The sequence below is a fragment of the Acidovorax sp. SUPP2825 genome, assembly GCF_030158995.1.
Classification (GTDB): domain Bacteria; phylum Pseudomonadota; class Gammaproteobacteria; order Burkholderiales; family Burkholderiaceae_C; genus Paracidovorax.
Window position 1 is genome coordinate 113,644 of the sequence record NZ_BQXK01000009.1, and the last position, 110,717, is coordinate 224,360.

Annotated in this window: 97 protein-coding genes and 1 tRNA gene (1 of these 98 running past the window's edge); 39 read left to right on the plus strand and 59 right to left on the minus strand. The window is 68.5% G+C overall.

Going from position 1 to position 110,717, the window contains the following annotated elements:
• Positions 1–1,206: the 3' portion of an MFS transporter gene (locus AVAK2825_RS13250; protein ID WP_502870537.1), read on the plus strand. 42 nt of this gene lie to the left of the window's left edge; the window shows 1,206 of its 1,248 coding nt (coding positions 43–1,248); its start codon lies off the left edge, out of view; the stop codon is at positions 1,204–1,206.
• 46 nt (positions 1,207–1,252) lie between these two features.
• Here AVAK2825_RS13250 and AVAK2825_RS13255 read toward each other — a convergent pair whose 3' ends face one another.
• On the minus strand, positions 1,253–2,398 hold the full coding sequence (locus AVAK2825_RS13255) for a hypothetical protein (RefSeq protein WP_284399299.1): 1,146 nt from the start codon (positions 2,396–2,398) through the stop codon (positions 1,253–1,255).
• A 555-nt stretch (positions 2,399–2,953) separates the two neighbouring features.
• On the opposite strand from AVAK2825_RS13255, the gene AVAK2825_RS13260 reads away from it, so the two are divergent.
• A complete protein-coding gene (locus AVAK2825_RS13260; protein WP_284399303.1) occupies positions 2,954–4,099 on the plus strand; it encodes an alginate lyase family protein in 1,146 nt (381 codons plus the stop codon).
• A 51-nt stretch (positions 4,100–4,150) separates the two neighbouring features.
• Here AVAK2825_RS13260 and AVAK2825_RS13265 read toward each other — a convergent pair whose 3' ends face one another.
• The 3 genes from AVAK2825_RS13265 to AVAK2825_RS13275 form a co-directional block, all read right to left on the minus strand.
• On the minus strand, positions 4,151–4,534 hold the full coding sequence (locus tag AVAK2825_RS13265) for a hypothetical protein (RefSeq protein ID WP_284399306.1): 384 nt from the start codon (positions 4,532–4,534) through the stop codon (positions 4,151–4,153).
• Between the two features lie 199 nt (positions 4,535–4,733).
• Positions 4,734–5,138 carry a hypothetical protein gene (locus AVAK2825_RS13270; RefSeq protein ID WP_284399309.1) on the minus strand — a complete coding sequence of 135 codons (405 nt, stop codon included), beginning with the start codon at positions 5,136–5,138 and terminating at the stop codon, positions 4,734–4,736.
• A gap of 1 nt (position 5,139) precedes the next feature.
• On the minus strand, positions 5,140–6,018 hold the full coding sequence (locus AVAK2825_RS13275) for a DUF6402 family protein (protein ID WP_284399318.1): 879 nt from the start codon (positions 6,016–6,018) through the stop codon (positions 5,140–5,142).
• A gap of 272 nt (positions 6,019–6,290) precedes the next feature.
• Between AVAK2825_RS13275 and AVAK2825_RS13280 the strand changes: the two genes are divergently transcribed.
• From AVAK2825_RS13280 to AVAK2825_RS13305, 6 genes are all read left to right on the plus strand, one after another.
• A complete protein-coding gene (locus AVAK2825_RS13280; RefSeq protein ID WP_284399321.1) occupies positions 6,291–7,379 on the plus strand; it encodes an ABC transporter ATP-binding protein in 1,089 nt (362 codons plus the stop codon).
• Positions 7,380–7,491: 112 nt separating this feature from the next.
• Positions 7,492–8,775, plus strand: a complete 1,284-nt coding sequence (locus tag AVAK2825_RS13285; protein WP_284399323.1) for an ABC transporter substrate-binding protein — start codon at positions 7,492–7,494, stop codon at positions 8,773–8,775.
• Between the two features lie 86 nt (positions 8,776–8,861).
• Positions 8,862–9,776: an ABC transporter permease gene (locus AVAK2825_RS13290; RefSeq protein ID WP_284399325.1), complete on the plus strand. Its 915-nt coding sequence runs from the start codon at positions 8,862–8,864 to the stop codon at positions 9,774–9,776.
• A gap of 92 nt (positions 9,777–9,868) precedes the next feature.
• The gene (locus AVAK2825_RS13295; RefSeq protein ID WP_272564119.1) at positions 9,869–10,768 is read left to right on the plus strand and encodes an ABC transporter permease; all 900 of its coding nucleotides are present in this window, start codon (positions 9,869–9,871) and stop codon (positions 10,766–10,768) included.
• Positions 10,765–11,571 carry a GntR family transcriptional regulator gene (locus AVAK2825_RS13300; RefSeq protein ID WP_502870533.1) on the plus strand — a complete coding sequence of 269 codons (807 nt, stop codon included), beginning with the start codon at positions 10,765–10,767 and terminating at the stop codon, positions 11,569–11,571. Before AVAK2825_RS13295 ends, AVAK2825_RS13300 begins: the two co-directional genes overlap by 4 nt.
• 31 nt (positions 11,572–11,602) lie before the next feature.
• Entirely contained in the window at positions 11,603–12,370 is a 768-nt protein-coding gene (locus AVAK2825_RS13305) for an aspartate/glutamate racemase family protein (protein WP_284399331.1), read from the plus strand.
• A 78-nt stretch (positions 12,371–12,448) separates the two neighbouring features.
• On the opposite strand, the gene AVAK2825_RS13310 is transcribed toward AVAK2825_RS13305, so the two are convergent.
• Positions 12,449–14,029: a tyrosinase family protein gene (locus AVAK2825_RS13310; RefSeq protein WP_284399334.1), complete on the minus strand. Its 1,581-nt coding sequence runs from the start codon at positions 14,027–14,029 to the stop codon at positions 12,449–12,451.
• A gap of 321 nt (positions 14,030–14,350) precedes the next feature.
• Positions 14,351–15,685 (minus strand): MFS family transporter, encoded by a 1,335-nt coding sequence (locus tag AVAK2825_RS13315; RefSeq protein WP_284399337.1) that lies wholly within the window; start codon positions 15,683–15,685, stop codon positions 14,351–14,353.
• A gap of 355 nt (positions 15,686–16,040) precedes the next feature.
• On the opposite strand from AVAK2825_RS13315, the gene AVAK2825_RS13320 reads away from it, so the two are divergent.
• Positions 16,041–17,123, plus strand: coding sequence for a YcjF family protein (locus AVAK2825_RS13320; protein ID WP_502870534.1), 1,083 nt, complete (start codon positions 16,041–16,043; stop codon positions 17,121–17,123).
• A 133-nt stretch (positions 17,124–17,256) separates the two neighbouring features.
• Here the strand turns inward: AVAK2825_RS13320 and nth are convergent, their stop codons facing one another.
• Positions 17,257–17,895, minus strand: a complete 639-nt coding sequence (gene nth, locus AVAK2825_RS13325) for an endonuclease III (RefSeq protein WP_284399340.1) — start codon at positions 17,893–17,895, stop codon at positions 17,257–17,259.
• 169 nt (positions 17,896–18,064) lie between these two features.
• Between nth and AVAK2825_RS13330 the strand changes: the two genes are divergently transcribed.
• The 6 genes from AVAK2825_RS13330 to AVAK2825_RS13355 all read left to right on the plus strand — a co-directional run bounded on the left by AVAK2825_RS13330 (position 18,065) and on the right by AVAK2825_RS13355 (position 24,938).
• On the plus strand, positions 18,065–18,445 hold the full coding sequence (locus AVAK2825_RS13330; protein ID WP_284399342.1) for a hypothetical protein: 381 nt from the start codon (positions 18,065–18,067) through the stop codon (positions 18,443–18,445).
• Between the two features lie 12 nt (positions 18,446–18,457).
• Entirely contained in the window at positions 18,458–18,589 is a 132-nt protein-coding gene (locus AVAK2825_RS13335; protein ID WP_272564113.1) for a hypothetical protein, read from the plus strand.
• A complete protein-coding gene (locus tag AVAK2825_RS13340; RefSeq protein WP_284399348.1) occupies positions 18,582–19,727 on the plus strand; it encodes a GNAT family N-acetyltransferase/peptidase C39 family protein in 1,146 nt (381 codons plus the stop codon). Before AVAK2825_RS13335 ends, AVAK2825_RS13340 begins: the two co-directional genes overlap by 8 nt.
• A gap of 1 nt (position 19,728) precedes the next feature.
• Positions 19,729–21,315, plus strand: a complete 1,587-nt coding sequence (locus AVAK2825_RS13345) for a RimK family ATP-grasp domain-containing protein (RefSeq protein WP_284399350.1) — start codon at positions 19,729–19,731, stop codon at positions 21,313–21,315.
• A gap of 127 nt (positions 21,316–21,442) precedes the next feature.
• Positions 21,443–23,581, plus strand: coding sequence for a prolyl oligopeptidase family serine peptidase (locus tag AVAK2825_RS13350; RefSeq protein WP_284399352.1), 2,139 nt, complete (start codon positions 21,443–21,445; stop codon positions 23,579–23,581).
• A 160-nt stretch (positions 23,582–23,741) separates the two neighbouring features.
• Positions 23,742–24,938, plus strand: coding sequence for an aminotransferase-like domain-containing protein (locus AVAK2825_RS13355; protein ID WP_284399564.1), 1,197 nt, complete (start codon positions 23,742–23,744; stop codon positions 24,936–24,938).
• A 91-nt stretch (positions 24,939–25,029) separates the two neighbouring features.
• On the opposite strand, the gene AVAK2825_RS13360 is transcribed toward AVAK2825_RS13355, so the two are convergent.
• Positions 25,030–25,794, minus strand: coding sequence for a sulfite exporter TauE/SafE family protein (locus AVAK2825_RS13360; protein WP_284399361.1), 765 nt, complete (start codon positions 25,792–25,794; stop codon positions 25,030–25,032).
• A 98-nt stretch (positions 25,795–25,892) separates the two neighbouring features.
• Here AVAK2825_RS13360 and AVAK2825_RS13365 point away from each other — a divergent pair, with 98 nt between their 5' ends.
• The 3 genes from AVAK2825_RS13365 to AVAK2825_RS13375 all read left to right on the plus strand — a co-directional run bounded on the left by AVAK2825_RS13365 (position 25,893) and on the right by AVAK2825_RS13375 (position 28,115).
• The gene (locus AVAK2825_RS13365; protein WP_284399364.1) at positions 25,893–26,798 is read left to right on the plus strand and encodes a LysR family transcriptional regulator; all 906 of its coding nucleotides are present in this window, start codon (positions 25,893–25,895) and stop codon (positions 26,796–26,798) included.
• Between the two features lie 26 nt (positions 26,799–26,824).
• Positions 26,825–27,043, plus strand: coding sequence for a SlyX family protein (locus AVAK2825_RS13370; RefSeq protein ID WP_272564107.1), 219 nt, complete (start codon positions 26,825–26,827; stop codon positions 27,041–27,043).
• Positions 27,044–27,110: 67 nt separating this feature from the next.
• The gene (locus AVAK2825_RS13375; protein ID WP_284399369.1) at positions 27,111–28,115 is read left to right on the plus strand and encodes an aldo/keto reductase; all 1,005 of its coding nucleotides are present in this window, start codon (positions 27,111–27,113) and stop codon (positions 28,113–28,115) included.
• A 24-nt stretch (positions 28,116–28,139) separates the two neighbouring features.
• Here AVAK2825_RS13375 and AVAK2825_RS13380 read toward each other — a convergent pair whose 3' ends face one another.
• Positions 28,140–29,414 (minus strand): DEAD/DEAH box helicase, encoded by a 1,275-nt coding sequence (locus AVAK2825_RS13380; protein ID WP_284399371.1) that lies wholly within the window; start codon positions 29,412–29,414, stop codon positions 28,140–28,142.
• Between the two features lie 208 nt (positions 29,415–29,622).
• Here AVAK2825_RS13380 and AVAK2825_RS13385 point away from each other — a divergent pair, with 208 nt between their 5' ends.
• Both AVAK2825_RS13385 and AVAK2825_RS13390 read left to right on the plus strand, forming a co-directional pair.
• A complete protein-coding gene (locus tag AVAK2825_RS13385; RefSeq protein ID WP_272548263.1) occupies positions 29,623–29,982 on the plus strand; it encodes a translation initiation factor Sui1 in 360 nt (119 codons plus the stop codon).
• A 6-nt stretch (positions 29,983–29,988) separates the two neighbouring features.
• Positions 29,989–30,228: a DUF3820 family protein gene (locus tag AVAK2825_RS13390; protein ID WP_272564103.1), complete on the plus strand. Its 240-nt coding sequence runs from the start codon at positions 29,989–29,991 to the stop codon at positions 30,226–30,228.
• A 19-nt stretch (positions 30,229–30,247) separates the two neighbouring features.
• Here the strand turns inward: AVAK2825_RS13390 and AVAK2825_RS13395 are convergent, their stop codons facing one another.
• Complete coding sequence (locus AVAK2825_RS13395; RefSeq protein WP_284399375.1) at positions 30,248–30,760, minus strand: group III truncated hemoglobin; 513 nt, start codon at positions 30,758–30,760, stop codon at positions 30,248–30,250.
• Positions 30,760–31,698 carry an HTH-type transcriptional regulator ArgP gene (locus AVAK2825_RS13400; RefSeq protein WP_284399377.1) on the minus strand — a complete coding sequence of 313 codons (939 nt, stop codon included), beginning with the start codon at positions 31,696–31,698 and terminating at the stop codon, positions 30,760–30,762. The genes AVAK2825_RS13395 and AVAK2825_RS13400 overlap by 1 nt, the downstream gene beginning before the upstream one ends.
• 78 nt (positions 31,699–31,776) lie before the next feature.
• On the opposite strand from AVAK2825_RS13400, the gene AVAK2825_RS13405 reads away from it, so the two are divergent.
• Positions 31,777–32,442, plus strand: a complete 666-nt coding sequence (locus AVAK2825_RS13405) for a LysE/ArgO family amino acid transporter (protein ID WP_284399380.1) — start codon at positions 31,777–31,779, stop codon at positions 32,440–32,442.
• A 92-nt stretch (positions 32,443–32,534) separates the two neighbouring features.
• Here AVAK2825_RS13405 and AVAK2825_RS13410 read toward each other — a convergent pair whose 3' ends face one another.
• The 4 genes from AVAK2825_RS13410 to mfd form a co-directional block, all read right to left on the minus strand.
• On the minus strand, positions 32,535–33,320 hold the full coding sequence (locus AVAK2825_RS13410; protein WP_284399383.1) for a MetQ/NlpA family ABC transporter substrate-binding protein: 786 nt from the start codon (positions 33,318–33,320) through the stop codon (positions 32,535–32,537).
• 256 nt (positions 33,321–33,576) lie between these two features.
• Positions 33,577–34,290, minus strand: coding sequence for a phosphoserine phosphatase SerB (serB, locus tag AVAK2825_RS13415; protein ID WP_284399385.1), 714 nt, complete (start codon positions 34,288–34,290; stop codon positions 33,577–33,579).
• A gap of 94 nt (positions 34,291–34,384) precedes the next feature.
• Positions 34,385–35,437, minus strand: a complete 1,053-nt coding sequence (locus AVAK2825_RS13425) for a Bug family tripartite tricarboxylate transporter substrate binding protein (RefSeq protein ID WP_502870535.1) — start codon at positions 35,435–35,437, stop codon at positions 34,385–34,387.
• 290 nt (positions 35,438–35,727) lie between these two features.
• A complete protein-coding gene (gene mfd, locus AVAK2825_RS13430) occupies positions 35,728–39,201 on the minus strand; it encodes a transcription-repair coupling factor (RefSeq protein WP_284399387.1) in 3,474 nt (1,157 codons plus the stop codon).
• Between the two features lie 152 nt (positions 39,202–39,353).
• On the opposite strand from mfd, the gene AVAK2825_RS13435 reads away from it, so the two are divergent.
• Both AVAK2825_RS13435 and ispF read left to right on the plus strand, forming a co-directional pair.
• Positions 39,354–40,202 (plus strand): IspD/TarI family cytidylyltransferase, encoded by an 849-nt coding sequence (locus AVAK2825_RS13435; RefSeq protein WP_284399390.1) that lies wholly within the window; start codon positions 39,354–39,356, stop codon positions 40,200–40,202.
• Between the two features lie 30 nt (positions 40,203–40,232).
• Positions 40,233–40,724, plus strand: a complete 492-nt coding sequence (gene ispF / locus AVAK2825_RS13440; RefSeq protein WP_284399393.1) for a 2-C-methyl-D-erythritol 2,4-cyclodiphosphate synthase — start codon at positions 40,233–40,235, stop codon at positions 40,722–40,724.
• Here the strand turns inward: ispF and AVAK2825_RS13445 are convergent.
• Both AVAK2825_RS13445 and ompR read right to left on the minus strand, forming a co-directional pair.
• On the minus strand, positions 40,705–42,204 hold the full coding sequence (locus tag AVAK2825_RS13445; RefSeq protein WP_272564092.1) for a sensor histidine kinase family protein: 1,500 nt from the start codon (positions 42,202–42,204) through the stop codon (positions 40,705–40,707). The genes ispF and AVAK2825_RS13445 overlap by 20 nt on opposite strands.
• 76 nt (positions 42,205–42,280) lie before the next feature.
• Positions 42,281–43,012, minus strand: coding sequence for an osmolarity response regulator transcription factor OmpR (ompR, locus tag AVAK2825_RS13450; protein ID WP_272564091.1), 732 nt, complete (start codon positions 43,010–43,012; stop codon positions 42,281–42,283).
• A 217-nt stretch (positions 43,013–43,229) separates the two neighbouring features.
• On the opposite strand from ompR, the gene AVAK2825_RS13455 reads away from it, so the two are divergent.
• Positions 43,230–43,946, plus strand: a complete 717-nt coding sequence (locus AVAK2825_RS13455) for an SIMPL domain-containing protein (protein ID WP_284399410.1) — start codon at positions 43,230–43,232, stop codon at positions 43,944–43,946.
• Between the two features lie 93 nt (positions 43,947–44,039).
• On the opposite strand, the gene AVAK2825_RS13460 is transcribed toward AVAK2825_RS13455, so the two are convergent.
• A complete protein-coding gene (locus AVAK2825_RS13460; RefSeq protein WP_284399412.1) occupies positions 44,040–44,822 on the minus strand; it encodes a 3-hydroxybutyrate dehydrogenase in 783 nt (260 codons plus the stop codon).
• Between the two features lie 69 nt (positions 44,823–44,891).
• Between AVAK2825_RS13460 and AVAK2825_RS13465 the strand changes: the two genes are divergently transcribed.
• From AVAK2825_RS13465 to AVAK2825_RS13475, 3 genes are all read left to right on the plus strand, one after another.
• On the plus strand, positions 44,892–45,845 hold the full coding sequence (locus AVAK2825_RS13465; RefSeq protein WP_284399569.1) for an alpha/beta fold hydrolase: 954 nt from the start codon (positions 44,892–44,894) through the stop codon (positions 45,843–45,845).
• 5 nt (positions 45,846–45,850) lie between these two features.
• Complete coding sequence (locus tag AVAK2825_RS13470) at positions 45,851–48,100, plus strand: RelA/SpoT family protein (protein WP_502870538.1); 2,250 nt, start codon at positions 45,851–45,853, stop codon at positions 48,098–48,100.
• A gap of 69 nt (positions 48,101–48,169) precedes the next feature.
• Positions 48,170–48,246 (plus strand) — tRNA-Val (locus AVAK2825_RS13475).
• Positions 48,247–48,563: 317 nt separating this feature from the next.
• Here AVAK2825_RS13475 and AVAK2825_RS13480 read toward each other — a convergent pair.
• The 7 genes from AVAK2825_RS13480 to AVAK2825_RS13510 form a co-directional block, all read right to left on the minus strand.
• Complete coding sequence (locus AVAK2825_RS13480; protein ID WP_284399417.1) at positions 48,564–49,874, minus strand: citrate synthase; 1,311 nt, start codon at positions 49,872–49,874, stop codon at positions 48,564–48,566.
• 19 nt (positions 49,875–49,893) lie between these two features.
• Positions 49,894–50,193 (minus strand): succinate dehydrogenase assembly factor 2, encoded by a 300-nt coding sequence (locus tag AVAK2825_RS13485; protein WP_284399420.1) that lies wholly within the window; start codon positions 50,191–50,193, stop codon positions 49,894–49,896.
• 5 nt (positions 50,194–50,198) lie between these two features.
• Positions 50,199–50,900 carry a succinate dehydrogenase iron-sulfur subunit gene (locus AVAK2825_RS13490; protein WP_272548188.1) on the minus strand — a complete coding sequence of 234 codons (702 nt, stop codon included), beginning with the start codon at positions 50,898–50,900 and terminating at the stop codon, positions 50,199–50,201.
• A 27-nt stretch (positions 50,901–50,927) separates the two neighbouring features.
• Positions 50,928–52,736: a succinate dehydrogenase flavoprotein subunit gene (gene sdhA / locus AVAK2825_RS13495; RefSeq protein WP_272564086.1), complete on the minus strand. Its 1,809-nt coding sequence runs from the start codon at positions 52,734–52,736 to the stop codon at positions 50,928–50,930.
• A gap of 31 nt (positions 52,737–52,767) precedes the next feature.
• Positions 52,768–53,133, minus strand: a complete 366-nt coding sequence (gene sdhD / locus AVAK2825_RS13500) for a succinate dehydrogenase, hydrophobic membrane anchor protein (protein WP_272564085.1) — start codon at positions 53,131–53,133, stop codon at positions 52,768–52,770.
• A gap of 44 nt (positions 53,134–53,177) precedes the next feature.
• Positions 53,178–53,612 carry a succinate dehydrogenase, cytochrome b556 subunit gene (gene sdhC, locus AVAK2825_RS13505; protein WP_284399427.1) on the minus strand — a complete coding sequence of 145 codons (435 nt, stop codon included), beginning with the start codon at positions 53,610–53,612 and terminating at the stop codon, positions 53,178–53,180.
• A 136-nt stretch (positions 53,613–53,748) separates the two neighbouring features.
• The gene (locus AVAK2825_RS13510; RefSeq protein ID WP_284399431.1) at positions 53,749–54,540 is read right to left on the minus strand and encodes a GntR family transcriptional regulator; all 792 of its coding nucleotides are present in this window, start codon (positions 54,538–54,540) and stop codon (positions 53,749–53,751) included.
• A 224-nt stretch (positions 54,541–54,764) separates the two neighbouring features.
• Between AVAK2825_RS13510 and AVAK2825_RS13515 the strand changes: the two genes are divergently transcribed.
• The 6 genes from AVAK2825_RS13515 (at position 54,765) to AVAK2825_RS13540 (ending at position 61,667) form a co-directional block, all read left to right on the plus strand.
• A complete protein-coding gene (locus AVAK2825_RS13515) occupies positions 54,765–55,751 on the plus strand; it encodes a malate dehydrogenase (protein ID WP_284399433.1) in 987 nt (328 codons plus the stop codon).
• 22 nt (positions 55,752–55,773) lie between these two features.
• Positions 55,774–56,550 (plus strand): trans-aconitate 2-methyltransferase, encoded by a 777-nt coding sequence (tam, locus tag AVAK2825_RS13520; protein WP_284399436.1) that lies wholly within the window; start codon positions 55,774–55,776, stop codon positions 56,548–56,550.
• Positions 56,547–57,560, plus strand: coding sequence for an HpcH/HpaI aldolase/citrate lyase family protein (locus tag AVAK2825_RS13525; protein ID WP_284399438.1), 1,014 nt, complete (start codon positions 56,547–56,549; stop codon positions 57,558–57,560). Before tam ends, AVAK2825_RS13525 begins: the two co-directional genes overlap by 4 nt.
• Before the next feature lie 49 nt (positions 57,561–57,609).
• Entirely contained in the window at positions 57,610–58,305 is a 696-nt protein-coding gene (locus tag AVAK2825_RS13530; RefSeq protein ID WP_284399440.1) for a hypothetical protein, read from the plus strand.
• A gap of 88 nt (positions 58,306–58,393) precedes the next feature.
• Positions 58,394–60,979, plus strand: coding sequence for a bifunctional aconitate hydratase 2/2-methylisocitrate dehydratase (gene acnB, locus AVAK2825_RS13535; protein WP_272564078.1), 2,586 nt, complete (start codon positions 58,394–58,396; stop codon positions 60,977–60,979).
• 223 nt (positions 60,980–61,202) lie between these two features.
• On the plus strand, positions 61,203–61,667 hold the full coding sequence (locus tag AVAK2825_RS13540; RefSeq protein WP_284399445.1) for a hypothetical protein: 465 nt from the start codon (positions 61,203–61,205) through the stop codon (positions 61,665–61,667).
• Between the two features lie 34 nt (positions 61,668–61,701).
• Here the strand turns inward: AVAK2825_RS13540 and AVAK2825_RS13545 are convergent, their stop codons facing one another.
• Genes AVAK2825_RS13545 through cyoA form a run of 7 tightly spaced genes read right to left on the minus strand, consistent with a single transcriptional unit; the run spans position 61,702 to position 68,632 of the window.
• On the minus strand, positions 61,702–62,238 hold the full coding sequence (locus AVAK2825_RS13545) for a response regulator transcription factor (RefSeq protein WP_284399448.1): 537 nt from the start codon (positions 62,236–62,238) through the stop codon (positions 61,702–61,704).
• Positions 62,228–63,565, minus strand: a complete 1,338-nt coding sequence (locus AVAK2825_RS13550; protein WP_284399450.1) for an ATP-binding protein — start codon at positions 63,563–63,565, stop codon at positions 62,228–62,230. Before AVAK2825_RS13550 ends, AVAK2825_RS13545 begins: the two co-directional genes overlap by 11 nt.
• The gene (locus AVAK2825_RS13555) at positions 63,549–64,409 is read right to left on the minus strand and encodes an SURF1 family protein (protein WP_502870539.1); all 861 of its coding nucleotides are present in this window, start codon (positions 64,407–64,409) and stop codon (positions 63,549–63,551) included. The genes AVAK2825_RS13550 and AVAK2825_RS13555 overlap by 17 nt, the downstream gene beginning before the upstream one ends.
• 17 nt (positions 64,410–64,426) lie before the next feature.
• Positions 64,427–64,864 (minus strand): cytochrome o ubiquinol oxidase subunit IV, encoded by a 438-nt coding sequence (gene cyoD, locus AVAK2825_RS13560; protein ID WP_284399453.1) that lies wholly within the window; start codon positions 64,862–64,864, stop codon positions 64,427–64,429.
• On the minus strand, positions 64,861–65,502 hold the full coding sequence (gene cyoC, locus AVAK2825_RS13565; protein ID WP_272564073.1) for a cytochrome o ubiquinol oxidase subunit III: 642 nt from the start codon (positions 65,500–65,502) through the stop codon (positions 64,861–64,863). Before cyoC ends, cyoD begins: the two co-directional genes overlap by 4 nt.
• Positions 65,495–67,498 (minus strand): cytochrome o ubiquinol oxidase subunit I, encoded by a 2,004-nt coding sequence (cyoB, locus tag AVAK2825_RS13570; RefSeq protein WP_272564072.1) that lies wholly within the window; start codon positions 67,496–67,498, stop codon positions 65,495–65,497. The genes cyoC and cyoB overlap by 8 nt, the downstream gene beginning before the upstream one ends.
• A gap of 54 nt (positions 67,499–67,552) precedes the next feature.
• A complete protein-coding gene (cyoA, locus tag AVAK2825_RS13575; protein ID WP_272564071.1) occupies positions 67,553–68,632 on the minus strand; it encodes a ubiquinol oxidase subunit II in 1,080 nt (359 codons plus the stop codon).
• A gap of 176 nt (positions 68,633–68,808) precedes the next feature.
• Here cyoA and AVAK2825_RS13580 point away from each other — a divergent pair, with 176 nt between their 5' ends.
• On the plus strand, positions 68,809–70,149 hold the full coding sequence (locus AVAK2825_RS13580; RefSeq protein ID WP_284399458.1) for an MFS transporter: 1,341 nt from the start codon (positions 68,809–68,811) through the stop codon (positions 70,147–70,149).
• Positions 70,150–70,436: 287 nt separating this feature from the next.
• Here AVAK2825_RS13580 and tolA read toward each other — a convergent pair whose 3' ends face one another.
• The 21 genes from tolA to AVAK2825_RS13685 form a co-directional block, all read right to left on the minus strand.
• The gene (tolA, locus tag AVAK2825_RS13585) at positions 70,437–71,438 is read right to left on the minus strand and encodes a cell envelope integrity protein TolA (RefSeq protein WP_284399461.1); all 1,002 of its coding nucleotides are present in this window, start codon (positions 71,436–71,438) and stop codon (positions 70,437–70,439) included.
• A 54-nt stretch (positions 71,439–71,492) separates the two neighbouring features.
• Positions 71,493–71,918 (minus strand): ExbD/TolR family protein, encoded by a 426-nt coding sequence (locus AVAK2825_RS13590; protein ID WP_272564068.1) that lies wholly within the window; start codon positions 71,916–71,918, stop codon positions 71,493–71,495.
• A gap of 20 nt (positions 71,919–71,938) precedes the next feature.
• Positions 71,939–72,643, minus strand: a complete 705-nt coding sequence (gene tolQ / locus AVAK2825_RS13595) for a protein TolQ (protein ID WP_272564067.1) — start codon at positions 72,641–72,643, stop codon at positions 71,939–71,941.
• Positions 72,640–73,092: a tol-pal system-associated acyl-CoA thioesterase gene (locus AVAK2825_RS13600; RefSeq protein WP_284399466.1), complete on the minus strand. Its 453-nt coding sequence runs from the start codon at positions 73,090–73,092 to the stop codon at positions 72,640–72,642. Before AVAK2825_RS13600 ends, tolQ begins: the two co-directional genes overlap by 4 nt.
• An 8-nt stretch (positions 73,093–73,100) precedes the next feature.
• Positions 73,101–74,285 (minus strand): pyridoxal phosphate-dependent aminotransferase, encoded by a 1,185-nt coding sequence (locus tag AVAK2825_RS13605; protein WP_284399469.1) that lies wholly within the window; start codon positions 74,283–74,285, stop codon positions 73,101–73,103.
• A 91-nt stretch (positions 74,286–74,376) separates the two neighbouring features.
• Complete coding sequence (gene nusB / locus AVAK2825_RS13610) at positions 74,377–74,946, minus strand: transcription antitermination factor NusB (protein WP_284399471.1); 570 nt, start codon at positions 74,944–74,946, stop codon at positions 74,377–74,379.
• Positions 74,943–75,407: a 6,7-dimethyl-8-ribityllumazine synthase gene (ribH, locus tag AVAK2825_RS13615; protein WP_284399473.1), complete on the minus strand. Its 465-nt coding sequence runs from the start codon at positions 75,405–75,407 to the stop codon at positions 74,943–74,945. The genes nusB and ribH overlap by 4 nt, the downstream gene beginning before the upstream one ends.
• 3 nt (positions 75,408–75,410) lie before the next feature.
• The gene (ribBA, locus tag AVAK2825_RS13620; RefSeq protein ID WP_284399476.1) at positions 75,411–76,532 is read right to left on the minus strand and encodes a bifunctional 3,4-dihydroxy-2-butanone-4-phosphate synthase/GTP cyclohydrolase II; all 1,122 of its coding nucleotides are present in this window, start codon (positions 76,530–76,532) and stop codon (positions 75,411–75,413) included.
• Between the two features lie 156 nt (positions 76,533–76,688).
• Positions 76,689–78,413, minus strand: a complete 1,725-nt coding sequence (locus AVAK2825_RS13625) for a T6SS phospholipase effector Tle1-like catalytic domain-containing protein (RefSeq protein ID WP_284399478.1) — start codon at positions 78,411–78,413, stop codon at positions 76,689–76,691.
• Positions 78,414–78,537: 124 nt separating this feature from the next.
• The gene (locus AVAK2825_RS13630; RefSeq protein WP_284399480.1) at positions 78,538–78,834 is read right to left on the minus strand and encodes a 2Fe-2S iron-sulfur cluster-binding protein; all 297 of its coding nucleotides are present in this window, start codon (positions 78,832–78,834) and stop codon (positions 78,538–78,540) included.
• A gap of 390 nt (positions 78,835–79,224) precedes the next feature.
• A complete protein-coding gene (locus AVAK2825_RS13635) occupies positions 79,225–79,506 on the minus strand; it encodes a DUF427 domain-containing protein (protein WP_092739949.1) in 282 nt (93 codons plus the stop codon).
• 239 nt (positions 79,507–79,745) lie between these two features.
• On the minus strand, positions 79,746–80,414 hold the full coding sequence (locus tag AVAK2825_RS13640; protein ID WP_284399494.1) for a glutathione S-transferase family protein: 669 nt from the start codon (positions 80,412–80,414) through the stop codon (positions 79,746–79,748).
• A gap of 155 nt (positions 80,415–80,569) precedes the next feature.
• Entirely contained in the window at positions 80,570–81,478 is a 909-nt protein-coding gene (locus AVAK2825_RS13645) for an ACP S-malonyltransferase (RefSeq protein WP_284399496.1), read from the minus strand.
• A complete protein-coding gene (mdcB, locus tag AVAK2825_RS13650; RefSeq protein WP_284399498.1) occupies positions 81,475–82,377 on the minus strand; it encodes a triphosphoribosyl-dephospho-CoA synthase MdcB in 903 nt (300 codons plus the stop codon). Before mdcB ends, AVAK2825_RS13645 begins: the two co-directional genes overlap by 4 nt.
• Positions 82,374–83,075: a malonate decarboxylase holo-[acyl-carrier-protein] synthase gene (gene mdcG, locus AVAK2825_RS13655; RefSeq protein ID WP_284399501.1), complete on the minus strand. Its 702-nt coding sequence runs from the start codon at positions 83,073–83,075 to the stop codon at positions 82,374–82,376. The genes mdcB and mdcG overlap by 4 nt, the downstream gene beginning before the upstream one ends.
• A gap of 34 nt (positions 83,076–83,109) precedes the next feature.
• Complete coding sequence (locus AVAK2825_RS13660) at positions 83,110–83,811, minus strand: biotin-independent malonate decarboxylase subunit gamma (RefSeq protein WP_284399504.1); 702 nt, start codon at positions 83,809–83,811, stop codon at positions 83,110–83,112.
• A gap of 30 nt (positions 83,812–83,841) precedes the next feature.
• A complete protein-coding gene (locus AVAK2825_RS13665; protein WP_284399508.1) occupies positions 83,842–84,729 on the minus strand; it encodes a biotin-independent malonate decarboxylase subunit beta in 888 nt (295 codons plus the stop codon).
• Positions 84,726–85,058: a malonate decarboxylase acyl carrier protein gene (gene mdcC, locus AVAK2825_RS13670; RefSeq protein WP_272564053.1), complete on the minus strand. Its 333-nt coding sequence runs from the start codon at positions 85,056–85,058 to the stop codon at positions 84,726–84,728. The genes AVAK2825_RS13665 and mdcC overlap by 4 nt, the downstream gene beginning before the upstream one ends.
• A gap of 10 nt (positions 85,059–85,068) precedes the next feature.
• On the minus strand, positions 85,069–86,760 hold the full coding sequence (gene mdcA, locus AVAK2825_RS13675; protein WP_284399513.1) for a malonate decarboxylase subunit alpha: 1,692 nt from the start codon (positions 86,758–86,760) through the stop codon (positions 85,069–85,071).
• A 49-nt stretch (positions 86,761–86,809) separates the two neighbouring features.
• On the minus strand, positions 86,810–88,195 hold the full coding sequence (locus AVAK2825_RS13680) for an SLC13 family permease (protein WP_284399516.1): 1,386 nt from the start codon (positions 88,193–88,195) through the stop codon (positions 86,810–86,812).
• Between the two features lie 188 nt (positions 88,196–88,383).
• Entirely contained in the window at positions 88,384–89,298 is a 915-nt protein-coding gene (locus AVAK2825_RS13685; protein WP_284399577.1) for a LysR substrate-binding domain-containing protein, read from the minus strand.
• A 114-nt stretch (positions 89,299–89,412) separates the two neighbouring features.
• On the opposite strand from AVAK2825_RS13685, the gene AVAK2825_RS13690 reads away from it, so the two are divergent.
• Positions 89,413–90,315 (plus strand): SDR family NAD(P)-dependent oxidoreductase, encoded by a 903-nt coding sequence (locus AVAK2825_RS13690; protein ID WP_284399521.1) that lies wholly within the window; start codon positions 89,413–89,415, stop codon positions 90,313–90,315.
• Positions 90,316–90,349: 34 nt separating this feature from the next.
• Here the strand turns inward: AVAK2825_RS13690 and AVAK2825_RS13695 are convergent, their stop codons facing one another.
• Positions 90,350–92,308, minus strand: a complete 1,959-nt coding sequence (locus tag AVAK2825_RS13695) for an esterase/lipase family protein (protein ID WP_284399523.1) — start codon at positions 92,306–92,308, stop codon at positions 90,350–90,352.
• A gap of 106 nt (positions 92,309–92,414) precedes the next feature.
• On the opposite strand from AVAK2825_RS13695, the gene AVAK2825_RS13700 reads away from it, so the two are divergent.
• Positions 92,415–94,658, plus strand: coding sequence for an FUSC family protein (locus AVAK2825_RS13700; protein WP_284399526.1), 2,244 nt, complete (start codon positions 92,415–92,417; stop codon positions 94,656–94,658).
• A gap of 48 nt (positions 94,659–94,706) precedes the next feature.
• Here AVAK2825_RS13700 and xopZ read toward each other — a convergent pair whose 3' ends face one another.
• Positions 94,707–98,924: a XopZ family type III secretion system effector gene (gene xopZ / locus AVAK2825_RS13705; RefSeq protein WP_284399529.1), complete on the minus strand. Its 4,218-nt coding sequence runs from the start codon at positions 98,922–98,924 to the stop codon at positions 94,707–94,709.
• A gap of 273 nt (positions 98,925–99,197) precedes the next feature.
• Here xopZ and gshA point away from each other — a divergent pair, with 273 nt between their 5' ends.
• On the plus strand, positions 99,198–100,721 hold the full coding sequence (gene gshA / locus AVAK2825_RS13710) for a glutamate--cysteine ligase (RefSeq protein WP_284399579.1): 1,524 nt from the start codon (positions 99,198–99,200) through the stop codon (positions 100,719–100,721).
• A 48-nt stretch (positions 100,722–100,769) separates the two neighbouring features.
• On the opposite strand, the gene AVAK2825_RS13715 is transcribed toward gshA, so the two are convergent.
• From AVAK2825_RS13715 to amaB, 4 genes are all read right to left on the minus strand, one after another.
• Entirely contained in the window at positions 100,770–102,458 is a 1,689-nt protein-coding gene (locus tag AVAK2825_RS13715) for a thiamine pyrophosphate-binding protein (protein WP_284399532.1), read from the minus strand.
• A 49-nt stretch (positions 102,459–102,507) separates the two neighbouring features.
• On the minus strand, positions 102,508–103,761 hold the full coding sequence (locus AVAK2825_RS13720) for a pyridoxal phosphate-dependent aminotransferase (RefSeq protein WP_284399535.1): 1,254 nt from the start codon (positions 103,759–103,761) through the stop codon (positions 102,508–102,510).
• Positions 103,758–104,693, minus strand: a complete 936-nt coding sequence (locus AVAK2825_RS13725; RefSeq protein ID WP_284399537.1) for an amino acid ABC transporter substrate-binding protein — start codon at positions 104,691–104,693, stop codon at positions 103,758–103,760. The genes AVAK2825_RS13720 and AVAK2825_RS13725 overlap by 4 nt, the downstream gene beginning before the upstream one ends.
• A 92-nt stretch (positions 104,694–104,785) precedes the next feature.
• On the minus strand, positions 104,786–106,351 hold the full coding sequence (amaB, locus tag AVAK2825_RS13730; protein WP_284399540.1) for an L-piperidine-6-carboxylate dehydrogenase: 1,566 nt from the start codon (positions 106,349–106,351) through the stop codon (positions 104,786–104,788).
• 222 nt (positions 106,352–106,573) lie between these two features.
• Between amaB and AVAK2825_RS13735 the strand changes: the two genes are divergently transcribed.
• Both AVAK2825_RS13735 and AVAK2825_RS13740 read left to right on the plus strand, forming a co-directional pair.
• Complete coding sequence (locus AVAK2825_RS13735) at positions 106,574–107,488, plus strand: LysR family transcriptional regulator (protein WP_284399543.1); 915 nt, start codon at positions 106,574–106,576, stop codon at positions 107,486–107,488.
• Between the two features lie 348 nt (positions 107,489–107,836).
• Positions 107,837–110,554: a DEAD/DEAH box helicase gene (locus AVAK2825_RS13740; protein WP_284399545.1), complete on the plus strand. Its 2,718-nt coding sequence runs from the start codon at positions 107,837–107,839 to the stop codon at positions 110,552–110,554.
• Positions 110,555–110,717 lie beyond the last annotated feature (163 nt).

Consider the following 110,717-nt stretch of genomic DNA (forward strand, 5'->3'; position numbering starts at 1 on the left):
GGCACGTCCGCTTCGGGCTGGATCGCGCGCGGCTCCGCGGATTACCGGCGTGCCGCCGCGGCGCTGTTCCTGGCGGGCTTCGCCAGTTTTTCGCTCATCTACTGCGTGCAGCCGCTGCTGCCGGCGTTTGCCCGATCGTTCGGCATCAGCCCCGCGCAGAGCGCCTTGCCGCTGTCGCTGACCACCGGCCTGCTGGCCGTGGCGATCGTGCTGGCGGGGGCGTTTTCGCAGGCGCTGGGGCGGCGCGGGTTGATGTTCGCCTCGATGGCGCTCGCCTCGCTGCTGAACATCGCCGCGGCCATCGTGCCCAGCTGGCACGGCCTGCTGGTGGCCCGCGCGCTGGAAGGGTTGGTGCTGGGCGGCGTGCCGGCCGTGGCCATGGCCTACCTGGCCGAGGAGATCGACCCGCGCCATCTGGCGCACACCATGGGCCTGTATGTGGCGGGCACCGCGTTCGGCGGAATGATGGGGCGCGTGGGCATGGGCGTGCTCACCGAATGGGTGAGCTGGCGCGCCGCGCTGGGCTGCCTGGGCGCGCTGTGCCTGCTGTCGGCCATCGGCTTTCTCGTGCTGCTGCCGCGGTCGCGCCACTTCACGCCCCAGCCCGGGCTGCAGATCCGCTACCACCTTCGGGCCTGGGGCGGCCACCTGCGCCACCGCGGGCTGCTGCGGCTGTTCGCCATCGGTTTTCTGCTGACGAGCATCTTCGTGACGCTGTTCAACTACGCCACGTTCCGCCTGTCCGGCGCACCCTACGGCCTCAGCCAGACGCAGATCAGCCTGATGTTCCTGGTGTTCGGCTTCGGCATCGTGTCCTCGTCCGTGGCGGGCCGGTTGGCGGACCGTCTGGGGCGGCGCGGGCTGCTCGCCGCGGGCTTCGCGTTCATGCTGGGCGGCACGCTGCTCACCCTGTCGCCGTCGCTGTGGGGCGTGTTCGCGGGCATCGCGCTGGTGACCACCGGCTTCTTCATCGGCCACTCGATCGCCAGTTCATCCATCGGCCCGCTGGCCGGGCTGACCAAGGGGCACGCGGCATCGCTCTATCTCTGGTTCTACTACATGGGTTCGAGCGTGGTTGGATCGGTGGGCGGATGGTTCTGGCAGCACGGCGGGTGGCCGGCCATCGTGGGGCTGACGGGCGCGCTGGCGGTGCTGGGCATCGGAATGTCGGCTGCGGGGCCGCGGGGGACCGGGGCGAAGGCGTGAACCGGGCGGCGATGGCAAGTCGCCGCCATTTTGCGGCCGGAACGCTTCAGTTCACGAACCACCGCCCGTTGCCGTCGCTCAGCAGGAAGTATTTGAAGGCGCCCTGCAAGGTACTGCCGATGCCGTTGCCGCTGAAGCTTGCATTCACGATGGTGTCCGCGCCCGAGGCCTGCAGGATGACCGACGCGCCGTTCTGTGGATCGAGGGTGATGATGGTGAGCGTCTGCCCCGCCACGTTCGCGGGGGGCAGGTTCAGCGTGCTGCCGCCCTGGGCCGCGTAGTACACCCCTCCGGTCGGGGTGCTGGGCACGGTGGAGCCCGATGTCAGGGTGCCGCCCTGTACGAGTTGTCCGGGCTGCACCCAAACGCCGTCCGAGCGCAGGTAGGTTCGGGCTGCGGCGGAGGCACCCCCCTGCAATTTGGACACGCTCACCGCATCGTCGGCCAGCTTGACGTTGGTCACCGCCGAGTCCAGCAGCTTGAGCGTGGAAATCGCCTGGTCGGCCATCTTGCTGGTGGTGACGGTGCCATTCGCCACCTTGCTGGTGGTGATGGCATTCACGGCAATGTTGGAGTTGGCCACGGTGAGGTTGGCGATCTTGTTGCCGGTGATGGCGCCGTCCGCGATGGTGAGCGCGCCGGCACTGCTCAGGCTCGCGTCTCCCGTCAGCGTGACGGGCGCCTGCGGGCTGAAAGGCGCGGACGATGACGTCACGGTGATCTGCCCGCCGGCCGTGCCGTTGGCATACCCCTCGCCCGTGGCACCTGTCGACCCGGTCGCTCCCGTCGCACCGGCGGCGCCTGTCGGCCCTGCGGCACCGGTCGCTCCCGTGGCGCCGGCAACGCCGGCGGTGCCCGCAGGTCCTGTGGCACCGGTGGCACCCGCCGTGCCGGTGGCACCCGTGGCGCCGGTGGCACCCGTGGAGCCTGCGGCGCCGGTGGCGCCGGTGGCCCCTGTGGCGCCTGCGGCACCGGTCGCCCCTGTAGCGCCGGTCGGGCCTGCGGTGCCTGTGGCGCCTGTCGCGCCGGCCGGGCCTGCGGCCACGCCTGCTGCACAGGGCCCCAGCGCGCCCGTGGTGGTTTCAAAGCACAGCACCGTGGCCACGGGCGTCCGTGTGGAGAGGGTGGGCAGGAAGACGCCGCCGCCATCCTGCACGCGCAGTCCCTCTTGCGTCCCATTGGCGCTGCGCACCACGAAGCCGCCTGCCGGGGCACGGTGATCCGTACGTCTGCGGCCTGGGCCAGGGGGGCATGGACCAGGCACGCGGTAGCGAGGGCGGCATTCAGCAGGGAGAGGCGGATGGTTCTGGAGTGGTTCACAGGTCGTTTTCCTGGGTGATGGCGGTGGGGCCGAAGGGGCGACCATGTGCCCATGTGCGGCCCGAGACAGTAGAAATCGGCGCCAGACTATCTTTCGCCAGTGTTTATGTAAATAGGTGTTTCAATCTCGATAGGGACATGCTTCCAGGCGGAATGCGCTTGCGAGGCGTGTGTGCGTGGATGCCGATGAATGGGTGCGGCCCCAGGCTGAAACCGTTGGAAGCACGGGCGATGCGGCCGCACGCCATCATGGTTCGGTGCCGTTGTCGGTGCACCGGATTCGCTTGCCGACTGCCCTGTCCTCCGGCTTTCTGGGCCATCGCGCCGGTGGTGGCCTCCTCAATTCACCGGGTGCGTTCTGCACGGCAGTCTGCCGCTTGCGCAGTGCAGTGCAGTGCAGTGCGGAGCCATCCACCAGGGAAGATCAATGTCAATGGTTCTATGGAAAGTGCGGCACGCGGTGCCTTTTCCCCGCAGCGGGCGCAAGGCCGTCCTGGCGGCGCTGGCCTGGGTGGCGCTGTCTGGCGCTTGCCTGGCGCAGGCGCAAACGCTTTGGCCCCCCCCCCGGCAATGGGATCAGGCGCGAGAACAATCGGCCACCGTCCCCGCATGGCGCAGTGCCATGGCCGCCCAGCGGCGCATCGCCGAAGACGCGATGAAGAGCGAGCCCCGGCCCGTGGCCGTGCTGACCACCGGCGGCCGGCTGCGGGGCGATCCGCTCAAGGCCCAGACCGAAGCGGGCCTGCAGGACATGGACAAGATCCAGGCGCTGGCCATCACCTACCGGCTCGACCACGACCCGCGCCATGCGGCGAAGGCGGGCGACTACCTGCTGCGCTGGGCACAGGTCAACCGCCCGACCGGCCAACCCATCGATGAAACCGGCCTGGAGCCCGCCATCTTCGGTTATCGGCTGGTGCGGGCCGACCTGGGCGCTTCCACGCGCGAATCGGTCGATGGCTGGATGCGCCGCATCGCCGAAGCCGAGATGGGGTCGCGGGAGATGAAGAAGAAAACCGCCACCAACAACTGGCACAGCCATCGCCTGAAGATCGTCGGCCTCATCGGCTTCGCACTCGGCGACGCACGGCTGATCGCCTACGCCCGGGACGGCCTGCGTGCGCAGATCAACGACAACCTGCTTGCCAGCGGCGAAAGCGTCGATTTCCAGGAGCGCGATGCGCTGTCCTACCACGTGTACGACCTGCGCCCGCTGGTTACGCTGGCGCTGGCCTTCGCGGAGCAGGGCGAGGATTTCTACCACTGGAAGGCGGCGAACGGTGCCTCCATCGCCCACAGCGTGGCGTGGGTGATGCCATACCTGAAGGGCGAGAAGACGCATGCCGAATTTGTGGGCAGCGACGTGCGCTTCGACAAGGCGCGCTCGGACAACGGCGAGCGGGGCCACGTGGTCGGCAGCCTGTACGAGCCGCGCGACGCACTGCCGCTGCTGTTCCTGGCCGCTGCCTACGACCCCGAGTGCGTTGCCCTGGCGGAGCGGCTCGGCGGAGGTCGCCCGAACTGGCGCCTGGCGTTCAGCCGGCTGCCTGCCGCACGCAACCAGGGAGGGTGAGCGGCGGGCGTCGGCCCCTGAACGCGGTGGGTCACGCAGGCCAGGGGCCGTTCAGGGCTTGACCTCCAGCCGCACGCGGCGCCGGTCCGTGCTGACCGTGACCGACAGGCAATCGTCGGCCCACACCGGGCGAAGCGCGTCGGCGTCCGAATGCTCGGCGCGCCCATACGACCGCCCGGCCTGGTCCACCAGTTTCACGTAGCCCGCGCCGTCGCTGTAGTCGTAGAACTCCAGGCTGTAGTCACTCCCGCCGCACACATCGGTGTGCATGAGCTCTGCGGTGTTGAAAGCGCGGGAGGAGAGCAGGGAGCCGGCCAGCAGGGCCATCGGCACGCCCGCAAGAAGCAGCAAGGCCCATCGCGGCCAGGTCTGCCAAAAGCGGGGCTGGCGGAAGGCCGCGCGATGGGTGGAGAGTGAAGAGGTGGGGGATTTCATGGGTGTTGGGTCGCAGGCGGGCTCAGTGAATACGAGCCGATGGATGTGCCAGTCGAGGACGCACTTTTAAATTGGTGCGTTATCGACTGGAGCCGACATTGAATCGGTGGCAACCATGTGCCCGATAGGAATTACCGATGGCTGCTTCTTGCGAGAACGGATTCATCGTGAACCGGAACATTTGGGTGCTGAGTCGGCTTCATGGCCGTACGCTCAACAAAGCAGGATCTTTGTCCGTGTTGATGCTTACCTGCTTGCAATCGTCTGACCAGATCGGGCTCAGGTCAGTCCCATCTGAAAAAAGCGATCTGCCGTGCGCGCGGCCTGAGCCGTCCACCAGTTGAGCGTAGCCATCCCCATTTTTGTATAGGTAAATATCCAGGCGATAGCTGGTGTTTTTACAGTGCGATGCGTGGGAAAACTCTGCCTTTCCGAAATAACTGGAATTGGCCAGTACGAAAAGAATGGGGGTGTTAAACACCAGCCAGACTGCGAGCGATAGCAAGGCGATGAGCCAAAAAATCAGCCCAGCCCACCATTGCCATCTGCGCCAAAATGCTTTGCGCTGCGCAGTTTGCGAGGGGGGTGATAAGGGGATCGCCATCTCAAGTCACCTTGCAATGCCAAGTCAAAGGGGTCTTTAGTCTTTCACGATAAAGATCGGAGAAAACAATGAAGTCACCACCCTTTTGATGGTGTGAGCGCCATTCGCGGAAACTGGCGTTTTCCACCATGTAGAGATTTGAGGAAGGCACCTTGCGCACTTCACTGGCGTTCCAGTTGCCAAGGATCTGTTCGCCTGAGAAGTCGTAGCAGTCTCTTATATAAAAAACCAGGCTGTGAATGTCTACGCGGTGCGCGCGCGCTACGGCGTTTTCCAATGGCGTCACAACGCCTTCTGCTGCGACATGCAATGTGAAAGCGCCCAATGCGCAATACATGTCATCAATCGGGTCTGTCAGTTTTTCGAGTCCGTTCGCTGATACAGAGCGGGCATTGACATGGGCCGTCTCGTGCACATCGACCACGAAAGGACTGATGCCGAACGGGGTGGCATGCGTTCCCAGCTTTCCCGCTTTTCGGAGGTTGTTGAAGAGTTCCTTTTGTGAAAAGGCCAGGCTTCTTTCTGAGCCGTTACCGGAAATGGCATTTTTGAGTTCCAAATATGTTTCCTGCGTTCTTCCGAAACGCAACGCCCAAGGCATGCTGATGATCGACGTATCGATGTGCTGCGCGGTCAAAGACCTGTGGTCTACCCCTACACCTGTTTTCCAGGCACTCGGCATGGCGAACGGCGCACCCGTGAACCATTTACGCATCAGGGCAGCGCCCACGCGAAATCCGTTCTTCTCCATGGCCGCAGGAAGATCGGTCAGCTGAATGTTCTTGAAGCAACCAGCGGCTGGGTAATTCGAAGCGAGGCTGATGGGCTTCGCCACCAGCCGGGCCGCAGCAAGCGCGGCATCGTTGAAATCTTTTGTCATGAATCCTCCCTTTTATCGATGCAAGGCATTGCGGCCATTCCCATACAAACGACCGCGCGGCGCATCTTAAAAGCTCCCCCGCAACCCTGGTCTCTTTGCAACGCATTCTTACTTTATTTGCATATAAATCACGTAACAATAAAACAAATATTGCCCAAGGTGCCCTCATTCGCCACAGCGGTGCATCGATCTTCCTGGCCGTGTCGTTTTGTATACAAAACGGTGCAAAAACCGTATTCCAGCCTGGCATGGCGTTTGCGTAATGCCCCGGCATGGACGCCACCTCCCACCCCCCGGCCCCCGCCGCCATCGAAATCGTTGCGCTGACCAAGCGCTACGCGCAGGGCAAGCCTGCCGTCGATGGCATCGATCTGCGCATTGCCAGCGGCAGCTACTGCTGCCTGCTGGGGCCTTCGGGCTGCGGCAAGAGCACCACGCTGCGCATGATCGCGGGGCACGAGTCGGTGACCAGTGGCGATGTGCTGCTGGAAAACCGCAACATCACCGATCTGCCGGCAGCAGAGCGGGGCACGGCGATGATGTTCCAGAGCTTCGCGCTGTTTCCCCACCTGTCCGCGCTGGACAACGTGGCCTTCAGTCTCAAGATGAAGGGCGTGGGCAAGGCCGAGCGGCAGGCGCGCGCGCGGGCGCTGCTGGAGCGCGTGGCGATGGGGCACCTGGCCGACCGCAAGCCGGCGGAGCTGTCGGGTGGGCAGCAGCAGCGCGTGGCGCTGGCGCGCGCCCTCATCACCGAGCCGCGCGTGCTGCTGCTGGACGAGCCGCTGTCCGCGCTCGACCCGTTCCTGCGCATCCAGATGCGCGCCGAGCTGCGGCGCTGGCAAAAGGAACTGGGCCTGACCTTCATCCACGTGACCCATTCGCAGGAAGAGGCCATGGCTCTGGCCGACACGATGGTGGTGATGAACCATGGCCGCATCGAGCAGGTCGGTTCGCCGCACACGGTCTACAACCAGCCCGCGAGCGAGTTCGTGGCGCGCTTCATGGGCGGGCACAACGTGATCGCCACACCGTCCGGCCCGGTGGGCGTGCGCACCGACCACCTGCGGATCGCCGCGGTGGGCGAGGCGCTGCCGGCCGGGTCGAGCCACATCGGTGCGGTGGTGACCGATGTGGAGTACCAGGGCACCTACGTGCTGCTGGGCCTGCAGGACGAAGGCGCCGTGGTGTCGTCCAGCACCACCGCCGCCTATTCCGTGATGGTGTCCGAAGACGCCTATGCCGCCCGGCCTTACCAGGTGGGCGATGCGGTGCGCCTGCACTGGCGGCCTGAGCGCGCGCATCCGCTGCAGGCGCCGGCCACACCGGCCTCGGCAGGCGCCGCCGTCGCGGTGCCGGTCTGAGGCGCTGCAGGCCGGCAGCCGCAACCCACCGGGCGTCGCGGCTCCTGCCTCCGCCGGCTGACAAAAGATTTCCCTTTTCCCCCTGTCCCTTCGTTCAACCTAGGAGCTTTCCATGTCCGATGCGTCTTCCGAATCCCTCGCTGCCCCGTCGTCCGCCGTGCAGCGCCGCTCGCTGCTCAAGGGCACGGCCGGCATCCTGGCCGCCGGCATGTTCCCGGCCATCCATGCGCAGGAGAAGATCGTGCTGCGCTACCTGGGCACGGCGGTGAACCAGGACAAGGCCATCGCTGAAAAATTCAAGGCCGACACGGGCATCGAGATCCAGTACGTGGCCGTGACCACGGACGACGTGACCAAGCGCGCCGTCACCGCGCCCAACAGCTTCGACCTGATCGACACCGAGTACTTCTCGCTCAAGAAGATCGTGCCCACGGGCAACCTCAAGGGCATCGACACCAAGCGCATCAAGAATGCCGACAAGATCACCCCGCTGTTCACCACGGGCATGGTGGGCGGCAAGGCGGTGGGCGAGCAGGGCACCGCGCCCAAGAAGGTGATCTACCTCGAAGGCGAAAAGAGCAAGGTGTTCGCCAAGAGCCCGACGCAGTTCGTGAGCCTGATTCCCACCGTGTACAACGCCGACACGCTGGGCATCCGCCCCGACCTGATCAAGCGCCCCATCGATTCCTGGGCCGAGCTGCTGAACCCCGAGTTCAAGGGCAAGACGGCCATCCTGAACATTCCTTCCATCGGCATCATGGATGCGGCGATGGTGGTCGAAGCCATGGGCCTGTACAAGTACCCCGACAAGGGCAACATGACCAAGAAGGAGATCGACCTCACGATCAAGACCCTGATCGAAGCCAAGCGCGCCGGCCAGTTCCGCGCGCTGTGGAAGGACTTCAACGAGTCGGTCAACCTGATGGCCTCGGGCGAGGTGGTGATCCAGTCCATGTGGAGTCCGGCCGTGACGGCGGTGCGCACCAAGGGCATCGCCTGCAACTTCCAGCCGCTCAAGGAGGGCTACCGCGCCTGGGCCGCGGGCTTCGGGCTGCCGGCCACGCTGTCGGGCAAGAAGCTGGACGGCGCGTACGAGTTCATCAACTGGTTCCTCGACGGCTGGGCCGGCGCCTACCTCAACCGCCAGGGCTACTACAGCGCCGTGCTGGAGACCGCCAAGGCCAAGATGGAAGCCTACGAGTGGGCCTACTGGATGGAAGGCAAGCCCGCCGCGCAGGACATCAAGAGCCCGAACGGCGACCTGCTGGCCAAGGCCGGCAGCGTGCGCGACGGCGGCAGCTACGAGTCGCGCATGGGCGGCATCGCCTGCTGGAACGCGCTGATGGACGAGAACAACTACATGGTCCAGAAATGGAATGAATTCGTCGCGGCCTGACCGATGAAACCGGGCGGCGCCTGCCGCCCGGCCTCTTCGACTGGCATGCTCCTTTCGTCGTCCCTTTCAGCACGTTCCACTGCACCATGAGCCCTCCTTCGACCTCCCATACCGCCGCCGTGGCCGCCGCGCCCGGCCGCGGCATCGCGGCCTGGTGGCAGGCTGCGCCGTTCACCGCGGTGTTCGTGCTGTTCTTTCTGGTTCCGCTCGGGCTCATCCTGATGGTGAGCTTCTGGGACTTCAACGAATACGAGCTGCTGCCCGGCTTCACCTTCAAGAACTACCTGTCGGTGTTCGAGGGCTGCGGCAACACGGCCGACCTGTGCACCACGCTGCGCACCTACCTGTCCACCCTCAAGTTCAGCCTGCTGGTGTGGGGCATCACGCTGCTGCTGGGCTTCGCGGTGGCGTACTTCCTGGCCTTCCACGTGCGCTCGCCGGGCATGCAGACGCTGCTGTTCGTGCTGTGCACCATCCCGTTCTGGACCTCCAACGTGATCCGCATGATCTCGTGGGTGCCGCTGCTGGGGCGCAACGGGCTGGTGAACCAGACGCTGATCGACCTGCACCTGATCCAGACCCCGATCGAGTGGCTGCTATTCTCCGATTTTTCCGTGGTGCTGGCCTTCGTGCACCTGTACACCATGTTCATGATCGTGCCCATCTTCAACAGCATGATGCGCATCGACCGCAGCCTGCTGGAGGCCGCGAGCGACTCCGGCGCCTCGGGCTGGCAGACGCTGTGGAACGTGATCGTGCCCCTGTCGCGCACCGGCATCATCATCGGCTCGATCTTCGTCATCACCATCGTCATGGGCGACTTCGTCACCATCGGCGTGATGGGCGGGCAGCAGATCGCCTCGGTGGGCAAGATCATCCAGGTGCAGACCTCGTACCTGCAGTTTCCGCTGGCGGCGGCCAACGCCGTGATCCTGCTGGCCGTCGTGCTGATGATCATCTACGGGCTCACGCGGCTGGTGGACATCCGCAAGGAGCTTTGAGCCATGGCCGTTCACGCACGCACATCCTTTTCCGCAGTGCCCCGCGCGGGCACCGCCCCCTTGGTCTTTCCCTCGGCATGGAGGCCCTTTCCATGAACAAAACCCGCCTGCGCGAGCCGCGCCCGCTCAGCTTCTGGCTGCTGGCGATGGTGTTCGTTCTGTTCGTGCTGTTCATGTACGGGCCCATGCTGGTCATCTTCGTGCTGAGCTTCCAGGGCCCCGAAGGCGGGCTGACCTTTCCGATGCGCGGCCTGTCGCTGCACTGGTTCCGCCAGCTGGCCGAGGGGCTGGGCGTGGTGGACATCGGCGCGGCGCTGCGGCGTTCGCTCGCCCTCGGGCTGGCCGTGATGGCGTGCACCGTGGTGCTGTCGGTGCTGGCGGGCCTGGCCTTTCGCAAGCGGCTGGCGGGCGGCAACACGCTGTTCTTCGTGGTGGTGGCCAGTCTCATCATGCCGTCCATCATTGTGTCGCTGGGCATCGGGCTGGAGTTCCGCCTGATCGATACCGCCATCAAGGCGGTGCTGGGCTGGCTGGGCCTGCAGGAGACGCTGGAGGGCTTCGGCACCTCGCTGGGCCTGTTCACCTCGGCCCTGGGCGCGCACCTCACGTGGACGCTGCCGTTCGGCCTGCTCATCATGTTCGCGGTGTTCAACCGCTTCAACCCGGCGTACGAAGAGGCGGCGAGGGACCTGGGCGCCACGCCGTGGCAGGGCTTTGCGCACGTGGTGCTGCCGCTGGTGGCGCCGTCGGTGGTGGGCATCGGCATGTTCGGCTTCACGCTGAGTTGGGACGAGATCGCCCGCACCTCGCAGGCCATCGGCGACGTGAACACGCTGCCGCTGGAACTGCAGGGGCTGACATCGACCGTGACCACGCCGTCGATCTACGCGCTGGGCACGCTGACCACGGTGGTCTCTTTCGTGGTGATGGGGCTCACGCTGGCGCTGGTGTGGCTGCTCGGGCGCGGGCGCCGCGCGGGGGCCGCCCGATGAAGCCTCCCGCACCCGCCGGCCGCGCGCCCCGTGCGGCGGCCGCGCCGCGCCGCAGGGCTGCGTCCTCGCGCACCGCCGCGCTGCCCGCGACCGATGCCGACGACGGCCTGCTGAGCGACAACGACATGTACGAGCGCATGGTCTCGGCCATCCTGGACCATCGCCTGCCGCCCGGCACCAAGCTGGTGGAAGACAAGCTGGCCATGGCCTTCGGCGTGTCGCGCACTCGCGTGCGGCCGGTGCTGGTGCGCCTGGCGGGCGAGCAGGTGGTCACCCTCACGCCGCGCCGCGGCGCCTCCATCGCCCAGCCCACGGTGCAGGAGGCGCGCGAGGTGTTCGAGGCGCGCCGCCTGATCGAGCCGCGCCTGGTGTCGCTCTTCGTGGAGACGGCCACCGCGCAAGACGTGGCCTGGCTGGTGCAGAGCGTGGCCGACGAAGAGGCCTCGCGCCAGGCGGGCGACATGCGCCGGGCGATCCGGCTGTCGGGGGACTTTCACCTGCACATCGCGCAGGCGGCCGGCCACCAGACGCTGGGGCGCATCCTGCGCGAGCTGGTGTCGCGCACCTCGCTCATCCTCATGACCTACAGCCCCAGCCATGTGCAGGCCCGCGAAGAGGCCACGGCCTGCGGCTGCCGCGAGCACCGTGCGCTGATCGACGCGATCCGCCTGCGCGATGCGGGCGAGGCCGCGCGGCGCATGCTCGACCACCTGGCGCGCATCGAATCGCAGCTCGAATTCACGCCCCCGCAGGACGCGGCGCCGGACCTGGTGCAACTGCTGGGCGCGGGCCGCGCGGCCTGACGCGCCGCGCACCTGAACACGAAGGCAACGCATGCGCCAACTGCTCGTCATCAACCCCAACACCTCGGCCAGCGTGAGCGCCTTGCTGCAGCGCCACGTGCAGGCCGCCGCCGGATCGCACGTGCGGGTGCGCACGGCCACGGCCCGGTTCGGCGCGCCCTACATCGCCTGCGAGGCCAGCTACGCGGTGGCCTCCCACGCCGCGCTGGACGCCTGGGCCGCGGCGCTGGCGGACGGCGGCAGCGCGCCCGATGCGGTGCTGGTCGGCTGCTTCGGCGACCCGGGCCTGATGGCGCTGCGCGAGAGCAGCCCCGTGCCGGTGACCGGGCTGGCCGAGGCCTCTTTCATCACGGCGGCACGGCAGGGGCGCTTCGGCATCGTCACCGGCGGCGAGCGCTGGGGGCCCATGCTTCAGCGCCTGGCGCAGGCACTGGGGCATGCGCCCATGCTGGCGGGCATCCACACGGTGGCACCCACCGGCGCGCAACTGGCCGCGGACCCTGCGGCGGCGCGGGCGCTGCTCGCCCAGGCCTGCCGCGACGTGGTGCGGCAGATGGGCGTGCAGGCCGTCATCCTCGGGGGCGCGGGCCTGGCCGGCATGGCCGGCGCGATCCAGCCCGAGGTGGGCGTGCCGGTGATCGACAGCGTGGTGGCCGGCGCGCAATGGGCGCTGCGCACGCCCGCGTTGCCGAGCGAGCGCGCGCAGCCCCGGTGCGACGTGGCCTGGGAGCGGGTGTCGCCCGAGCTGGCGGCGCTGGGGCTGGCGTCGCGCCAACCTGACGGAGCCGCAGCGGCCTGAAAAAAGCGCAGGCCCCGGCCCGCTGCGCAGCCAGCATGCCGCGCGTCGGGCCGGGGCCTGGCCTTCAGGGCCGGTTCTTCAAGGCAGCGGCGTGAGCGAGATCCGGCCGTAGTTCAGTTGCGACCGGCGCGGCGTCGCGCCGTTGCTGTCCACCGGCACCAGCGTGACGGTGACGGCCTTGTCCCGTGCGATCAGGCGGGCCGTCTCCTCGTCGATCACGAACGAATAGCGGATACCGGCCTGGTGGTGCGCCGCATGCCCCGCCGTGTTCGCGGGCGTGGTCTTGGCCACGCTGGAGATCATTCCCACGAAGTTGGGCGACTCGGTGGTGGTGCTGGCGTTGGCATTGGGCAGGTTCACGTACACCTTGGCGCTCACGCTGCGGTCGGGCGGGGTGGTCACGTCGTCGATGTGCAGCAGGTACAGCCGCGACGACTGGTTGGCCGCCAGCGCGGCGAGCGGCTTGCGAAAGCCCTCCGGCAGCGCGGCCTTGTGCGTGACGGGCGCGGTGCCCAGGTTGCGCTTTTGCGGCGCGGCCAGCACCACCAGCGGTTGCGCGGGATGCGCCAGGGCCGCGTTCTCGGCCGGTGCCGGCTGGCTGGCGCCTGCCGTCCGCACGGCGCTGCGCAGGGGCTTCGGGGGCGTGGCCAGGGAGTCGTACACGTAGCCCAGGTTTTCGGAGTTGACGACGTCGCTGACCTTCATGGAGGTCCACACGCCGTTTTCGTCGTAGAAGTTCCAGGCGTGGCCGTTCCAGTCCGCATCCGGCGGGTTGGTGTGCGAGGGGTCGACCGCCACCCAGCTGCTCCACATGCGGTCCACGTTGGAATGGTGGGCGAAGAACACCGGGTCGCGGGCGGCCGTGGAGAGCACGCCCATGTCGGAGCCGTAGTTGGGCGACTGGCTGCCATCGGTGCCCGTCCACACGTGCACGTGGTTGTGGGGAATGGTCTCCAGCGCGCCGGGGCTGCCGCCGCCGATGGCCGTGTTGACCCCGCCGAACAAGGCATAGGTGGGCGAGTTCAGCACGATGGACATGGCCTTCGGGCCCACGAAGGCGGCAGGGATCCGGGCGCCCGGCTTCACGTTGGCGGGGTTGCGCAGCGGGTCGTACAGGGCGCTGCCGGCGCTGGCGTAGATCTGCGGGAAGGTCTGGGTCGAGGGGCTCTGGGTGCTCCAGTCCCAGTACGGCAGGCGCAGGTCGGGGTCGCCCGAGGCCTTGACCAGGGCGCGCTCCAGGAAGAACAGGTAGGCGCGGTGCCATGGCGGGAACCACCAGCTCGAATGGATTTCCTCGCCCTGCTGGCCGTCGGTGCCGCCGCCGCAGGCCCAGCAGTGCACGTAGCTCTGGCGCAGCCAGCCGGTGGGGCTGTTGGGGTTCTGGGCGGTGATGTCACGCAGCCCTTGCCAGCCCTTGGTGAGGCTGGCGATCTCGGCGTCGGTCAGGGCGAAGGCGCTCTTGCGTGGCTTGACGGCGATCTTGCCGCCCTGGAAGGGCGTGGCCGGGCCGGGCGGCGGGGGCGGGGCGCAGTTCTGCGGGTTGTCGGCCGGGTTCTGTGCCCAGGCGGCACTGTGCTGCAGGCTCCACAACGAAAAGCCGGCGGTCAGGCTGGCCAGGTGCTGCAGGGCTTGCCTGCGGGAAGTATGGGAATGGCTCATGCCGCGGTCCTCCGAATTGATTTTTTGCCGTGGCGCGGGTCAGGGCCCGTGCCACGGCGATCAATGTACGCGGGGGAGCGCGGCCCGCGAAGGCGCGGGCGAAGGGCTGCGCGGGGTGCTGGCGCGGCCCGATGGCAGCGCCAAGTCCTTGTCGGGCATGGATTTTTTGCGCTGCAGCGCACCGGGTGCCGCCGCTGGCGAGTCCGCTGGCCGGCACCTTAAAAGTTCTGAATTCGGTGGCCCAGGCGCTCGGCGGCAGGGCGCGGGGCGATGCGGGGGGGGGGGCGGTGCAGCCCGACCGACGCGGCCGGGCCGGCCCCGTCAATGGTCGTGGTGCAGATAGCTCGCCTGGCGCGGCAGGCGCAGGCTGACCACGAACGCCAGCACCATCATGCCGGTCACGTACCAGAAGAATACCGTCTCATGGCCGATGGATTTGAGCCCCAGCGCGACATATTCGGCCGAGCCGCCGAAGATCGCGTTGGCCACCGCGTAGGCCAGGCCGACGCCCAGTGCGCGCACCTCGGGCGGGAACATCTCGGCCTTCACGATGCCGCTGATGGAGGTGTAGAAGCTCACGATGGCCAGGGCCAGCGCGATCAGCACGAAGGCGACGTAGGGGCTGGTCGTGTGCTGCAGCGCCGTGAGGATGGGCACCGTGCACAGCGCGCCCAGCGCGCCGAACAGCAGCATGTTGTTGCGCCGGCCGATGCGGTCCGACAGCGCCCCGAACAGCGGCTGCATGCACATGTACACGAACAGCGCGCAGGTCATCACGTAGCTGGTGGTCTTGATGGGCAGGCCCACCGTGTTCACCAGGTATTTCTGCATGTAGGTGGTGAACGTGTAGAAGATCAACGAGCCGCCGGCCGTGTAGCCCAGCACGGTGAAGAAGGCCGCCTTGTGGTGGCGGAACAGCCCGCCCATGGTGCCGGCCTCCTTGTTCTGCTTGGCGGCGTCGGTCTGCGTCTCGTGCAGGGTGCGGCGCAGCAGCAGCGCGACCACGGCCGAGATGGCGCCGATCACGAACGGAATGCGCCAGCCCCAGGCCTTCAGCTCGGCCTCGCTCAGCAGCGTCTCCAGGATCACGATGACCAGCACCGCCAGCAGCTGCCCGCCGATCAGCGTCACGTACTGGAACGAGGAGAAGAAGCCGCGCTGGCCGCGCAGCGCCACCTCGCTCATGTAGGTGGCGGTGGTGCCGTATTCGCCGCCCACCGACAGCCCCTGGAACAGGCGGCACATCAGCAGCAGGAAGGGCGCCCAGGCGCCGATGGCGGCATAGGTGGGCAGGCCGGCGATGACGAGGGAGCCCGCGCACATCATGGTGACCGAAATCAGCATCGAGGTCTTGCGCCCGTACTTGTCCGCGATGCGCCCGAACAGCCACCCGCCGATGGGCCGCATGAGAAAGCCCGCGGCGAACACGCCGGCGGTGTTCAGCAACTGGGCGGTGGGGTCCGATTTGGGGAAGAAGGCCGGCGCGAAGTACAGCGCCGAGAAGGCATACACGTAGAAGTCGAACCATTCGACGAGGTTGCCCGACGAGGCCGCCATGATGGAGAAGACGCGGTGGCGCTTCTCCTCGGCGGTGTAGGCGCGGGGCGCGGGCGCGGGCGCGTCGGCGTCGGCCGCGGTGGGGACGGATGCAGTCATGGAAGACGGGCCTTTCTGGTCCGCATGCGCGGCATGCAGGGTGTGTTGTTGTGGCAGGCCGCATTGTCGTCGGGACGACGAAGTCCTGGCTGTCAGCCAAATCCGGCATCGCGCCACCAGCCTATTGAAAACCGCGCTTTCGCTCCTAGATGCAGCCCGGGGATCGCTCCGCCATTGCGGCGGCTGCGCTTTCCTTCCTCTGCAAAACCAACGCACACAGCGCAGCGGGAACCCGGATCGGCACCGCGCCGGCCCGCCAGCCTGTTGGAGGCCGGCGGCACGGCCACGCGGCGCCGGCCGACCGCCTCTCCCCTTTGATGCCTTTTCGTTTTTGCCACCCGAGGAATACCGATCCATGCAACCCGAACACACCCGCGCCGTGATGGCCATCAGCCTGATGGCGGCCTTTGCCGACGAACACAAGGACGAGCGCGAGCGCGAGCACCTGCGCCAGCTGGCCGAGTCCCTCAGCGCCGGCACCGGCCTGGACCTGATGAAGCTCTACCAGGACGTGCTGCTGCAGCGCGTGCGCATCGAGGACGCGGCCCAGGCGCTGGACACGCCCGCGCTGCGCCAACTGGCCTACGAAATGGCCGTGGGCGTGTGCGATGCCGACGGCGTGTGCAATGCCCAGGAAAAGGCCTTTCTGCAACGCCTGGGCGCGGCCCTGCAGATGGCGCCGGACGAAGCCGCCGCCGTGGTGCGCGAGGCCGATGCGCTGGCGGCTGCGCCCCTGCGCGATGCGCCCGTTGATTCGCAAGGCGCATCGCAGGTTTGGGCCGAGCCTGCCGCGATCGCCGTGGCGGGGGCGGGCGCCGCTGCGGCGGTGGCGGCGGGCACCGCGGCCGTCTCCGCCCCGGGCCAGGCGCTGGCACCGGTGCCAGCGCCGGTACCGGGTGGCGCGCCGGCGCCGGCCGTCGATCCCCATGCGGCCGAGATCGACTCCATGGTGCTGAATGCCTCCATCCTGAACGGGGCGCTGGAGCTGCTGCCGCAGTCGCTGGCCTCCATGGCGATCATTCCGCTGCAGACGCGGTTGGTCTACCGCATCGGCAAGTTGTACGACTACGAGCTGGACAAGGGCCACATCACCGACTTTCTCGCCACGGTGGGCGTGGGCCTCACCTCGCAGTACGTGGAGCAGTTCGGCCGCAAGCTGGTGGGCGGGCTGCTGGGCAAGGTGATGGGCGGCATGGGCCGCGCGGTGGGCAGCGCCGCCACGGGCTCGGCGTTCTCGTTCGCCACCACGTACGCGCTGGGCAAGGTGGCGCAGCGCTACTACGCCGGGGGCCGCACGCTGGGCAAGGACGCGCTCAAAACGTCCTTCTCGCGCACGGTGGACGAGGCGCGCAACCTGCAGCAGCGCTACGCGCCGCAGATCCAGCAACGTGCGCAGGGCCTCGATGTGGGCAAGCTGCTGCGCGAACTGCGCGCCTGATCCGGCGGCGCGCGGTGCCGGTCATGGAGTGAATCCGCCACCCCGGGTGCCAGGGTTGGTTTGCTATTAAAAATATAGCTATATGCCCTAGTATCAATTGTGCTGGAGGCACTTTTGATGCCCAGCCGTCCTGTCACGGCGGCGGGGTCTTGGGCTGGTAGTCGCAGTACGGCGCCACCACGCATTCCCAGCAGCGCGGCTTGCGCGCCTGGCACACGTAGCGGCCCAGCAGGATCAGCCAGTGGTGCGAGTCCACCGCGTAGGCCGCAGGAACACGCTTCATGAGCTGCAGTTCCACCGCCAGCGGGTTCTTGCCGGGCGCGAGGCCCGTGCGGTTGCTGACGCGGAAGATGTGCGTGTCCACCGCCATGGTGGGCTGGCCGAACGCCACGTTCAGCACCACGTTGGCCGTCTTGCGGCCCACGCCGGGCAGGGCCTCCAGCGCCTCGCGGGTGCGGGGCACCACGCCGCCGTGCTGCTCCACCAGGATGCGGCAGGTGGCCATCAGGTGCCGGGCCTTGCTGCGGTACAGCCCGATGGTCTTGATGTAGCCCTCCAGCCCTTCCAGCCCGAGGTCGAGGATGGCCTGCGGCGTGCCTGCCACCGGAAATAGCTTGCGCGTGGCCTTGTTCACGCCCACGTCGGTGGCCTGGGCCGAGAGCAGCACCGCGGTCAGCAGCTCGAACACCGTGGTGTATTCCAGCTCCGTGTTGGGCATGGGGTTGGCGGCCTTCAGGGCGGCGAAGAAGGGTTCGATCTGCGCGGTCTTCATGGTGGGAATGTCGTTGTGGGCACGCGGGGAGCCGCATTGTCCCGCAGCCGGCCGCCCGGGCGCCTGCCGGCCCGGCGGCGGGTCGCCGCCCGGGCGGGTTGACGGGGAATTGACGGGCGCCGGCGCATTTTTTACGGCGTTTTTATGCCGGCGTTCCTAGACTGGGGCCATGTTCCACCCGCAGCCCGCCACCGCCCGCCGGCACCCCTCCGGCCCCGTGGCGGCGACTCGCCCCATGCCGCATTCATGCGCTTTTCCGACCCTTCACCGCGTGGCCCTGGAGGCCCGGCCGCCGGCCGACAGCGACATCGTCGTGCTGCCGCTGCGCCTCTTTCACACCGACGTGCTGGAAGGGCGCCGCTCGCTGCACCGCATCCTGGGCCCGCGGGTGCAGGGCTACCGCATCGACGTGGATGCGGCCCGGCACTGCATCCGCATCGAGATGAACGTGCGCCGCGGCGAACTGGCCGCGTGCCTGCGGCTGCTGACGGCCGGCATGCCCTGCGCGGAATTCGGCCGCATCGCCCGGCCCACCCACTGGATGCACTGAGATCCGGACGCCATGCACGACGTTGCCCTGCACCTCTTTCTGGCCCTGCTCGTGGTCTTCCTGCCGCTGGGCGGCGCCTGGTGCCTGCTGTACTGGATGGAGCGCCCGGCCCCGCGCCCGGACAGCGGGCGCGATCATGAATGAGGCCCGGCCCCGTGCCACGCCCGGGCGGGCGATCGATGCCGGCGTGCCTGCCGATGCCCGCGCGCTGGAGGCGATCGAGCGCGCTTCGTTCCTGGGAGACCGCATCTCGCTGCCGAGCTGGCGGCGCCTGCTGCGCAGCCGTTCGGCCCGCGTGATGGTGGCGCGGCCGGCGGCGGGCGCGGTCCCGGGCGGCGGCGCGCTGCTGGGCGCCTGCGTGGTCCTGCGCCGCCAGGGCACTTCGGTGGCGCGGCTGTATTCCATCGCGGTGGCGCCCCAGGCGCGCCACGGCGGCATCGCCAGTGCGTTCCTGGCGGAGGCGCTGGACTGCGCGCGCCATTGGGGCTGCGCCCTGCTGCGCCTGGAGAGCCGGGCCGAGAACGTGGCCGCCCACCGGCTGTTCCAGCGCTTCGGGTTCGTGGCGGTGGGCCGCGCGCCCGCCTATTACGCGGACGGCGCGGATGCGATCCGCTTCGAGAAGGACGTGTTCGACGGCCACCGCCGGGACCGGCTGATGCTGCCCGGGGCCCGGCACTACGGACAGACGCTGGACTTCACCTGCGGCCCTTGCGCGCTGCTGATCGCCATGTCGGCCCTGGCGCCGGACACCGTGCTGGACCAGGCCGCCGAGATCCGCCTGTGGCGCGAGGCGACCACGGTGTTCATGGCCGCGGGCCATGGCGGCTGCGGCCCGTTCGGCCTTGCCTGCGCCGCCCTGCGCCGTGGCTTCGGTGTGGCGGTGTACGCCGCCGCGGGCTCGTCGCTCTTCATGGACAGCGTGCGCGAGCCCCACAAGAAGCGCGTGATCCAGCACGTGGAGGACGATTTCCGCGCCGAACTGGTGGCGCATGGCGCGCCGGTGTTCGCGCTGCCCGTCTCGCCCGAGGGCGTGATCGAGCAGTTGCGCCACGGGCACGTGCCCATCGTGCTCATCAGCCTGTGGCGGCTGCACCGCGAAAAGGCACCGCACTGGGTCGTCATCACCGGCTTCGACGGCACGGTCTTCCGGGTGCTGGACCCCATGGCCCGTTCGGGCGAGGGCGATGGCGGCGTGTCGGTGAGCCTGTCCGAATTCAAGAAGATGGCCCGCTACGGGCGCCGCCGCCGGACAGCGGCCGTCATCCTGTCCAGAAAGCCTTGAAGTGACTTCAGAACATGTGATCGTGGTGGAAAGACGCTCGGATTTCCGCTGGAGCGACCCTGGGGTGCGCATCGTCACCGCGGAGGCGTTCATCGCCGAGGAGCCGCGCCCGCGAGCGCGTGCGCGCAAGGTCACCAACCTGTGCCGCAACTACAGCTACCTGGGCATGGGCTACTACTGCTCGCTGCTGGCCGAAGCGCGGGGCGACCGGGTCACGCCCAGCGTCGAGACCATCATGGCCCTGCAGCGCGGCAAGCCGCAGGCGGCTTCGCTGGCCGCGCTGGACCGCCTGATCGGTCCGCTGGACAGCGTGCCGCAGTCCGTCAGCTCGCTCACCCTGGACGTGTTCTTCGGCCGCACCGAGGATGCGGAGTTGACCGCCCTCGCGCGCAAGGGCTTCGAGCTGTTCCGCTGCCCGCTGCTGCGGCTGCATCTGCAGCGGCGCGAGCCATCGCCCGGCTGGCACGTCGCCGCGCTGCAATCGCTGGATCCGCGCGATGTGGACGCCCACCGCGACGGCCTGTTCGACGAGGCCCTGGCGCATTTCACGCGCCGCCACTGGCGGCCTGCCGCGCCGGTGGCGGCGCCGCGCATGGACCTGGCCATCCTGCACGACCCCAACGACCCGCTGCCGCCGTCCAGCCGCCGCACGCTGCAGAAGATCGTGGACTTGGGCCACGGCATGGGCATCGCGGTCGAACTGATCGAGAAGAAGGATTTCTCGCGCCTGACCCAGTTCGATGCGCTCTTCATCCGCGAGACCACGGCGGTCAACCACCACACCTTCCAGTTCGCCAAGAAAGCCGCGGCCGAGGGCATGCCGGTGATCGACGATCCGGTGTCCATCCTGCGATGCACCAACAAGGCGTACCTGGCCGAACTGCTCAAGGGCCACGGCATCGCCACGCCGCGCACGCACCTCGTGAGCCGCCGCACGCTGGGCGATCTGCCGCGGGGCCTGGCCTACCCGGTGGTGGTGAAGGTGCCGGATGGCTCGTTCAGCCGCAGCGTGAAGAAGGCCGAGAACGCCGAGGCGCTGCACGCCATTGCGCGCGAAATGCTCCGCGAGTCCGGGATCATCCTGCTGCAGGAGTTCATGTACACCGACTTCGACTGGCGCATCGGCCTGGTGGGCGGGGAGCCTCTGTTCGCAGCGAAGTACTACATGTGCGAAGGCCACTGGCAGATCCTGCAGCACGGCGAAGACGGCGGGTACGTGGAGGGCCGCACTCAGGCCGTGTCCCTGGATGCCGTGCCGCCGCCGGTGCTGCAGGCCGCCACGCGCGCGGCGCGGCTGGTCGGCAACGGTTTTTACGGCGTGGACCTCAAGTGCAATGCGGCCGGCGCCCATGTGATCGAGATCAACGACAACCCCAACCTGGACGCCGGCGTGGAGGATGCGCTGGTGGGCGATGCGCTGTACCGCACGCTGCTGGGGCATCTGCTCGCTCGCATGGACTGGCGGCTGAACCGGGAGGGCGCTGCGCCCCTGTGCAGCGGGCCGTCGCAGCGGAACCCGGCCGCCCGCCAGGGGCCGGCGTGGCGGTCCGAGCCCGCCGGCACCGGTGCGACCTTGCCCGCGCGGTAGGGCGCGGCAGGGCCGGCGGCCTGGCAAAGCTCCGGCCAAACCCCGGCCCGGCACAGGGCAAGCCGGGGCGGCGAAAATCCCCGAAGACCGGCCGTGCCGGCCCGGAACGCCATCCCTCAAGGAACCCATGCCCGAATCCACGCCGCCCATCGCAACGCCCGCCCACGATCCCGCGCAGGATGAAGACCCCCACCAGTGGCTCGAAGCGGTGGACAGCGAACTCGCCCTGGCCTGGGTGCGCGAGCGCAATGCGCATTCCGAGGCGGTGCTGACGGCCCGGCCCGAATACGCTCCCACTCGCGAGCAACTGCTGGACATCATGGATGCCAAGGACCGCATTCCCAGCGTGGTGCGTCGTGGCGACTGGCTCTACAACCTGTGGCAGGACGGGCACCACCGCCGCGGGCTGTGGCGGCGCACCACGCTGGCCGGGTACCGCGCGCCCGAACCCGCGTGGGAGACGGTGCTCGACCTGGATGCCCTCGCCCTGGCCGAGGACGAGAACTGGGTCTGGGGCGGGGCCGAGGTGCTGGGCCCGAAGTACCGCCACGCCCTGGTGTCGCTCTCGCGCGGCGGGGCCGACGCCACGGTGATCCGCGAGTTCGACCTGGTGTCGCGGCAGTTCGTCGAAGCGGGTTTCGCCCTGCCTGAGGCCAAGTCGGACGTGACCTGGATCGACGCCGAAACGGTCTACGTGAGCACCGATTTCGGCGAGGGCTCCCTGACCGAATCGGGCTACCCCCGCATCGTCAAGCGCTGGCGGCGCGGCACGCCGCTGGCCTGCGCGGTCACGGTGTTCGAGGGCGAGGCGTCGGACGTGGGCGTGGGGGTGGGCGTGGACCGCACGCCGGGCTTCGAGCGCACCGTGTTCACCCGCATGATCGACTTCTACCGCCACGAGGTCTGGCTGACCGAGGGGCCTGCCGAAGCGCCGGATGCCGCCCCCGTGCGGCTGGACGTGCCGGACGACGCCATTCCCGACTTCGTGCGCGGCACGCTGCTCCTGGAGCTGCGCAGCGACCTGGTGCTGGGGGAGGCGCACTTCGCCGCCGGCTCGCTGCTGCATGCCGACGCGGCGGCCTGGCTGCGCGGCGAGCGCGTGGCCGCGGCGTTGTTCACCCCCACGGCCACGCGCTCGCTGGCCGGCTACGACACCACGCGCGACCACGTGCTGCTGCAGGTGATGGACAACGTGGCCGAGCGGCTGGAGCTGTGGCACCGGCCCGGGGGCGAGGGCGGTCCCTTCGTCGGCCGCGCGGTGGACACGCCGTTCCCCGGCCAGTTGGGCGTGACGGCCCTGCACGACCCGCTGCTGGCCGACGACCCGCTGGCCGAGCATTACCTGCTGTCGTACACCGACTTCACCACGCCCGCCTCGCTGTTCCTGGCCCGCACCGCCGATGACGAGCGCGAGTTGCTCAAGGCCGGGCCGGCGCGCTTCGATGCCGAAGGCATGCGCACCGAGCAGTGCTTCGCCACCTCGGCCGACGGCACGCGCGTGCCGTATTTCGTTCTGTGGCCGCGCGGCGCGCAGGCCGATGGCAGCAACCCCACGCTGATCTACGGCTACGGCGGCTTCGAGCATGCGCTCACGCCCTGGTACGCCGCCGACTACGGCCGGGCCTGGTGCGAGCAGGGCGGCGTGCTGGTGGTGGCCAACCTGCGCGGCGGCGGCGAGTACGGCCCGGCGTGGCACCAGGCGGCGGTGCGCGAACACAAGCAGCGCAGCTACGACGACCTGATCGCCATCGCACAGGATTTGATCGCGCGCGGCGTGACCCGGCCCGCGCACCTGGGCATCCAGGGCGGCAGCAATGGCGGGCTGCTGGTGGGCGCGGTGATGGTGCAGCGGCCCGACCTGTTCAACGCGGTGGTGTGCCAGGTGCCGCTGCTGGACATGCGGCGCTACCACACGCTGCTGGCGGGCGCGTCGTGGATGGCCGAGTACGGCGATCCGGACGATCCGGCCGACTGGGCCTTCATCGCGCGCTACAGCCCCTACCACCAGGTGCGGGCCGATGCGCGCTATCCCCGGGTGCTGTTCACCACCTCGACACGCGACGACCGGGTGCACCCCGGCCACGCGCGCAAGATGGCCGCGCGCATGCTGGCGCAGGGGCACGACTTGCTCTACTACGAGAACACCGAGGGCGGCCACGGCGGCGCGGCCGACAACGCGCAGCGCGCCCACCTGCTGGCGCTGGAGTTCGCCTACCTGTGGCAGCAGCTGGGCCCGCGGCCCGCGGTGGCCGACGCCGCCGGCTGAATGCCGTGTCGGCCGCAGCGGCGCAGCATTTCGCCACCGGGGCCGTGGCGGCGCGCCGCGGCCCCGGCGCGCCGGCCGCGGGCACTGGCGCCACACGCAGGAAAACGCCACGCCGATTTGGCGACAATCGCATCCAGAAAGTGAGACCCCGACCATGCCCCTGCAATTCGCCGACCGACTGAACAATGTAGAGACCTCCGCCATCCGCGAGCTTTTCAAGCTGCTGGGCAAGCCCGGCATCATCAGCTTTGCCGGGGGATTTCCGGACAGCGCGATGTTCGACGTGGACGGCATCCGCGAGGCCTCCAACCAGGCCCTGGCCGAAGAGCCGGGCGCGGCCCTGCAGTACGGCGCCACCGAGGGCTACAACCCGCTGCGCGAGCAACTGGCCGCCTTCATGGTCAGCAAGGGCGCCAGGGACGTGGCGACCGACAACCTCATCGTCACCACCGGCAGCCAGCAGGCGCTGGACCTGCTGGGCAAGACGCTCATCAGCCCCGGCGACAAGGTGATCGTGGAAGGCCCCACCTTCCTGGCCACCATCCAGTGCTTTCGCCTCTACGGCGCCGAGCTGATCAGCGCGCCGGTCGATGGCGAAGGCGTGGACACCGATGCGCTGGAAAAGCTCATCGCCGAGCACCGCCCCAAGTTCGTCTACCTCATCCCCACCTTCGGCAACCCCAGCGGCGCGCTGCTGAGCCTGGAGCGCCGCCGAAAGGTGCTGGAGATGGCGGCCCGCCACCAGACGCTGATCGTCGAGGACGACCCCTACGGCGACCTGTACTTCGGCGAGGCGCCGCCCCCCAGCCTGCTGGCGCTGTCGGCCGACGTGCCCGGCAGCCGCGACCTGCTGGTGCACTGCGGCAGCCTGAGCAAGGTGCTGAGCCCCGGCCTGCGCGTGGGCTGGCTCATCGCCCCGGCCGAACTGCTGGCCAAGGCCACCATGTGCAAGCAGTTCAGCGATGCGCACACCAGCACCTTCGCGCAGGCCACGGCCGCGCAGTACCTCAAGGCCGGCCGCATGCCCGCCACGCTGGCCAAGGTGCGCGCCGTGTATGCCGAGCGCGCCCAGGCCATGGGCGATGCGCTGCGCAAGGAACTGGGCGATGCCATCGCGTTCGTGCAGCCGCAGGGGGGCCTGTTCGTCTGGGCGCGCCTCACCGGCGCGCGCGGCCAGGTGGCCGACGGCAACGTGCTGGCCAAGAAGGCCATCGAGCAGGGTGTGGCCTTCGTTCCCGGCACGCCGTTCTTCTGCGCGCAGCCCGACCACGCCACGCTGCGCCTGTCGTTCGCCACGGCCGATGTGGACAAGATCCGCGAGGGCGTGGCCCGGCTGGGCCAGGCGGTGCGCGCCTGACCGGCCGGCTGCGGCCCGGCGCGGCGCCCGCTGGCGCTGCCCTGACCACCCCCGAGGGCGCCATGGCGCCCTTTTTTCATGGCCGCACCGGTCAGGCCTGCAGCGACACCAGCCCGCGCACGGCCATGTAGAGACCCAACAGCCCCAGGCCGATGAAAAAGCAGGCCTTGAACCGTGCCGGCGACAGGCGCCCCCGCAGCCACTGGCCGGCCGCCATGCCGATGACGGCGGGCACCAGCAGCGCCACGGACGACAGGGCCGCCGTGCCCGGGTACGCCCCGTTGGCCGCCAGCCCGGCGCCCAGCACCAGCGTGGAGACGGTGAACGACAGCCCCATGGCCTGCACGAGCTCGTCCCGCGCCAGGCCCAGCGACTGCAGGTAGGGCACCGCCGGCACCACGAACACGCCGGTGGCGGCCGTGACCAGGCCCGTCGCCACGCCCACGGCCGGCCCCAGCCAACGTTCGGCGCGCGCCGGCACCTGCAGCGGGGCTCCGCGCAGGCCCCAGGCGGCGTACAGGACCAGCACGGTGCCCAGCGCCACCGACGCCCCCTGGCCGGCGGGCGCGCCGATCCACGCCGCCCCCGCGAGGGTGCCCGCGCACACGCCCAGCTGCATGCCGCCCAGCCGGCGCACCATCGGCCCCAGACCCGACAGGGGCCGCAACTGCAGCAGATTGGTCACGAGCGAGGGCATTACCAGCAAGGCCGCCGCGTGGGCGGGGGGCATGACCAGGGCCAGCAGCGCCATCGCGACGGTCGGCAGCCCCAGGCCCACCACGCCCTTGACGCACCCGGCGAGCAGGAAGACGGCCGTGGCCGCGAGGAAGGCGGTGGGGGGGAGCGATGCGGTCATGCCGTGGATTGTTGGAGGCGTCCGTCGGCGCGGCAATCGGGATTCGGCGCAGCCTGCCTCAGGCGAGGCCATAGGCAGGGCGTGCTACCTTGGCGCCCATGGCATTCGACCTGACCGATCTGCGACTGTTCGCCAACGTGCTGGAGGCGGGCACCATCACCGCCGGCGCATCAGCCAGCTGCATCACGCTGGCATCGGCCAGCGAGCGCATCCGCGGCATGGAATCCGCGCTGGGCGTGCCGCTGCTGCTGCGAACGCGGCGCGGCGTGTCGCCCACCCCCGCCGGGCGGACCTTGCTGCAGCACGCGTTGATCGTGCTGCAGCAGATCGAGCGCATGCAGGGGGACTTGGGCGACCATGCCTCGGGCCTGCGCGGCCACGTGCGCCTGATGTGCAACAGCGCCGCGCTGAGCGACTGGCTGCCCGACCGGCTGGCGGGTTTCCTGCACAACCATCCCGGCATGTCGGTGGACCTGCAGGAACGCCCCAGCCACGAGATCGTGGACGCCTTGCGCCACGGCGTGTGCGAGATCGGCGTGCTGGCCGATTCGGTCGATGCCGCGGGCTTGCAGGCCTTCGTGCTGGGGGCGGACCCGCTGGTTCTGGTGGTGCCGCGCGGCCATGCGCTGGCGGCGCGCCGCCGCATCGCATTCGCCGAGGTGCTGGACTGGGAACTGGTGGGCCTGTCGGCCGGCAGCGCGCTGGACGACCACCTCGCGGGCCATGCCCGCCGGCTGGGCGCCCGCCCGCGCTACCGCATCCGCCTTGGCAGCTTCGAGGTGGTCTGCCGCATGGTGGGGCAGGGCGTGGGCCTGGCCGTGGTGCCGCGCGCCGTGGTGCAGCGCTGCGGCCGTTCGGCCGGCGTGCGGGCCGTGGCCCTGGACGATGCGTGGGCCGCGCGCTCGCTGGTGCTGTGCGTGCGGGAACTGGACGCGCTGCCGACCCCTGCCCGACAACTGGTGGCACGGGTGCTGGGTGCGTCGCCAGGCACCGGCGGCGGGTGAAGCGTGGTTTGGGTTCCAATAGCGGCATGCCCGACACCCATCCCAACGAACAGCGCCTGAACGAGCTGGAGATCAAGGCCAGCTTCGCCGAAGACCTGCTCGACCAGCTCAACCTCACCATCTACCGGCAACAGCAGCAGATCGACCGGCTCATCGCCGAGGTGTCCCAGCTGCGCCAGCAGATCCCCGAAGGCGGCGGGGCGGCCGTGCGCAGCCTGCGCGACGAACTGCCGCCGCACTACTGACCTGCCGCGCGCCCCCGCCGGGTTCGCTTCCTCTCCCTCTTTTTCTTCTCACCGAAAGGTCCTTGCCATGCAATACCGCCGCCTTGGCCGCAGCAACCTGCAAGTCTCCGCCCTGTGCCTGGGCACCATGATGTTCGGCGACCAGACGGGGCGCGATGAGGCCGCGGCCATCGTGGCCGACGCGCGCGAGCGCGGCGTGAACTTCATCGACACGGCCGACGTGTACACCCGGGGCGCGTCGGAAACGATGCTGGGCGGGTTGCTCAAGGGCCAGCGCCACGACTGGGTGCTGGCGACCAAGCTGGGCAACAAGATGTCCGACCGGGTGAACGAATCGCAGTATTCCCGCACCTGGATGCTGCGCGAGGTGGATGCCAGCCTGGCCCGGCTGCAGACCGACCACGTGGACATCCTGTACCTGCACCGCGACGTCAACGACATGGACCTGCAGGAGCCGCTGTTCGCCATCGATGCGCTGCTGCGCGCCGGCAAGATCCGCTACTGGGGCGTGTCCAACTTCCGCGCCTGGCGCATCACTGAGCTGGTGCACCTGGCGGCGCGCATGGGCCTGCCCGGGCCCGTGGTCTGCCAGCCGTACTACAACCTGCTCAACCGCATGCCCGAGGTGGAGATCCTGCCGGCCTGCGCGCACCACGGCGTGGGCGTGGTGCCCTACAGCCCGATCGCGCGCGGCGTGCTCACCGGCAAGTACCTGCCGGGCCAGCCGCCCGCCGAGGGCACGCGCGCGGCACGCGGCGACAAGCGCATGGCCGAGACCGAGTTCCGCGAGGAATCGCTGCAGATCGCCCAGCGGCTGAAAGGGCATGCCAAGGAACGCGGCGTGACGCTGGCCCAGTTCGCCACGGCCTGGGTGCTGGCGCACCGCGCGGTGAGCGCCGTGATCGCCGGCCCGCGCACCCTGGCGCAGTGGCAGGACTACGCGCCCGCGCTGGGCGTGGAGATCACCGCGCAGGACGAAGCGCTGGTGAACGAGCTGGTGGCCCCGGGCCACCCGTCCACCCCGGGCTACACCGACCCGGCCTACCCCCTGTACCCGCGCACCCGCGGCTGATCGAGCGACGACGGCAGGCGCGGCTCAGTCGTTCGCACCGCCGCCGTCCTGGCCCTGGCGGGCCGTAGCCGCGCGCAGCTTGTCTTTCTTGCTCGGGCGCTTGCCCTTGATGCCGCCGTTGCCCGGCGGCGCGGCCGGCGCGGCCTCGGTGGGCTCGAAGCCGGGGATCTGCTCCAGCGGCAGGGCCATGCGCTGGCGCTTTTCGATCAGGCGCCAGTGCGCCTCGGTGCTGGCGCTGACGAAGCTCACGGCCACGCCGGTCTCGCCCGCGCGGCCGGTGCGGCCGATGCGGTGCACGTAGTCGGTCACCGAGCGGGGCAGGTCGAAGTTGACCACCACGGGCAGTTGCGCGATGTCGATCCCGCGCGAGGCGAGGTCGGTCGTCACCACCACCTGCCAGCGGTCGTCCTTGAACTCCTGCAGCACCTGCTTGCGCGCGCCCTGGCTCAGGCCGCCATGGAAGGGCGAGGCGAAGATGCCGGCCTGGTAGAGCTTCTCGGCCACATGCTCGGCGGCGTACTGCGTGGCCACAAACACCAGCACGCGCGACCATTCGTGCGTCTGCACCAGGTGGCGCAGCAGTTGCGTGCGCCGGCCCGGGTCCACGGCGATGGCGCGCTGGGCGATGTCGGGCGTGGTCTCGGGCGAGTGGGCGATCTCGATGCGCACCGGCTCGCGCAGCAGGCCGTCGGCCAGCGCGGCCACCGCCGGCGCGAAGGTGGCCGAGAACAGCAGGTTCTGCCGCTCCACGGGCAACAGGGCCAGCACGCGGTTCAGTTCCTCGGCGAAGCCTAAGTCGAGCAGGCGGTCGGCCTCGTCCAGCACCAGGGTCTGCACGGCGGAGAGCGCCACCGCGTTATGGTCCACCAGGTCCAGCAGGCGGCCCGGCGTGGCGACGACGATGTCGGCCCCGCTGCGCAGGCCCATCATCTGCGGGTTGATGGAGACGCCGCCGAACACCACGGCAACCGCCAGGCGCTGCGGCAGCAGGTGCCGGGCCAGATCGCGCAGGACCTCGCCGACCTGCTCCGCCAGCTCGCGCGTGGGCACCAGCACCAGGGCCCGCACGCGGCGCGCGCCCCGGCCGGCCTGGGCCAGCGTGTGCGGCAGGCACTGCTGCAGCAGCGGCAAGGCGAAGGCGGCGGTCTTGCCCGAACCGGTCTGCGCGCAGGCCCGCACGTCGGCGCCGCGCAGCACGGCCGGAATGGCCTCGGCCTGGACCGCCGTGGGCGTGGTGAAGCCCATCGCATCGGCGGCGTGGACAAGGGCGGGCGAGAGGCCGAGGGAAGCAAAAGGCATGGCAGGCGCGCACCGGGGCGCGAAGGAGGGAACCCGCGATTGTGCCGCCCTGGGGCGGGATGCGGATAATTCGCGGTCTTTGAGGCCTTTCGTGCCTCATTTCCTGCCTTCATTCCTTGCCCGCCGTCCTTCGCCCGCGCCCCGGGCCCCTCGCCATGCGCCTGATTGCCACTGCCGCCGTTTTCTTCAAAGCCCAGGGAGTGCCGCCATGCGCCTGAGCGACCTGGGTGGCCTCGTCTATTCGACCGAATCCGGCCGCATGTGCCCCGGCTGCCGCCAGCCCGTGGCGCAGTGCGCCTGCCAGGCGGCCCGCGCGGTGCCGGCGGGCGATGGCACCGTGCGGGTCTCGCGCGAGACCAAAGGGCGGGGCGGCAAGGCGGTCACGGTGGTGAAGGGCGTGGCGCTCGACGAGGCGGCGCTGGCGCTGCTGGGCAAGCAGCTCAAGGCCGCGTGCGGCAGCGGCGGGACCGTGAAGGACGGCGTGATCGAGGTGCAGGGCGATCATGTCGAGCGCGTGATGGACGCGTTGCGGCAACGGGGCCACACCGTCAAGCGGGCCGGGGGCTGAGCCGCCATGGACCCGGAACAACTGCAGCGCCTGCTGACCGTCCAGATGCCCTACGGCAAGTACAAGGGCCACGCCATTGCGGACCTGCCGGGCAACTACCTGAACTGGTTCGCCCGCGAGGGCTTTCCGCGCGGCGATCTGGGCCGGCTGCTGGCCCTCATGCACGAGATCGACCACAACGGCCTGTCGGCCCTGCTGGAGCCGCTGCGCGCCCAGGCCGGGCAGGGCCCGGCGGCCCGGCGCTGAACCGCCGCCGCGCGCGCTCTCAGTGGCCGCCGGCCGGCATGTCGAAGGCCGGCAGGTGCCCGAAGCATTTGCGAAACAGCGCGCGGGCCACGCCGTGCGCGGCCTGCTGCAGCGAATGCGCCACCTCCGGCGCGAAGCGGCGCTCGGTGTGCTGCTGCCACAGCCCCACCCAGGCCGCGAAATGCGCCGGCGTCACGCCCTCCAGCGCGCCGTGCCGCGCGAGCACGTTGCGGCGGTAGCGCCGGCTGCCCAGCGCCACCGTGCTCCAGAAGTCCACCATGCGCGCCAGGTGCGGCTCCCAGCGGTCCTGCAGGGCCGCATCGAACACGGGGCCCAGCAGGACATCGGCGCGCACGTCGGCGTAGAAGCCGTGCACGAGGTCGGTGATGCCCGCCAGGTCCAGGGTGTGCCGGACGGGGGGGCTGAAGGGGCGCGGGTGAATCCATCGGGTCGGCGCGCATCGCTGCGCAGTGGTGAAGTCGGGGTGGTCGGGTGGTCGGGTGGGCCGGACAGAGCATGCCCGTTCCGGCATCAAGGGGTTTGACGCGCAGCAAGCGATGGTCCCGCCGTGCCGTTGCCCAGCCAGGCCCCCGCCGCCGCCATCACGCAGCGCGTGAGCCGCTCCAGCCCCGCCTGGGCCGACCGGGGCAGCGCCCAGTACAGGGGCACGTCCATCCCCGCCTGCGGCCGCAGCTCCACCAGCGTGCCATCGGCCAGTTGCCGTTCGATCAGCACGGTGGGGTGCATGCCCCAGCCCATGCCGACCTCGCAGCTGCGCAGAAACCCCTGGTTGGACGGCATGAAGTGGCGGGGCGGGTGGCGGCGCGAGGCCAGGCCCTGGCGCTGCAGCCACTGGTCCTGCAGGCGGTCGTTGCGGCCATAGACCATCATGGGCGCGAGCGCCGCGGTCTCGGGCGTCACGCCGCCGCCGAAGTGGCGCGCCACGAATTGCGGGCTGCCGACCGCCACGTAGTGCATGGCGCCCAGCGGCCAGGTGTTGCAGCCCGCGATGCTGCCCTCGCTGGCGGTGACGGCGGCGATCACCTCGCCTTCGCGGATGCGCTGCGCGGTGTGCTCCTGGTCGTCGATGCGGATGTCCAGCAGCTCGTTGCCGCCGGCCGTGAAATCCGCCATCGCGTCCATGAACCAGGTGGACAGCGAATCCGCGTTCACCGCCAGCTTGAGCGTGGGCGCGGCCGTGGGGCCGTCGGGTGCCAGGGCGGGGTTGGTGCGGCGCAGTTCGTTTTCCAGCAGGGCGACTTGGTCCAGGTGCAGGCACAGGCGTCGACCGGCCTCGGTGCCCGTGCAGGGCGTGCCGCGCTGCACCAGCACCTGGCCGGCGCGCTCTTCCAGCTGCTTGACCCGCTGGGACACGGCCGACGGGGTGACGTGCAGGCGCCGCGCGGCGCGCTCGAAGCTGCCTTCGCGCACCACCGCAGCGAGGGCTTCCAGACCAGCGTAGTCGAACATGGCGGGATGAAGTTTTGCTTCACAGTGTTAAGGCTTTTTAAGTGTACTTAAACCGGAGCGGTGGCCAGAATCGGCCGCATGTGGACCCCTTTCTTCCCCGCCGCGGGCGCGGCATCGACTTCCTGGCTGGCCGGCTTCACGGTCTGCCTTTCGCTCATCGTCTCCATCGGCGCGCAGAACGCCTATGTGCTGCGGCAGGCCGTGCAGGGCGAATGCGTGCGAGCCTGCGTGGCGCTGTGCGTCGTGTCGGACGCGCTGCTGATCGGGCTGGGCGTGGCGGGCGCGGCGGCGCTGCTCGGGCAATCGCCCGCCCTGGCGCAGGCCCTCACCCTGGGCGGCGCCGTGTTCCTGCTGGCCTATGGCCTCTTCGCCTGGTACCGCGCGTTCTGGTCGGGCGGCCAGGCCTTGAAGACGGGCGGGACCGACCGGGCGCAGCGCAGCGCCTGGGGCGTGGTGGGCACCCTCGCGCTCATCACCCTGGTCAACCCGCACGTGTACCTGGACACCATGGTGCTCATGGGCTCCATCGGCGCGCGGCAGGAAGGGGGGCTCAAATGGGTGTTCGTGGCCGGGGCGGCGTCGGCCAGCCTGCTGTGGTTCGTCCTGCTGGCGGTGGCCGGGCGCAGGCTCCAGGCGGTGTTCGCGCGGCCCATGGCCTGGCGGGTGCTGGACGGGCTCACGGGCTCGGTGATGCTGGCGCTGTCGGCCTGGGTCGCGGCCGGAGCGCTCCAGCCAGCGGCCTGATGACCGCCGCTGGGGCCTTCACGCAAAAGGGGGCGGTGACGACGGCTCGGCCGTCCTGCACCCGCCCCCTTCGGATTTTCAAGGCACCCGGGTCAGAACGCGGGCACCACGGCGCCCTGGTACTTGTCCTGGATGAACTTCTTCACTTCCGGCGTGTGCAGCGCCTTCACCAGCTTCTGGATGCGGGGGTCGTTGGCGCGGTCTGCGCGCGCGGCCACTAGGTTGGCGTAGGGCGAGTCGGCGCCTTCGATGAACAGCGCATCCTTGGTGGGGTTGAGCTTGGCCTCGATGGCGTAGTTGGTGTTGATGAGGGCCAGGTCCACGTCCTGCAGCGCGCGCGGCAGCAGGGCGGCTTCGAGTTCGCGGAATTTGAGCTTCTTGGGGTTCTTCACGATGTCGATCGGGGTGGCCGTGATGTTCTTGGGGTCCTTCAGCTCGATCAGGCCCTGCTTTTGCAGCAGGATCAGCGCGCGGCCAGCGTTGGACGGGTCGTTGGGGATGGCGACCAGGGCGCCTTCCTTGAGCTCGCTCACGGCCTTGATCTTCCGGGAGTAGGCGCCGAAGGGCTCCACGTGCACCTTGCCGTCGGGCACGGCGACGATGCTGCTCTTGCGGTCCTTGTTGTAGCTGTCCAGGTAGGGCTGGTGCTGGAAGAAGTTGGCGTCCAGCTGCTTGTCTTCCACCGCGGCATTGGGCTGGATGTAGTCGCTGAATTCCTTGACCTGCAGGTCCACGCCCTGGGCCTTGAGCTGCGGCTTCACGAAGTTCAGGATTTCCGCATGCGGCACCGCCGAGGCCGCGACCTTGAGCACATCGGCGGCATGCGCCGAGAAGGCCAGGGTGGCGACGGCCAGGGCGGACAGCGTTTTCTTCAGCATGGAGAGGGCTTTCATTTCAGTCGGTTGGATCGGTCGGCGGGCGCCCGAGCGCGCGCCGTGGGAAGACGCGAATGTAAAGACGGGCGCGGGAATGCGCCATTCTTTTATTTTCATATCGATATAACGATCGACCCTCTTATGTGACTCTATGGCTCGCCATTCGAATGAAAAGAGGCCGTTGCCCTAGTATCGTTTGGCCTGGTTGCTATTGAAAGAATAGCAATCGGGGTGGCGTGCCGATGGGCGCGCCAGGGCGTCAGCGCAGCACTTCCAGCAGGCGATCCAGCCCGCCTTCGTTGATGGCCACCTTGGCCTGGGCCCGCACCGCCGGCTTGGCGTGGTAGGCCACCGACAGGCCTGCGGCCCCCATCATGGGCAGGTCGTTGGCGCCGTCGCCCACGGCAATGGCCTGGCTGGGCGAAATGCCCAGCAGCGAGGCCACCTCCAGCAGCGTCCGGCGTTTCTCGGCGCCGTCGCAGATGTCCCCCCAGGCCTGGTCCACCATGCGGCCGGTGAGCACGCCGTCCTCGACCTCCAGCTGGTTCGATCGCGCGAGATCGATGCCCAGCCCGGCGCGGACCCGGTCGGCGAAGAACGTGAAACCGCCCGAGACCAGCAGCGTGGTCAAGCCCGCGGAGCGGGCCGCGGCCACCAGTTCCTTGGCGCCGGGGTTGAAGCGCAGCCGCTCGGCGAACACGTGTTCCAGGTGCTCGACGGTCACTCCGCGCAGCAGGGCCACGCGCTGGCGCAGGCTTTCCTTGTAGTCGGTGATCAGGCCCTGCATGGCGGCCTCGGTGATGGCGGCCACTTCGGCTTTGCGGCCCGCCGCGTCGGCGATCTCGTCCACGCACTCGATATTGATCAGGGTGGAGTCCATGTCGAATGCGATGAGCTTGAAGTCCGACAGGGACAGCGGGATGGAAAGGCCTTGGACGACAAGGCCGGGAGCGAATTCGGTGGCGGCACTCATGAATGGGGGGAGGAAAGATCCTGCGGCGAAGACAAAAGGAAGGGGGAGGGGCCTGCCCGGCGCGCAGCAGCGGCGTTCCGGGACACAGCGGGGATTATCCCCAGGTCGCCTGCCGCTGCCTGCCTCTGCCGGGATCGCTGCCGCTCCCGCCTCGTTGCTTCACTGGGGCGCCAGCCCGGCCGCCTTGACCAGTTCGGCGTGCAGTTTGATTTCCGCGGCGATGGTGTCCTGCAGTTGCTGGGTGGTGCCGGGCGCCACTTCCATGCCGCTGGCTGCCAGCCGGGCCTGGGTGTCGCCCGCCAAGGCGGCGTGGGCGGCGCTGCGCAGCCGGTCGATGACGGGCTGCGGCGTCCTGGCCGGTGCCAGCAGGCCGACCCAGGCCGACCCAGGCCGACAGTTCCACCTGCGGCACGCCGCTTTCCGCCATGGTGGGCACCTGCGGCAGCACCGCCGAACGCTGCGCGCTCATCACCGCCAGCGCCTGCAGCTTGCCCGACTGGATGTGGGGCAGCGCTTCGGGCAGCACGGCGAACATGAGGTCCACGTTGCCCGCCAGCGTGTCGTTGATGGCCGGGGCACCGCCCTTGTACGGCACGTGCAGCATGCTCGATTGCGTGCGGGTGCCGAACATCAGCGCCGCCAGGTGCTGCGGGCTGCCGTCGCCCGACGATGCGTAGGTCACCCGGCCCGGCGCGGCCCGGGCCGCCTGCAGCACGGCGGCCACGCTCGGAAACTTCTGCGCGTCCTTGGCCACCAGCACCATCGGCTGGTTCACCAGCTTGGTGATGGGCACGAAGTCGGCCTGCGGGTCATAGGGCAGGGTCTTGAAGATGCTCTTGTTGGTGGTCAGGAACGACGCGGGCGACACCATGATCGTGTAGCCGTCCGGCGCCGCGCGGGCCACCATGGGCGTGCCGATCTGGCCCGAGGCGCCCGCCTTGTTGTCCACCACGAACGGCTGGCCCAGTTCGGCCGCCATCTTCTGGCCCACCATGCGCGCGATCATGTCGGCGCTGCCGCCAGCGGGGAGCGCGACGATCACTTTCACCGGGTGGTCCGGGTAGGTGCCCTGGGCCAGCGCGGGCGCTGCCGTGGCCACGAGGCCGAGGGCGCAGAAAAATGCCGGGATCGGGCGTGCAACACGCATGGGCGGACTCCTTGGATCGGTTGGAACGAATGGCCGCCGGTGCCATCCCGGCGCGTTGCATCGTCCAAGCAATTCCTGCACCCGTTCGCGGTGTGCTGGCGCGTGCGCCAGCGATTGGCTTGTTGAATGCTATTTTTTTTGTAGCATCATGCCCTAGTACTTATTGCGCTCGAGGTCTTTTTTGCTCTGATCGTAAAAGGTTCGGCCAGGGGGCCGGCCACCCGGGCCGGAAGACCACCAGCACCGTACGCGGCATGCCGCTCGCCACGGCACCGCCGCAAGCCATCCGTCTAGGCGGGCGCGCCCTGCGCCAGCGGTTGCCCCAGGCTGCGCAGCACGTCGCGCACCATCTGCACCCGGTCCTTGGCCTCGGGCAGTTCGCGCTCGATGCGCAGCTTTTCGTTGCCCGCCAGCTTGATGTGCTTGTTCTTCTGGATCAGGTGGATGATGTTCATCGGATCGATCGGCGGCTGCGGCTTGAAGGTGATGTGGATCACGCCGGGCGCCGCATCCACCTTGACCACGCCATAGGGTTGGCTCATGCAGCGCAGGCGGTGCACGTCGATCAGGGTCTGCGCCTGCGGCGGCAGCTTGCCGAAGCGGTCCACGATCTCCTCCAGCAGGCTGTCGATCTGGTCGGTGGTCCTGGCGGTGGCGAGCTTCTTGTAGAACGACAGGCGCAGGTGCACGTCGCCGCAGTAGTCGCTCGGCAACAGCGCGGGCGCGTGCAGGTTGATGTCGGTGGTGACGGACAGCGGCGCCAGCAGGTCGGGCTCCTTGCCCGCCTTGAGCGAGCGCACGGCCTCCGACAGCATCTCGTTGTAGAGCTGGAACCCCACCTCCAGCATGTTGCCGCTCTGGTTCTCGCCCAGCACTTCGCCCGCGCCGCGGATCTCCAGGTCGTGCATGGCCAGGTAGAAGCCGCTGCCCAGCTCCTCCATCTGCTGGATGGCGTCGAGCCGCTGTGCGGCCTGCTTGGTCAGGCCCTCGATGTCCGGCACCATCAGGTAGGCATAGGCCTGGTGGTGGCTGCGGCCCACGCGGCCGCGCAGCTGGTGCAGCTGCGCCAGGCCGAACTTGTCGGCGCGACTCATGATGATGGTGTTGGCCGTGGGCACGTCGATGCCGGTCTCGATGATGGTCGAGCACAGCAGGATGTTGTAGCGCTGCGCCACGAAATCGCGCATGACCTTTTCCAGCTCGCGCTCGGGCATCTGGCCGTGGGCCACGGCGATGCGGGCCTCGGGCAATATCTCTTCCAGCTTCTGGCGCCGGTTCTCGATGGTCTCCACCTCGTTGTGCAGGAAGTAGCACTGCCCGCCGCGCTTCAGTTCGCGCAGCACGGCCTCGCGGATCACGCCCGTGCCCTCGTTGCGCACGAAGGTCTTGATGGCCAGGCGGCGCTGGGGCGCCGTGGCGATCACGGACAGGTCGCGCAGGCCCTCCAGCGCCATGCCCAGCGTGCGCGGGATGGGCGTGGCGGTGAGGGTCAGCACGTCCACCTCGGCGCGCAGCGCCTTCATCTGCTCCTTGTGGCGCACACCGAAGCGGTGCTCCTCGTCGATGATGAGCAGGCCCAGGTTGTGGAATTGGGTGGATTCGGAGAGCAGCTTGTGCGTGCCCACCACGATGTCCACCGTGCCGTCGCCGATGCCCTTGATGGCCGAGGTGATCTCCTTGCCCGAACGAAAGCGCGACACCTCGGCCACCTTCACCGGCCACTTGCCGAAGCGGTCCATCAGCGTCTGGTAGTGCTGCTCGGCCAGCAGCGTGGTGGGTGCGAGGAACGCCACCTGTTTGCCGCCCGTGACGGCCACGAAGGCCGCGCGCAGGGCCACCTCGGTCTTGCCGAAGCCCACGTCGCCGCAGACCAGGCGGTCCATGGGGCGGGGCGAGATCATGTCCTGGATGACCGCGTGGATGGCCGCGTTCTGGTCGGCCGTTTCCTCGAAGCCGAAGTCGTTGGCGAACTGCTCGTAGTCCTGTGGCGAGTAGCGGAAGGCGTGGCCTTCGCGCGCCGCGCGGCGGGCGTAGATGTTGAGCAGCTCGGCCGCGGAGTCGCGCACCTGCTCGGCCGCCTTGCGCTTGGCCTTCTCCCACTGGCCGCTGCCCAGCTTGTGCAGCGGCGCCTCGTCGGCGCTCACGCCGGTGTAGCGGCTGATGAGCTGCAGCTGGCTGACCGGCACGTACAGCACCGCCTTGTCGGCGTATTCGAGGTGCAAAAACTCTTGCAGCGCGGGCGTGCCATCGGGGTTCTTCTGGCCCACGTCCATGTTGATGAGCCCGTGGTAGCGGCCGATGCCGTGCGCGCTGTGCACCACCGGGTCGCCCACGTTGAGCTCGGACAGGTCCTTGATCAGCGCCTCGACATCGCTCACCTGCTCCTGCTTCTTGCGCCGCCGCGTGGTGGCGCCAGCGGCGAACAGCTCGGTCTCGGTCACGAAGTCGATGCCGTCGCCGAGCCAGCTGAAGCCCGTCGTGACGGCGGCCGTGGCAATGCCCACCTTTTCCTCGGCATGGCCCTGGAACTCGGCCAGCGAGTCGAAGGCCGGCGGGCTCAACTGAGAGGCGCGCAGGAAATCGAGCAGGCTCTCGCGCCGCCCGGCGCTTTCCGCCAGCAGCAGCACGCGGTGCGGGGTGTTGCGGATGTGGGCGTGCAGGCGCGCCAGGGGGTCTTCGGCACCGCGCGCCACCGACAGGTCGCCCAGCTTCTGGAAATGGGCGTTGTCGGCGATGTCCTCCACGCCCGGGCGCAAGGCGAGCTGCGCGTGCGCGTTGGCCCGGGTGTAGAACTGCTCGGTGGTGAGGAACAGCGCTTCCGGCGGCAGGGCCGGGCGGTCCGGGTCGCCCTGGATCAGGCGATAGCGGTCCTTGGTGTCCTGCCAGAACCGCTGGAAGGCCGGCTCCAGATCGCCGTGCAGCACCACGGTGGCCTCGGCGCCGAGGTAGTCGAACACGGTCGCCGTCTCGTCGAAGAAGAGCGGCAGGTAGTACTCGATGCCCGCGGTGGCCACGCCGTTGCCCATGTCCTTGTAGATGCGGCTCTTGGTCGGGTCGCCCTCCAGCATCTCGCGCCAGCGGCTGCGGAATTTGGCCCGCGCGTCGTCGTCCATCGGGAATTCGCGGCCCGGCAGCAGGCGCACCTCCGGCACGGGGTACAGGCTGCGCTGGCTGTCCGGATCGAACGTGCGGATGCTGTCGATCTCATCGTCGAACAGGTCCACGCGGTAGGGCACCAGCGAGCCCATCGGAAAGAGGTCGATCAGCCCGCCGCGCACCGCGTACTCGCCCGGGCTCACCACCTGCGACACGTGAGAGTAGCCCGCCAGCGTGAGCTGCGCCTTGAACTTCGCCTCGTCCAGCTTCTGCTTGACCTTGAAGTGGAAGGTGTAGCCCGCGAGAAAGGAGGGCGGCGCCACCCGGTACAGCGCCGTGGTGGCCGGCACCAGCACCACGTCCGCTTCGCCCTGGCTGATGCGCCACAGCGTGGCCAGACGCTCGCTGATCAGGTCCTGGTGCGGGGAGAACGTGTCGTAGGGCAGCGTCTCCCAGTCGGGGAACAGCGCGCAGCGCAGCTCGGGGGCGAAGAACGCCATCTCGTCGATGAGGCGCCGCGCATCGGTGGCGTCGGCCGTCACGATGGCGGTGGTGCGCCGCGCGGTCTTCTCTCGCTCGCCCAGGCGCGCCAGCAGCAGGGCATCGGCGCTGCCCACCGGGCGTGGCAGGGTGAAACGTTTTCCGGGGATGAGTTTGGGGAGGTCCATGCGGGTGGCGGTGCGTCGGGCCCGGGACACCGGCCCCGGGGGCGCGGTGTGCGCGGCGGTCGGGCGGTGCGGGCGAGTGGCAATTCTAGGCGGCGTGCCCTCGGCGCACGTTGTCAGATGGGGACGCCCGGCCCTCCTACAATGGCCGCCCCATGACCGATCTGCTCCCGCACCTTTCGCCGCCACCGCTCTCCGGCCAGGGGCGTTTCTGGGCCCTGGTGCCGTGTGCCGGCGTGGGCGCCCGTGCGGTGGCGCAGCCTTCGGGGCTGGACCGGGGCGCGCCAGGCCAGGTGCCGGTGCTGCCCAAGCAGTACCAGCCGGTGGCCGGGCATCCCATGGTGCTGCACACCCTGGCCGCGTTCGCCGGCGTGGGCCGGCTGCTGGGCACGCTGGTGGCCGTGGCCCCGGGCGATGCGTTTTTCGACGGCCAGCCGCAGCCCACCTTCTTCGTGGCCCCCTGCGGGGGCGCCACGCGCGCGGCGACGGTGCTGGGCGGCCTGCGCGTGCTGCAAGAGCGCGGCGCGCTGCCCGAAGATTGGGTGCTGGTGCACGATGCGGCCCGCTGCCTGGTCACCACGGCGCAGATCGACGCATTGATCGACGCCTGCGCCGACGACGCCGTGGGCGGGCTGCTGGCCCACAAGCTGGCCGACACGCTCAAGACCGCGATCGACGGCCCGGGCGGCGTGCGCGTGTGCTCCACGGTGGACCGCACCGACAAATGGCTCGCCCAGACGCCCCAGATGTTCCGCCTCGGGCCGCTGCGGCAGGCGCTGGAGCACCTGGGCCCGGCGGCCACCGACGAAGCGAGCGCCATGGAGGCCATGGGCTTGCACCCCCGGCTGGTGCCGGGCGGCGCGCAGAACTTCAAGGTGACCTACCCGGCCGACTTCGCGCTGGCCGAAGCGGTGCTGGCGCAGCGCATGCATGCCGCCACCCTGGACCGCTTCGGCGGCGCCCGGGGCGAAGCCTCGGCCGTGCCGGGCAAGACCATTTTTTAGGCGCGCGCAGCGCCTGCAGGAACGCGAACGATGAACATCCGAATCGGCGAAGGCTGGGACGTGCATGCGCTGGTGCCGGGGCGCCGCCTCGTCATCGGCGGTGTGGACGTGCCGCACACCATGGGCCTGCTCGGCCATTCCGATGCCGACGTGCTGCTGCACGCCATCACCGACGCGCTATTGGGCGCCGCCGCGCTGGGGGACATCGGCAGCCACTTCCCGGACACCGACCCCACGTTCAAAGGCGCGGATTCCGTGGCGCTGCTGGTGGAGGCCGCGCGGCGTGTGCGCGCGCAGGGTTACGAGATCGGCAACATCGACAGCACGGTGATCGCGCAGGCGCCGCGCTTGGCCGCCCACATCCCCGCGATGCGGGCCCGCATCGCGCAGGCGCTGTCGCTGCAGGAGGGTCAGGTCAACGTCAAGGCCAAGACCGCCGAGCGGCTCGGTCCGGTGGGGCAGGGCCTCGCCATGGAGGCCCGGGCCGCGACGCTGCTGTTCGTCAAGCCTTCGCCGGCTTAGGGCGGCGCGGGGGCAGGTTGCGCTTGATCTGCGGGCGCTGCAGGCGCTGCTTGGGGTCCTTGCCGCCGGGCAGGTCGGTCGCCCGCTGCAGCTGGATGTGGGCCACCAGCCCGCCCGATCCCGAATTGGCCAGGGCGAAGATGCCTCCCATGCGCTGCACCGTCTTGTCCACGATGGACAGACCCAGGCCCGCGCCGGCGGCCGCCGTGCGGGCCGAATTGCCGCGGAAGAACGGCTTGGTCAGGTTGGCCAGCTGCTCCGGCGGCACGCCCGGGCCATGGTCGCGCACCTTGATCAGCACCCACTTCTCGCGCCCCTTGGCTGCGATGTCCACGGTGGCCGTACCGCTGTCGTGCGTCTTGCCGTAGCGGCGGGCATTCTCGAGCAGGTTGGAGATCACGCGCGCCAGTTCGACCTCGTCGGCCAGCACGTTCAGGTCCTCGGGCACGTTCATCGAGATCTGCAGTTCGCGGTGGTCCTGCACGGCGTACACGCACGACGACACCACGCCATGCAGGTTGACCGGGTTCAGGGTCACGTTGTCGGGGCGGGCGTAGTCGAGGAACTTGTCGATGGTGGCGTCGAGCTGCACGATGTCGGCCACCATGTGTTCGCGGGCCACGTTGTCCGACACGCTCATTTCGGTTTCCAGCCGCAGGCGGGCCAGGGGCGTGCGCAAATCGTGCGAAATGCCCGCCAGCATCACCGCACGGTCCTGCTCCAGCTTGGCGAGCTTTTGCGCCATGCGGTTGAAGCCGATGTTCACCTCGCGGATTTCGCTGGTCACGGCTTCTTCGTCGAGCTGGCTGGCGGCGAAGTCGCCGTCGCGCACGCGGTTGGCGGCATACGACAGCTGCTTGAGCGGCCGGTTGATCAGGCGCGCGATGGCCGCGGCACCCGCCAGCGACAGGGCCGCGGCGGTGATGAGCCAGATCATCCACGTCTTGCCCCCGGCCGCGCTCAAGCGGGACCGGTCCATCAGCAGCCAGTTGGGGTCGCCGTTGATGGTGAAGCCCACCCACAGGCCGCTTTCGCCATTGACGTTGCTTGCCACGATGGTGCCCGGCCCGAGGCGGGTGGTCAGCTCTTCGGTCAGGCGCATGCCCAGGGCCGATGCGTCCAGCAGGTCGAAGCGGTCGGACGGCTCGCGCGGCAGGATGCGAACGCCTTCCTGGTCGGCCATGGTCTTGATCAGCGAGACGCGCGCGATCGCATCGGCATGCACCAGTGCCGCGCGGCTCAGGTTCACCAGCGAGGCGATCTGCTGCGCCGTCTGCAGCGTGCGCGGCTCGAACTCCAGCGCGCGCAGCGTCTGCAGCCAGGCCAGGATGCTGCCCACCAGCAACAGCGCGAGCAGGAAGAACGTGCGCCAGAAAAGGTTCAGCCCCACCCGTGCGCGCTGCGCCCGCAGATACACGGGGGCCTCCAGGGGGGCGGGGCTGGTGGCGTCGGACGACGCTGCTTCGTAGTTGGCGCTCATGTCGTGAGAATCATCGGGAAATTGCCGGAGGGCAGAGGGCGCCACGGCGAAAACGCGGCCCTCGGCAAAGGGGAGATCAGCTCGTTCCGTCCGGCACGAACACGTAGCCCACGCCCCAGACGGTCTGGATGTAGCGGGGCGCTGCAGCGTCCACCTCGACCAGCTTGCGCAGGCGGGAGACCTGCACGTCCAGGCTGCGGTCGAACGGTTCGAACTCGCGGCCACGTGCCAGCAGGGCCAGCTTTTCCCGCGACAGCGGCTGCCGTGGGTGGCGGACCAGCGCCTTCAGCATGGCGAACTCGCCGGTGGTGAGCGGCAGCTCTTCGCCGCTGCGCTGCAGTGCGCGCGTGCCCAGATCGAAGGTGAAAGGACCGAAGGTGACGACCTCGTTGTCGCCCGACGGGGCGCCCGGCGCCTCTTGCGGCGGCCGGCGGCGCAGCACCGCGTGGATGCGGGCCAGCAGTTCGCGGGGGTTGAACGGCTTGCCCAGGTAATCGTCGGCGCCCACTTCTAGGCCCACGATGCGGTCCACGTCCTCGCCCTTGGCGGTGAGCATGATGATGGGAGTGCGATCGTTGGCGGCGCGAAGGCGGCGGCAGATCGAGAGGCCGTCCTCGCCGGGCATCATCAGGTCCAGCACGATGAGGTCCACGGTTTCGCGCAGCAGAATGCGGTTGAGGGCCTTGCCATCTTCCGCAACCATGACTTCGAAGCCCTCTTGCGTGAGATAGCGCCGCAGCAAATCGCGAATGCGGGCGTCGTCATCCACCACGAGAATCTTGTCGGTACGGTTGGTTGTTGAGGCCATTTGTTTCCCAAGTCCTATTTGTAACAGAGCCGATTCTGACCACCTTGAACCCCGAAGTTCGGCTTTTTGCCAGATACCTGACCAACTGTTACAAGTTTTGCCCCACCACGCACAGACGCTATCGGGCCTTTACCGCCGATTGATCCGGACCGGTTAACGTAGCGTTTCAAGGGTGTCCGATGCACCCGCCCACTTTCTCTTTACAAGGATTTCGATCATGAAAATTGCTACCAAAGTAATAGCTGCAGGTGCTCTTCTGGTGTGCGCTGGCGCCGCTTTCTCCCAAAACGCCGTGATGCCGCCACCGCAGAACGTGCTGCAGCTGTCTGCGACCGGCACCGTGGATGTCCAGCAGGACCTGCTGGTGCTCACGCTGGCCACCAGCAAGGAAGGCGCCGACGCGGCCACGGTGCAGACCCAGCTCAAGCAAGCGCTGGACTCCGCGCTGGCGGAAGCCAAGCGTTCTGCCCAGCCGGACCAGATGGATGTGCGCACCGGCGCGTTCGGCATGTACCCGCGCTATGGCAAGGAGGGCAAGATCAACGGCTGGCAGGGCCGGGCCGAGCTGATCCTGCAGGGCCGTGATTTCTCGCGCATCACCACCACCGCCGGCAAGATCCAGTCCATGCCGATCAGCCAGATCGCCTTCGACCTGTCGCGCGAGGCCCGCGAGAAGGTGGAAGGCGAGGCGCAGACCAAGGCCATCGAGCAATTCAAGGCCCGTGCGAATGAACTGGCGCGGGGCTTCGGCTTCAGCGGCTACACGCTGCGCGAGGTGGCGGTGAACAGCAACGAGATGATCCCCGGCCCACGCCCACGCATGATGGCCATGGAAGCCAAGATGTCGTCGATGTCCGCCGATGCGCCCGTACCGGTGGAGGCGGGCAAGGCGCAGGTGGTGGTGAACGTCTCCGGCGCCGTGCAACTGCGCTGAGGGGTTGGCGGGCTGACGCCCGAGCCGGACCGTCTCCTGCCCTGGATGCCAGGGCAGGGGCGGCGACGATCGGGCGGTTAAGGCTTTTCGTTCTTACTGGGCGGCCCAGCCGCCGTCCATGTTCCAGGCTACGCCGCGGACATTGTTGGCCGCCGGCGAGCAGAAGAACACCGCCAGTTCGCCCAGCTCTTCGGGCGTGGTGAACTGCAGCGAGGGTTCCTTTTCGCTCAGCAACTGCTTCTTGGCGTCTTCGTTCGACAGGCCCTGGTCGGCCGCCTTGGCATCGACCTGTTTCTGAACCAGCGGCGTGAGCACCCAGCCGGGGCAGATCGCATTGCAGGTCACGCCCGTGGTGGCGGTTTCCAACGCGGTGACCTTCGTCAGACCCACGAGGCCGTGCTTGGCTGCCACATAGGCCGCCTTCTGGGCCGAAGCCACCAGCCCGTGCACCGAGGCGATGTTGATGATGCGGCCCCAGTTGGCCGCCTTCATCGGAGGCAGGGCCAGGCGCGAAGTGTGGAAGGCGCTGGTCAGGTTGATCGCCAGGATGGCATCCCACTTCTCGACGGGAAAGTCCTCGACGTTCGCCACGTGCTGAATGCCTGCGTTGTTGACCAGGATGTCCACGCGCCCGAACTGGCTGGCGCTGTACTTCATCATGTCCTCGATGTCCGCAGCGCGACTCATGTCGGCGCCGTGGTAGGCCACCTGCGCGCCATGGCTTTCGCCGGCCGCCAGCACTTCGGCACGGGGGCCGTCCACATCGCCGAAACCATTGAGGACGACGTTGGCGCCCTGGCGCGCGAGCGCCTTGGCGATGCCCAGTCCGATGCCGCTCGTGGAGCCGGTGACGAGGGCGGTTTTGCCTTGAAGCATGTGAGTCTCTCCGAATGAATTAGGATGAACGCAACCATTATCGAGCGCCCCCGCGACGAATTCGTTCCCATGACCGAGCCTACGCTGAATTACGTGAATTGCCCTGGAATCGCTGCCAAGGAGGGCTCGGCGGACGGTGCAGCCGCCAGCCATCGCATGGCGTATTGGGAATGGAACGCGACGGGCCAGCCGGACCATCCGCATGTGGTGGTCTGCGTGCATGGCCTGTCGCGCCAGGGGCGCGATTTCGATGTGCTCGCCCGCCGTCTGTCCCGTCATGCCCGTGTGATCTGTCCCGATGTGGCCGGCCGCGGCCGCAGCGACTGGCTCGCCGATCCCTTGGCCTATCAGGTGCCGGTCTATGCCGCCGACATGCTGGCACTGCTGGCCGACGTGCATGGCCGCGCTCCCATCCAGCAGCTGGACTGGGTGGGCACCAGCATGGGTGGCCTGATCGGCATGGCGTTGCTCGGCCAGCCAGGGTTGCCGCTTCCCGTGCCGGTGCGCCGGCTGGTCCTGAATGATGTAGGGCCGGTGATCGAATGGAGTGCGCTCCAGCGCATCGGTCAGTACCTCGGGCGGCCCGCCCATTTCGAAACGGAGCAGCAGGCAGCCGATGCCCTGTGGACGATCTCCTCCAGCTTCGGCCCCCATACGCCGGCGCAGTGGCTGGGGTTGTCGAGCGCCATGCTCCGGCCTGCGCCCGAGGGCGGGTTCGTGCTGCACTACGACCCGGCCATCGCCCAGCCGTTTCGCGCGATGACGCAGGAGGCCGCCGTTGCGGGCGAGGCGCAGCTGTGGCAGCTGTACGACCGGATCGCCGCACGCACGCTGCTGCTGCGCGGCGCGCAATCGGATCTGCTCTCGCGCTCGACGGCGCAAGCCATGTCGCAACGCGGGCCCCGGGCCCAGGTGGTGGAGTGGAACGGGGTGGGGCACGCCCCGACGCTGGTGGCGGACGAACAGGTGGATGCGGTCGAGGCGTTCCTCTTCGATTCCAGCGAAAGAAGAGGTGGGCTGTGAAGAGCCTGGCCACCGCACCTCCCGCCACGCTGGGTCAGGGAGGCGCGGGGAGCGCGTCGCCCCGGTCCGATGCCGTGCCGCAGCTCATCGCTGCCACGGCGCTGTCGCTGCCCGAGCAGGCGGGCGCGTTGGCGCGTGCCCGGGCCTTTGCGGAGCCGCTGCTGTCCAGCGAGACGCTGGAGACCGGTGAGAACACCTTCGCGCACGCCGAAGCCGTCGCCTCCATCCTCAAGAACATCGGTGGGTCGGAAGCCATGCAGGCGGCCAGCTATCTGGTGCATGCCTGCTCGCACCTGAACAAGCCCGAGGAGGTCATTGCCAAGGCCTTCGGGCAGAACTTCGCCGCGCTGGCCGTGGAGACCACCAAGCTCATGCGCGTGCAGCAGCAGGCACGCGAAGCCCAGATCGCCGGACACCCGGTGGACGACCCCGCCACGCAGACCGAGAACGTGCGCAAGATGCTGCTCGCGTTCTCCCGGGACCTGCGCGTCGTGATGCTGCGGCTGGCCTCGCGCCTGCAAACCCTGCGCTTCTATGCCGCCACCAAACGCGCCGTGTCGCCCGGCATCGCGCGCGAGGCCCTGCAGGTGTTCGCGCCGCTGGCCAACCGGCTCGGCATCTGGCAGATGAAATGGGAGCTGGAAGACTTGTCCTTCCGGTTCCTGGAGCCGGAGACCTACAAGCAGGTGGCCCGCCTGCTGGACGAAAAGCGGGCCGAGCGCGAGGTGTACATGGAGCAGCTTCGCGGCCGGCTGGAGTCCGAACTGCGAGCCCGCAGCATCAGCGCCAGTGTGCAGGGCCGGCCCAAGCACATCTACAGCATCGTCAAGAAGATGCGCGGCAAGTCGCTCGACTTCGAGCATGTGTTCGACATCCGGGCGCTGCGGGTGGTGGTGCCGTCGGTGAAGGATTGCTACGCCGCACTGTCCTGGGTGCACGAGCATTTCAAGCCCATCGACGCCGAGTTCGACGACTACATCGCCAAGCCCAAGCCCAACGGCTACCAGTCGCTGCACACCGTCGTGCGCGACGAGACGGGCAAGGCCATCGAAATCCAGATCCGCACCCAGGCCATGAACGACCACGCCGAGCATGGCGTGGCCGCGCACTGGGCCTACAAGGAGGCGGGCACCAAAGGCTATGCGGGTGTTTCGGCCTCCGGCGAATACGACGCCAAGATCGCGGTGCTGCGCCAGTTGCTGGCCTGGGAGCGGGACATGGCGGGCACCGTGCAGCACGGGGGGCTGTTCGAGGATCGCATCTACGTACTCACGCCGGACGCGGCCGTGGTGGAGCTGCCGCAGGGCGCCACCCCGGTCGATTTCGCCTATGCGGTGCACACCAGTGTCGGCCACCGTTGCCGAGGCGCACGCGTCGACGGTGCCATGGTGCCGCTCAACACGCCGCTGCAGAACGGGCAGACCGTGGAGATCACCACCGTCAAGGAAGGCCGCCCGTCTCGCGATTGGCTCAATGCCGAACTGGGCTACCTCACCAGCCACCGCGCCCGCGCCAAGGTGCGCGCGTGGTTCAACGCCCAGGCCACGCATGAAACCACGGCGCGGGGCCGCGAGGCGGTGGAAAAGCTGCTGCAGCGCGAGGGCAAGACCGCCATCAAGCTCGACGATCTTGCCGTGCAGCTGGGCTTCAAGACGGCGGACGCCTTGTTCGAAGTGGTGGGCAAGGACGAGTTCTCGCTGCGCACCATCGAGACGCTGCTGCGCCCGCCCGAGCCCGTGCTGCAGCCGGACGATTACCTGCTTCTCAAGAAGACGCGCACCTCCGAGACCGCGCCCAAGGGCGGGGTGCTGGTGGTTGGCATCGATTCGCTGATGACCCAGCTGGCCAAGTGCTGCAAGCCTGCGCCGCCCGACAGCATCCGGGGCTTCGTCACGCGTGGCAAAGGGGTGAGCGTGCACCGCGCCGACTGCAGCAATTTTCGCGAGATGGCGGCGCGCAGTGCCGAACGCGTCATCGAAGTGGAGTGGGGGCAATCCAAGGCGTCCGCCGGTGCCGGCCCGTCGGTCTATCCGGTGGATGTGTCGGTCGAGGCTGCAGACCGGCAAGGCCTACTGCGCGACATTTCCGAGGTCTTCGCCAGGGAGAAGACCAACGTGATCGGCGTTCAGACGCAGTCTGTGAAAGGCACGGCCTGGATGACGTTCACGGTGGAGGTGGCCGACTCCGGACGGCTCAACAAAGTGCTCGGCATCGTGGCTACAGTGCAAGGCGTGCGCTCTGCACGGCGCCGTTGAAAGAAAGCGCGCGAAGTTGCCTAGAACGCGTATTTTTTACTGCTACAATCTCGCTTCTCGAATACACACAGGCGCGTAGCTCAGCTGGTTAGAGCACCACCTTGACATGGTGGGGGTCGTTGGTTCGAGTCCAATCGCGCCTACCAACTAACCATTGGTAAAAGCCTTCCAAATCATCGATTTGGAAGGCTTTTTTTATTTCCGAAAGGGTCCGGGCTTCCGGCCACCCAATGGCTGCAAGAGCGGCTTTTCATTGAATGGGTCCGAGGTCCCTTAGGCGTCAAAGGTCGGCTGCCGCAGCCTGATATCGCTGCTATGCACCTTTGCAGAGCGGCCAGAGACGGTGGCATGGACCGCCATGAAAAATGCCAGTCAGCATGGCTGACTGGCATTCGATGTCGCCCGTTGCATTCTGGAGAAAGGGTGCTGCATCGCAGGCCCCCTCCAGAAGCGCGGATTCGGCTCAGCGCTTGTCCAGCGGCTGCACGTCGCGGCGCTCTGCGCCCACGAACAGCTGGCGGGGGCGGCCGATCTTGTACTCGGGGTCGCCGATCATCTCGTTCAGCTGGGCGATCCAGCCCACGGTGCGGGCCAGTGCGAAGATTCCGGTGAACAGGTTCACCGGAATGCCGATCGCGCGTTGCACGATGCCGGAGTAGAAGTCCACGTTCGGGTAGAGCTTGCGCTGCACGAAATAGTCGTCTTCCAGGGCGATCTTTTCCAGTTCCTTGGCCAGGGCGAACAGCGGGTCCTTTTCGAGGCCCAGTTCGGCCAGCACTTCGTTGCAGGTTTCCTGCATGAGCTTGGCGCGCGGGTCGTAGTTCTTGTACACGCGGTGACCGAAGCCCATCAGCTTCACACCGGAGTTCTTGTCCTTGACCTGCTTGATGAACTCGCCGATCTTCTCCACGCCGCCCTGCGCCTGGATGTCGTGCAGCATGTTCAATGCGGCTTCGTTGGCGCCACCGTGGGCGGGGCCCCAGAGGCAGGCCACGCCAGCGGCGATGGCGGCGAACGGGTTGGTGCCCGAGGAGCCGCACAGGCGCACCGTGGAAGTGGAGGCGTTCTGCTCATGGTCTGCGTGCAGGATGAAGATGCGGTCCAGCGCGCGTTCGAGCACCGGATTGACCTTGTACTCTTCGCACGGCGTGCCGAACATCATGCGCAGGAAGTTGCCGGCATAGCTCAGGTCGTTCTGTGGGTACATGTAGGGCTGGCCCACACCGTACTTGTATGCCATCGACACCAGCGTCGGCATCTTGGCGATCAGGCGGATGGCCGAGATCTCGCGGTGCTGCGGATTGTTGATGTCCGTGCTGTCATGGTAGAAGGCCGAAAGCGCACCCACCAGGCCCGTCAGCACGGCCATCGGGTGGGCGTCGCGGCGGAAGCCACGCAGGAAGAACTGCATCTGCTCGTTGACCATCGTGTGCTTGGTCACGCTGTCGCTGAACTCGGTCTTCTGCGCGGGGTTGGGCAGTTCGCCCTTGAGCAGCAGGTAGCAGGTTTCGAGGAAGTCGCACTGCGTGGCCAGTTGCTCGATGGGGTAGCCGCGGTACAGCAGCTCGCCCTTGTCGCCGTCGATGTACGTGATCGAGGACTGGCATGCCGCGGTGGAAAGGAAACCGGGGTCATAGGTGAACATGCCCGTCTGCGCGTACAGCTTGCGGATGTCGACCACGTCGGGGCCGATACTGCCTTGGTACACGGGAAGTTCCACGCTGGGGCTGCCGTTGCTGAACGATAGCGTTGCCTTGTTGTCTGCCAGTTTCATTTCCAGTTTCCTTCTGTTGTTAGCCCGCAAGCGGTGGAGGGGGTGCTGACGCTCTGCGGCGCAGCTGTTCAAGCACTTCCTTGACGTCCCTGGTATCGATCTCGCCCATGGGTTCCTTGCGCCGCAGCAGCAGGTCCAGCAGGTCGTTGTCGGAAAGGTCCATCAAGGTCGTGAGACCTTGTGCCTGGCGCTGGGTCAGGCGCGAGCCGTAGGTGGCGAAGAACTGCTCAATGAACAGATCGTTCTCCACCAGGCCGCGGCGGCTGCGCCACTTCAGCTTGGCGGCCTCGCGTTCGTCGAGCAATTCGTCGTCGGCCATGGCGGTCAGATGGCGCGACGCACCATCAGTTCCTTGATCTTGCCGATGGCCTTGGTGGGGTTGAGACCCTTGGGGCACACGTCCACGCAGTTCATGATGGTGTGGCAGCGGAACAGGCGATAGGGGTCTTCGAGGTTGTCCAGGCGAGCGCCCGTGGCCTCGTCGCGGCTGTCCGCAATGAAACGGTACGCCTGCAGCAGGCCGGCGGGGCCCACGAACTTGTCGGGGTTCCACCAGAAGCTGGGGCAGCTCGTCGAGCAGCTCGCGCACAAAATGCACTCGTACAGGCCGTTGAGCTCATCGCGCTCTTCCGGGCTCTGCAGGCGTTCCTTCTCGGGCGTGATGCCTTCGGTGATGAGGTACGGCTTGATCGAGTTGTACTGCTTGAAGAACTGCGTCATGTCCACGATCAGGTCGCGGATCACGGGCAGGCCGGGCAGGGGCTTGAGCACGATGGTGCCCTTGAGCGTGTTCATGTTGGTGAGGCACGCCAGGCCGTTCTTGCCGTTGATGTTCATCGCGTCGGAGCCGCAGACGCCTTCGCGGCACGAACGGCGGAACGAGATGGACGGGTCCTGCGCCTTGAGCTTCACCAGGGCGTCCAGCAGCATGCGCTCGTGGCCGTCGAGTTCGATCTCCACGGTCTGCATGTAGGGCTTGGCGTCCTTGTCCGGATCGTAGCGGTAGATTTGAAAGGTGCGCTTCATGGTGTTCTTTCTCGTGGGCTTATAGGGTCAGAACGTACGGACCTTGGGAGGCACGCTGTCGACCGTCAAAGGCTTCAGGTTCACGGGCTTGTAGGTCAGGTTGTTGCCTGCGCTGTGCCACAAGGTGTGCTTCATCCACTCTTTGTCGTTGCGGCCCAGCGGGAATTCCGCGTGGTCGGCCGGATGCTCGTAGTCATACACGGTGTGGGCGCCGCGGCATTCCTTGCGGGCGGCGGCAGAGGTCATCGTGGCCTGGGCCACTTCGATGAGGTTGTCCACTTCCAGCGCTTCCATGCGCGCGGTGTTCCAGACCTTGGACTTGTCCTTGAGCGTGACGGAACCCACGCGCTCGCGGATGGCGTTGATCTTGACCACGCCTTCATCCATGCCTTCTTGCGTGCGGAACACGCCGGCGTGCTGCTGCATCGACGCGCGGATGTCGTTGGCGACGTCCTGGGCGTAGGTGCCTTCGTTCGAATCCTGCAGCTGGTTCAGGCGCGCCAGGGTGCGGTCGGCGGCGTCGGCCGGCAGGGGCTTGTGCTCGCCGCTGCCCTTGATCATGTCCACGATGTGGCGGCCTGCGGACTTGCCGAAGACCAGCAGGTCGAGCAGCGAGTTCGTGCCCAGGCGGTTGGCACCGTGCACCGACACGCACGAGCATTCGCCCACGGCGTACAGGCCGTTGACGACCTGGTTGTGCACGTCGCCGTTCTGGATCACGACCTGGCCGTTGATGTTGGTCGGAATGCCGCCCATCTGGTAGTGGATGGTGGGCACCACGGGGATCGGTTCCTTCGTGATGTCGACGTTGGCGAAGTTGACGCCGATCTCATACACCGAAGGCAGGCGCTTGTGGATCGTCTCGGCACCGAGGTGGTCGAGCTTGAGCAGCACGTAGTCCTTGTTGGGACCGCAGCCACGGCCTTCCTTGATTTCCTGGTCCATGGAACGCGAGACGAAGTCGCGCGGCGCCAGGTCCTTCAGCGTGGGCGCGTAGCGCTCCATGAAGCGTTCGCCGTTGCTATTGAGCAAGATGGCGCCTTCGCCGCGGCAGCCTTCGGTCAGCAGCACGCCGGCACCGGCCACGCCGGTGGGGTGGAACTGCCAGAACTCCATGTCCTGCAGCGGGATGCCGGCGCGTGCCGCCATGCCCAGGCCGTCGCCGGTGTTGATGAACGCGTTGGTCGATGCCGCGAAGATGCGGCCCGCGCCGCCGGTGGCCAGCAGCACGGCCTTGGCCTGCAGGGCATACAGCTCGCCGGTTTCGAGTTCCAGGGCGGTCACGCCGACCACGTCGCCAGAGGCGTCGCGGATCAGGTCGAGCGCCATCCACTCCACGAAGAAGTTGGTCTTGGCCTTGACGTTCTGCTGGTACAGCGTGTGCAGCATGGCGTGGCCGGTGCGGTCGGCCGCGGCGCAGGCGCGCTGCACCGGCTTTTCACCGTAATTGGCCGTGTGGCCACCGAAGGGGCGCTGGTAGATGGTGCCGTCGGGGTTGCGGTCGAACGGCATGCCGAAGTGTTCGAGCTCGTACACGACCTTGGGGGCTTCGCGGCACATGAACTCGATGGCGTCCTGATCGCCCAGCCAGTCGGAGCCCTTGATGGTGTCGTAGAAGTGGTAGTGCCAGTTGTCCTCGCTCATGTTGCCGAGCGACGCGCTCACGCCGCCCTGCGCCGCCACGGTGTGCGAGCGGGTGGGGAACACTTTGGACAGCGAGGCCACGTTCAGGCCGGCGCGGGAGAGTTCGAGGGCGGCGCGCATGCCGGAGCCGCCGGCGCCGACGATGACGACATCGAACTTGCGCGTGGTGATGTTCGCTTTGGTGTAGCTCATTGTTATTTGCCTTCAGTCGCGGGGGATTGGATCAGAGACGCCAGAGGATCTGGATACCCCAGCCGGCGCAGCCGACGAGCCAGAAGATCGCGATGGCTTGCAGGGCGAGGCGCAAGCCCACGGGCTTCACGTAGTCCATCAGCACATCGCGCGTGCCCACCCAGACGTGCCAGGCGAGGGCCACGATGACGGAGAAGGTCAGTACCTTCATCCATTGCGCCGAGAAGATCGATGCCCAGCGGTCGTAGCCGATGGGACCCTTGGTCAGCAGCACCTGGGCGAGCAGCACCACGGTGAAGAGCGCCATCAGGGCGGCGGTCACGCGCTGGCTCAGCCAGTCGCGCACTCCGTAGTGGGCACCGACGACGATGCGCTTGGAGCCGTAGTTCACGGACATAGAAGATCCTTTTTTTGTGGGGTTCGTGGGATGGCCGGCGCGGCTCAGTACAGGCCGAACAGCTTGGCGCCGAGCACGACGGTGAGGGCGATGCTGATGACGAGGGTGGCGGTGGCGGATTTGCTGCCGAAGTCCTTGTTCACCGCGTCATGGCTTACGTCCATCCACAGGTGGCGCAGGCCGGCGGTGAAGTGGTGCAGGTACGACCAGATGAGGGCCAGCACGACGAGCTTGAGGAACCAGCCCGGCACGAAGCCCAGGCCCACCGTGAAAGCGGCCTTGAATTTGCCGAAGGAGATTTCGGAGGACACCGAGGTGTCGAACATCCACAGGATGAAGGGGAGCAGCACCAGCATGATCACACCGCTGACGCGGTGCAGGATCGACACCCATCCTGCGGCAGGAAGGCGGTAGGTGGGCAGGTCCGTGAGGGCATTGATGTTGCGGAATTCAGGCCGCTTTTTGGCGATCTCGGTCATGGCGGTGCTTTCGTGGATGTAACTGCTTTGTAATTTCGCGCGAACGAAACAACCCAAAATTCTATTGCAATGCAACAACCGCAGTGTTTCGGTACGGCGTAATTTCACCGCGCGGTATCGGCATGGTCGGGCAGCTTCAGCTCAGTTCGTTGTGGTAGTGGTGCGTATCGGTGCGATACAGGCCCTTGCGTAACTCCATCGGAACTTCGTTGTAGGTGTAGGCGATGCGCTCCACGCTGAGCAGCGGCGTACCGGGTGCCACCTGCAGCAGCCGCGCCTGCTCTCCGTCGGGCTGCACGGCTCGCAGCTTCTCGTCGGCGCGCACCATTCTCACGCCGAAATCGATTTCGAACATGGCGTAGGTGGGGCCCTGGTAGCTGGACATCTGCTCGGCGGTCAGTCCTTTGAAGGCCTGCCCGGGCAGCCAGATGTCTTCCAGGATGGTGGGAACGTCGCCGAACGACAGGATGCGCCGGGCATGCACCACGGCGTCGCCGCTGCGCAGCGCCAGGGCGCGCCCGATCTCGGCGCTGGCACGGATGCGGCGGCATTCGATGATGTGGCGCTGGGCCGGCCCCTCGACCCCGGCGTCGCCAGAGTCGGGCATGAGCTTGAGGAACCGGTATTGCACATGCCGCTCGGCATGCGTGGCGACGAACGTGCCCTTGCCCTGGCGGCGAACGACGAGGTTCTCCGCCGCCAGTTCGTCGATGGCCTTGCGCACCGTGCCCTGGCTCACCCGGAAGCGGGCGGCCAGTTCCATCTCGCTCGGGATCGATTCGCCCGGCTTCCATTCGCCATGCTGCAGGCTATGCAGGATGAGTCCCTTGATCTGCTGGTACAGCGGGCTGAAGGCCGGCGTGGGTGCGCCCGCGCTTCCTGCGGGGAGCGCAGGGCTGTCGGAGGCGGCAACCGGAAGGGTGGACATGGCGGCGGATCGAGGGGCGGCTGGCGCGCAAGGCAAAGGTGGGGCTGTTTTCGCGCGTCGGCGAGGCCGGATCATATCTTATATAAGACATAAGACAAATTGACCGGCTCCGGATTTCAGCGGTACACTCGGGAGCTGTTCTGCAGGGCACGGGCTGCTTGGTTTGACTGGCGCTGGTGCATCGACTGCACCGACACCCGTTTTTCCACTTTCTGGAGTTTTTCATGAGCAAGAAGCCCGTCCGCGTTGCTGTTACCGGCGCCGCCGGTCAAATCGGTTACGCCCTGCTGTTCCGCATTGCCTCCGGCGAAATGCTGGGCAAGGACCAGCCCGTCATCCTGCAATTGCTCGAAGTGCCCGTCGAAGGCCCGCAAAAGGCGCTCAAGGGCGTGATGATGGAACTCGACGACTGCGCCTTCCCGCTGCTGGTCGGCATGGAAGCCCACAGCGACCCCATGACGGCATTCAAGGACGCGGACTACGCCCTGCTGGTGGGCTCGCGTCCCCGCGGCCCAGGCATGGAACGTGCCGAACTGCTGGCCGTCAACGGCGCCATCTTCACGGCCCAGGGCAAGGCGCTGAACGCCGTGGCCAGCCGCAACGTGAAGGTGCTGGTCGTGGGCAACCCCGCCAACACCAACGCCTACATCGCCATGAAGAGCGCGCCGGACCTGCCGCGCAAGAACTTCACCGCCATGCTGCGCCTGGACCACAACCGTGCTGCCAGCCAGATCGCCGCCAAGACCGGCAAGCCCGTGGCCGCCATCGAAAAGCTGGCCGTGTGGGGCAACCACTCGCCCACGATGTATGCCGACTACCGCTTCGCCACCATCGATGGCGAAAGCGTCGCCAAGACGATCAACGACCAGGAATGGAACGCCAACACATTCCTGCCCACCGTGGGCAAGCGCGGCGCCGCCATCATCGAGGCGCGCGGTTCCTCCTCGGCCGCTTCGGCAGCCAACGCCGCCATCGACCACATGCGCGACTGGGCCCTGGGCACCAACGGCAAGTGGGTCACCATGGGCGTTCCTTCGGATGGCCAGTACGGCATTCCGAAGGATGTGATGTTCGGTTTCCCCGTCACCTGCGAAAATGGCGAGTACAAGGTCGTCGAAGGTCTGGAAATCGACGCTTTCAGCCAGGAACGCATCGACAAGACGCTGGCCGAGCTGCAAGGCGAGCAAGACGGCGTGAAGCACCTGCTGTAATTTTTTCGGGTTCCGTTTTTTCATGCTCGACTGGAATCCCGCGCTCTACCGCCGCTACGAGGACGAGCGCACGCGCCCGGCCCAGGAGCTGCTCGCGCGGGTGCCCCATACCGCGCCGGTCCACGTGGTGGACCTGGGATGCGGGCCGGGCAATTCGACCGAGCTGCTGGTGCGGCGCTTCCCGCAGGCGCAGGTGACCGGCATCGACAATTCCGAAGCCATGCTGGCCAGTGCGCGCGAGCGCCTGCCCGGCGTGTCCTTCGTGCTGGGCGACATCGCCCGCTGGGTGCCCGACACGGCGCCCGACCTCATTTACGCCAATGCCTCCCTGCAATGGGTGGGGGGGCATGGCGACCTCTTTCCGCGCCTGTTCGACAGCCTCGCCCCCGGCGGCGTGCTCGCGATCCAGATGCCCGACAACCGCCAGGAGCCCACGCACCGCCTGATGCGCGAAGTGGCGGCCGAGGCCCCGTGGTGCGAGCCCATCGGCGATGCCGACGCGCTGCGCACCGAGCTCCTGGACATCGGCGGCTACTACGACCTGCTGGCCCCGCGCGCCGAGCGCATCGACGTGTGGCACACCGTCTACCAGCATGTGATGGCGTCGCCCGCGGCCATCGTCGAATGGGTGCGTGCCACGGGCCTCAAGCCCTTCATCGACCCGCTGGGCGATGCGTTGCGCGAGAGCTTCCTGGCCGAGTACGAGCGCCGCATCGCCGCGGCCTATGCCGTGCGCAGCGATGGCCGCCGTTTGCTGGCGTTCCCGCGCATGTTCATCGTGGCGCAGCGCCCGTCATGAGCGCGACCGGTGCCCACCCCGCGGCGGTGCTCATGGGGGCCCAGGCCAGTGCCATGCGCTTGCCGGTCTGCGACCATTACAGCGGCGTGGAAGCGCGCATGCGCAAGAGCCTGGAGCTGCAAGCCGCCATGGCGGCCGAGCTGGGCCGCTGCGTGTTCGATGTGACCCTCGATTGCGAAGACGGCGCCCCCGTGGGCCGCGAGCGCGAGCATGCAGCCCTCGTGGCGCAGCTGGCGCGAAACGCGCCGCCCGGTGCCCGGGTGGCCGCGCGCGTGCATGCCGTGGATCACCCGGCCTTCGCCGAAGACATGGCCACTATCGCCGGCGAAGCCGCCACGCGGTTGTGCCACATCATGGTGCCCAAGGTCGAGTCGTTGGATGACGTTCTGCACGCCGAAAAGGCTCTGCTCGCCGCATCGGCAGGGCAGGTGCCGTTGCACGTGCTGCTGGAGTCGCCCGCGGCCGTGCAGCGGGCCTTCGAGATCGCCGCCCATCCGCGCGTGCAGTCGATCAGTTTCGGCTTGATGGATTTCGTCTCGGCGCACGCCGGTGCGATTCCCGCGAGTGCCATGGGATCGCAGGGCCAGTTCGAGCACCCGCTGGTGGTGCGCGCCAAGCTCGAGATCGCCGCGGCATGCCACGCCCACGGCAAGGTGCCGTCCCACTGCGTGGTGACCGAGTTCAACGATGCCGATGCCCTGCGCACGGCGGCCGGGCGCGCCGCGCGCCAGCTGGGCTACACGCGCATGTGGAGCATCCACCCGGCGCAGATCCGCCCCATCCTGGAAGCTTTCGCTCCCGCGCAGGAAGAGATCGCGCAGGCCGCCCAGCTTCTTTCCACCGCCGCGCACGCCGACTGGGCCCCCGTCAGCGTCGATGGCGTATTGCACGACCGCGCCAGCTACCGCTATTTCTGGCAGGTGCTGGAGCGTGCGCACCAGACCGGCCGCGCGCTGCCCGCCGCGGCGCAGGCCTGGTTTGCCCAGCCGGCTGCGGGTCCAGAGGCCTGAGCCGTCCCACCATCAAGTTCCCCACACCTCCTTTTTCGTCGGAGTTCCCATGAAAACCTTCATCGCTTCTGCCCTGATGCTGCTGGCCCCTGCGCTGGTGATGGCGCAAGACGCCGCTCCCGCCAAGCCCGCACCGGCCAAGAGCACGACCAAGGCCGCACCTGCCAAGGCTGCCGCCAAGGAGAAGTCCGCCGAGGCCAAGCCCGCGGCCAAACCGGCCGCCAAGAGCGCGGCAGCCAAGCCGGTCGCGACCAAGAAGGCCACGAGCAGCCGCACGCAGCTCAAGAGCGCCACCAACCAGGTGGCCACCGGCATCATCGCGGCCGAGGCCGCCTTGACGCCGCAGGAACTGGCCATTGCCGAACGCGTGCACACCGGCCACATTCCCTGCGAACTGGGCGCTTCCGTGCATGTGGAAGCCGATGCCAAGTCGCCGGGCCATTTCCGCATCGACGGCAAGGGCTTCAACTACTACATGTCGCCCATCGCGACCAGCACGGGCGCGGTGCGCCTGGAGGACCAAAAGGCCGGCGCCGTGTGGATCCAGATCGCCAACAAGTCCATGCTCATGAACCAGAAGCTCGGCCAGCGCCTGGCCGACGAGTGCATGAGCCCGCAGCAGGTCGCCGTGACCGAATCCATCAAGAAGAACCCGCAGCCCAGCCTGCTGGAAGCCCTGCCTGCCTCCGCCAACGCACCTGCCACCGTGGCGGCACCGGCGGCTGCATCCGCACCGGCCCAGTGATTCTTCTTGCCCGGGCGCACCCGCTGCGCCCGGACCGCAGGGCCTGCCATGGCCAGCCCCCCACACCAAAAACCCACCGGAGAAAAATATGTTGAAAGCCTACCGTGACCATGTGGCCGAGCGCGCCGCATTGGGCATTCCGCCCCTGCCTCTCACGGCCAAGCAGACCGCCTCGCTGATCGAGCTGCTGAAGGCGCCGCCCGCCGGCGAAGAAGCCACCCTGGTGGACCTGATCACCTACCGCGTGCCGGCCGGTGTGGACGATGCCGCCAAGGTCAAGGCCAGCTACCTGGCGGCCGTGGCCCACGGCACGGAAAAGTGCGCACTCATCGGCCGCGAGAAGGCCACCGAGCTGCTGGGCACCATGCTGGGCGGCTACAACCTCACGCCGCTGATCGACCTGCTGGACGATGCGGCCGTGGCGTCCGTCGCGGCCGAAGGCCTCAAGAAGACGCTGCTGATGTTCGACCAGTTCCATGACGTCAAGGAAAAGGCCGACAAGGGCAACGAATTCGCCAAGGCCGTGCTGCAAAGTTGGGCCGATGCCGAGTGGTTCACCAGCCGTCCCGAAGTGCCGCAGAGCATCAAGCTCACCGTGCTCAAGGTCACGGGCGAAACCAACACCGACGACCTGTCGCCCGCCCCCGATGCCTGGAGCCGTCCCGACATCCCGCTGCATGCGCTGGCCATGCTCAAGAACAAGCGCGACGGCATCACGCCCGAGGAAGACGGCAAGCGCGGCCCGGTGAAGTTCATCGAAGACCTGCGCGCCAAGGGCAACCTCGTGGCCTACGTGGGCGACGTGGTGGGCACGGGCTCCAGCCGCAAGTCGGCCACCAACAGCGTGCTGTGGTTCACCGGCGAAGACATCCCCTACGTGCCGAACAAGCGCTTCGGCGGCGTGTGCCTGGGCTCCAAGATCGCCCCGATCTTCTACAACACCATGGAAGACGCGGGCGCGCTGCCCATCGAGCTGGACGTGAGCCAGATGAACATGGGCGACGAGATCGAACTGCTGCCCTACGCCGGCAAGGCGCTCAAGAACGGCCAGGTCATCGCCGAGTTCGAGGTCAAGAGCGAAGTGCTGTTCGACGAAGTGCGCGCCGGCGGCCGCATTCCGCTGATCGTGGGCCGTGGCCTCACCGCCAAGGCGCGCGAGGCCCTGGGCCTGGCGCCCTCGACGCTGTTCCGCCTGCCGCAGAACCCCGCCGCCACCGGCAAGGGCTTCACGCTGGCGCAAAAGATGGTCGGCCGCGCCTGCGGCCTGCCCGAGGGCGAAGGCGTGGTGCCCGGGACCTACTGCGAACCGCGCATGACCTCGGTCGGCTCGCAGGACACCACCGGCCCGATGACGCGCGACGAACTGAAGGACCTGGCCTGCCTGGGCTTCAGCGCCGATCTGGTGATGCAGTCCTTCTGCCACACCGCGGCGTACCCCAAGCCCGTGGACGTGAAGATGCACCACGAGCTGCCCGACTTCATCAGCACGCGCGGCGGCATCTCGCTCAAGCCCGGTGACGGCATCATCCACAGCTGGCTCAACCGCATGCTGCTGCCCGACACGGTGGGCACGGGCGGCGATTCGCACACGCGCTTTCCGATCGGCATCAGCTTCCCCGCCGGCTCGGGCCTGGTGGCGTTCGCCGCCGCCACGGGCGTGATGCCGCTCGACATGCCGGAATCGGTGCTGGTGCGCTTCAAGGGCGCGATGCAGCCCGGCGTGACCCTGCGCGACCTAGTGCACGCCATTCCGCTGTACGCCATCAAGGCCGGCCTGCTGACCGTCGAGAAGAAGGGCAAGAAGAACATCTTCTCGGGCCGCATCCTCGAAATCGAAGGCCTGCCTGACATGAAGGTGGAGCAGGCGTTCGAGCTGTCCGACGCCTCGGCCGAGCGCTCGGCCGCCGGCTGCACGGTGCGCCTGAACAAGGAGCCGATCATCGAGTACATCAACTCGAACATCGTGCTGCTCAAGAACATGATCGCCCAGGGCTATGCCGATGCGCGCACCATCACGCGCCGCATCAAGGCCATGGAAGCGTGGCTGGCCAATCCGCAGCTGCTGCAGCCCGACGAGGACGCCGAGTACGCCGCCGTGATCGAGATCGACCTGGCCGAGATCACCGAGCCCATCGTCTGCTGCCCCAACGACCCGGACGACGCCAAGACGCTGTCCGACGTGGCCGGCGCGACGATCGACGAGGTGTTCATCGGCTCGTGCATGACCAACATCGGCCACTTCCGCGCGGCTTCCAAGCTGCTGGAAGGCAAGAAGGACATCCCGGTCAAGCTGTGGATGGCGCCGCCCACCAAGATGGACGCGCACCAGCTGACCGAGGAAGGCCACTACGGCGTGTTCGGCGCGGCCGGTGCCCGCATGGAAATGCCGGGCTGCTCGCTGTGCATGGGCAACCAGGCACAGGTCAAGGAAGGCGCCACGGTGATGTCCACCAGCACCCGCAACTTCCCCAACCGCCTGGGCAAGAACACGAACGTGTACCTGGGTTCCGCCGAACTGTCGGCCATCTGCTCCAAGCTGGGCCGCATTCCGTCCAAGGAAGAGTACCTGGCGGATGTGGGCGTGCTCAACCAGAACGGCGACAAGATCTACAAGTACATGAACTTCGATCAGATCGAGGAGTACAAGGAAGTCGCGGACGGCGTCGCCGCCTGACCGGCGCCCGCCACCCTGAAGAAAAAGCCCGCTTCGGCGGGCTTTTTTTGCTATTGAAATGATAGCGATATGCCAGGACTTTGATTGCCCTGGAGGCCGTTTTGATGCTGAACGGTCTGGTGGCTTCCGAATGGCTTTCGCCCGGCGCTACGATCGGGCGCAAACCGATCGATGGCGCCGCGGAGCGCCGCATTCCAACCCCGCAGCCGAAAGCCCTCCCGCCATGCCATCCCATCGCCTGACCCTGTTCGCCGATTACCACCAGTTCTATCTACAGGACGAGGCGGCGCCAGGCGACCTGGCGAGCGCCTGGGACGAGGCCGCGACGCTTCGCATGCTGGCCGTGTCGGAAGGCGTCGTCGGATTCGGCACCGCGCGAAACATGCCGGTGCCGGTGACGTTGGAGTGGCTGCCGACCGAGCCCGAAGCGGATCTGGCCGCGTTCGACCACGTGGTGGAGGGCTCGGTGGTGATTGCACAGGGGCCGCTCGTCGTGGCGGGCTGCACCGACTATTTTCCCGACGCCGCCCGGTTCGACGTGCCGCCGGGCACCTACCGGGTCAGGCTCTCCTGTGCCGGCCTGGATTCGCTGTCCGCCGATGGGCTGGAAGGCGACGACCATTATCTCGTCCAGCTCTGGCCCGGGGCGCCGCGGGAGCCGGCGGTGCTCAAGCAGCATCCCGGCTGACCGGGGTGCGCTGGCAGCGGGTGCGATCGGGCCGTCAGTTCACGCGCCGCTTGTCCAGCTTGCGTGCCAGGGTGCGCCGGTGCATGCCGAGGCGCCGCGCGGTCTCGGAGATGTTGAAGCCGGTTTCGGCCAGCACCTCGTGGATGCGCTCCCATTCCAGCGTCTTGATCGAGCTGGAGCGGTTGGTGAGTTCCACTTCGATGTTGCCCTCGGTCAGGCCGAAGGCGGCCTCAATGTCGTCGGTGTTGGAGGGCTTGGCAAGGTAGTGGCAGGCGCCGAGCTTCACGGCCTCCACGGCCGTGGCGATGCTGGCGAAGCCCGTCAGCACGACGATCAGCATGTCTTCGTTGGCGGAGTGCAGCTTCTGCACGCAGGCCAGGCCCGAGGCCTCGCCCTTGAGCTTCAGGTCCACCACGGCGTAGCCCGGCGTGTGCCCGTCCAGCAGCGCCTCCACCTCGGGCAGGTTGGCCGCATGCAGCACGTGGTAGCCGCGCCGTTCGAACGAGCGCGCCAGCGTGCGTGCGAAGGCTTCGTCGTCCTCCACGATCAGCAACAGGCGGTCAGCGTCCATGGTCCGGGGTCTCCTGCAGCGCGACGGCTGCCAGCGGAAGGGTGATGGTGACGGCGGCGCCGCCGGCCGCGCGGTTGCGCGCGGTGATGGTGCCTCCCAGGGTGCGCGCCACATTGGTGGCCAGGTACAGCCCCAACCCGCCGCCCGGCCGGCCCTTGCTGGACTGGTAGGGCTTGCCGAACTGCTCCAGCATGGCCGGGGCGAAACCGGGGCCGGCATCGGTGACGGTGATGAGCAGGGCACCGGCCTCCTGCTCAGCCGCCAGGCCCACCCAATGCGGCGACGCATCCCGTGCATTGTCCAACACGTTGAAGACCATCTGCTGCAGGGTGACATCCGAGACCATGGGGCGGTCTTCGCCGAACTGGTTGTCGTAGGCGAACGTGCCCACGGGCCGCGTGCTGCGCCACTCCTCGGCCAGTTGGTCGAGGAAGGTGCACACGGTGGTCTGCATCGATTCCTCGCCCCGGGTTTCTCCGGCCGACAGCAGGATGCCGCTCACGATGGTCTTGCAGCGCCGCACCTGGGCCTGCATCTCGGCGATCTCGGCCTGCAGCTCGGCATCCTGCGCCAGGGCCGGCATGCGGCGCCAGTCGCCCAGGATCACGGCCAGGGTGGACAGCGGCGTGCCCAGCTCGTGGGCCGCACCCGAGGCCAGCAGCCCGGTGCGCACGATGTGGTCTTCTTCAGCGGCGCGCTGGCGCATGGTGGCCAGCCGGGCGTCGCGCTGGCGCAGGTTGCGGCCGATGCGCGTGATGAAGATCACCAGCAGCACGGCGTTCAGCATGAAGCACACCAGCATGCCCAGCACGTAGGGGCTGTACAGCCCCCGGTCGTGGTCCAGCGGCAGGGCGAGCGGGCGGCTGAACAGGGCCAGCCCGCACAGGCAGGCCACCGTCATGGCGACGATGGTCCAGGTGTAGCCCGCGCGCAGCAGCACGGCGGCCAGCGTGACCTGAAGCAGGTACAGGAAGACGAACGGGTTGGTGGTGCCGCCGCTCAGGTAGAGCTGGGCGGTGAGCATGGCCACGTCCACCACCATGGCGAAGAAGAGCTCCACGTTGCGCACGCGGCGGCCGATGCGCCAGCGCAGCAGGCTGGCCGTGTTGAACACCACCAGGGCGCCCAGCACCATCAGCATGGCCTGCAGCGGCAGGATGATGCCCAGGCTGTAGTGCACCACCTCGATGGTGAAAAGCTGCCCGATCACGGCGATCCAGCGCAGCTGGATCAGCTGCTGCAGGTTCTTGAGCCCGGTGGAGTCCGCCACCGCCGCCCGCGTGCGCGGCGCGGGCCGTTCGGTCGGGGCGTCAGGGGAGTGCGGCATCGGTGGCGGGCGAAGCGTGGTGCTGGCGGCGCCTGCGGTCGTCGCGCCATACGTACCAGGCACCCGCTGTCACCATCAGGGCCAGCGTGTACCAGGTGATGGCATAGACCAGGTGGCTGTTGGGGAAACGCACCACCGTCAGGCCGCCGACGGGCCATTGGAGGGCGTCCGCTGACGTGCCCGTACCCGTGCCCGTGGCGGTGGGGGCAGCGGAGCGGGGTGCGGCGTCCTCGTCCACGAAATAGGGCGCGATGCCTGCCACACCGCGTGCGGCGGCGATGGCGGCCACATCGCGGGAGAACCAGCGGTCGGCGGCGGGGTCGTTGTGCCGCAAAAACCCGCCTCCGGGCTCGCTCAGCCGCAGGAGGCCGGTCACCTCGGTCTCGCCCTGGGGCGCGGGGGCGGTGCGTGCGGCGGGATCGCGGGCCTCCGGCGGCACGAAGCCCCGGTTGACCAGCACGGCCGTGCCATCGGCCTGCCGCAGCGGAGTCACCACCCAGAAGCCGGCGCCCAGCGTGGTGTTGGCCTGTACCAGCGCCTCCTTGGCGTGGTCGAAGGTGCCGCGAAGGCGCACATGGCGGTACTCGGCGTCGCGCGCCGCATCGGGGCTGCGCTGCCATTCGGCGGGGGAGGGGGGGGCGGTGGGAGCGGCATGGATGCGTTGCTCCACGCGCTCGATGAGATCCAGTTTCCAGGCGCGGCGTGCCACTTGCCAGCTGCCCAGCGCCACGAGCGTGGCGAACACCAGCAGCGCGCACACCCCCATCGCGGCCAGCCCGGCCCGGGAGCGGGGCGGGGCGGGCCTGTCCGCGCCCGTGGCGGGCGCGGGAGGGGATGCAGTCACGCTGCCGGAGATCGGGGTCAAGGCATGTTCTTCATGTCGTGGATCGACATGGGCATCATGTTGTGGTTGAGGTGGAACATCACCCACAGCGAGCCGGCCAGCGTGATGACCACGAGCACGACGGTGAAGACCAGCGCCAGCATGTTCCAGCCGCCTTCGGACTTGGTGTTCATGTGCAGGAAGTACACCATGTGCACCACGATCTGCACCGCGGCGAAGCCCAGGATGACCAGGGCCGTGGTGCTCGACTGCTCGAACACCTTGCCCATCACGAGCCAGAACGGAATGGCGGTCAGGATGACCGATGCGACGAAGCCGATCACGTAGTCGCGCATGGAGCCGTGGCTGGCGCCATCGTCTTCATGGTGGTGATCGTGGTGGTCGTCGTGGCCGTGGTGGCCGTGGTGGCCATCGTGGGTGTCGGTGAGGTTCTGGTGGTTGTGGGGGGTGCTCATGGCAGGACTCCCATCAGGTAGACGAAGGTGAAGACGCCGATCCAGACCACGTCCAGAAAGTGCCAGAACATGGACAGGCACAGCAGGCGGCGGCGGTTGGCGGGGGTCAGGCCGTGCTTCTTGAGCTGGAACAGCAGCACGACGAGCCAGATGATGCCGAAGGTGACGTGCAGGCCGTGCGTGCCCACCAGGCCGAAGAAGGCCGACAGGAACGCGCTGCGCTGCGGGCCGGCGCCTTCGTGGATCAGGTGGTTGAACTCGTACAGCTCCAGGCCGATGAAGGCCGCGCCCAGCAGGCCGGTGATGGCCAGCCACACGATGGTGTTGTTGACCTTCTTCTTCTGCATCTCCAGCATGGCGAAGCCATACGTGATGGACGACAGCAGCAGCATGGACGTGTTCAGCGCCACCAGTGGCAGGTCGAACAGGTCGGCGCCGGACGGGCCGGCGGCGTAGCTGCGGCCCAGCACGCCGTAGACGGCGAACAGGCAGGCGAAGATGAGGCAATCGCTCATCAGGTAGATCCAGAAGCCCAGCAGGGTGCCGTTCTGCGGATGGTGTTCTTCCGTGAGGTGGAAGACCGGTTTGGCCGGGGCGCCCGAGGCGCCGGGGTGGTGGAGTGCGGTGGTATCAGACATGGCTGGCCAGGAGACGGGTGCGATCGGCTTCGGTGCGGGCAACGGTTTCCGCATCGATGTAGTAGTCGCGTTGGTAGTTGAAGGTGTGGGCGATGCTCACGACCAGCAGGGCGGCGAAGGACACGCCGGCCAGCAGCCACATGTGCCAGATCAGCGCGAAGCCCAGCACCGTGCAGATGCCGGCGATGACCACGCCAGCGGCCGTGTTCTTGGGCATGTGCACCGGGATGAAGCCGCCCAGCGGACGCTCGTAGCCGCGCTGCTTCATGTCGTGCCAGGCATCGTTGTCATGCACTTGCGGCGTGAACGCGAAGTTGTAGGCGGGTGGCGGCGACGACGTGGACCACTCCAGCGTGCGGCCGCCCCATGGGTCGCCCGTCGTGTCGCGCAGGGCTTCGCGGTTGCGCCAGCTGACCACCAGCTGGATCAGGAAGCTGCCGATGCCCAGGGCGATCAGCACCGCGCCGAAGGCGGCGATCTGGAACCAGATCTGCAGCGACATGTCCTCGAAGTGGCTCATGCGGCGCGTGACGCCCATCAGGCCCAGCACGTACAGCGGCATGAAGGCCATCCAGAAGCCGATCAGCCAGAACCAGAACGAGCACTTGCCCCAGAACGGGTCGAGCTTGTAGCCGAAGGCCTTGGGATACCAGTAGTTGATGCCGGCGAACAGGCCGAACACCACGCCGCCGATGATCACGTTGTGAAAGTGGGCGATCAGGAACAGGCTGTTGTGCAGCACGAAGTCGGCCGGTGGCACCGCCAGCAGCACGCCGGTCATCCCGCCGATCACGAAGGTCACCATGAAGCCGATGGTCCACAGCATGGGCACCTCGAACTTGATGCGGCCCTTGTACATGGTGAACAGCCAGTTGAAGATCTTCGCCCCGGTCGGGATCGAGATGATCATGGTCGTGATGCCGAAGAACGAGTTCACGCTGGCGCCCGAGCCCATCGTGAAGAAGTGGTGCAGCCACACCAGGTACGACAGGATGGTGATCACCACCGTGGCATAGACCATGGAGGCGTAGCCGAACAGCTTCTTGCGGCTGAACGTGGAGACGACTTCGGAGAACACGCCGAACAGCGGCAGGATCAGGATGTAGACCTCAGGGTGGCCCCAGATCCAGATCAGGTTCACGTACATCATCGAGTTGCCGCCGAAGTCGTTCGTGAAGAAGTTGAAACCGGCGTAGCGGTCCAGCGACAGCAGCGCCAGCACGGCCGTCAGCACCGGGAAGGCGGCGACGATCAGCACGTTGGTGCACAGCGAGGTCCACGTGAACACGGGCATCTTCATGAGGCTCATGCCGGGCGCGCGCATCTTCACGATGGTCACCAGCAGGTTGACCCCGGACAGCAGCGTGCCCACCCCCGCGATCTGCAGCGACCAGATGTAGTAGTCCACCCCCACGTCCGGACTGTGCAGGATGCCCGAGAGCGGCGGATACGCCAGCCAGCCGGTCTTGGCGAACTCGCCCACGAACAGCGAGGCCATCACCAGCACGGCGCCGCTGGTGGTCATCCAGAAGCTGAAGTTGTTGAGGAACGGGAAGGCCACGTCGCGCGCGCCGATCTGCAGCGGCACCACGTAGTTCATCAGGCCCGTGACCAGCGGCATCGCCACGAAGAAGATCATGATCACGCCGTGGGCGGTGAAGATCTGGTCGTAGTGGTGCGGCGGCAGGAAGCCGGGGTTGTCGCCGAAGGCGATGGCCTGTTGCATCCGCATCATGATCGCGTCGGCGAAGCCGCGCAGCAGCATCACCAGCCCGAGGATGATGTACATGATGCCGATCTTCTTGTGGTCGATGCTGGTGAACCACTCGCGCCACAGGTAGCCCCATAGCTTGAAGTAGGTCAGCGCACCGAGCACGGCGATGCCGCCGAGCACGACGGCGGCGAACGTCGCGATCAGGATCGGTTCGTGCAGTGGGATGGCCTCCCAGGAGAGGCGGCCAAAGATAAGTCGGGTGAGGTCTGTAGGATCGGACATCGGAGGTCGCGTGCCGTTGGCGCGTGAAAAGTGAGGGGTCTGAACGCGTGCCGCTTAGATCGGCTGCGTGGCAGGGGCCGGGGAGGCCGTCGCGGCGCCCTCGGGGTTCGTGACGGTGCACATGGCGCCCACGTAGCTGCGGGCGGGCGTGTCGGCCAGGCCCAGGCGCGAGCGGGTGGCGTCATCCAGCGAGGCCACGTTGAACGAACCGGGCTTGCCCAGGCCGCCATTGGCATCGATCGCCATCATGTCCTTCATGCACATGCGGTTGGCTTCCACGCAGCGGTTCAGGATGGCGTCATACAGGCCGGGGGCCACGGTGGCCCAGCGGCGCACGGGGTCGCGTTCGCTGGGCTTTTCCAGCTGCAGGTAGCCGTCGCGGCCCAGTTCGCCGCCGGCGTCCTTGGCCTGCTTGACCCACTGGTCGAAGCCCGCCTGGTCCACGCCATGGAAACGGAAGCGCATGCCCGAGAAGCCTGCGCCACTGTAGTTGGCGGAGAAGCCCTCGAAGTTGCCCTGCGCGTTGATCACGGCGTGCAGCTTGGTTTCCATGCCCGGCATGGCGTAGATCTGGCCGGCCAGGGCCGGGATGTAGAACGAGTTCATGACCGTCGAGGCGGTGATCTTGAACTGGATCGGGCGGTCCACCGGCGCTGCGATCTCGTTCACCGTGGCGATGCCTTGCTCGGGATACAGGAACAGCCACTTCCAGTCCAGCGCGACGACCTCGATCACCAGGGGCTTGGCGCCTTCCGGTACGGCACGGCCTTCGCTGATGCGGTCCAGGGGGCGGTAGGGGTCCAGCTTGTGGGTGCTCACCCAGGTGATGGCCCCCAGTGCGATGATGATCGCGAGCGGCGCCGACCAGATGATGAGCTCCAGGCCCGTGGAGTGGTCCCAGTCCGGCTGGTACTCGGCCTCGGTGTTGGCTTGGCGATAGCGCCAGGCGAACAGGAAGGTGAGGAAGATCACCGGCACGATGATCAGCAGCATCAGGACGGTCGAGACGATGATCAGATCGCGCTGCTGTGCGGCGATGTCGCCGGAGGGGCTGAGCACGACGGCATTGCAGCCGGCGAGCAGCGCGGCCGCGGGCACTGCGAGCAGTCCGCGAAGTCGGTGGGTGGAGGGCATACCGGGCAAGAAAGGTGGAAGGCGGCACGGATGGCCGCGGGAAGGCGTCGAATCTACGTGAAAACCATTGTGGTGTGAATGGGACGTTTTGTCCTACAGTGGGTTGCGGCTGCCAGAGACAGTTCACTGGCCCGCCAAAGCAAAAACTGCTGGTGCATTCAAAAAGGAGCACGCCGATGACCACATTGACACAGCATTTTCCCGGATCTTCATCGCGCGCCACCACGGAAGAAGACTCCCGGCCGGTACAGAACGGACACTCCCCCGTCGCTCCCGAGGAGATAGCGATCGGCGTGGTGATCGGCCGCGCTTCCGAGTATTTCGACTTCTTCGTCTACGGCATCGCTTCGGTGCTGGTCTTTCCCACCGTGTTCTTTCCCTTCGTGGACCGGCTGCAGGGCACGCTCTACGCCTTCGCCGTCTTCTCGCTGGCCTTCGTCGCACGCCCCTTCGGCACCGCGCTGTTCATGGCCATGCAGCGCCGCTGGGGCCGTGGCACCAAGCTGACGGCCGCGCTGTTCCTGCTGGGTTTTTCCACAGCCGGCATGGCCTTCCTGCCCGGGTATGAAAGCCTGGGGGCCTATTCCATCGTGCTGCTGGCCCTGTTCCGCATCCTGCAGGGGGTGGCGATGGGCGGTTCGTGGGACGGATTGCCCTCGCTGCTGGCGCTGAACGCGCCGGCCAGCCGCCGCGGCTGGTACGCCATGCTGGGCCAGTTGGGTGCGCCCACCGGCTTCATCATCGCCAGCGCCCTGTTCCTGTTCCTGCATGCCAGCCTGTCGACGGAAGACTTCATCTCGTGGGGCTGGCGCTATCCGTTCTACGTGGCCTTCGCCATCAACGTGGTCGCGCTGTTCGCCCGCCTGCGCCTGGTCGTGACGGATGAGTACACCAAGCTGCTGGAAGAGCGCGAACTGGAACCCACGCCCATCGGTGAGATGGTGCGCACGCAGGGCTACAACGTCTTCATCGGCGGCTTCGCGGCGCTGGCCAGCTACGCGCTGTTCCACCTGGTGACGGTGTTTCCCCTGTCCTGGGCGGCCCTGTACCCCGAGCAGCCGATCAACGACGTGCTGTTCGTGCAACTGATCGGCGGCGTGCTGGCCATCGGTAGCATGATCGCTTCCGGCGTGATCGCCGACCGCCTGGGCCGGCGCACCACGCTGGGCGTGTTGGCGGTGATGATCGCCGTGTACAGCGGGTTCGCGCCCGCGCTGATCGGCGGTGGCGCCGTGGCGCTGGATGCGTTCATCCTGATCGGTTTCGTGCTGCTGGGCTTGTCGTATGGCCAGGCGGCCGGCGCGGTGACGGCCAATTTCGCGTCCAAGTACCGCTACACCGGCGCGGCCTTCACCGCCGACCTGGCCTGGCTGGTGGGTGCGGCGTTCGCACCGCTGGTGGTGTTGGGCCTGTCAGCACACTTCGGCCTGTTTGCGGTGAGCCTGTACCTGCTGTCGGCTGCGGCCTGCACGCTGGGGGCCTTGAGCGTCAACCGCATGATCGAACGGCGCGACTGAGATCGGGCCCACGCGGAGGGCGGGCCGGTGCACGGCGCTGTTCGCCACCGTGGGCCGGTGGTATTTGCTATTGAAAAAATAGCAACATGCCCTAGAAGAATATGGGTTTCAAGCCATTTAGGCTTGAAACCCTTTTTTGTTGCGGCTTCCCTGGCGGCTTTGGCTTTGGCTTTGCTTTGGCTGGGGCTGGGGCTGGATGGCCAGTGGCCGTCGGGGCGCGCGCCTGAAGAGGATCCCGGGCAACCGGCAACCGGCAACCGGCAACCGGCAACCGGCAACGGCCAGCCTCAATCCCGCGGTCGGAACCCGATGACGAGGGACGAGGGCACCCGCCCGTCCACATCGCGCGGCAGGGTCTCAGTCTTGTCCAGCGCGCGCATCACGGCGTCGTCCCAGGCCTTGTTGCCGCTCGATTTGGTGATGCGGGTGCCCACGATGGTGCCGTCGGGCGAGGCCCGCACTTCCACCTCGGTGCGCAGGTTGTCCGAAATGGCGTCGGGATAGACGATGTTCGGCTTGACCTTGGCGGCCACCTTGCCGCCGTAGCTGCCGGACGGGCCGGCACTGCGCTGGGCATTGCCCGTGGCGGTTTCGCCGCCCGTGGCGCCGGCCAGGCCCTGCATGCGGCGCAGGTTTTCCTGGCGCAGGGCTTCGGCCTGCTTGTTCTGTGCGGCTTCGGCCTTGCGCTTGTCTTCCGCCTTGCGCTTGTCCTCGGCCTGTTTCTTCTGCTGCTCCTGGCGGTCCTGCTCAGCCTGCTTTTCGCGGCGCTCTTTCTCCGCCTTTTCGCGTTCTGCCTTGTCGGCCTTCTCGCGCTGTTCCTTCTCTTTTTCCTTTTGCAGGCGTTCCTTCTTGTCCTGCTCGGCCTGTTCCTTGCGCTCACGCTCGCGCTTTTCGCGCTCGGCCTGCTGCTGGCGTTCCTTCTTTTCCTGCTCCAGGCGCTTTTTCTCGCGTTCGAGGGCGATGTCGGCTTCGCGCGTGTCGGGCTCCGCCTTCGGTGGCGGGGGCGGTGGGGGGGGCGGCGCCGGCACCGGGGGCGGTGGGGGTGGAGCGGGGGTGGGCTCGGGCTGCGGCGTCGGCGGGGGTGGCACGTCGCGGGGCGCGGCCTGCTGCGGAATCCGATCCCAGATTTCCGCTTCCACGGCAGGCATGTCCGCGCTGGTCTTCCAGTTCACGCCCCAGGTCAGGGCGCCCAGCAGCGCCGCGTGCACGAGCACAGCCAGCGCCACGGCGCGCAGGCGCCCGGGCGGACGGGTGGGGGCGAACTGGTCGCGGTCGTTGGAGGCGTGCATGCGATCGAAAAAAGGCGAAAACGGTGCGGAGGATCGTGGGCGGCGAGGGCCCCGTCAGCCGCCGGACTTGACCGACAGGCCCACGCGCTGCACGCCCGCCCTCTGCAACGCATCCATGGCCTTCACCACGGTTTCGTACGTCACGGTCTTGTCGGCGCTGATGAGGATGGGCGTATCGGGCGGCTGCGTGGCCTGCCAGGCCTTGGCGGCGGCGCCCAGGCCCTGCAGGGTGATCGGGCGCTCGGCATCGCCGGTCTTGAGCTGCAGGCTGCCGTCCTTCTGGATGATGACCTGGCCGAACGACTTGGGCGGCTTGGCGCCCTTGCCGACGGAGGGCACGTTGATGGCGCTGGGCGTGAGCATGGGCGCGGTCACCATGAAGATGATGAGCAGCACCAGCATCACGTCGATGAAGGGCACCATGTTGATTTCGTTGATGGTGCGGCGCCGGCCGCCGCCGCGTGAAGCCATTGCGGGCATGCTGCTGTCTCCTGTGCTGCTCAGTGGCCCGAGGCGGACGACGTGGGCTGCGCGCCCAGGTTGCGCTGCAGGATGTTGGAGAACTCCTCGATGAAGGTCTCCTGCTGAATGGCCACGCGGTCGATGTCGCGCGCGAAGCGGTTGTAGGCGATCACGGCGGGGATGGCGGCGAACAGGCCGATGGCGGTGGCGACCAGCGCTTCGGCGATGCCCGGGGCGACCGTGGCCAGGGTGACCTGCTCCATGCCGGCGAAACCGGTGAAGGCATGCATGATCCCCCACACGGTGCCGAACAGGCCCACGTAGGGCGAGACGGATCCCACGGAGGCGAGAAAGGACAGGCTGGACTCGACCACGTCCATCTCGCGCTGGAAGCTGGCGCGCATCGCGCGGCGGGCGCCGTCGAGCAGCGTGCCGGCGTCCGAGATGCGGCGCTCGCGCAGTTTCTGGTACTCGCGCATGCCGCTGGCGAAGATGCGTTCCATGGGGCCTGCGTTCTTGGCGTTCTGCGCGGCGCTGGAGTACAGGTCGTTCAGGCTGGTGCCCGACCAGAACTCGCGCTCGAAGTCTTCGTTGAGCGACTTCACGCGCTTCAGGGCGAACAGCTTGCGGAAGATCGCGGCCCAGCTGGCCACGGACACGCCGATCAGCAGCAGCATGACGAGTTGCACCACCCAGCTGGCGTTGAGCACCAAATTCAGGATGGACATGTCTTGGGAGTTCATGATGAGAGTTGTTCCAGAAGGGGGCCCGGGATGCGTGCGGGACGCAGGGTGGCGGCATCGACCCATCCGATGCGGATGGTGCCTTCACACAGTAGCACGGGCTGGGATTCGATCATTTGCTCTGGTTTCAGGAGCGCTTGCTGGCGTATTGTCAGGGATGCGCTGCCACCCTCTTGCAAAGAGGCCGTAACAATCAGTTCATCGTCGAGGCGCGCCGGCCGCAGGTAGCGCAGGCGCGCGTCCGTTACGACAAACATGCCGCCCGTGAGTTCCCGCAGGTTCTGCTGCCCCAGGCCCAGCGAACGCAGCCATTCGGTGCGGGCACGCTCGAAGAACTTGAGGTAGTTGGCATAAAACACGATGCCGCCGGCGTCGGTGTCCTCCCAGTAGATGCGCAGGGGCCACTCGAACGGGGTCGAGGCCCGAGGGGGGGCGTTCTCCGTTGCCATGCCGGCCTTCATCCGAGCAGCGTGCGCAGGCGGGCCACGGATTCTTCCAGCTGCGCCATCGAATTGGCCGTGGAAAAGCGCACGAAGCGCTGCGGCTCGAACGCGCCGAAGTCGCGGCCCGGCGTGACGGCCACATGGGCGCGGCGCATCACCTCGTAGGCGAAGTCCCAGCTGCCCGAGACGCCCAGGCGCTCGGCGGCCTGCGTGCAGTCGGCCCAGGCGTAAAAGGCGCCGTCCGGCACCACGGGCACCGGCAGGCCCAGCGCCTGCAGCGCGGGAATGAAGTAGTCGCGCCGGGCCTTGAACTCGGCGCGGCGGCGCTCGTATTCGGCGATGCTCTCGGGCTCGAAGCAGGCGAGGGCGGCATGCTGCGACACGGTGCTGGCGCAGATGAAGAGGTTCTGCGCCAGCCGCTCGACCACCGGCACCATGGCCTCGGGCACGACCATCCAGCCCAGGCGCCAGCCAGTCATGTTGAAGTACTTGCTGAAGCTGTTGATGCTGATGACGTTCTCGTCGATGGCCAGTGCCGTGTGGCCGAAGCGTTCCTCGTACGACAGGCCCAGGTAGATCTCGTCGATCAGCGTCACCCCGCCGCGCGACTGCACGGCCGCGTGGATGCGGCGCAGCTCCTCGGGCGCAATCGAGGTGCCGGTGGGGTTGGAGGGCGAGGCCAGCAGCACGCCGCGCGTCTTCGGCCCCCAGGCCGCCTCCACCTTGGCGGCGCTCAGCTGGTAGCGCTCTTCGGCCGTGGTGGGGATGAGCACCGCCTTGCCTTCCGCCGCGCTCACGAAGTGGCGGTTGCAGGGGTAGCTCGGGTCGGGCATGAGGATCTCGTCGCCCGCATCGATGAGGGCCAGGCACGCGAGCTGCAGCGCGGCCGAGGCCCCTGCCGTGACCACGATGCGCCGGGCCGGCACCTGCACGCCGAAGCGGTCGGCATACCAGCCGCTGATGCGCTCGCGCAGCGGCTCCAGGCCCAGGGCGTTGGTGTATTGCGTGGTGCCGCGCTGCACGGCGCGGGCGGCCGCCTCCTGCACCAGCGGCGGCGCGGTGAAGTCGGGCTCGCCGATGTTCAGGAAGATCATCGGCTCGCGCGTGCCGGCGACCTCGCGTGCCAGGGCCTGGGCGGCCTTGGCCACTTCCATCACATAGAACGGTTCGATGCGCTCGGCGCGGGAGGAAAACTGCATGGAAAAGATTCCTGCCCGCGCGGCGCGGGCGTGGGGATGGGATGCCCGCCGGGGCACGGCGCGGGCGCGGGGCCGGACCGGCCCCGGGCGCTCAGGCGCCGTCCGCCGGGGCCTGCGGTGGCTGCACCGGGTTCGCGCCCTTGTCGGCCGCGACTTCGGTGGCGCGCAGCGTGGGGGCCAGGCCGTTGAGCACGCCGTTCACGTACTTGTGGCCGTCGGTGCCGCCGAACTCCTTGGCCAGCTCGATGCATTCGTTGATGACCACGCGCCACGGCACGTCCAGGCAGTGCTGGAACTCGTACACGCCGATCCACATGGCCGCGTGCTCGATGGGCGAGATCTCGGCCATCTTGCGATCGAGCTGCGGGGTGATCAGGGCGTCGAGCGCCTCGGCCGATTCGATGCAGCCGTGCAGCAGCGCGTCGTAGTGGGCGGCATCGGCCTTGTGAAAGCCCGCCAGGTCGCGGGTGAAGGTGTCGATGGCGGTGGCGTCGTTGCGGCCCACCAGGTGCTGGTAGAGCGCCTGCAGCGCGAACTCGCGGGCGCGGCTGCGGTTGGATTTGGACGCGGCCTTGCGGGCGCCGGTGCTGGTCACGCCGGTGCGCGCCTGCCGTGGCGGGCGCTTGGCGCCGCCGGGGTGCGAAGAGGTGGAGTCGCTCACGACAGCTCCTCCAGCAGGTTGGCCATTTCCACGGCCACGCGGGCGGCGTCCTGGCCTTTTTCAGTCTGGCGGGCGATGGCCTGCTCCATGTTCTCGGTGGTGATGATGGCGTTGGCCACCGGCACGTGGTAGTCGAGCGAGATGCGGCTCACGCCCGCGCCCGATTCGTTGGCCACCAGTTCGAAGTGGTAGGTTTCGCCGCGGATGATGCAGCCCAGGGCGATCAGCGCGTCGTATTCGTCGCGCTCGGCCATGGCCTGCAGGGCCACCGGCACTTCCAGCGCGCCGGGCACCAGCACGTGGTGGATGTGCTTTTCCTGCACGCCCAGCGCCAGCAGTTCGGCACGGCAGGCCGCGGCCAGGGTGTTGGTGATGCTCTCGTTGAAACGGGCCTGCACGATGCCGATGTGCAGCTTCTTGCCGTCGAGCTTGTCCGCTGTTCCTTTGTCTGCGCCAAACATGTCTTATTCCTTGGGAAGGTATCCGGTGATCTCGAGGCCGTAGCCCGCCATGCTGGGCATGCGGCGTGGCGGGCCCATCAATTGCATTTTGTGAACGCCGCATTCGCGCAGGATCTGCGCGCCCACGCCGTAGGTGCGCAGGTCCATGCGGCCGCGCTCGGGCGCGTGGGCCGAGCGGGCGCGGCCCTCGAACTGCTCCAGCAACTGCTCGGCGCTTTCGCCGCAGTTGAGCAGCACGGCCACGCCCTGGCCTTGGGCGGCGATGTACTGCAGGCTGCTGTCCAGCCCCCAGGAGTGCATGGAGCGGTTGACCTCCAGCGCGTCCAGCACCGACAGGGGCTCGTGCACGCGCACGGGCACGCTGTCGTCCGGGCCCCACTGGCCCTTCACGAGCGCCAGGTGTACGGCCTGGCTGGGTTCGTCGCGGAAGGCGTGGGCGGTGAACTCGCCGAAGGCGGTCTGCAGCGGGCGCGTGCCCACTTTCTGCACCAGCGATTCGTTGCGGCTGCGGTATTCGATGAGGTCGGCGATGGTGCCGATCTTGAGGCCGTGCTCGGCCGCGAAGATCTGCAGGTCGGGCAGGCGGGCCATGGTGCCGTCGTCCTTCATCACCTCGCAGATCACGGCGCTGGCGCTGCAGCCGGCCATGGCGGCCAGGTCGCAGCCGGCTTCGGTGTGGCCGGCGCGCATGAGCACGCCGCCGTCCACCGCCTGCAGCGGGAAGATGTGGCCGGGCTGCACCAGGTCGGCGGCCACGGCGTGGGGCGCCACGGCGGCCTGCACGGTGCGGGCGCGGTCGGCGGCGGAGATGCCGGTGGTCACGCCCTCCGCCGCCTCGATGGAGGCGGTGAACGCCGTGCCCATCTTGGTGCCATTGCGGGCCACCATGGGGGCCAGCTTCAGCAGCTCGCAGCGCTCGCGGGTGAGGGTCAGGCAGATCAGGCCGCGGCCGAAGCGCGCCATGAAGTTGATGGCCTCGGGGGTGACGTGGTCGGCGGCCAGGACCAGGTCGCCTTCGTTCTCGCGGTCTTCCTCGTCCACGAGGATGACGATGCGCCCGGCGCGCATCTCGGCCACGATGTCTTGCACCGGCGAGATGGGCGCAGGGGTCAGGGGGGTGTTCATGGAGGGCAGGGCTTTCGGTGGGCCGCGCGGGTGGCGTGCACCGCACGCTGGTCCGGCCACGGCCCGGACGGAGCCGCCTCCAAAGAGCGGGCGGTGCGGCGCTGGCCGCACGGTGCGGGAGCGCTACGCGCCCCAAAGGCGGCGATTTTAGTCCACTTAGTGGACTTGGGGCGCGGGCGAGGCGGGCCGCGTCCGGCCGCCCTCGCGCCCGGCCAGGGCACCGGCCACCATCACCCACGCCAGCAGCAGCAGGGACAGCAGTTTGAGCCCGCTGGCCACCGTCAGCACCGTGGGCCAGTGCGGGTGGTGCATGTGCAGCGTGGCGTGGTTTTCCACCAGGTCCGACAGCACCAGGGCCAGCATCGTCCAGTGGGCATGGCGGTAGAGCCAGCCCAGGGCCCAGCCCGGCGGCACGGCCCGCGCGACCAGCCGCCGCAGGGCCCAGGCCACCGGGTAGGCCAGCCAGAGCGCGTAGCTGGCGAGCAGGGCCCAGTCCCAGGCGATGGCGCGGCGCACGCTGTCGGTGCCGCCGCAGACCACGCCCCAGCCGGCGTGCCAGTGCGCCGTCACCTGAAAGCCCGAAGGCAGGCCCTGCACCCACCCCGGCGCCGACTGCAGGTCGCAGGCGGCCTGCCCGAACTGGAACGTGATGGCGAACAGCACGGCGGTGACGACCGCCAGCGCGACGCCCAGCCAGCGCCAGGGCTGCGTGCGCGGCACGGTGTTGGCGGGCACGGCGCCGTCTACCGGGCGGGCCGTGGGGTCGATGAAGTCGCTCGGAAAGCGCTCGCGTGCATTGAGGCCGGTCCAGACCCAGTAGGGGCAGTCGTAGGCCTGGTCGTGCATGGCCGTGAGCGGGTCGCCGGGCTGCAGCTGGCCCCGGTCCACGCGCAGGCCTTTGGCGAAGGCCTCGTCCACCATCCATTTGAGCGTGAGATTGGACAGCCCGTCGCGCGCGTACGAGCCGCCCACGTCGCTGTGCACGCCGCGGAACCAGCGCTGATCGTAGCTGCGCCAGGGCCGCTCGCGCTCGGTGAAGTGCGGGTCGGCGTAGCGCCGGGGCGAGTACTTGCTGCGCGATTCGTACAGCGACATGGCATGGCGCACGTTGGCGAACCGCTTGCGGGCGAACTCGGTGGAGTTGGTGATCTTGATGCCGCCCAGCAGCCCGCTGCCGATGGCCTCCACCGTGTCCCACACGCCCACGAAGTGCACGAGCGGCGTGCGGCCCAGCGAGAAGTTGTCGATCACGTCGCGCGCGAAGGCCTCGCGGCTCCTGGTGCCGGCCTGGTTCTTCTGGCCACTCGGGGCGAAATAGGTGCGCACCAGGGTTTCGATGAGCGGCAGGCCCTCGGTGTGGATGAGGCCGTACATGTTGATCATGCCGGCCACCGCCCGCGCGGTGAACGCGCCGCGCGAGAAGCCGAACAGGTAGATGCGGTCGCCCGGCCGGTAGGTGTGCACGAGGAACTTGTAGGCCTCGGCGATGTTGGGGAACACGCCGCTGCCCAGCGCCAGCCCGGCCAGTTGCCGCAGCTGGTTCCTGGCCTTGGACAGGATGCCGTCCGCCGGGAATTCATTGGTGGTGCCCACGCCGGGGTCGTAATAGACCAGTTGCGTGGGCTCGCTGCCCGATGCGTCCCGGCCCTTGCCGAGCATGCGCAGCAGCTTCACCACGTTGGTGTCCTGCTGGTTGCCCAGGATGTTGCCGGTGCCGTCGAACAGCAGCACGAGGTTGCGGCCCGGCTGCGCGGCCCATTGCTCGTCCGCAGCGATGCATTCGGCCAGGATGGCCTCGCGCGTGGGCGCGCGGTCGGCGGCGTCCGGTGCCGTGGCGTTGGCATGGGCGGCCGGTGTGGCCGGCGTGTCTTTGGCGTTCATGGTGTCCTCCCTCCCGTGGCGATGCGTGTCCGGGAGATTCTGGGCGAGGAACGCGCGCCACAGCAAGGGTGCCCGCCCCATGGGGGCGCGGAGCGGGCCCGGGTTCAGATCATTTCAGCCGGCTTCAGATGCCGGGCGCTTCCAGCCGCACGTCGCTCACCGGGTAGGCCACGCAGGGCAGCACGCAGCCCTCGGCGCGCTCCTCCGGGGACAGGCCGGGCCATTCGATGGCGTAGCGCACCTCGCCTTCGGCCAGCAGGCCGATGCAGGTGCGGCAGGTGCCGTTGCGGCACGAACTGGGCCAGTCGATGCCGCCTTGCTCCAGCGACAGCAGCAAGGGCTGCTCGGGCCAGGCATCGCACTGGGTGCCGTCGTCGCCGACGCGGGCGGTGAAAAAGGGAACGGAAGAAGGGTCACTCATGGCGAACGGCCACAGGAGGGCGGTGAACGAGAGGGTTAGGGATGAAAAAGGCCTCCAGTGCAATCAACACTAGGGCATGTCGCTATGTTTTTAATAGCATTCATGGGCCGTAGCGCTGAGCACACTGGGTTGCCTAAAAAGAAGGCAGTCGAGCGGTAGGCGTTCAAAATCAACGACTTGGCGTCGCCATACAGGGCTTGTCCCGAGTTATCCACATGATTGTCCAGCGGCACCAGGGATAACCACAGCCCTGTGGGCAACCGGGTGCCTAAAAATGAGGCGGCGCATCGGTTTCCTTGCAAAATCAACGGCTTGGCGTCGCCATACAGGCGTTGTCCCGGGTTATCCACATGATTGTCCAGTGCGGGCAGGGATAACCCGAGGGGCCTTTCAGGCGCCGACCTTGACGCCTTTCCAGAACGCGAAGCGGCCGCGGATCGACTCGGCTTCGGGCTTGGGGTCGGCATAGGTCCAGACGGCGTCGGGGTTCAGTTCGCCGTTGACCAGCAGCGACCGGTAGGTGGCCTGGCCCTTCCAGGGGCACATGGTCTTGTGGTTGCTGAAGGTGAAGTATTCCGGCTTCAGCGCGCTTTCGGGGAAGTAGTGGTTTCCCTCGACCAGCACGGTGTCGTCGCTCTCGGCGACGGTCACGCCGTTCCAGATGGCTTTCATGGGGGTGTTCCTTTGCAATGAAAAAATGAGGGCTGCACTGATGGGATGGGGATCGCGCGAGCAGCCATCCCATGAATCGCAGGCCATGGGCCGGGGCGCGGCAGCGCGTTGAAGGCCGGACGATGGGCCGTGGCAACGCGTCGCGGTCTTGCCGGAAGAACACCTTACCCGAATTTGCCCGCGTCCTTGTCGTCGTCGCCGCCACGCGGCGGCAGTGCACCGCCCCTGTTCCGCCCGGCTCAGGGCCGCAGGTCGGGCGATGGCGTGAGCGGCACCCCTTGTGCGCGCGCGGCCGCCTCCTGCGCCGCCATGGCCCGGCCGAAAGCGGGCCGCTCGCGCAGGCGGGCCCAGTAGGCTGCCACGGCGGGCGGGAATGCGGCGGCCAGCGCCAGGTGTTCGGCCAGCAGCAGCGCATAGCCCACCGACACATCCGCCGCCGTGAAGCGCCCGGCACACAAGTAGGGCTGCTGCGCCAGCCGGGGTTCCAGCGTGCGCAGCCGCGCCAGGAACCAGCGGGCGTAGTCGTCGGCCACCTGGGGGCTGCGGCGCTCGGCCGGCTCGAGATACCGGTAGCGCAGCACCAGGGTCTGCGGGAAGGTGAGCGTGGCTTCGCCGAAATGCAGGTCGTTGAGATAGCGGCCGAAATCGCGTTCGCCCACCTCGACCTGCAGGGGAGTGGGGGCGTGGCGCGCGCACAGGTATTGGCACATGGCGGCGGATTCGGTCATGCGGGTCTCGCCATCGAGCAGCAGCGGCACGGTGCCCAGCGGGTTCTCGCCGAGAAATTCGCGCGCGTGGACACGCGGCGGGAAAGGCAGCACCTGCAGCGCATACGGCGCATTCAGCTCTTCCAGCATCCACAAAGGGCGGAAAGAGCGTGCGCTGAGGCAGTGATGGAGCGTGAGCATGGACGTGTTCCCGGCGGTGCCGCCGCCATCGATGAAGAGGAGGCCACCAGCTTAGGGGCGGTGCCGGGCGCTGCTGCGACAACGCGTTCGCAAAAGCTGCCAATGTGTTGGCAGGGCGCTGCGTGCCGGGGCACCGGTCCGCGCCGTCCAGGGGATCAGGACAGGCCGTGGCTGTCCACCCACGCGGCCAGCGCCTGCGCGCTGCGGAACTCGTCGCAGGCGCGGGCCGGCACGCCGGGGTAGCGTGCGTTCCACATCTTGGCGAGCGCCTGGCCCGGGCCCACCTCGACCACGCAGCGCACGCCGCGCGCATGCAGGTTGTCCATGCACTCGTCCCAGCGCACGGTGCGGGCGATCTGCGCCGCCAGTGCGTCGCGGGCCTGCGGCACGCTGGCGATGCGGTCGGCAGCGTTGCTGAACAGGGCCGTGCGCGGGCGGGCGAAAGCCGTGCCCTCCAGCACCTGGCGAAAGGCATCGGCCGCCGGTTGCAGGGCCGGCGTATGCGAGGCCACGCCCACGCGCAGGCGCGTGCAGTGGCCGCCTTGGGCCGTGGCCAGCGCTTCGGCGCGGTCCAGCGCGGCCAGCGCGCCGCCCAGCACCACGCTGTCCGGGCCGTTGCGGATCGCCACGGCCAGGCCGGTGTCGCGCACCAGGGCGTCGATGGCGGCCGGTGCCATGCGGCTCACACCGATCAGGCCACCGGGGTGGCCGGCGGCGCAGCGGTCCATGGCCTCGGCGCGCGCCTGGGCGAGCGACAGCGCGGTGCCGGCATCGAACACGCCGGCTGCACTGAAGGCGGCCAGCTCGCCCACGCTGTAGCCCGCGACGGCGGCCGGTGGGGGCAGCAACGGGGCCAGGGCGTCCCATGCGGCCAGGGCCAGGCCGGTGAGCAGCACCTGTGCGTGGGCATTGCGCGCGGCCCAATCGGCGTCCTGCAGTGCGGCGCGCCAGTCGCGCACGCCGAGGCGTTCGTTCACCGCGCGCACCGGGGCGCCGTCGGCCAGCCAGGGCAGCATGTCGGGGTGCTGCATGCCCTGACCCGAAAACACCAGGGCATAGCTCATGGTGCGCTGCCCGCCGGTGGCGCCATGCGGACCACCCAGCAGGCGGCGGCCAGCAGGTCGGCCGAACCGCCGGGCGACAGGCGCCGTGCGACGAAATCACGGCCGATGGCGTGGGCGGCCTCCAGGCCGCCGGGCCGCCCGGCGCCGCCCGCGGCCAGAAAGCCCCGCGCACAGGCCTGGGCGTGGCGCAGGCCTTCCAGGCCACCCCGGTGGGCGAGGTTGCTGTCGTCCAGCACGGCCATCACGGAAAACAGTGTGTCCACGCGCGCCTGCTGCACGCCGAGCCCGCGGGCGAGCCCATGGCGCAGCGCGGGCACTGCGGTGTCGAACAGCACGGGAAAGCCGAGCGCGGCCTCCTGTGCCGCGCCGCGCAGGCCGTGGCGCGCCGCGGCGATGCCGCCAGGCAGCCGCGGCGCGCGCAGCGTGCGTTCGGCGCGCTCTGCCAGCGCCGCGCCCCAGTGGCGGCGCAGCGCCTCGCGCAGCGCGGCGGGCTGCAGGGGCGTGCCCTCGCGCGCCAGCGCCCCCGCCGCGGCGCACAGCAGGCCCAGCGTGAAGATCGCGCCCCGGTGGGTGTTGACGCCGCCTGTGGCCGCCACCATGCGCGCTTCGGCCTCGATGCCGCAGCGCTCCAGCGCCGGGAACCCTTCGCCGGCATGGCCCAGCGCGGCGATGCGCACGAAATAGCCTCGCAGCGCGAACAGGCTGCGCATGAAGGTGCGGGCATCCATGTCGGCGTGGCTGCCGTTGTCGGTGAGGGTCACCAGCCCAGGTTTGGGCGACAAGGCCAGTTCGTCGTAGAGCGACAGCGTGGCGGCGCGGCCGATGGTGTGCGGGGCCGGGCCTGGGCCGGGGCCTGGGCGCGGGGCACTGGCGGGCCGGCGCAGTGCGTTGGCGGTCATGGCATCGGCTCCTCTGCGGCCGGTTCCTCCGCCGGTTCCGTGGCCGGCCAGAAGGGGGCTTGCGCCAGCGCGGCGCCGGCCAGGCGCTTGACCATCACGGCCTTGCCGCGGCCTGCACGCCAGGCGCTCCACTCGCGCCAGGCCACGGCGGTGCCGTTGGCGAACAGCAGTTCCCCGTCGAGCCGGGGCTGCGCCTTCGGGAAGGCGAGCAGGCAGGCGGCGACGGCATCGGCCTGCGCGGGGCCGGCCACGCCGATGCACAGGTCGGCGTCGGAGCCGCTGCGCAGGTGGTCCAGCCCGGTGATGAGCTGCCAGCCGTGGCTGCCGTAGATGCGGGCGGCCACGCCGCAGGCCTGCAGCGCCTCGCACAGGCGGCCCCAGGCGGCCTTCGATCCGGTCGGCATCAGCGGCTGGGCCAGCAGGGCCGGGGGGAAGGCGTCGAAGTAAAGGATGTCTTCGCGCGCCACGCGCAGCGCCAGGCGGCGCCGTGCCCAGCGGCCGGGGGCCGGCAGGCCCAGCGCGATGCTGCCGTCCGGGCCGGGCGGCTGGGTGGTCACCACGAGCGGAAGGCGCCGCGCGGCCCAGTGATCGAGGCATTCGCGGGCCTCGCGGTCCCAGGGCAGGGCGAGCTGGCGCTGCCAGCCGGCGTCGGACAGGCAGGCGAGCTGATGGCGCTGCAGGGGCAGGGCGGTGGCCATGGGCGTGGGTGCGTGAAAGGGGGGCGTCCCGTGCTCAGGCCGCGTCCAGCACGCGCTGCGCCACGGCGGCAGCGAGCTGGCGGCCGCCGCGCGCGGCGCCGTCCCGGGCCCGCACGTCGTCGGTGGGCGTGTGGGCCACGGCCTCGCGCAGCGCGGCGGCCAGGTCGCCTTCCCACAGCGCGCGCACGCCGCCCATGGCCACGTAGTTGTCCACGCCCGGGGCGAACACGGGGTTGGACTGCGACAGCTCGGTGAGCCGGGCCTCGGGCAGCTTGGTCACTCGCGCCATGGCGGGAATGCGCATCACGCGGATCTCGGCCTCGGGCAGCGCGTAGCAGGCGTCGGCGATCAGGCCCGAGGTGATGAAGCCGCCCGAGAGCGCCTGGTCGTAGACCAGCCCGACCACGCGGTGGCCGTGCCGGCGCGCGAGGTCGATGGCCATCCCCAGGTGCGCCATGGCGCGGTTGATGCCCAGCAGCTCGTCGCGCCGGCGCAGTTGCTGGCCCTGCGTGTCGATGAGCAGCAGGATGGCGCGGCCGGGGTGCTGCGCCACGGTGTCCAGCACCGCGCGGGCCTGGGCCAGCGCCAGCCGCACGCCGATGGGCGCATGGTTTGTGGTGCCGATCACGGCCAGGGGCTGGCCGTCGAAGGTGGGCGTGCCCAAGAGCAGGTCGCCATCGGCCACGATGCCGTGCTGCGCGCCGAAGAGCCTTTCGGCCAGGGTGTTCCATTGCATGTCGGTTCCTTCTCGTTCGTTGCTGCGGGTTCAGGCCGGGCGCAGGCCCTGCACCGCCGCCACGTCCAGCTCGGGCACGCGGGCGGCATCGGCCACGCCCAGGGCCTGCCACAGCGCGGTGGCGTCGTCGGCGGGGGCATCGTCCGGCAGGTGGTCCAGCGCGGCCATGCGGGCGGCCAGCAGCGCGTGTTCGGCCTCCAGCGCGGCCGGCGTGACGGGCCGCGCGGCCCCGAGCGCGGCGATGGCGGCGGCCCGGAAGGCGGCCACGTCGTCCTCCACCAGCGCGTCGCAGTCGCCCGTGAGCCAGCGGTGCTTGCCGCCGCTGGTGCGCCACACCAGGGCGCGGTCGCGCGCGTCGTACTCCTCCACGCCGTGCGAGGCCTCGATCACCTCGGGGCCCGACATGGCGAGGCGGCCCATGTCGCTCATCACCACGTGGTCGGCGCAGCGCGCCACGATGCCCATGCCGCCGAAGCAGCCGTTGGCGCCGCCGATCAGCACCACCACCGGGATGCCGGCGGCGCGCACGTCCAGCACGGCGCGCATGACCTCCGAGACGGCGATCAGCCCGGCGTTGGCCTCGTGCAGCCGCACGCCGCCCGACTCGGCCAGCAGCAGCACGGCCGTGGGCCGGTCGCGCAACGCGCGCCGCAGCAGGCCCACGAGCTTGGCGCCGTGCACCTCGCCCACGCCGCCGCCCATGAATTCGCCCTCCTGCGCGGCCACGAAGATGGGCTGCCCGCCCAGCGTGGCGCGGCCGACGGCCACGCCGTCGTCGAAGGCCGAAGGCACGCCCAGTTGCGCCAGGTGCGGGCTGGTCACGCGCTCGGCCGGCGGCAGCCATTCATGGAAGCTGCCGGCATCCAGCAAATGGGCCAGGCGCTCGCGCGCGCTGCATTCCGCGTAGCTCAGACTCATGGCCGCGCTCCCGGTAGTTCGGCCACGGCCTGGTCGAGCCGCAGCCCCACCACGGCGGGCGTGGCGCCCATGTCGTTGATGGCGATGCGCACGCCGGCCAAGGCGTGGCGCGCATGGAAGTCGTCCAGCACCGCCTGCCAGATCGGGCCGAAGCCGCGCGCGGAGGTCTCCACGCGCACCGAGCAGCCGGTGCCGCTGTCGGGCTCCAGCAGCACCTCGAGGTTGCCGGAGCCGACCACGCCGACCAGCACGGGGGCGAAGGGGCCTGTGGGGCGGCCGCCGGGGAAGGAAAAGTCCAGGGTTTCGAGCCCTGCGGGAATGTCGCTCATGGGGTGCCTCCTACCAGTTCCGGAATCTCTTGGGCGGCTGGTACAGCCCGCCCGACGCGCGCACCAGGTCGCGCATGCTGCGCGCGGCCAGCAGGTTGCGCGTGGCATCGCGCGGGTCGATGCCCAGGTCCTGCGGGCGGTGGATCACCCCGCGGTCGCGCAGGTTTTCCACCGCGCGCCGGTCGCGGGCCAGGCCCACCGCGGTATAGCCCGCCACGCCGCGGATGGCCTGCTCGCGCTCCTCGTCGCTGCGGCACAGCAGCAGGTTGGCAATGCCTTCCTCGGTGAGAATGTGGGTCACGTCATCGCCGTAGATCATGATGGGCGGCAGCGCCATGCCGGCCTGTTCCTGCAGCGTCCAGGCGTCGAGCCGTTCCACGAACGCGGGTTGCATGTGCTCGCGGAAGGTCTCCACCATCTGCACCACGAGCTTTTGCCCGCGCGGCGTGCCGGCCGCGCCGGTGCGGCCCGCCCGTGCCTGCGCGCCGGCCTTGAGCCAGGCGGGGCTGGCATGGCGCCGTCCGCGCGCGTCGGCCCCCATGTTGGGCGCGCCGCCGAAGCCCGCGATGCGCCCCAGGGTGGCGGTGGAGCTGTTGCCGTCCAGGTCGATCTGCAGGGTGGAGCCGATGAACAGGTCGCAGGCATAGTGGCCCGCGGCCTGGCAGAAGGCGCGGTTGCTGCGCAGGCTGCCGTCCGGGCCGGTGAAGAAAACGTCCGAGCGCGCGCGGATGTAGTCCTCCATGCCCAGCTCGGAGCCGAAGGAGTGCACCGACTCCACCCAGCCGGCCTCGATGGCCGGGATCAGCGCCGGGTGCGGGTTGAGCGCCCAGTGCCGGGCGATCTTGCCCTTGAGGCCCAGCGACTCGCCGTAGGTGGGCAGCAGCAGTTCGATCGCGGCGGTGTCGAACCCGATGCCGTGGTTCAGGCGCTGCACGCCGTACTCGCCGTAGATGCCCTTGATCGCCATCATGGCCATGAGCACCTGGATCTCGCTGATCTGCGCGGGGTCGCGTGTGAACAGCGGCTCGATGAAGTGCGGGTGCGGGGCCTGCACGACGAAGCTCACCCAGCCGGCCGGGATGTCCACGCGCGGCAGCGTAGTGGTGCGGCCGTCCACCATCTCGTTGACCTGCGCGATCACGATGCCGCCCGAGAAGGCCGTGGCCTCCACGATGGCGGGCGTGTCCTCTGTGTTGGGCCCGGTGTAGAGGTTGCCCTCGGCATCCGCCGCCTGCGCGGCGATCAGCGCGACCTGCGGCGTGAGGTCGATGAAGTAGCGCGCGAACAGCTCCAGGTAGGTGTGGATGGCGCCGATCTCGATGCGCCCGGCCGACACCAGCCGCGCAATGCGCGCACTCTGCGGGCCCGAGAAGCTGAAATCGAGCCGCGAGGCGATGCCGTTCTCGAACACGTCCAGGTGCTGCGGCAGCGCCAGCACCGACTGCACCATGTGCAGGTGGTGCACGCGCGCCGGATCGACCTGCACCAGCGCATCGGCCAGAAAGTCGGCCTGCTTCTGGTTGTTGCCTTCGAGGCAGACGCGGTCGCCGGGCTCCAGCACGGCTTCGAGCAGCGTGCCGATGGCGGCGGCATCGACCCGTTTGCCGGCCAGCGGCATGCCGTGCGCAGCCAGCGCGCGGTCGGCCCGCGCGAGCCGGGCGGCGCGGCGGTCCGCGCGGGTGTTCCAGTCTCTGGGGTTCATGGGAGGTAGGGGTGGGTTGGAAGAAGAAAGGGCGGGGGCTGGCGGCCGGTCAGAGCACCACGAACAGCAGCCACACCACCACGGGTGCGATCAGTGTGACAGCGGCGCCATACACCATGAGCTGGCGGAAGAACACCTCGCGGTTCACGCCGCGCGCATTGGCCAGCACCAGCGCGCCGTTGGTGGAGAAGGGGCTCACATCGACGATGGTGGACGACACGGCCATGGCCGCGATGAACCCCACCGCGCCCACGCCGGCATCGCCCGAGCCGCCGCCCTGCAGAAACGGCACGGCCAGCGGGATCAGCGAGCCGAGCACCGCCGTGGACGAGGCGAAGGCCGAGATCACCGCGCCGACGAAGCACAGCAGCAGCGCCGCCATCAGCGGCGAGGTAAGCGCGGCCACGCTGTGGCCCACGAAGTCGATAGTGCCCATCTTGTCCATCACACCCACGAAGGTGCTGACGCCCACGATCAGCATGATCTCGGGCCAAGACACCTGGCCGAGCGCGCGCTTTTGCAGGTTGGGCGCCATCAGCGTGAGCAACAGGCCGATGGTGATGGAGACGAAGCCGATGTCCTGCTTGAAGAACAGCGTCAGCACGGCGAGGGTGAGCAGGCCGATGACGGTGACCGCCTGGTACCAGCGCGCGCCCTCCGCTTGCGGCGTGGACGGGGCGGCGTTCATGAGCGAGTCGTCCGTCTGGGCGGCGGTGCGGCGTTCCTCGGCCAGGGAGTCGCCCTCGGCGTTGCCATAGACCTGGGCGCCGCCCTGGCCGTGGGCGACCTGCGGCAGGTCGAACGGGGTGTTGCGGGCGCCGGTGCGCTGGCGCGCCAGCTTCAGGCCGCCCATGGCCACGAACAGCGCCATGGCCACGGCCAGGTTCACCGCGAGGCTGGCCGCCATGGTGGCGATGGGGTTCAGCGGCAGGCCGGCCGTGGCCACGATCTTGTTGGTGATGCCGCCGTAGATGCTGATCGGCGAGAAGCCGCCGCCCTGCGCGCCGTGGATGACGAGCAGGCCCATCATCAGCGGGTTGATCCCGTACTTGGCCGCGAAGCCCAGCGCGATGGGCGCGATGATCGCGACCGCCGCCGGGCTGACGGCCCCCACGCCCGTGAGCGCCGCGGCGATGAAGAACATGATCCACGGGATCGCCGCGATGCGCCCGCGCACCGCGCGCACCGCCAGCTTGACCAGCCAGTCGATCGTGCCGTTGTTCTGCGCCAGCGCGAACAGGTAGGTGATGCCCACCAGGGTCAGGAACAGGTCGGCCGGAAAGCCCGCCATGATGGCCTTGGCATTCATGCCGGCCACGAGCGTGCCGACCAGGAAGGCCCCGACGAAGGCGATGACGCCCATGTTGATGGGCAGCACGGTGGCGATGACGAACATGCTGGCGAGCGCGCAGATGGATATCCAGTGGGAAGTCATTGAATTTGTCTCCTGTCCGTGGCGCCCCGCGGCGGCACAGGCCGGTGGCTGTGCTCATGGATGCGGGGCTTTGTTCTTGCAGGGGACGATACGCAGCCGGGCGGCGCGGATCAATGCCAGCGGCGTGCCGACACTTACGCTAATCGAAACGATCCAGGGTTACCCCGTAGGGTGGCAGCTGAGGCGGCTCAGGACAGCGCCGCCTTGGCGGTGCGGCAGACGGCCAGCAGGGCGAGCAGGTTGGGGTCGCGCTCGCGGGTGCGCAGGAAGTGCAGCGCGATGGTCTGGCGCATGCGGTAGCGCTGCTGCAGCGTGATGAGCCGCACGTTGGGCGGCAGCACGCCCCGCACCCGCCCGGGCAGGAGCGTGCAGCCCACGCCGCCGCTCACCAGGTTCATCAGCGAGAAGATGTCCTCGGTCTGCATCACCACGTCGGGGGTGAAGCCGGCCACCCGGAACGTCTCCATGAATCCCTGGTAGGTCACGAAGCCTTCCGTGAGGCTGACGAAGCGCTCGCTGGCGCAGGCGGCCAGGTCGATGGGCTCGTCGGGCGGGTAGTGCGAGTCGGCCGGCGCGGCGAAGTGGATGTCGTCCTCGAACAAGGGCTCGCACTCGAGGTCGGGCATATCGCCGGACGACCCCATCAGCGCGGCGTCGATGGCGCCGTTGCGCAGCTTTTGGCGCAGGTCGGCGTCCGAGCCCAGCACCAGTTCGGTCTGCAGTTCGGGCAGGCGCCGCTTCATGCCCATCACGAGGGTGGGCACCGTGCGGCTGGTCAGCGAATAGAGGGATCCGATGCGGATGCGGTCGGACGAATACCCGGCCACCGCCCGCGTGGAGCGGATGCCCTCGGCCAGCGTGCCCAGCAGCTCGCGCGCGACCTCCGCCAGGTGGTGTGCGGCCTCGGTGGGGTGCAGGTGCCGGCCTTCGTGGCGGAACAGGGGGCAGCGCAGCGCGTCCTCCAGCGAGTGCAGGGCGCGGTGCACGCTGACCGCGCTGATGTCCAGGCTCTCCGCCGCACGCGCGAGGTTGCCAGCCTCCAGGAAGACCCGCAGGATGTGCAGCTTGCGAAGGGTGATGTCGTCATCGGGACGGTGGGGCATGGCCATGCGGTGGGGGCTCGATCAGAATTCGTGCTGGGCCGATTGCAGCACATTGCGCGGCCGCTTTTGCAAAACCATCCACTGGCCCGCGGGGCCCACAGGAGAGAGAAACCCATGGCAATCGATTTCAAGGGCCGCGTGGCCATCGTGACGGGCGCGGGCGGCGGCCTGGGCCGCCAGCATGCACTGGCGCTGGCGGCGCGGGGCGCGAAGGTGCTGGTCAACGACCTGGGCGGCGCGGTGGACGGCAGCGGCGCGGCCGTGGGTGCGGCGCAGGCCGTGGTGGACGAGATCCGCGCGGCCGGCGGCGAGGCGCTGGCCAACGGCGCCTCGGTGACCGACTTCGCGGCCGTGCAGGGCATGGTGCAGCAGGCCGTCGATGCCTGGGGCCGCGTGGACATCCTGGTCAACAACGCCGGCATCCTGCGCGACAAGTCCTTCGGCAAGATGGACATGGACGATTTCCGCCTCGTGGTGGATGTGCACCTGATGGGCGCGGCCCACTGCTGCAAGGCCGTGTGGGCGCACATGGTGGCGCAGCAATACGGCCGCATCGTGATGACGACCTCTTCCACCGGCCTGTACGGCAACTTCGGTCAGGCCAACTACGGCGCCGCCAAGCTGGCGCAGGTCGGGCTGATGCAGACGCTCGCCATCGAAGGGGCCAAGCACGGCATCCACGTGAACGCGCTCGCGCCCACCGCCGCCACCCGCATGACCGAGGGCCTGATGCCCGAGGAGGTGCTGGCCGCCCTCAAGCCCGAGGCTGTGGTGCCGGCCATGCTGGTGCTGGCGCACGAAAGCGCGCCCACGCGCACCATCCTGTGCGCGGGCGCCGGCACCTTCGAGGCGGCGCACGTCACGCTCACGCAGGGGGTGCATCTGGGCATCGGGTCCGATGTGCCCGAGCAGCTCGCCGCGCGCCTGGCCGAGGTGACAGACCGCACCGGCGAACAGGTGCCGCAAAGCGGGGCGGCCCAAGGGACGAACGAGGTGCGGCTGGCCCAGCAGCGCTGAGCGTCCGGGGCCCGCGTCGCGCCGCGCCGGCGTTTCAGCGCACCGGCTCGGCCGCGAGCGCCTCGCGCAGGATGCGGCGGATTTCCAGGATCGCCCGGGGGTTCTCCTGCACGCTGTGGTGCGAGGTCAGCACCAGTTCCGACTCGGCACCCGCCAAGTGGGCGCTGCCGTAGGGAACGATGCCATCGCTCGAATGCGCCAGCGGGGTGCCCGGGTCTTCGCGGCCCATGATGGAGTGGTAGCGCACGCGCGGGCCGATCGGCAGGTCGGCGGCGGCGCGCACGAACGGGTCAGTGTCGGCCAGGTTGTCGATGCTGTTGGGCAGGCGCGGCGGAACGCCTCCGGACGAGGGCTGCGTGGCCTGTGCCCTGGCCAGCGTGCGGGTCGCATCGCCGAAGCGCTCCAGCACGGCCAGCGGCAGCGTCACCATGTTGGCCAGCCAGCGCGAGAGGGTCTTGTTGGCGAACGGCGTGCCCCGGTGGGGCGCGGCGATGAAGACCGCCCGGCTCACCTGGGGCATGGGGTGGAACACCAGGAAGGGGCCGAGGTCCTCGCGCAGCCGGGCCTGGTCTTCCGGGGGCAGCACGGGGCGGCCGATGACCTCGTCCCACAGCGTGTCGCCGGATTCGGACACCAACAGCCGCGCCAGAACGCCCCCCATGCTGTGGCCGACCAGCACGATGTCGCGCGATGCGCGCGCCGTGCCGGCGGGATCGAAGTGCGCCAGCGTCTGCACCAGGGCCTCCCGGATGTCGTGCTGGTTGAGAGCCAGCGGTGCATTGGTGGGGTAGTACACCTGCCACACCTGGTAGGCGTCCCGCAACTGCGCATCGCCCAGGACCTCGTTGGCCACGTTGATCCAGGCCTCGGGGCTGCTGGCCAGCCCGTGCAGCATGACGATGGTGCGGCGGTTCGGGTCATAGGGCTGCATGAGGTGGATGCGCGGCGCGTCCAGCCGGTCGCTCCAGCCCAGCAGCGTGCGCATGGCCTGCGTGGCAAAGCCCGAGCGCGCCAGCCACAGGCCGTACCCCGCGGTGAAGTTGCCCGCCAGCGGCACCTGCTGCCCGCCCAGTTCCACCCGGGCGGTATGGTAGGGGTCGTAGATCGCCACCTGCACCTCCTGCGTGCGCAGCACTTCGCCCAGCGTCTTGCCGGGAAACCGCAACAGCGCGGTGGCCGCGGGGTAGGGCATTTCCTTGAAGGGTGCGGGCGCTTGCTCGCCCGGCTCGGGCACCGACGCCGCCACCAGTTCCGTGCCGAAGCCGTCTCGCCGGTAGGTGTTGCGAACGCCGGAAAACCGCAGCGTGGTGGCCGGGATCAGTTCCTCGGGCAGCGGGGCGTCGCTGGGCAGGCGGATGTCCGAGGCGTCGCTGGAAATCCGCCAGGCGCCGAGGGTGCGCGCCTCGTCCGACCGGCGCCCTTCGGCGCGGTAGCGCTGGAACAGCAGGGACACCACGCGCTGCGTGGCGAAGTTGTAGTAGTCGCGCACCTGCGTCTGCCGGTCTTCGAACGCGCGCTCGCCGGGGGAGCGCTGCGTGAAGAACAGATAGGCCCAGGCGTAGCGGGCCGACTCCATCCAGGCATCGAGCGCCTCGTCCTGCGGCAGCGGCGCGCTGCGGTCGCGTTCGCCTTCGAGGCCGACCTGCAGCCAGACTTCTGCCAGCGCCGACAGGCGCTGCTCCTCGCTGATGCCGTTCGAGGCGGCCAGCTGGTTGCGGCAGTCGGCCAGGTCGTCCGCGCAGGTGTCGGCATCGCTGCCGATCACGCGCAGTACCTCTTCGGTGGCTTCGCTCACTCGGCCGCTGGTGAGCACGTCGCCGCGCCGCTGCGAGAGGTATTCGCGCGGGGACATCGACGACACCGTCACCCCCGCGCAGCCGCACAGCACGGCCGCTGCGCACAGCGCGGCGAGTCCCCGCAACACCGACCAGGGTATGCGGCGCGGGGCAGGGGACCAGGTGCGGTGGAATGGCGACTGGGTGGGTGGCGACATGGGGCGGGCCGGGCGGCGACGGGGTGGCCGATGTTACCCGGCAGCCCTGCGAATGGGGCGCTGCCTGACGCCGCGGTGCGCAGCGCTGCGGTACGCTCGCCGGCTTATGAGGATCTCTCCGGAACACCGCCTGCGGGCCGCCTTGCGCGTGGCGCTGAGCCACTATGTCTTCAACGGCCTGTCGGTGGCCTTCGGCCTGCTGCTCATCTCGGCCGGGGTGCACGGTTGGCTGGGCGCGGCGGCGGCCGCCTCGGCGTCGGTCGGGGTCATCGTCACCGCGCCGCCCGACCTGCCCGGCCCGGCCCGGGGCAAGTTCTGGCAGATGCTGCCGGCGCCGCTGCTGGGCGTGCCGCTCTTTTTCGGGGTGCAGATGCTCCACCCTTCGGAGCTGGCCCTGGGACTGCTGATCGTGCCGGCCAGCTTCGTCGCGTTCCTGGCCATGGCCTGGGGCAAGCGTGGCGTGCCGATCGCGGTGGCCGTGATGTTCTCCATGGTGTTCTCCATGGCCGTGCCGCCCACGCCGGGCGTGGACCCGCTGACGGCGGCGCTGGCCACCACCGGCCATTTCGCGCTCGGGGCGGCTTTGTACGTGGTGTATTCGGTGGTGGCCAACCATGCGCTCAATGCGCGCTACCGCGTGCAGTCGGTGGCGGATGCGCTGCTGGCGCTCGCCGCGCTGATGCGCGTGCAGGCACGGCAATTCACGCCCGTCGATCTGCAGGGACCGCCCGCGCCCGCTTTGGCGGGGGCCTTGCTGCACCGGCAGGCGGCCCTGGCCGAGCAGTTGCAGGCCGCGCGCAACATCGTGCTGGAGTCGCCCCGCACGCCGCGGCGCCAGCGGCTGGCCGGCATGCTGCTGCTGGTGCTGGAAATGCGCGACCACCTGCTGGCCTGCGAACTGGACCTGGACACGCTCAAGGCCCACCCCGGCCATGCGCCCGTGGTGGTCGGGCTGCGCGACGTGCTGCACCACGTGGCCGACGAGATGGAGCGCCTGGCCGACGCCATGCTCATCGGCCGCAGGCCCACCGCCTTCGCCGACCACCGGCCCCACCTGGCGGCCCTTCGCTGGGAGGAAGCACCCCAGCCCCAGTCCGTGCCCGAGGGCGCCAACCCGTCGCCCCGCCTGCTGGCGCGCGGGCTGGCGGACCGCATCGGCCACATCAACGACGAGGCGCTGCGCATGATCGCCCTGGCCCGCGGTGAGGCCGAGCCCAACCTGGCCGTGGTGCGCGCGAACTGGCAGATGTTCGTGAGCCCCACCGCGTGGTCGTGGCATCCATTCAACGGCCTGTGGCGCTGGGATGCGCCGCCGCTGCGCCACGCCATCCGCGCGGCACTGGCCATGGGCGTGGGCTATGCGGTGGCGCAGGCGCTGCCCTGGGGCACGCACGCCTACTGGATCCTGCTGACCATCGTGGTGGTGCTGCGCGGCAGCCTGGCGCAAACCCTGGAGCGGCGCAACAGCCGCGTGGCCGGCACGCTGCTGGGCTGCGTGCTGGCGCTCGCGCTGCTGTCCATGCACCCCACGGCACTGGGGCTGATCGTCGCGCTCACGCTGGCGCAGGCCGTGGCCCATGGCTTTGCCGTGCGGCGCTACCTCATCACCGCGGTGGCGGCCACGGTGCTCGGACTGGTGCAGTCGCACATGCTGCATGCGGGCAGCAGCACGGCCTTCGCGCTGTTCGAGCGGCTGGCCGATACCCTCATCGGCACCGGCGTGGCCTGGGCGTTTTCCTATGTGCTGCCCTCGTGGGAGCGCACGCAGATCCCCGCCCTCGTGTCGCGCACCTTGGCCGCGCAGGCGCTGCATGCGCGCGAGGCGCTGGCCCTGGGACAACTGCAGGCGGTGGACAACGCGCCCGAGCTGGCCTGGCGATTGGCGCGGCGCGAGGCCTACGACAGTCTCTCGGCCCTGGTGCAGGCCACGCAGCGGTCGCTGTCGGAGCCGCGCGCCGTGCGCCCGCCGCTCGAACCCCTGGAACGGCTGCAGGTGCATTGCTACCAGTTGCTCGCCCAGCTCACGGCCGTGAAGACCATGTTGCTGCTGCGCCGCGGCCACCTGGAGCCCGAGCGGTTGCAGGCGCCGCTGGCCACCACGGCCGAGGCCATCGGCAACGCCCTGTCCGCACCGCGTACTGCGGCGGATGCCGCCATGCCCCCGCGCATCTCGCCCGGCCCCGAGCCGCTGCCCGACCCGTTCGATGCCCAGCTCGGCCCGTGGCTGCTGCGCCGCCTGGGCCTGGCGGTGGGGCTGGCCGAGGAACTGCGCAGCGATGCGGACCAGGTGCTGCAAAGCATGAACACGAAGGCGCCGGACGCGCAACCCGTGGCCGAACGCAGCGCCTGAGGGCGGCTGAGGGCGCGGCCCCCGGGAACGCGCTCAGTCCCGGTGGGCCTAGATCTCGCCTTCCTCTTCGCCTTCGGGCACGGTGGGCAGGCGCGCTTGCGCAGGCGCGGCTGCCGTGGCCTTCCATTGCCCGGCCGGCTCCACCTCGTGGCCGGGGTCCGCGCGCAGCACGGGCTCGTACAAGATCCACTGCGCTACCGTGCGCATGGCTTCGGCGCCCCGGTTGTTCTGGCGCTTCAGGAAGAAGTCCAGGCCGCGCTCGCGCAGGATCTTGGCCTTTTCGCGCAGCAGCAGCAGCGTGGGCTCCCACAGTTCGTCCTTCACCACCAGGTCGTCGAAGCCCTGCGCATGCCCCTGGGCTTCCCGCAGGCGCGTGGCTCCCTGCTCCCGGCATAACGCGGCCTGCTTCATGTGCGCCACCCCTTCGTCCCGCCGGCGCGCCATCACCGGCGACCGGCCGGTCTTGCCCATCGCCTTGCGCTGCATGCGCGCTGCGGCCTGTTCCAGGTGCTCCGCGGCGGCGGCCGTCTGGTCCGCCTCCAGCGCCTTGCGGGCCTGCTTGAGGTGCGCGCGGGTGGAGCGCAGGTCCATGCCGGCCGCCTCGAATTCCGTGGCCGCGCTTTCGTATTCCGTGCAGGCCGCCTCGAACTTCGCCTTGGCGGCTTCGCCATCCATGCGGGCGAGTGCGCGGAACATGTCCAGCGCGGGGGCGGCGGGCGCCTTCATCGCCTTGTCGGCGAACATGGCCGCCAGGCCGTTGCCCTGTGCGAACGCCTGGGTCTGCTCCATGAAATGTTCGAGCTGCAGTTCGGACGCGACATGCTTCAAGTCGTCGTCCACCGCAGCGCCCAGCTTGCCCACCCCGTAGGCCGACCAGCTGTCCCACTCGTCGCGCACGAGCTGCTGGAACACGTCGAACTCCGAGACATCGGTGGCGCGGTCGCTGCGCATCGGGTCGATCTCGTCGTCGAACACGAACAGCGTGCAAAAGTGGGTCACGGCCTTGGAGACCAGTTCCCGGCCGTAGCTGGCATCCAGCAGCCCCAGGCTGCCGCTGGCCTTCTGGCGCGGACCGTTCTTCGGATCGTCCTGCACGGATTCCGCGAACTGCACCCCCAGCGTGGCGCGCCCCGACACCTCCACCTTCATCTGGGCCGTGGCATCGCGGTAGATGGTGGTCATGTAGCCGGCCACCGTGGTGCGGGTCTGGCCGTTGTCCTGCTGGGATTTGACGCCCACGCCCGCTGACACGCCGGCCCGCCGCCCCTTGCCCGCCACCTCGCCCACCCGCACGCCTGCGCTGAGCGACACGTTGGTCTCGGTGCCCATGCTGCTGCGCTGCGCGTCGTCGATGATCCCCATGCTCAGCTCGGGGTGGTGGGCCAGCAGCTCCCGCATCCAGTCCCGGCGGGCTGGCTGGCCATCCCCGGTGGGGGCCGCCATGTCGAACAAATGCTCCAGCGCGTCGATGAACTGCGCGTCCAGCTGGGGCTCGCGGTTCTTGGTCAGCCGGGGCATGCGCATCTGCACGCCGTTCTCCACACCCCGCTCGCCGCGCCAGCGCCAGTCGGCCCCGCCGGTCACGCCGAAGCTGGCCTGGTCGGTGTCCATCGCAACCGAGTAGCCGGTGTTCACCCCGGCACCGGCCTGTACCTGGTTGGTGGACTGGGACGTGATCTGCAGGTACATGCCGGTGCGGCCGCGGTACAGCTCCAGGATGCGGTCCTCGTTGTGCTGCACCCCGCCGATGAGCTTGACGCCCAGGCCCACGGCGCTCGTGATCGCCGCGGCCGCCGACAGCGGACCGAGGTTGACGCCGTAGGTCTTCTGGCCCAGCAGCTTCATCCGGTCGCGCCATTCGAGGTGCTGGGCCACATCGCGCAGCAGATTGAACAGCGCCCGGCTGTTGGTGGCGTTGGCCGGGTCCCCGTCGTGCAGCAGGTTGAGGGCTTTGTACAGCGCCACGTGGAAGGCATTGCCCTGTGCCTGCACGTGTTCCCCATCGGCGCTGACCGGTGGCGGGGCGGACCCGTTTTTTGCTTCTTGCAGCGGCTCGCTCAGCAATGCGTGCTGCAGCAGGGCGAGGGCTTGCACGCCGGTGTGCGGCTGGGCGCGCAGTTGCTCCCACGCGGAGCGCATCGCGGGGGATTCCGTGGCGGTGGTGATCTCGCCGCCACGGCGGGCGGTTTTTCGCGCCGCATCGCGCCGTGCGGCATCGCATTGCGCGCGGATGCCGTCGAGCAGGGCGGTGTCCAGCACCATGGAGGCGCGCTCGGTGCCCTCGGGCGCCCAGCGTATCTTTTCGGCGATGGCCTGCCAGGCCAGTTCGGATTCGGAGGGCACCTCGGTCGCAGGCCGTTGCGCTCGCGCGGCCCTGAGGTACTGGGTGAGGTGGTCTGCCGCTTTCTCCAGTTCGTCTTCCGCCCGGCGGTTCGGGGTGGGCAAGGCGGTGGCCGATCCCACCTGCAGGGCCTGCGGCAGCGAGCGCAGCGGGTTGATCTTCTGGCCCCGCCGGCTCTTGGGGGCGGCGGGGCTGGCCGCACCGGCCTCGGTGTGGTTGATGTCGTGCAGCCAGTCCGCGATTTTCTGCAGGTGCTGGTTGGCGCGGTCGTAGGGGGAGCCCTCGGCGTTGCTGCGGTAGCCGTTGCGGATGGCGTGGTAGGCCGCGCGCTCGTCGTCCGTGCAGGCGGCCAGGGCTTGGGCCGGGTCGGCGGCGTGCAGGGCCGTGCGGGCGGCATGGGAGGCGGCGGCCAGCCATTCGCGCAGCTGCGGTGTGGGCGCGGTCCGCATCGCGGTTTCGGTCTGCAGGGCCAGGCGCGCCGTGTGGCGGCGGGTATGGTCGGGCGTGCCTTCGGCCGCCGGTGCCAGCAGGTGGCCCAGCGCCTGGGTGCCGCGCGGCATGCGGGCCAGAAGGTCCACCGTGCGCTGGGTGGCATCGTCCAGCGCGGGCGTTGCGTGCGGGCCTGCGGCCGGGTCGGGCAGCAGCGTGCCCCAGGTGTGGGTGCGCAGGGCCTGCAGCGTTTTCAGCGCCACCTCTGCATTGCCCTCGCTGATGTCGGCCAGGGCCTTGATCGCCATCGTCAGTGCGGCCGCGGGCTCGATGGCTTCGGCGCCGTGGCGGGCGGGGTCGATGGTCTTCACCCAGTCGCGGAGCGCCTCGCGCAGGGCCTCGATCTCGGGCGAGCTTCGGTACACCTCGAAGCCGGGCAGGCGCCGCAGCTGCAGGTCGATGACCTCGCCATAGGTCTTTTGCAGGGCTTCGGTCGCAATCCGGTCGCGGCGCTGGGCGTGCTCCAGCTGCACCTCGGCCTCCTTGCGGCGCTGGGCCAGGGCCGGCTGCAGCGACTTCAGGTCGGCGGCGCCGGCTTCGAACTCGAACATTTCTCGCGCGGCGGTCTGGGCCAGTCGCTGGGTGTGTTCCAGCGCGGCGTCCTTGTCCTGACTGCGCAGCACCAATTCGGCGTGCTTGTCGGCTTGCCGGCTTTTCAGTGCCTGCAGTGCCTCGATGTGCTCGGCCAGCCCGTCCAGCTCGCCACGGCGGCTGCCGCCCGCTTCTTCGCTGTCTGCGCGCAAGCGCTCGAGCGCCTGGTCCAGCCGCTGCTGCGTGGCCTGCAGTTCCTTTTGCGCGGCGGCTTGCTGCGCATGCAGCGCGGCCTGCCAGATGGCCAGGGATTTCTTTTCGCTGGTGAGCTGGTGCGCCTGGTCGGCCATGTGCGCGGCCCGCTGGCCGCGCAAGCCGGCCTCGGTGGCCTGGTGCGCTTCGTGGTGCTGCACCAGCCGTTCCATCGCGATGGCCTTGTCCACGGCGATCTGGGCCAGCCGCACGGTTTCGCCGGCCTTCATCTGGCCGGCCAGCACCGGCGCCACGCTCTCCCACTGGCCGCGGCTGCGCGGCGGGATGCGCGAGGGGTCCTGCGGGGTGTTCTGGTAACGGAGCATTTCCTCGATGGGCTTCGGGTTGCCCCGCGCCATGCCGAAGCAACTGCCCACCTTGTTCGCCAACTGGCCCAGCACCGATCGGGGCTTGCGCGGGGGCATGGCCGCGGCATCGGCGGCGGGCAGCGGCTGCGCGAGGTATTTGCGCGCGGCCCGGCCCGCGTCGTACATGGGCGAAAGCAGTTCGTTCTGCGCGGCCCGCGGGTCGAGCTGGTGCAGCTTGTGGTGGGCCTGTTTGTGGCTGGCCGGCGCACCGGCGTGGGCACTCGATGTCGAGTTGCCGGGCACGCCTGCGGACGAGGTGGTGGGACGCACTGAGAATTTGGGCATGGTGTCCAGTCGTTCATGGGCGTCGTGTGCGTTCCGCGGGCGAGGGTTGCCCGGGAACAGTGGCTGGACCGGGCGCGTTGCACGCCCTGCGTTGGCTGGCCACGACACGCGCGATGGTGCAATGCGGCACCCGGGGCCGCGGGTCGGCCTGCGAAGGGCGGTGCAGCCGGGCGAAGCCAAGGTCTTGATCTGGCGCGCCAGCGAGAGTGTGCCGGCCGTGCTAAGTTCCGGGCCGAACCGACGATCAGGTTATAAAGAAACGACCAAATGATGATGAGCCATCTGCAGCGGAAAATCCACGCGCAGCCCGCCAGCCGACTGGCTGGCATGCGCCGTGGCATCGAAAAAGAGGGACTGCGGGTGCTGCCCACGGGAGGGCTGGCGCTCACGCCGCACCCGGCGGCGCTCGGCTCGGCGCTGACCCATCCCCACATCACCACCGACTACAGCGAGTCGCAGATCGAGCTGATCACGGGCGCGCGCCTGGGTGTGCAGGAATGCCTGGACGAACTCACCGAGATCCACCAGTTCGTCTACCGCAGCCTGCAGGCTTCGGGCGGCGAGATGCTGTGGCTGTCCAGCATGCCCTGCGGCCTGCCCACCGACGAGACCATTCCCCTGGCACGCTACGGCTCGTCCAACGTGGGGCGCGCCAAGAGCGTGTACCGCATGGGGCTGGGCCACCGCTACGGCCGGCGCATGCAGACCATCTCGGGCATTCACTACAACTGGTCGCTGCCCGATGTGACCAGCGACGAATACTTCGCGCTGATCCGCAACTTCCGCCGCCATGCCTTCGTGCTGCTGTACCTGTTCGGCGCCTCGCCCGCGCTGTGCCCGTGCTTCGTGCAGGGGCGCGAGCACGGCCTGCAGCGTCTGGGCGGCGAGGCGCTCTACCTGCCGCACGCCACCTCGCTGCGCATGGGCCGCCTGGGCTACCAGAGCGATGCGCAGGCCACGCTGGCGGTGAGCTACAACGGCCTGGACGGCTACGCCGCCTCGCTGCGCGAAGCCCTGAGCCGGCCATACCCCGCCTACGAGGCGCTGGGCGTGCGCAACCCCGGGGGCGAATACAACCAGCTGGGCACCAGCCTGCTGCAGATCGAGAACGAGTTCTACGGCACCATCCGCCCCAAGCGCACCGTGCGCTCGGGCGAGCGGCCCCTGAACGCGCTGCGCGACCGGGGCGTGGAATACGTCGAGGTGCGGCTGATGGACCTGGACCCGTTCGCGCCGCTGGGCATCGAGACGCAGACCATGCGCCTGCTGGACGTGTTCCTGCTGCACTGCCTGCTGTCCGACAGCCCGCCCGACACGCCGCAGGAGATCGCCGAGCTGCAGCGCAACCAGCACCTGACCGCCGAGCGCGGCCGCGAGCCGGGCCTGTTGCTGCAGCGCGGCGGGCGCGAGATTCCGCTGGCCGAATGGGGCACGCAGGTGCTGGCCGAGTGCGAGCCGCTGGCCGCGGCGCTGGACGCCGCGCACGGCACCGGCGACTACGGCAGCGCGCTGGCCGATGCCCGGCGCCTCATGCAGCAGCCGCAGGCCACGCCGTCGGCCCGCGTGCTCGACCGCATGGCCGAGGCGCACGGCAAGAGTTTCAGCGCCTTCGCGCTGGAGCGATCGCAATGGGCGCGCGACACGCTGCTGGCCATGCCCTGGACCGAGGCGCAGCAGGCCCGGTTCGAGGCCGCCGCCGCGCAATCGGTGGCCGAGCAAAAGGCCATCGAAGCGGCCGACACCCTGCCGTTCGAAGCCTGGCGCGAGCAGTACATGGCGGTGCCCGTCCACGGCTGAGGCCTGTACTGCCCGGGCATCCCCGGGACGGCTGCCCGCGCCGCGCGCTCAGCCCGGCTTGCGGGCCTGCGCCGCACTGCGGATGCCCTGCAGCGTGCCCGTGGGCGTGATGGCCTCCGGGTCCAGCAGGCAGTGCAGCACGCAGGGCAGGCCGCTGGCCCGGGCGCGTGCCAGCGCCGGGGCGAACTCCGCCGTCGTCTCCACCCGCTCGCCATGCCCGCCGAAGGCCGCGGCATAGGCCTTGAAATCCGGGTTCTTCAACTGGGTGGCGCTCACGCGGCCGGGGTATTCGCGCTCCTGGTGCATGCGGATGGTGCCGTACATGGCGTTGTCCAGCAGCACCACGATGATGGGCAGGCCGTACTGCACGGCGGTGGCGAACTCCTGCCCGTGCATCAGAAAGTCGCCGTCGCCCGCGAACACCACGACCTCGCGCTGCGGCCACAGCCGCTTGGCCCCCACGCCGGCCGGCAGGCCGTAGCCCATCGATCCGCTGGTGGGCGCCAGCTGGCTGGCATAGGCGGTGAACGGCCAGAAGCGGTGCACCCAGGTGGCGAAGTTGCCCGCGCCGTTGCAGAAGATCGCATCGGCCGGCAGCACCTCGCGCAGGTGCCGCATGACCTCGCCCATCTGCAGCGGGCCCGGGATGCGGATCGGGTCCGGATCGCTCCAGGCCAGGTACTCGGCGCGGGCGGCCTGCGTGTGCGCCGCCCAGTGCACCGCGTCGGGCGGCTGCAGCGCGGCGAGTGCGTTGGCAAAGGCCTGCGGCGTGGCGTGGATGGACTGCGTCGCCCGGTACAGGCGGCCCAGTTCGTTGGCATCGGCATGCACATGCACCAGGGGCTGCGACGGCACGGGAATGTCGAACAGCTCGTAACCCTGCGACGGAATCTCCGACAGGCGCCCACCCACCACCAGCACCAGGTCGCTCGCGCGGATGCGCGCCAGCAGCTTGGGGTTCACCCCCAGGCCCAGGTCGCCGCCGTAGCTGTCATGGTCGGCCGGGAACAGCATCTGCCGGCGAAACGAGCAGTACACCGGCAGCGACCAGGCCTGCGCGAACGCGACGAAGTCGCGCACCGCCTGCTCTGACCAGCGGCTGCCGCCCAGGATGGCGACGGGGCGCTCGGCGGCGGCCAGGCGCTCGGCCAGTTCCTGCAGCGCGGCGGCGCCGGGGTGGGTTTCCGGCACCGTGTAGGGCAGGGCGTCGGCCACCTGCACCGCATCGGTCAGCATGTCCTCGGGCAGCGCCACCACCACCGGGCCCGGGCGGCCCGACGTGGCGACGTGGAAGGCGCGCGACACCAGTTCGGGCACGCGGCGCGCGTCGTCGATCTGCACCACCCACTTGGCCATGGTGCCGAACACGGCGCCGTAGTCCAGCTCCTGGAACGCCTCGCGCCCCAGCGCGCCGCGCGCCACCTGGCCCACGAACACGATGAGCGGCGTCGAATCCTGGTGCGCGATGTGGATGCCCGCCGAGGCATTGGTCACCCCCGGGCCGCGCGTCACGAAGCAGATGCCGGGCTGCCCGGTGAGCTTGCCCTGCGCCTCGGCCATCATGGCCGCGCCGCCCTCCTGGCGGCACACGGTGACGGCGATCTGCGCGTCGTGCAGGGCATCCAGAACGGCCAGGTAGCTTTCGCCGGGCACGCAGAAAAGCTGTTGCACGCCGTGCAGGATGAGCTGGTCCACGAGGACCTGGCCGCCGGTGCGGGGGGAAACGGTGGAAGTCATGAAGGCGTCGATCAAGGGCGTTGAAGGAATGGAAACACGGCAAGCCGGCTCACCGCAGCGCCGCGCAGGCGTCCTGGATGCGCTGGCAGGCCGTCTGCAGCTGGGCCATCGAGGTAGCGTACGAGATGCGAAAGTACGGCGCCAGCCCGAAATACGTGCCCGGCACCACGGCCACCTCGTACTCGGCCAGCAGGTACTGGCAAAAGTCCACGTCGGTCTTGAGCAGCGCGCCGCCCGGCGTGGTGCGGCCCAGCGAGCCGGCGCAGCTGGCATAGGTGTAGAACGCGCCCTCGGGCGTGCGGCAGCGCAGGCCGGGCGCCTGGTTCAGCGCCTGCACCACGAAGTCGCGCCGGGCCTGGAAGTCCGCGCAGCGCTCGGCCACGATGGCCTGCGGCCCGGTCAGCGCCTCGATGGCCGCCGCCTGGCTGATGGACGAAGGGCACGAGGTGCACTGGCTCTGCACCACCGCCATGGCGGCGATCAACTCGCGCGGGCCGCCGGCGAAGCCGATGCGCCAACCCGTCATCGCATAGGCCTTGGACACGCCGTTCACCGTGAGGCAGCGGTTTTTCAGGCGCGGCTCCAGCGCGGCCGGCGTGGCGAAGGCCGCGCCGTCGTACAGGATGTGCTCGTAGATGTCGTCCGACAGCAGCCACACCTGCGGGTGGCGCAGCAGCACGTCCAGCAGCGGGCGCAACTGCGCGGCGCTGTAGGCGGCCCCGGTGGGGTTGGAGGGCGAGTTGAGCAGCAACCAGCGCGTGCGCGGCGTGATGGCCGCCTCCAGCGCGGCCGGCGTCAGCCGAAAACCGTCCGCCTCGGTGCACGGCACGGTGACCGGCACGCCGCCCGCGATCGTCACCACGTCGGCATACGACGACCAGTAGGGCGCGGGCAGGATCACTTCGTCGCCCGGGTCCAGCGTGGCCATGAACGCGTTGTAGAGCACCTGCTTGGCCCCCGTGCCCACGGTGATCTCGTCCAGGGCGAAGTCCAGGCCGTTGTCCCGCCGGAACTTCTCGCGCACGGCTTCCTTCATCGCCGGGCTGCCGTCCAGCACCGTGTAGCGGGTCTCGCCGCGCGCCAGCGCCCGGCGCGCCGCCTCCAGGATGTGGTCGGGCGTGTCGAAGTCGGGCTCGCCCGCACCCAGCACGATCACCGGCCGGCCCGAGCGCTTGAGCGCGTTGGCGTGGTCCGTGATGCGCAGGATGGGCGACACGCCCAGCGCCGCGATGCGCCGCGCGGGCGTGAACGCGCCGGGCGGGGTTGCGCCATTGGCAAGGGCGGTGGGCAGGGTGGCGGTCATTTGAGGTAGGCCTCCAGCGGCTTGTCGTTGGGCGCCGCGATCAGTTGCCGCAGCGTTCCGCTCATGGGCAGGTTCAGGCTCAGGTTGCGTGGCGGGATGGGGCTGGTGAACCACTTGGCGTAGATCTTTTCCAGCTCGCCCGTCTGCATCAGCCGCACCAGCACGCCGTCCACCCCGGCCTTGAACGCAGGGTCGTCCTTGCGGAACAGCAGCGCGATCGGCTCCGATCCCATCGGCTCACCCGCGATGCGGTAGGCCGCCGGGTCCTTGGAGGTGGCGATGGCGCCCGCCAGCAGGTTGTCGTCCAGCACGAAGGCATCGGCGCGGCCCGACTCCATCAGCAAAAAGCTCTCCTGGTGGTCCTTGCCCAGCAGCGTCTTGATGGGGGCGCCCAGCGCGCGCTCCTGCTTGCGCAGCATCTGCACGGCGGTGGTGCCGGCCGACGCTGCCACGGTGCGCCCGCCCAGTTGGCTGACCGAGTTCAAATCCGAATCCGCGCGCACCGCCATGCGCACCTCGCTCACGTAGGTGGTCACGGCAAAGGCCACCTGCTGCTGGCGCGCCGTGTTGTTGGTGGTGGGCCCGCAGCCGATGTCGATGGTGCCGTTCTGGACCAGCGCCAGCGTGTTCTGCGCGGTCACCGCCATGTATTCGAGCCGGGCCTGCGGCGCGATCTCCTTCATCACGCGCTCGCACAGCTCCACGTGGTAGCCCACGAACTTCTCGTTCGCGCCCAGGGCGTAGGCCATGGGCGGCGAGGCCTCGCGCACCCCCAGCACCACCTTGCCGGCGGCCTTGATCTTCTCCAGCGTGGGCTGCTGCGCCGATGGGTTGGCGGGCGGTGCGGACGCCTGCGCGGCGGCTGCGCCGCACCAGAAAAAGGCCGCTGCGGCCGTGGCCGCGCCAGCCAGGGCTTTGAGGGGGAATGCCATGGGTGCTTGTCTCCTGTGTGAATGGGCCTGGCCCGTTGGGGCCAGGCCGGGGGGGCGCGGCGGCGGGGATCTAGTGCGCCGCGGCCGATCACTCAGTCGGCGATGTCGAAGGTCACGCCCTGCGCCAGTGGCAGAGCGGTGGAGTAGTTGATGGTGTTGGTCGCGCGGCGCATGTAGGCCTTCCAGCTGTCCGACCCCGCCTCGCGGCCGCCACCGGTCTCCTTCTCGCCGCCGAAGGCCCCGCCGATCTCGGCGCCGCTCGGGCCGATGTTCACGTTGGCAATGCCGCAGTCCGACCCCGCGGCCGACATGAACTGCTCGGCCTCGCGCACGTTCAGCGTGAAGATCGACGACGACAGGCCCGCGCCCACCGCGTTGTTCATGGCGATCGCCTCCTCCAGCGTGCCGTAGCGCACCACGTACAGGATGGGCGCGAAGGTTTCATGCAGCGCCGGGCCTTCGTGCTTTGGCAGCTCCACCAGCGCCGGGCGCACGTAATACGCCTCGCTGCCCGCGATGTCCTCCACCCGATCGCCACCGTGCACCGTGGCGCCCAGCGCGCGGCTTTGCGCCAGCGCCTTCTGCATGCCCTCGAAGGCCGGCCGGTCGATCAGCGGGCCCACCAGCGTGCCGGGCGTGCGCGGGTCGCCCACCTGCACGCTGGCATACACCTTGGCGAGCTGGGGCACCAGCTGGTCGTAGATGCTCTCGTGCACGAACAGCCGGCGCAGCGTGGTGCAGCGCTGGCCCGCCGTGCCCATGGCCGCGAAGGCGATGCCGCGCAGCGCCAGGCCCAGGTCGGCCGTGGGCGCCACGATGGCCGCGTTGTTGCCGCCCAGCTCCAGGATGCCGCGCGCAAAGCGGGCCGCCAGGCGCGGGCCCACGGCCCGTCCCATGGCGGTGGAGCCCGTGGCCGACAGCACCGGCACGCGCGCGTCATCCACCAGCACCTCGCCCAGGTCGCGCTGGCCGATGATCAGCTCCAGCAGGCCCGCGGGCGCATCGGCGCCGAAGCGGGCGATGGCGCGCTGCGCGATCGCGTGCGTGGCCAGCGCGGTGAGCGGGGTTTTTTCCGACGGCTTCCACACCACCGGATCGCCGCACACCAGCGCCAGCGCCGCATTCCACGACCACACCGCCACGGGAAAATTGAACGCCGAGATCACGCCGCACACGCCCAGCGGGTGCCACGTTTCCATCATGCGGTGGCCGGTGCGCTCGGTGGCGATCGTCAGGCCGTACAACTGGCGCGACAGGCCCACGGCGAAGTCGCAGATGTCGATCATCTCCTGCACCTCGCCCAGCCCCTCGGACGGCACCTTGCCCGCCTCGATGGTCACCAGCAGGCCCAGGGCGGCCTTGGCCGCGCGCAGCTCTTCGCCCAGCAGTCGCACCAGCTCGCCCCGGCGCGGCGCCGGCACATTGCGCCAGGCCTGGAAGGCCGCATGCGCCCGCCCGATGGCCGCCGTGGCCTCGGCCGCGCTGTGCTGCGGCACCGCGCCGATCGCCTCGCCCGTGATGGGCGAGCGCACGGGCAAGCTGCCGCCCGTGTAGGCCGTGCGCGGCACGCCCAGGCGTTGCAGCAATTGATCGACCTCCGCCGAGACGGCAGGGGCGGGCGTGGCGGGTGCGGAAGGGTTGGCGGCGTTGGCAGACATGGCGGTAGTGCTCGCAGTCAAAAAACAAGAACGGTAAAACGCGACGAAGAAAAGAAGCAAGAAAGCGTGCGCCAATATCCCCCAATCGCGCCCGCCTGCATAGCAAAATAACGGAACGACTTGATGTAAACATGGAATCAAGTCCTGGGTTGGTAAAAACCCTTGCCCTAGTCGAATCTGCGCTGGCCGGCAATGCCCTGCGCAGAGTCATTCCCTTGGAGCATGACCTTGTTGCGCCGCGCCTTTCTCCCCTCCATGGCCGACCTGTTGGCCTTCGAAGCCGCCGCCCGCCACCACAGCGTGTCGCGCGCGGCCGAAGAACTGCACCTGACCCAGAGCGCCGTCTCGCGCCAGATCCGCCAGCTGGAGGCGCAACTGGGCACCGCCCTGTTCCACCGCGTGCGCCAGCGCGTGGTGCTCACCGACGCCGGCCGCGTCTACGCCGCCGATCTGCAGGGCGTGCTGCAGCAGCTGTCGGCCATCACGCAAAAGGCCATGGCCTTCAGCAGCACCGACGGCCTGCTCAATCTGGCCGTGCTGCCCACCCTCGGCACCCGCTGGCTCATCCCGCGCCTGGGCGGCTTCATGGCGCTGCACCCGGAAGTGACGGTCAATTTTGCGGCGCGCTCCGAGCCGTTCGACTTTGCGGGCACCCCGTTCGACGCCGCCATCCACTTCGGCACGCCCCACTGGGCCGGCGCGGTGTGCGAATACCTCATGCACGAAGAGGTGGTGCCGGTGTGCAGCCCTGGCTACCAAAGCCAGCACGGCATCCACACCCCGCAAGACCTGGCGCGCGTGGTGCTGCTGCAGCAGAGCACGCGGCCCACGCAGTGGTCGGAATGGTTCGAATTGGTGGGCGCCCCGACCAGCCTGGCATTGCGCGGGCCACGGCACGAGCAGTTCGCCATGATTGCGCAGGCGGCGGTGTCGGGGCTGGGGGCGGCGCTGCTGCCGCGGTTCTTGATCGAGCCGGAGCTGGCGGCGGGGAGCCTGGTGGAGTTGTCGGATACGGTGCTGACCAGCGGCGATGCGTATTACCTGGTGTATCCGGAGGCGCGGGCGGAGGCGCCGTTGGTGAAGGCGTTCAGGGATTGGGTGGTGGGGGAGAGTGGGGGAGTTAATGTGAGAAGTTAGGTTGGCCTGAAGAAACTATCAGTCCCAGAACTAAGATTTTGAAGAATCAGCGCCACAGAAATCGAAGGTTGGTGATCTAACGGGCAAAGAGGATTAACCAGCCGGGAGGCTTCGTCTTACGGGACGCAGCCCAGGCCCATTAAAAAGTCCCCGCGGCGGCGATTCCCAACACAGCCATTGAAGACCATCGGTATTGGACGATCGCTTCACCCTGAACCGGGCGCTTATGCCCGCAGCGACAGGCTCATATCGACCCGGAGCGACTTTCATAAAGTTGCAAAGCACAAATTGGTCGCCCGTTCTTTTAACGCGAGCCATACTTCTCTTAACAACTGCATTAAGGGATGTATGGTTTCGATTCATGTGGGAGACGAAGAGAAGACCGCGGAGATCAGCGACTGGGCGATTTTCTGGAGCGACAAGTACGAAGCCTTGCAACTGACCTGTTCCTACACATCCAAGAAAAAATACACGTACCCGCTTTGCGAGTGTCGCGTTGCTCCTATCCGTGAGCTGGGCGAGATGATGTTGACCAAGCTTGGCAGCAAAATCGTCAAACCCATCGCTAGGGCGACGATCTATGGCGAGCGGTATGCCGTCGTTCAGTATCCCGATGCCAACAAGCCATATATCTACAAAATGGACAGCATCGGCCTGGACGCGCCGACGACCATAAAGGATGCTCCGGTCTTTCAGTATTTTGCGGCTGTAGCGAACTCCCGGATGAAGCGCGCTGCTTCGAAGACCGACTATGAGATTGCGGCCAATGTTGTGCGCCAACTGGGGCAACTGCCTGCCAGTGCCGACACCGCCTTGCAAGCCTATTGCACTGGGCGCAACGGTGCGCTGAGGCCGGGCCAGGGATTGATTTATCCGTTCGGGCTGAACGAGAGTCAGCTTACGGCTGTGGAGCAAGCCTTTCGCTCACAAGTGAGCGTGATAGAAGGCCCGCCAGGAACCGGAAAGACTCAAACCATCTTGAACGTCCTTGCCAATATCGTGCTGCGTGGGCAAACGGTGGCGGTGCTGTCCAACAACAATGCAGCGGTACAAAACGTCTACGAAAAACTGGAGAAAGTTGGCCTGGGCCACTTGATCGCCAAACTTGGCAATCAGGTCAATCGCAGCGACTTCTTTGCGGACCTGCCTGCATGGCCCTCGGATGAGCCTGAGTGTGCGCCGGCTTTGGAAGAGATTCAGGAGTTGCTGGCTCGCGTAAAACAGCATTTGCATGACCACAATCGGGCGGCGCAACTGCAGGTCGACATCGATGAGCTGCGCGTTGAGCGGCGTTATCTGTCGCGGTGGCTTGAAGAGAGTGGCGTGCAGTCCACCGCCTCAGTGAATAAGTACGGGCTGAACCCGCGCAAGACTGCAGACCTGATGGCCTACCTGTCGCATCTTGGCGAGCAGCGCATCCGCCTCAAGGACCGCATTGAGCTGCTGTTCAATTTCAGGATTTTTCGCGCCAAGCCTTTCGCCGAGGGTGATGCACGTCTGGCTGTGTTTCACGCCCTACAAATGCACTATTACGACAAGGCGTTGCAGGACAAGGAAGCGGAGCTTCAGGCGTGCCGAGAGTCACTCGCTCGCGGCAATTTCGATGTCTCGCTGGAGGCCTTGAAGACAGCGTCGATGCGCCACCTGAAGCAGCACCTGCAACGTCAGAAACGTCCGCTGGACTGCTTTGATGCGAAGACGTACCGGCGACAGTTCGATGCCTTCGTGAAGCGCTTCCCGATCCTGGGTAGCGGCACACACTCCATCGTCAATTCGATCGCGCCGGGGGCGATCCTCGACTACGTGATCATCGACGAAGCCTCGCTGCAGGACCTCGTGCCGGGCATCCTGCCGCTGGGTTGCGCAAAGAACCTGATCGTCGTTGGCGACAGCCGTCAGTTGGCACATATCCCCGTGGTGCTCGGCCTGCGGGCGCCTGCCGAGGCCTACGATTGCGAGCGCTACAGCCTGCTCGACTCTTGTATCGGCGTGTTCAAGGGGGCGCTGCCGAGGACGCTGCTGAAAGAGCATTACCGCTGCCATCCCAAGATCATCCAGTTCTGCAACCAGCAGTTCTACGACAACGCGCTAGTGCCGATGACCAAGGACGACGGCGAGGAGCCCCTGCGTTTGGTGGTGACTGCCAAGGGTAACCACGCTCGTCAGAATACCAACCTGCGAGAGCTGGACTCGCTGGTCAAGCTGCTCAGCGAAGAAGAAGAGCCCATCGGACTGGACGGCGACGGGCGTGGGTTCATCGCCCCGTTCCGGGCACAGGTCAACTTGTCCAGCACGCGTCTGCCGGCGGATTTCGTCAAGGACACCGTGCATAAGTTCCAGGGTCGAGAATGCGACGAGATCGTTTTCTCCACCGTGTTGGACAAGAAACGCTACAACCAGGCACGTCCACGACTGGATTTCATCGACGACCCGCGTATGGTCAACGTGGCGGTGTCGCGGGCCAAGCACCGTTTCACTCTGGTGACAGGCGACGAGGTATTCACCGGCAATAACGGCCACATCGCTGCCCTGATGCGCTACGTCACCTATTACGCGCAAGACGAGCAGATCGTGCGTGCCCCTGTGGTGTCGGCCTTCGACCTGCTTTACCGTGAATACGACCAGTCTCTGGCACGCTTGAACGCCCGATTGCGGCCTGAGGATTCGCGTTACAAGTCCGAGCAGATCGTGGCGCAGGTGCTGCGCGAGGCCCTGTCCGTCCAGGCGTGTCAAGCCTTGATGTACCACGGCCAAGTAAAGCTGAATCAGGTTGCATCGCCCAGCGACCCGAACATGACAGAACGCGAGCGCGCCTTCATGTCGCGTGCAAGTTGCGATTTCGTGATTTATTTCAAGGTAGGCAAGACCCCTTTGGGGGTGATTGAAGTCGATGGTGGCCGCCATGACAAACCGGAGCAGGCAGCGCGGGACGCATTGAAGAATCACATCTTGGCGAAAAGTCACCTTCCCATCCTGCGCCTGCGCACCATCGAGAGTGGTATCGAGGAACGAATCGCCGGGTTTCTTGCAGCATGGGCTCATACGACCGCCGACGAGGCTCTATGACCGTCGTTTTCCACGTACTCGCCAACCCGAAATCCCTTAGGGAAGGTCTGCATAAATCGCCCCACGACATGCTTGGCATGGAGATGAAGCCCTGAGACGATACGTCACATGAAGCAGCACAGCCTGGGCTTGGGAATGACGGCGAAGCGAACGCGGCGGCGGG

Coding starts and splice junctions, on each gene's coding strand:
- AVAK2825_RS13260 (WP_284399303.1), top strand. CDS start 2,954: ATGTCAATGGTTCTATGGAAAGTGCGGCACGCGGTGCCTTTTCCCCGC.
- AVAK2825_RS13265 (WP_284399306.1), bottom strand. CDS start 4,534: ATGAAATCCCCCACCTCTTCACTCTCCACCCATCGCGCGGCCTTCCGC.
- AVAK2825_RS13270 (WP_284399309.1), bottom strand. CDS start 5,138: ATGGCGATCCCCTTATCACCCCCCTCGCAAACTGCGCAGCGCAAAGCA.
- AVAK2825_RS13275 (WP_284399318.1), bottom strand. CDS start 6,018: ATGACAAAAGATTTCAACGATGCCGCGCTTGCTGCGGCCCGGCTGGTG.
- AVAK2825_RS13280 (WP_284399321.1), top strand. CDS start 6,291: ATGGACGCCACCTCCCACCCCCCGGCCCCCGCCGCCATCGAAATCGTT.
- AVAK2825_RS13285 (WP_284399323.1), top strand. CDS start 7,492: ATGTCCGATGCGTCTTCCGAATCCCTCGCTGCCCCGTCGTCCGCCGTG.
- AVAK2825_RS13290 (WP_284399325.1), top strand. CDS start 8,862: ATGAGCCCTCCTTCGACCTCCCATACCGCCGCCGTGGCCGCCGCGCCC.
- AVAK2825_RS13295 (WP_272564119.1), top strand. CDS start 9,869: ATGAACAAAACCCGCCTGCGCGAGCCGCGCCCGCTCAGCTTCTGGCTG.
- AVAK2825_RS13300 (WP_502870533.1), top strand. CDS start 10,765: ATGAAGCCTCCCGCACCCGCCGGCCGCGCGCCCCGTGCGGCGGCCGCG.
- AVAK2825_RS13305 (WP_284399331.1), top strand. CDS start 11,603: ATGCGCCAACTGCTCGTCATCAACCCCAACACCTCGGCCAGCGTGAGC.
- AVAK2825_RS13310 (WP_284399334.1), bottom strand. CDS start 14,029: ATGAGCCATTCCCATACTTCCCGCAGGCAAGCCCTGCAGCACCTGGCC.
- AVAK2825_RS13315 (WP_284399337.1), bottom strand. CDS start 15,685: ATGACTGCATCCGTCCCCACCGCGGCCGACGCCGACGCGCCCGCGCCC.
- AVAK2825_RS13320 (WP_502870534.1), top strand. CDS start 16,041: ATGCAACCCGAACACACCCGCGCCGTGATGGCCATCAGCCTGATGGCG.
- nth (WP_284399340.1), bottom strand. CDS start 17,895: ATGAAGACCGCGCAGATCGAACCCTTCTTCGCCGCCCTGAAGGCCGCC.
- AVAK2825_RS13330 (WP_284399342.1), top strand. CDS start 18,065: ATGTTCCACCCGCAGCCCGCCACCGCCCGCCGGCACCCCTCCGGCCCC.
- AVAK2825_RS13335 (WP_272564113.1), top strand. CDS start 18,458: ATGCACGACGTTGCCCTGCACCTCTTTCTGGCCCTGCTCGTGGTCTTC.
- AVAK2825_RS13340 (WP_284399348.1), top strand. CDS start 18,582: ATGAATGAGGCCCGGCCCCGTGCCACGCCCGGGCGGGCGATCGATGCC.
- AVAK2825_RS13350 (WP_284399352.1), top strand. CDS start 21,443: ATGCCCGAATCCACGCCGCCCATCGCAACGCCCGCCCACGATCCCGCG.
- AVAK2825_RS13360 (WP_284399361.1), bottom strand. CDS start 25,794: ATGACCGCATCGCTCCCCCCCACCGCCTTCCTCGCGGCCACGGCCGTC.
- AVAK2825_RS13365 (WP_284399364.1), top strand. CDS start 25,893: ATGGCATTCGACCTGACCGATCTGCGACTGTTCGCCAACGTGCTGGAG.
- AVAK2825_RS13370 (WP_272564107.1), top strand. CDS start 26,825: ATGCCCGACACCCATCCCAACGAACAGCGCCTGAACGAGCTGGAGATC.
- AVAK2825_RS13375 (WP_284399369.1), top strand. CDS start 27,111: ATGCAATACCGCCGCCTTGGCCGCAGCAACCTGCAAGTCTCCGCCCTG.
- AVAK2825_RS13380 (WP_284399371.1), bottom strand. CDS start 29,414: ATGCCTTTTGCTTCCCTCGGCCTCTCGCCCGCCCTTGTCCACGCCGCC.
- AVAK2825_RS13385 (WP_272548263.1), top strand. CDS start 29,623: ATGCGCCTGAGCGACCTGGGTGGCCTCGTCTATTCGACCGAATCCGGC.
- AVAK2825_RS13390 (WP_272564103.1), top strand. CDS start 29,989: ATGGACCCGGAACAACTGCAGCGCCTGCTGACCGTCCAGATGCCCTAC.
- AVAK2825_RS13395 (WP_284399375.1), bottom strand. CDS start 30,760: ATGCCGGAACGGGCATGCTCTGTCCGGCCCACCCGACCACCCGACCAC.
- AVAK2825_RS13400 (WP_284399377.1), bottom strand. CDS start 31,698: ATGTTCGACTACGCTGGTCTGGAAGCCCTCGCTGCGGTGGTGCGCGAA.
- AVAK2825_RS13405 (WP_284399380.1), top strand. CDS start 31,777: ATGTGGACCCCTTTCTTCCCCGCCGCGGGCGCGGCATCGACTTCCTGG.
- AVAK2825_RS13410 (WP_284399383.1), bottom strand. CDS start 33,320: ATGCTGAAGAAAACGCTGTCCGCCCTGGCCGTCGCCACCCTGGCCTTC.
- serB (WP_284399385.1), bottom strand. CDS start 34,290: ATGAGTGCCGCCACCGAATTCGCTCCCGGCCTTGTCGTCCAAGGCCTT.
- AVAK2825_RS13425 (WP_502870535.1), bottom strand. CDS start 35,437: ATGCGTGTTGCACGCCCGATCCCGGCATTTTTCTGCGCCCTCGGCCTC.
- mfd (WP_284399387.1), bottom strand. CDS start 39,201: ATGGACCTCCCCAAACTCATCCCCGGAAAACGTTTCACCCTGCCACGC.
- AVAK2825_RS13435 (WP_284399390.1), top strand. CDS start 39,354: ATGACCGATCTGCTCCCGCACCTTTCGCCGCCACCGCTCTCCGGCCAG.
- ispF (WP_284399393.1), top strand. CDS start 40,233: ATGAACATCCGAATCGGCGAAGGCTGGGACGTGCATGCGCTGGTGCCG.
- AVAK2825_RS13445 (WP_272564092.1), bottom strand. CDS start 42,204: ATGAGCGCCAACTACGAAGCAGCGTCGTCCGACGCCACCAGCCCCGCC.
- ompR (WP_272564091.1), bottom strand. CDS start 43,012: ATGGCCTCAACAACCAACCGTACCGACAAGATTCTCGTGGTGGATGAC.
- AVAK2825_RS13455 (WP_284399410.1), top strand. CDS start 43,230: ATGAAAATTGCTACCAAAGTAATAGCTGCAGGTGCTCTTCTGGTGTGC.
- AVAK2825_RS13460 (WP_284399412.1), bottom strand. CDS start 44,822: ATGCTTCAAGGCAAAACCGCCCTCGTCACCGGCTCCACGAGCGGCATC.
- AVAK2825_RS13465 (WP_284399569.1), top strand. CDS start 44,892: ATGACCGAGCCTACGCTGAATTACGTGAATTGCCCTGGAATCGCTGCC.
- AVAK2825_RS13480 (WP_284399417.1), bottom strand. CDS start 49,874: ATGAAACTGGCAGACAACAAGGCAACGCTATCGTTCAGCAACGGCAGC.
- AVAK2825_RS13485 (WP_284399420.1), bottom strand. CDS start 50,193: ATGGCCGACGACGAATTGCTCGACGAACGCGAGGCCGCCAAGCTGAAG.
- AVAK2825_RS13490 (WP_272548188.1), bottom strand. CDS start 50,900: ATGAAGCGCACCTTTCAAATCTACCGCTACGATCCGGACAAGGACGCC.
- sdhA (WP_272564086.1), bottom strand. CDS start 52,736: ATGAGCTACACCAAAGCGAACATCACCACGCGCAAGTTCGATGTCGTC.
- sdhD (WP_272564085.1), bottom strand. CDS start 53,133: ATGTCCGTGAACTACGGCTCCAAGCGCATCGTCGTCGGTGCCCACTAC.
- sdhC (WP_284399427.1), bottom strand. CDS start 53,612: ATGACCGAGATCGCCAAAAAGCGGCCTGAATTCCGCAACATCAATGCC.
- AVAK2825_RS13510 (WP_284399431.1), bottom strand. CDS start 54,540: ATGTCCACCCTTCCGGTTGCCGCCTCCGACAGCCCTGCGCTCCCCGCA.
- AVAK2825_RS13515 (WP_284399433.1), top strand. CDS start 54,765: ATGAGCAAGAAGCCCGTCCGCGTTGCTGTTACCGGCGCCGCCGGTCAA.
- tam (WP_284399436.1), top strand. CDS start 55,774: ATGCTCGACTGGAATCCCGCGCTCTACCGCCGCTACGAGGACGAGCGC.
- AVAK2825_RS13525 (WP_284399438.1), top strand. CDS start 56,547: ATGAGCGCGACCGGTGCCCACCCCGCGGCGGTGCTCATGGGGGCCCAG.
- AVAK2825_RS13530 (WP_284399440.1), top strand. CDS start 57,610: ATGAAAACCTTCATCGCTTCTGCCCTGATGCTGCTGGCCCCTGCGCTG.
- acnB (WP_272564078.1), top strand. CDS start 58,394: ATGTTGAAAGCCTACCGTGACCATGTGGCCGAGCGCGCCGCATTGGGC.
- AVAK2825_RS13540 (WP_284399445.1), top strand. CDS start 61,203: ATGCCATCCCATCGCCTGACCCTGTTCGCCGATTACCACCAGTTCTAT.
- AVAK2825_RS13545 (WP_284399448.1), bottom strand. CDS start 62,238: ATGGACGCTGACCGCCTGTTGCTGATCGTGGAGGACGACGAAGCCTTC.
- AVAK2825_RS13550 (WP_284399450.1), bottom strand. CDS start 63,565: ATGCCGCACTCCCCTGACGCCCCGACCGAACGGCCCGCGCCGCGCACG.
- cyoD (WP_284399453.1), bottom strand. CDS start 64,864: ATGAGCACCCCCCACAACCACCAGAACCTCACCGACACCCACGATGGC.
- cyoC (WP_272564073.1), bottom strand. CDS start 65,502: ATGTCTGATACCACCGCACTCCACCACCCCGGCGCCTCGGGCGCCCCG.
- cyoB (WP_272564072.1), bottom strand. CDS start 67,498: ATGTCCGATCCTACAGACCTCACCCGACTTATCTTTGGCCGCCTCTCC.
- cyoA (WP_272564071.1), bottom strand. CDS start 68,632: ATGCCCTCCACCCACCGACTTCGCGGACTGCTCGCAGTGCCCGCGGCC.
- AVAK2825_RS13580 (WP_284399458.1), top strand. CDS start 68,809: ATGACCACATTGACACAGCATTTTCCCGGATCTTCATCGCGCGCCACC.
- tolA (WP_284399461.1), bottom strand. CDS start 71,438: ATGCACGCCTCCAACGACCGCGACCAGTTCGCCCCCACCCGTCCGCCC.
- AVAK2825_RS13590 (WP_272564068.1), bottom strand. CDS start 71,918: ATGCCCGCAATGGCTTCACGCGGCGGCGGCCGGCGCCGCACCATCAAC.
- tolQ (WP_272564067.1), bottom strand. CDS start 72,643: ATGAACTCCCAAGACATGTCCATCCTGAATTTGGTGCTCAACGCCAGC.
- AVAK2825_RS13600 (WP_284399466.1), bottom strand. CDS start 73,092: ATGGCAACGGAGAACGCCCCCCCTCGGGCCTCGACCCCGTTCGAGTGG.
- AVAK2825_RS13605 (WP_284399469.1), bottom strand. CDS start 74,285: ATGCAGTTTTCCTCCCGCGCCGAGCGCATCGAACCGTTCTATGTGATG.
- ribH (WP_284399473.1), bottom strand. CDS start 75,407: ATGTTTGGCGCAGACAAAGGAACAGCGGACAAGCTCGACGGCAAGAAG.
- ribBA (WP_284399476.1), bottom strand. CDS start 76,532: ATGAACACCCCCCTGACCCCTGCGCCCATCTCGCCGGTGCAAGACATC.
- AVAK2825_RS13625 (WP_284399478.1), bottom strand. CDS start 78,413: ATGAACGCCAAAGACACGCCGGCCACACCGGCCGCCCATGCCAACGCC.
- AVAK2825_RS13630 (WP_284399480.1), bottom strand. CDS start 78,834: ATGAGTGACCCTTCTTCCGTTCCCTTTTTCACCGCCCGCGTCGGCGAC.
- AVAK2825_RS13635 (WP_092739949.1), bottom strand. CDS start 79,506: ATGAAAGCCATCTGGAACGGCGTGACCGTCGCCGAGAGCGACGACACC.
- AVAK2825_RS13640 (WP_284399494.1), bottom strand. CDS start 80,414: ATGCTCACGCTCCATCACTGCCTCAGCGCACGCTCTTTCCGCCCTTTG.
- AVAK2825_RS13645 (WP_284399496.1), bottom strand. CDS start 81,478: ATGAGCTATGCCCTGGTGTTTTCGGGTCAGGGCATGCAGCACCCCGAC.
- mdcB (WP_284399498.1), bottom strand. CDS start 82,377: ATGACCGCCAACGCACTGCGCCGGCCCGCCAGTGCCCCGCGCCCAGGC.
- mdcG (WP_284399501.1), bottom strand. CDS start 83,075: ATGGCCACCGCCCTGCCCCTGCAGCGCCATCAGCTCGCCTGCCTGTCC.
- AVAK2825_RS13660 (WP_284399504.1), bottom strand. CDS start 83,811: ATGCAATGGAACACCCTGGCCGAAAGGCTCTTCGGCGCGCAGCACGGC.
- AVAK2825_RS13665 (WP_284399508.1), bottom strand. CDS start 84,729: ATGAGTCTGAGCTACGCGGAATGCAGCGCGCGCGAGCGCCTGGCCCAT.
- mdcC (WP_272564053.1), bottom strand. CDS start 85,058: ATGAGCGACATTCCCGCAGGGCTCGAAACCCTGGACTTTTCCTTCCCC.
- mdcA (WP_284399513.1), bottom strand. CDS start 86,760: ATGAACCCCAGAGACTGGAACACCCGCGCGGACCGCCGCGCCGCCCGG.
- AVAK2825_RS13680 (WP_284399516.1), bottom strand. CDS start 88,195: ATGACTTCCCACTGGATATCCATCTGCGCGCTCGCCAGCATGTTCGTC.
- AVAK2825_RS13685 (WP_284399577.1), bottom strand. CDS start 89,298: ATGCCCCACCGTCCCGATGACGACATCACCCTTCGCAAGCTGCACATC.
- AVAK2825_RS13690 (WP_284399521.1), top strand. CDS start 89,413: ATGGCAATCGATTTCAAGGGCCGCGTGGCCATCGTGACGGGCGCGGGC.
- AVAK2825_RS13695 (WP_284399523.1), bottom strand. CDS start 92,308: ATGTCGCCACCCACCCAGTCGCCATTCCACCGCACCTGGTCCCCTGCC.
- AVAK2825_RS13700 (WP_284399526.1), top strand. CDS start 92,415: ATGAGGATCTCTCCGGAACACCGCCTGCGGGCCGCCTTGCGCGTGGCG.
- xopZ (WP_284399529.1), bottom strand. CDS start 98,924: ATGCCCAAATTCTCAGTGCGTCCCACCACCTCGTCCGCAGGCGTGCCC.
- gshA (WP_284399579.1), top strand. CDS start 99,198: ATGAGCCATCTGCAGCGGAAAATCCACGCGCAGCCCGCCAGCCGACTG.
- AVAK2825_RS13715 (WP_284399532.1), bottom strand. CDS start 102,458: ATGACTTCCACCGTTTCCCCCCGCACCGGCGGCCAGGTCCTCGTGGAC.
- AVAK2825_RS13720 (WP_284399535.1), bottom strand. CDS start 103,761: ATGACCGCCACCCTGCCCACCGCCCTTGCCAATGGCGCAACCCCGCCC.
- AVAK2825_RS13725 (WP_284399537.1), bottom strand. CDS start 104,693: ATGGCATTCCCCCTCAAAGCCCTGGCTGGCGCGGCCACGGCCGCAGCG.
- amaB (WP_284399540.1), bottom strand. CDS start 106,351: ATGTCTGCCAACGCCGCCAACCCTTCCGCACCCGCCACGCCCGCCCCT.
- AVAK2825_RS13735 (WP_284399543.1), top strand. CDS start 106,574: ATGACCTTGTTGCGCCGCGCCTTTCTCCCCTCCATGGCCGACCTGTTG.
- AVAK2825_RS13740 (WP_284399545.1), top strand. CDS start 107,837: ATGGTTTCGATTCATGTGGGAGACGAAGAGAAGACCGCGGAGATCAGC.